Origin of the sequence: Salinicola peritrichatus (genome assembly GCF_003206715.1) — a bacterium.
GTDB classification, from domain to species: domain Bacteria; phylum Pseudomonadota; class Gammaproteobacteria; order Pseudomonadales; family Halomonadaceae; genus Salinicola; species Salinicola peritrichatus.
Genome location: NZ_PZJU01000010.1, coordinates 55699 through 171041, shown reverse-complemented (window position 1 = coordinate 171041; position 115343 = coordinate 55699). Strand labels below are relative to the sequence as shown.

Here is a 115343-nt window from a genome sequence, read left to right as displayed (position 1 = left end):
GACGCGCGTCGTGCCCAACCGCGGCCGCAACTTCGGTCCCATGCTGGTGGAGTACGGTCAGGCGCTTTGCGAGTACGACCTGCTGTGCCACCTGCACTCGAAGAAATCGCTCTACTCGGGCAAGGAACAGACCCAGTGGGCGGAATATCTCATCGAGTATCTGCTGCGTGACGTCTCCGTCATCACACGGCTGCTCAATGCGTTCGCCGACGACGACACGCTGGGCATGTACTATCCCACCACGTTCTGGATGATGCCCAGTTGGGTCAATCATCTGACCATGAACAAGGGCGCGGTACGGGAGTGGCAGCGCAAACTCGGGCTGGGGCGAATCCCCGATTTTCTCAGCTATCCCGCGGGCGGCATGTTCTGGTCGCGTCCGCAGGCGTTGAAAGGGGTTCTCGATCAGCCCTGGCAATACGAGGACTTTCCCCAGGAACCGCTGCCCAATGACGACTCGATGCTGCATGCGCTCGAACGTGTGATTGGGCCGCTGGCCGAAAACCTGGGCTTTCGGCAGCTCTTCTTCTATCCGCCGACCGGTCAGTTCACCACCGACAACGGTTACATCACGTCCAGCTATCACGGCAGTCTGGAGCATCATCTCCCCAGTATTCAGGCGCACTCGTGCATCAGCTTCGATGTCTTCGACACGCTGGTCCGCCGCCGTTACACGGTACCCGACTACGCCAAGTTGAAACTGGGCAAACAGCTGGCCGAACAGGGTGTGGTCGAGTCGGCGCAGGCCTTCGTGACGCTGAGAAACGCCGCCGAATCCGAGCTGCGTCGACGCGCGAATTTCCAGGGAGACGTACGCATCGGCGACATCTACGTCGAGTTGGCCGACCGCCTCGGCGTGAGCCGGGAGCAGGCCGCGCGGTGGATGGCGCTGGAGTTCGAGCTCGACCTGGAAATGATCTTGCCGAAGGACGAGATGGTCGAGCTGTGCAATCACCTGGCGGCACAGGGCCACATTCTGTGGATCATTTCCGATAGCTACTACACCCGCGATCAGGTCGGCTTGATGCTTCGCAAGGCCGGCGTCTCTGCCGCCTACCGTCTGATGGTGTCGAGTGAGGAGCAGGCCCGCAAGGACAACGGTTCGATGTGGGTGAAGGTCAAGCGGGATCTGGCCAACGAAGGCATCACTCGTCACCTGCATATCGGCGACAACGTGGTTGCCGACGCTCAGCGGCCGGGCGACATGGGGATAACGACGTTCCATATTCTCCACCCGGTGGACAAGTGGCGCGCCCTGGGTTTTCCGGACGTGCTGGAAGGGGGGGATTCTCTGAATGAGATGGAGATTCTCAAGTGGGGGCGGTTAATCAGCGAGGTTGGACGTAACCCGTTCATCGGCCAATAATGAAAAAAGATACGCTCTATCTTCACGTTGGGTGGTCCAAGACCGGCACCTCGGCGATCCAGGCCCAGATTCAGGCACAGCGTGAATCCTTCCTGGCCCAGGGGATTCTCTATCCGCAATCGCTGCAGTGGCCGGACCACTCGCACCATCCGTTCGCGCTCGCGTTTCGTAACGCCGGCGTCTATGCCAGCGATATGGCGCCAGCGCAGGCGATCGAAAAACTCCAGCAGGAAATCGACGCCAGTTCGGCGGAGAGCGTGTTGATCTCCTCCGAGTTGTCGCCGTTTTATTTCGACAATCCGCGTTTCCGGCAACTGGCCGCCGAATACTTCCAGCGGGTGAAGGTGATTTTCACTCTGCGCTGCCAGTCGGAGCTGCTGCTTTCGTTGTTCAATCAGTTGGTGAAGGACCCCAATGTTCGTTATCCATCGTCGCTGTTCGCGTTGGCGATGAATAACATCAACTGGCTGAATTATAACCAGAACGTGAAACGCTGGACGGACGTGGTGGGGCAGGAAAACATCGTCATCGTTCCTTATGGGCGCGATGTGGTCGATCGCTTCCTGATGCTGTTCGGCGTCGTCTATAAACAGGCGGAAGCGGGGCAGTCGACGATCGTCAACCCCTCAGTACCCACACGGTGCCTGTCGATGATCCAGGAGCAAGGACGCCACGCTGGAGACAACGATAGCTTCCTGGCGATCCGCGACCGAATCATCACGGCTTCGAAGTACGTCGCCAACGATAACGACAAGTACGAGCTGTTTTCGGTGCCCGAGCAGCAGTCCTTCGATCAGTACTTCAAACGTTCCAACCAGTCGTTGGCGACCCAGTTCGAATTCGATGTCTCGTTATTGGAGAAATCGAATTACAAGCCGGTGCTGGTGCTGCCGCCCAACTTCAATCTCGAAGCTTGTCAGGTGGCCTAAGTGTATGAACGAGTCTACCGGCGAGCGCCCACGCTACGGTTTTGCAATTGCCGCCATCGTCAAGAACGAAGGGCCCTATCTCGCGGAGTGGATCGCCTATCATCGCCTGATCGGTTTCGAGCACTTCTACATTGCTGATAACGGTAGCCAGGATGACAGCGATCGATTGCTGGCACACTGGCAGCGACTGGGCCTGGTTACCACGCAGGTCTGGACGCCGGCGGAGAAGGCCCAAACGAGCTGGTACCAGCATGTGCTGGAGCAGTTTGGCGGAGATGCCGCGTATCTTGCCTTCCTGGATGCCGACGAGTTCCTGGTGCATCCGGACAGCGATCGCCCGCTGGAATGGCTGGCGCCGCTCCTCGAAAAGCCCGACGTGGGCGCCGTGGCCGTCAACTGGCGGATATTCGGTTCGTCCGGCATGCGCCACCGCCAGCCCGGCGGCGTCCTGGAGCGTTTCCGGCGGGCGAGCGTCGCTACCCGCAACGTCAATTGTCACGTCAAGTCGATCGTCAAGCCGCGTCATGTGAAGTCGATGACGGCGCACACGGCCTATCTCGAACCCGGCTATCGTTACGTCACCGCCGACGGAAGGCCGGCCGAGTTCGTCGACGGCAAGCCGGACACCGGGCGCACGCAGGCCGTTGTTCCCACACCGCTGAAGGTCTACCACTTCAACGTCAAGTCTCGCGAGGAGTTCATCGACACCAAGATGACCCGCGGCCGCGCCAACATGGGGCCCAACCACTCCCGCGACATGAACTATTTTCGCCACCACGACCTGAACGAGGAAGCGACGACACTCCCCGCCGGGTTACTGATGCAGCTGCGTGAGGCCATCGAGAGGCTGACACCGCAGGAGCCCGTTCAACCGCCGCCGAGATTCTTCGTCCATATTCCCAAGACGGCGGGAACCAGCTTTCGTCTTGGCGCCAAGCGCTACCTGGGCCCACCCCACGTGTGGCACGACTATGGCGAGAACCAACGCGAGACCGCACCGGCGGTGGTGCGCTGGGCCTACGAACGGCGCGACTACTGGAGGCTCTGGCAACAACTCCAGCAACAGCGGGTGCAACTGCTGGCCGGACACGTGCCGCTGGCCAAATACGTTCATCTGGCGGGACTGCGCAACTGTTTCACCTTCGTTCGGGAACCGCTGCAGCGGATCGCCTCGGATTACCACCACTTCGTACGGCATCACGGTTACGAGGGGAGTTTCCGCGACTTCTACCGTCGATCGGACATGGTCAACCGGCAGAGCCGTTTTCTGGAATCGACGCGCCTGGAGGCGTTGGGATTCGTCGGTGTCACCGAGCGCTATGCCGACTCCCTGGCACTGATCAACGATCTCTACGCTTGGGAAGTGCCCGGGTTGCAGGAAAATCTGGGGCATGCCTCGGCCGAGTACGTCTATGACATCTCCGTCGATGACGGGGAGGCGCTGCGTGCGCTGAACCTGGAGGATCTGCGTCTCTACGAGGAGAGCCAGCGCCTGTTCGAGACGCGCCTGGCGCTATGGCGAGCCGGGCATCCCTTCGCTCACGGGGCGATTCAGCAGTGCCTGTCCGATCGCGTCGTCGGCTGGTCCTGGTGGGCGAATGACGACGCTCCGGTCGAGATCGACGTGTGGGTGAACGACATTCACGTCGGTGGCTGCCTCGCCAACGGGTTGCGTCCGGGGTTCCTGCGCTGGGGGGCGCCGCGGGGCGCCTACATCGGTTTCCATCTGCCGCTTGACGCCGAACCCGGGGACAAGGTCACGTGCCGTGTCACGCTGACCGGACAGACGATCGGCGAACAACGCATCCGGGCGGCCGAACGCATGGACCCATTGGTGGAAACCTGAGGTTATCGACATGCGATCGTCCCTGTTTCCGTCATCCTCGCTGGCCTTGGTCAATCTTCGCAGCCGGCTGCAGCTTGCCACGCGCCTGGTCTGCGCGCCTCGACTACGCCCACTGCATCAGCTCGAACCGCTCGCGTTCGATCCAGGCGGAACCCAGAACGGCTTCGAGTGGCGGGCAACCGGTGATGATCCGCAGTTTCTGTGGAAGCGTTCGCTACCTCTACCGGGCTGGAACATGCTGGAAGTGCTGCTGATGCACGACCAGCCGAGCGCGGCGGTCCGGCTTTACTTCGATACCGGCCACGGTTTTCGGGAGACGGAGAGCATCTACCTGGCCCTGCGACCGGGGCGGGTGACCAAGCGCCTCTGCCATGTCGCGGCGAAGGTGCGGGCGATCCGTTTCGATCCCATGGAAACGCCGGGCTGCCTGAAGGTATGCCACCTGCGGTTGATCTGGCTGTTGCCGGGCTTTGCCCACGACCGTCTGGCGCAGCGTCTCTGTAACCTGCATGTCCAATGGCTCGAGACGCCGAAGAGCGAGGTTTTGCCCACGCTGAAGCGGATCGCCAGGGAGACCGGCGAGCCCTGGCTGCCGATGGCGCTACGGCATTACGAGGAAACGTTCGTACGCCGCTGCGCGGGGCGAAGTTACGGCGAGTGGCTACGGGACCAGGTGACATTGTCGGCGGCGTCGATAGCGGCGCGCATCGAGAGCTTCGCTTTGCGTCCTTTGATCTCGATCGTGTTGCCGGTTCACGACCCGTTGCCCGACTATCTGGCGCAATGCCTGCACTCGGTACTGGAGCAACATTACGGCCATTGGCAGCTGTGCATCGCCGACGACGCTTCCCGTGATCCTCGGGTATGGGAGGTGTTGTCACGCTTCGCGGCTGGCGATACGCGGATCGAGCTCACCCGGCGCGAAGCCAACGGCCACGTCTGCGCGGCCAGCAACACTGCCTTGTTGATGGCGCGTGGCGAGTTCGTCGCGCTTCTGGATCACGACGACTGCCTCCATCCCGAAGCGCTGTTCCGTATCGTCGAGGCCCTGCAACAGCACCCCGAGGCGCAAGTGCTGTACAGCGACGAGGACAAGATCGACGAGCGCGGCGAACGCTTCGATCCGCATTTCAAGCCGGCCTGGAACCCGGATCTGCTGCTGAGCCAGAACTATCTCTCGCATCTTGGCGTCTATCGCCGCTCGCGACTGCTGGCGGTGGGAGGCTTCCGCGAGGGCTTCGAGGGCAGCCAGGACCATGATCTGGCGCTGCGCTGCGTTACCGGACTTTCACCCGCCGATATCGTTCGCGTGCCCCATGTGCTGTACCACTGGCGGGCCGCCGACGGTTCGACCGCGTCCACGGCGGCGGCCAAGACCTACACGCGGCACGCGGGCCTGCGGGCGGTGCAAGCGCATCTCGAACGCCTGGCGGTGCCGGCAACGGTCGAGGAAGGACGCTTCCCGAATACGTATCGGGTGCGCTGGCCACTGCCGGATCCCGCGCCACTGGTCAGTCTACTGGTGCCGACCCGCGATCGTCTCGAGATATTGAAGCCCTGCGTCGAGGCGCTGCTAGGAAAAACCGACTATCCCGAGTTCGAGCTGCTGATACTCGACAACGGTTCGACCTGCGAGCAGACCCTGGCTTTCCTGGATGCCGTGTCCCGCGATTCCAGGGTCCGCGTCCTGCGTTGGCCAGAGCCGTTCAATTTTTCCGCGATCAACAACTTCGGCGCCAGGGAAGCGCGCGGTGACCTGCTGGCGCTGGTGAACAACGACATCGAACCACTCAATCCGGATTGGCTGACCGAGATGGCGAGCCAGGCCTGTCGCCCGGAGATCGGTTGCGTCGGCGCCAAGCTCTATTACCCCAATGGAACGGTTCAACATGCCGGCGTGATTCTGGGCGTTGGCGGGGTGGCAGGGCACGCGCACAAATACCTATCCCGACACGAACCCGGTTATTTCTCACGGCTGCACCTGGTACAGAACTTCTCCGCGGTGACCGCCGCCTGCCTGGTGGTTCGCCGCGAACTCTTCGAGGCGGTCGGCGGGCTCGACGAGGTCAACCTGGCGGTCGCGTTCAACGATGTCGACCTGTGCCTGAAGATCGACGAGGCCGGTTACCGCAATCTCTGGACGCCTTATGCCGAACTCTGGCACCACGAATCGCTCTCGCGAGGTGCAGACGATACGCCCGAGAAGCGGGCGCGGGCGGCAAAGGAAGCGCAATACATGCGTCGACGCTGGCGTCACCGATTGCACGATGATCCGGCGTATCACCCCAACCTGACATTGACCTACGAGGACTTTTCGCTGCGTTGAGCTGATCCGCCATGGATGGCGGAACGGCCACGAACATCTGGCCGCGAATGGCGTCGGAGATATCGACCAGGCCTGGGCCCAAGCCCATTTCGATAACCTGAATTGGTCATCAACAACGAGGATGGGAACCCGATTATGAACGTTGAGTTTACCGCTATCACGATGGTTAGAGGGGAAGAGGATATCGTCTATGCCTCATTGCTTCACCACCTGCGCCTGGGATTCGATCGCCTGGTCGTCATCAGCCATATCGAGCATGATTTTTTGAGCCAATGCGTTGCGCGATTGCGCCATAATTTTCCCGACAAGGAGATCGGTTTCATCGAAATCGAGGACGAGCAGGGATTCTCCAAGCGCAAGGCGAATTACATCCAGGGAGCGCTCGATATCTATCTCAAAAAGGATTGCTACAACGTCGTGTATGGTTTCGATGCCGACGAATTTCTGACTTTCAATCATGGCCAGGGCGTCAAGGAATTTTACGACGATTATGCCAAGCGCTTCCCGGGTGAAGAGAATATCAAGCGCTTTTATTTCCGCCTGCCATGGATCAACTTGATCTGCAAGGAGCGCATCCCATATCAGCCGGATTTCGATGGCAAACTGCTCGGGGCGGAATACTGGTCGCTGGGGGAGCAGGCATCCGATACCAAGGCACTATTCGTCAATCGGCACTCGCATCGGCTGCACATGGGTTATCACTGGTTGGTGGCGAAGCGCGATCAGAGCGTACTCGAGCCGGAGCCGGAAGTCATGGCTTTCGCGCGTGAATGGGAAGCTTGCGTCTACCATCTGCCGTTACGCAGTGCGGAGCAGTTTTTCGCCAGAGTCGATAACTACGTCGCAAGTGCAGACAAACAGGAAAAATACAATCGTCTGAGCCAGTTGTTTCTCGATAATCGTCACGTCAATCGTCAACGTTTCTTCGAAATGTGTATTGCACCCGAGCCTAGCTTCGGGGATTACGACGAACTCAAACGTCATATGGGCCCAGACGTCGACGAAATGGTGCTGGGGGCATTCACCAAGCTGATGCTCAAACCACGAATGGACATTGGCCGGGCGCTGACGCAGTCATCGACCTGAGGTCCTGGTGCGTCATCGTTCGGCAGGAGACGCGGTTTGTTTGCGAGCACGGGCTCGAGCGCTCATCGGCACGCGACATGCCGAAATCCGGACTGACGACCCATTAGCGCCGATAAAAAAGGGGATTGGACCATGACCTATCCACGCTGGGTGGTATTGAGTGATGGCTGTTGTCCGACGGAAGACATCTATTTCCTGAGTTCGGTCGCTCCCTGGCTGCAATCGAGAGGCATCGAGGTCAAGCGGATCGATACCAGCTACTGGCGCCTGCCGATCATGTGCATGCCATGGTTGGTGGGCGAGCTTCGCAATGCGCATATCCTGATCTGTCGTTCGCTCAATGGCTATTGGCTCTCCTGGCTGGAGTCCAACCGCCGGCAGATGGCATCGATCCGCTATCTGATCGACGACGACATCCCGGCCGCGGCCCTGGATCCGCGCTTGCCCGAGAGCTACCGTCGTCGCATGCGGCACATTGCCGTGAATCTACAGCCGCGTCTGCTGTCGCTGGCGGATGAGGTGATCGCCTGCAGCGATGGACTGGCCAAGCAATACAGCCGTCTGCACGAATCGGTTTCCGTATTGACCCCTTCGTTGATCGTTACGCCCACGGCGCCAAGCTTGGATGCCTGTCCGTCGAAGATCGGGTTCTATGGTTCCCGGGCCCATCTGGCCGACCTGGAGGTGATCACGCCGGCGCTGGTCGACCTTCACGGCAGCCATGACGCGTTGACGTTCGAGATCATGCTGGGGGATTACTCGCCACGCCAACTCCAGTCGCTCAATCGCGTCAACACGCCGAAGCCACTCAGCTGGAGGGCCTTCCAGCGTTATCGCAGCCGGCAGAACGTGCACATCGGACTGACGCCGATGATCGATACGCCATTCAATGCGGGCAAATCGCACATCAAGTTCCTCGACAACGCGATCATGGGCAGTGTCGGCATCTATAGCCTCTGCTCGCCTTATCGCCATATCATCGAGGACGGCGTGGACGGGCTATTGGTGGATAATCAGCCCGGGGCATGGAAAACCGCCATTCAACGCTTGCTGGAGCAGCCGGAGGAAGCGCGCATGATGGCTCGCAACGCAGCGCGCAAAGCGCTGGAACTCGGGAATCCCGAGCGCGCCCGCGCTTTCTGGTGGGTTCGCCGCTGAGCGAACTGTCTCTCCGTCGCTATCGATACCGGCCTGGTGTGTTCATGGCGGGTGCCGGCGTTTCTAGGAAACCTCTGATTAACTATTCCGCTGGACAATACGGCGTTAAAAATCAACTCAACATGCTCATTTATACCCCCGTAAACTCCGCTGTTTGACTCGCGACATCCCTGTCGCTCGCTCTTCGAGCAGCAGAGCTGCCCAAATCGTCAATCCTGACGATTGTCGTTGATTTTGGCCTTGTCTTGCCTGCGCTCATGACGTTAATCAGCGGCTCCCTGGGGCTAAAAGATCGCTCTACATGGGGCGGTCAGGATGCGACAGGGGCGCGCGACTCGCGCAGCAGGCGCTCGATGGGCGAGTCGTCGCCCGTCAGCCTTTCCACGGCATTGATGACGGCGAGGTCGCGTCCGCCGCGGAGATAGAAGTCGCCATTGATCTGCGTGGTGTAAATCAGCACCCGACGATAGTCATGATAGAGACGTATGTCGGGCAGGGCGGGATAGCGCCAGAACTCGTCCATTCCCTTGCTCGAGGCGAGCCCCGGCAGGCAATAGGTCGCCTGCCCCAAGGCAAAGGTCGGGCACTCCTGCTCCAGCGACCAATGGGCGTCGTTGCCGTCGATGGTCACCCAGCCACTGGCGTGGGAAACCCATGGCTCCGGCGTCGTGGCGGAGCGATAACCCAAGCGGCCCTCCAGATCGAACAGTCGCGATAGTCGGCGCTGCCAGCGCCGGCCCCCCCGGTTGCCTTGACGGGAGGTGGTGTCGAGAATCAGCAGTCGGCAATGCGGGGCGGCAAAGCGGCTGAACGAGGCGACCACGCTTTCCAGCAGGCGGTGCGTCTCGGCCGTTGCATCCGGTTTGTCGAGGTCTTGGCGAAGATGGTTGCCGGGCGACAGCACGAAAAAGGGGCGGCCGTCCTGTAGCCAGACGGTGTCCTTGTGTGCGAGGTGCCGTTCGACATCCTTGTGCGGGCGTGGCGTGTCCGAAGAAGGAATCGGGCCGATGCTGGGGGACGTCCGGCTGCGGCGGGCCGACATCATGGGCGCGGTCAGCGATACCAAACGGTCGAGAGTGGCGAAGGTCCGGCGGCCGACACCCCGGCCGGGGAACGGGCGCGGAGGCAGCATGTGGGGGATACGCGGCGACATTTCCCGGAACCAGTCGGGATCTCGGGGAAGCAACGAGCGCTGGTGGGCGCCCTCGCGCTCGAGGGTAATCCAGAACGGGGCCAGATAGCCGTCTTCGAAGACATGGTTGCGAATCCCGTAACGGCGGGCGAGCAGTACGGCTTCCCGATGCCAGGGGCGAGAATCCTGGAACAGCACCTGGTCGGTAATACCGTGCTGTCGCCACAGCGACATCAGGACATGAGGCAGCAACGCCAGGGGATGTCGGAAAACCCCCTCGGAACCGAGGTGCCAGAAGAGACGTTCGCCGGGATGCAGATGCAGTTTGACCACCCGATGGCCGTCATCGACGAGGCGTTGTCCCAACTGCTGGAAGAAGGGCGACGGTGGCCCTTGAAGGAAAAGATAGGTTCTCTGTCGAGGACACATCATGACATCCCGGCGCAGGCAGCGAAGAGAAGCCGGATCGGAGCTGGAGGCGTGCCCGCCGATATCCGCGGGTCTTCAACCGCCTCACTGCCGGCATTCGTGATGACACTGTATCGCTACGTAACGGCGATGCCATGAACCGTTTTTGTGAATCTACAGCTGGCTTATTTCATCGTTTTCGGGCCCTGGGACATGAGTCGTCTCAAACTGGGGCAGCGAGACCAGCAGCGCGTGTATCTCGGGCGCCGCGAAGAATGCCTGGAGTTGGCTGGCCCCGGTCTCTCCGATGCCGGCATAGCGCTCCCAGTCGGCCCGGGAGCGTTGTTCCAGCCGGTGCAGGGGCGCGTTCAGTGCCCGCTGACGAACCGCCTCGGGTATCGGCGGCAGCCCCAGCGCGGTCAGCCAACGGATTGGTGGCTCGGATTCGGCCTGCCGGAAGGCTTCGATCCACTGCCGGGCCCGTGCCGGGCCGACGCCCGGAAGGCGTTCCAGACGCTCGCTGTCCAGTTGCCGCCAGTCAAGCAGGCCGCGTACCAGGCCGGCATCGACCAGCCGTGCCCAGCTCGCCGCGCCGATGCCGCGAATATCGAGCCCATCGGGGCCGCCGAGCCAGGTCAGGCGCGCCAGGAACTGCTCCCGGCAACCCGCCGTCAGCGTCAGGCAAGAGAGGATGCCGTAGCGGTCGGGCGACGGGAACGTCACCCGTGGGCGTGGCTCGCTGCGAATGACGACGCTCTCGATCTGCGGGATCGTGGCGCCGGCGAGGCTCAGCAGGATTTGATCGCCGGGGCGAACGTCGAGCGTTCGCCAGCGATCGATCGAGCCCAGGCTGACCGAGTCGACCTGGCGATCGTCGAGCTGGACCGGCTGCAGCCTGGCCACGGGGGTGAGCCGGCCGGTGCGTCCGACGGAGACATCGATCGCCTCGACCACGGCCAATGTCTGGGCCGCCGGGTATTTCCATGCCACCGTCCAGTCGGGAGGCTCCGCCCGCCAGTGCTTGCCGTCGGGGCGATCGACGCGCTTGATCACCACGCCGTCGGAAGCGAACGGCAGGGACGCGTGATACCAGTGGTCGCGCCACTGCGCCACGTCCTCGGTCGTCTCGACACGTCGGGTGTAGCGGGTGGTATCGGGAAAACCAAGTGCTTCGAGCCCGGCCAGGCGTGGCGAGCCGGCATCGGGGCCATCCGGCCAACCCCAGGCGAAGAAGCCGACGGCACCACGTTCGCTCTCTGAGAGCCGATGCTTCGACATGAGCCCGGCCACGGTAGCGCGTGCGCCGGCGCCGCCATCCCGCGCCTGGACATGATCTTCCAGGCGTAGATAGAGCTCGCCTTGCAGCGTGACCGGCGCTTCGCTCGGTAGGCGCTGGGGCACCTGCGTCAGCTGCCCGACCTTCGCGGTCCAGTCCTGGCCGTACTCGCCGTCGCCGCGGCTGATCGCGGCGGCCAGCGCACCGTCGCGATAGACCAGCGTCACGGCGACACCGTCGACTTTTGGCTGTATCCATAGCGGGTGGGCGCCTTGCCGATGCATCCAGGCATCGATCGCGGCACGGTCGGGAAGTTTATCCAGCCCCGTCTGTGCGAATGGATGGGCGAGGGTGCCGGCATCCAGGGCCGTCGATGTGGGCGGCGTGGGCGATGCGGGCTGGGCGGCGAGCGGTTCGAGATCGAGGGGCTTGAGACAGTCTTGCCAGCGTAACCAGCGTCGCTTGGCTTCGTCGTAGACGCCGTCCGGGACCAGGCGCTGGCCGCGCTGATAGTAGGCGCCGTCCCAGGCCTCGATGCGCTGGGTCAGTGCCTCGTAGGCATCATGCCGGGCATCGAGAGAGCCCGGCGGGCAGGTGGCGTCGGCGAATGCGGCAAAGGGTACGCCAACGCCAACCAGGAAGCCGAACGGAATCAGGTATCGTCGCATGGTCGTTCTCTTGGCTGCTGCTAAGCATTACAACGACCGAGGCGGGGATTTCTGGAGGGAAGAGAGCTTTTAACCGTTTGCCAAGGCGACGAATTCTAGCAAAATCAGCTTACTACTGACCGAGTCCTTGCCACCCTTTCGCTCGTGAATGCGAGGGGCAAGCCCCTCGCGCTCCCCTTTTTTGACGCCACAGACGGCGAAACCCTGAACGCCAATCGCCCGTGCTCGGGTCGGCGCGAAAGGGCATCCCTGCCCAACGCGCCTCTGGCGTCCTGCTGCGCTAAAACATCCTGTCCCGCTTGCAGGGCCGGGGTTGGCCATCCATGGCCAACCCGTTCGGCGATTCGGGCATCACTCAGATGCCCGAATCGCCTCACCCATGACGCCAGACCCGGCACGGGCGATCGCCATTCAGCGCCGTCTGAAAGGCGTCATTGGGGTGTAATTCGAACGTGCTGATTGAGTCAACAAACCTCGACCCTATGCGCCAGGCATGGGGCCGAGGTTTTCAGGGAAGGTTAGTGCGCCTGCTTCAACTGTACGTAGTCGAGCAGTATCTGCGCCGTTTCCTGCAGCTCGGCACGATCGATGGGTTCGGCATCGTCCGAATCGGCGGCCTGTTCGCTCTCGCCGTTGGCGGCATCATCGCTTTCCTGTCCGCGCGCGTCGACCCAGTTATCCAGCGGTTCCAGGCCGAGAGAGCGGCGACGTTGATTCTCGAGCGCGAGTTGCTCGGACTCCTGAGCATCCATTTCACGCTGACGCTGCTCCTTGTTGAGGCTGATGCTGGTCTGCTGTTCGCGTAGACGTTTGCTCAGTTGCGCCTGCTTCTCCAGATAGACGAAGTCGGGGTCGTTGGCGATACGCTGCTCGTGACGATCCTGGAGCGCTTCGAGATAGCGCCAGGGTTCGCCGTAGAGGCGGTACTGCACCGGCCGTACCCGGTCCCAGGGCAGCGCGTTGTCCAGCGCGCTCTCCCCGATCTGATCCGGGTCGATCAGGCTGGGGTAGAGAATATCCGGCTCGACGCCCCGATGCTGCGTGCTTTCGCCGGAGATACGGTAGAACTTGGCGCGGGTCAGCTTGATCTGACCATGGCTGAGGTCGCTCAATGTCTGTACCGTGCCCTTGCCGAAGGTGCGACTGCCGAGCACCAGGCCGCGACCGTAATCCTGGATCGCGCCGGCGAAGATCTCGGAGGCCGAGGCCGACAAGCGGTTGACCAGCACGGCGAGCGGCCCGTCATAGGCGACGCCGGCATCGGTATCGCCGTAAAGATTGATGCGGCCACGGGCGTCACGGACCTGGACCGTGGGGCCGCGGTCGATGAACAGCCCGATCATCGAATTGGCTTCCTGCAATGCGCCGCCGCCGTTGTTGCGCAGGTCGAGCACGATGCCCTCGACGTTCTGCGCCTTTAGCTTCTCGATCTCCTTGGCAACATCGCGAGTCGTGCTGCGATAATCGGATTCGCCGGCCTGCCAGGCATCGAAATCGACGTAGAACGCCGGCACCGTGATGATCCCGATCTTGTGGGGCTGGCCGTCGCGCTGGACCTCTTCCACTTGGCTATGCGCGGCCTGATCCTCGAGCTTGACGGTATCCCGGGTGATTCGGATTTCCTGGGTCCGGGTGACGTCGACGGCCTTGGCCGGAATGATTTCGAGCCGCACCGTGGAACCCTTGGGGCCGCGAATCAGATCGACCACTTCGTCGAGGCGCATGCCGACCACGTTGACCATTTCGCCATCTTTGTCCTGGCCGACGGCCACGATGCGATCCGCCGGCTGCAATACGCCACTCTTGTCGGCGGGGCCACCGGGAACGAGGCTGGAGACCTTGACGTATTCGCCATCGTTCTGCAGCAGCGCACCGATCCCTTCCAACGACAACCGCATCTGGATATCGAAGGATTCCCCCTGTTGCGGAGAGAGATATTCGGTGTGCGGATCGACGGTGCCCGTCACCGCCGCCATGAACAGCACCAGTACGTCCTCGGCGTTGGTCTGGCGGACGCGGTTGAGCTGGTTGGCGTAGCGGTCGTGGAGCGTCTTCTGAATCTCTTCGGCAGACTGATCGCTGAGCGACAGCGTCAGCGCGGCATTTTTCAACCGCTTGTTCCACAGATCGTCAAGCGCTTCCTCGCTGCCCGCCCACGGAGAGTCCTTCCGATCCAATGCCAACCGTTCATTGGTGGTGTAGTCGTAATCCAGTCCCTGGTCGACTTTGTCCACCAACCACTGCAAACGCGCTTCGACGCGATCCTGATAGTGTGAATAGAATGCATAGACACGATCCAGGTCGCCGTTTTTGACAGCGTCGTCGAGAGACGTTTCCAGATCGCTGAAGTTGTCGATATCGCGTCGCAGAAGATAGGCGCGTTGTTCGTCGAGAACATCCAGCAGCCGCTTGAATGCACGCTGCGACCATTCGTCGTTGATTTCGACGTCGGCGTAGTGACCGTATTGCAGCGATTCGGCGACTTCGATCGCCGCCTGGCGCTGATCGTCCGTAGGTGTGGGACCGGCCAGCGCCACGACGCTCCATGCCAGCAATAGCAAACACATGGCCGCGTGCCGAGCGGCGACAGTCAGGGTCATCAATGAAGCACTCCCGGTTTCCTGTACACTCTATTCCCTTAGGGGCTGCCATTTGCCGCGCAACCCGGCGCGGCCGAGCATGAAACGACAACAGACCCTGTAGACCACCGGATCCATGAATCTTTTTCAGGTCCGAAACCAATTGTAGCAGTCAGTCCGTCTGACTACAGACCGACATCTGAGGTAAACCATGTCCGACCTTGCAGCCGACACGGCCATCATCGATCGGTTGATCGATTTTCTCCAGTGCTCGCCTTCTCCCTGGCATGCCACGGCCAACCTCGCCGCTCGCCTGGAAGCGGCCGGGTATCGGTCGCTCAAGGAGACGGACGGCTGGCAACTGGCACCGGGCGATAAATGCTACGTCACGCGCAACGACAGCTCGCTGATCGCGCTGCAGCTGCCCGAGTCGCCACTCGATGCGCTGCGCATGGTCGGCGCGCATACCGATAGCCCGGCGCTGCGGCTGAAACCGCAGCCGGCGATCGTCAACAAGGGTTGGTTGCAACTCGGCGTCCAGGTCTATGGCGGTGCCTTGCTGGCACCCTGGTTCGATCGCGATCTCGGTCTGGCCGGCCGGGTGCATGTTCGTCGAGCCGACGGGCGACTGCAAGGGTTATTGCTGAATGTCGCCGAGCCCATCGCGATCATTCCCAGTCTCGCCATTCATCTCGACCGCGAAGCCAACAGCGGACGCGCGCTCAATCCCCAGACCCAGATGGCGCCGCTGTGCCTGCAGGGTGGCGAGGCTCCTGATTTCGATCACCTCCTAAAGCAGTGGATCGAGCGCGAGCACGCCATCGAAGTAGCGGACATCGTCGACTTCGAGCTCGGCTTCTACGACGTCCAGCCGCCGTCCCGCGTCGGCGTGAACGGTGAAATGCTCGCCAGCGCGCGACTCGACAACCTGCTCTCCTGTTTCATTGGTGTCGAGGCCCTGCTCGCCTCCGACGGGAGCCGGGGCGCGGTGTTCGTCGCCAACGACCACGAAGAGGTCGGCAGCGCCAGCGCCTGTGGCGCCCAGGGGCCGTTCCTGGCCGACGTACTCAAGCGGGTCAATGCGGCCCTAAGCGCGAATCGTGACGAGGGCGGCGACGAGGGCTTCGTACGGCTGATCCAGCGCTCGATGATGATCTCCTGCGACAATGCCCATGCCGTCCACCCCAACTTCGCCGACAAGCACGACCCGCACCACGGGCCCGCGCTCAACGCCGGCCCGGTGATCAAGGTCAACGCCAGCCAGCGTTACGCCACCAACAGCGCCACGGCGGCACTGTTCCACGATCTCTGCCGTGAAGCCGACGTGCCGGTGCAGCAGTTCGTCACCCGTGCCGACATGGGTTGCGGCAGCACCATCGGGCCGATCACGGCGACCGAGCTGGGCGTGCCGACCATCGATGTCGGCGTGCCGCAATGGGGCATGCACTCGATCCGCGAAACCGCCGGTACCCGCGATCCCGAATACCTGATTCGGGCGCTCAAGGCGTTCTTCGATCGGGCATCGCTCGAAATTGCCTGAGCCTGTTGTGGCCCAAGGGGAGGGACGTTGTCGAAATGAGCCTCGATGAAATTGATGTTATTGCTATCGCTTATAGAGAATTTTTCTGAAGCTTGGTTCTGTTTTGGCGTTAAATCCTGAATTTCTTCTTTGTGATGGCCGGGTTTAATGACCTGCTTGGCAAGCTCCGCAATTTGTTTCAACATGCCTCGAAACGGTGGCCCCCGCTTCAATACCGATCCAGAGAAACGACAAGATGCTCAAGACTCCCTATTTACTCTTTCTTGGCGACGTGCCCGATCCGTTGTCCGCCAAGGTTGCTCAAGGCATTCGTGACTGGCGTCCGGAGTATGCCCTCGGTCAGTTGCGCTTACCGGGCTGTCAGGCCGATATGAAGCTGCCCGACCTGAGCATCGAGGAAGCCGTGGCACAAGGTGCCAGGACGCTGGTGATCGGCGCGGCCAACCGCGGGGGCGTGATCTCGCGTAGCTGGATCGCGGTGCTCAAGCAGGCGTTGGCGGCTGGCATGGATATCGCTTCGGGCCTGCACAACCTGCTACGTGACGAGCCCGAACTGGTCGAGGCGGCAAAACAACATGGCGGCAGTCTGTTCGATGTGCGCGTGCCGCAGGTGCAGTATCCCATCGGCGATGGCAAGCCGCGTCGCGGCAAGCGCTGTCTGGCGGTCGGTACCGACTGCTCGATCGGCAAGATGTATACCGCGCTGGCGCTGGACGTGGCGATGCGTGAAAGCGGCGCCAAGTCGACCTTTCGCGCCACCGGCCAGACCGGCATCCTGATCACCGGCGAAGGGGTGCCGCTCGATGCCGTCGTTGCCGATTTCATGGCGGGAGCGGTCGAGTGGCTGACGCCGGACAACGATGACGATCACTGGGACATCATCGAAGGGCAGGGCAGCCTGTTCCACCCTTCCTATTCCGGCGTCACCATGGCGTTGATTCATGGCGGTCAGCCCGATGCGCTGATTCTGTGCCATGAGCCGACGCGAACCCATATGCGCGGCCTGCCGCACTATCAGTTGCCGACGCTCGAGCAACTGCGCGATATCGCTTTACCGCTGGCGCGCGTGGTCAATCCCGCCTGCCAGGTCGTTGGCGTGTCGGTCAATACCTCCGGCATGCCCGCCGAGGAGGCCGAGCGCTATCTCGAGCAGCTCGAAGCGCGACTGGCGTTGCCTTGTGTCGATCCCTATCGCCAAGGGGCGCAGCGTCTCGCGGAGGCGGTACTGGCATGCTGAAGTTGACGGTCGAGGAGCAGATTTTTCCGCTCGCCGAGGTTTTCACCATTTCCCGTGGCTCGCGCAGTGATGCACGGGTCGTGGTCGTTATGCTGAGCGACGGGCTGCATACCGGGCGTGGCGAATGCGTGCCCTATGCTCACTACGGGGAATCGATCTCCAGCGTGATGGCCCAGGTTCGTTCACTGGAAGACGAACTGGCTCGCGGGCTCGACCGGATCGAGCTGCAGAACCGCTTGCCGGCCGGCGCGGCACGCAATGCCGTCGATTGCGCCTTCTGGGACCTGGAAGCCAAGCGCGCCCGCAAGCCAGTGTGGGCGCTGGCGGGGCTGGACGAACCGCGCGCGATGGTGACGGCGTTCACGCTGTCGCTGGACAAGCCTGAAGTGATGCGCGAGAAAGCGCGCCGCCATGCCGACAAGCCGCTGCTCAAGCTCAAGCTGGGTGGCGAGGGCGACATCGAGCGGCTGCGCGCGGTTCGCGAAGGCGCGCCCGATGCCAGGATCATCGTCGATGCCAACGAGGGCTGGAACCTGGCGGCCTATCAGCAGTTGGCGCCGGTGCTGGTGGAGTTGGGCATTGCCATGGTCGAGCAGCCGTTGCCGGCCGGTGCCGACGCCGATCTCGCCGGCATCGAACGTCCGCTGCCGGTGTGTGCCGACGAAGCGTGCCACGACCGCAGCTCCTTGCCGGGGCTGGCGGGGCGCTACGACATGATCAATATCAAGCTCGACAAGAGCGGCGGCTTGACCGAGGCTCTGGCGCTCAAGCGCGAGGCCCAGGCCCGGGGATTCGGGATCATGGTCGGCTGCATGGTCGGTTCGTCGTTGTCGATGGCGCCGGCGCTGCTGGTGGCGCAGGATGCGGCAATCGTCGATCTCGACGGGCCACTGCTGCTGGCACGAGATCGCGAACATGGCATGCGCTTCGATAGCGATGGGATTCATCCGGCAGAACCGGCATTGTGGGGCTAATGATGACGACGCAACGTACGGTATACGTGAATGGCGATTATGTCGCGGAAGGGGAAGCCAGGGTCTCGGTCTTCGACCGCGGGTTCCTGTTCGCCGACGGTGTCTACGAGGTTTGTTCGGTACTCGACGGCAAGCTGGTCGACTTCGCCGGCCACATGCGTCGTCTGGCACGCTCGGCGGGAGAGCTGGAACTGCCGCTGCCATGGAACGACGACGAACTGTTGGCGATCCATCGCGAATTGATACGCCGCAACGCGCTCGAAGAGGGAATGGTCTACCTCCAGTTGACCCGAGGCAGCGCCGGCGACCGCGATTTCGCCTATCCCGATGCCTCGACGCCGCCCACGCTGGTGCTGTTCACCCAGGCGAAGTCGCTGGTCGACAACCTCGGCGGCAAGCAAGGCATTCGAATCGCCACCCAGCCGGATCTGCGCTGGGCGCGGCGCGACATCAAGACGGTGCAACTGCTCTATCCGGCGATGGCCAAGATGGCCGCCAAGGCCGCCGGCGCCGACGATGCCTGGATGGTCGAAGCGGGCCGGATCACCGAAGGCGCTTCCAACAACGCCTGGATGCTGACGCATGAAGGCACCCTGGTGACGCGGGAGCTCTCCCACGCGATTCTGCCAGGAATCACCCGGTCGGTCGTGATGGAAGTCGCCGAGGCGCTATCGCTCGAGGTCGAGGAGCGGGGATTCAGCGTCGAGGAAGCCCAGGCGGCCAAGGAGTGCTTCGTCACCTCGGCGTCGTCTTTCGTCACGCCGGTGATTGCCGTCGACGACGTGGCGATCGGCGATGGCCGTCCGGGCGAAGTCGCCCTCAAGCTGCGCGAGGCCTACATCGAGGAGAGCCGACGCCGGGCGATCTAAGGAAACACTGCCTAAATGGCTGCGCAGGCGAATCNNCGCGGTGCTGGAGCGCCAGCCCGGTCGAATCCTCACCTATACCCTATAGGCTCCGGGTCCTGCGCTCCGTGCGCCTTACGCTTCATCCTGCTCGCCGATTTATTCAGCGTTTCTTAACGTCACTGAAACAGCGGTAATAAACGAAGACGCCCACCGATCGGTGGGCTTCTTCGTAATATCTGGTGGCTACGCCCTGATTCGAACAGGGGACCCCATCATTATGAGTGATGTGCTCTAACCAGCTGAGCTACGTAGCCGTCTAGCCAAATGGCTCGTCCATGACGACGGGGGCGAATACTAGCATAACTCGATGAAAGGTCAATGCTTTTTTATCGGCAAGAGCTTCCGAAGCATTACACATTGAACCGGAAGTGCATCACGTCGCCGTCCTGCACCACGTAGCTCTTGCCTTCGAGACGCCACTTGCCGGCTTCCTTGGCGCCGTTCTCGCCGCCAAGGGTGACGAAATCGTCGTAGCTGACCACTTCGGCACGGATGAAGCCTTTCTCGAAGTCGGTGTGGATCACGCCGGCGGCTTCCGGCGCGGTGGCGCCGATCTTGACCGTCCAGGCGCGAACTTCCTTCACCCCGGCGGTGAAGTAGGTCTGCAGGCCCAGCAGGCCGTAACCGGCGCGGATGACGCGATCGAGCCCCGGCTCTTCCATGCCCATCTCCTCGAGGAACATGGCGCGCTCGTCGTCCTCGAGCTCGGCGATTTCGGCCTCCAGCTTGTTGCATACCGGCACCACGACCGCATTCTCGCTGGCGGCGATCTCGCGCACGATGTCGAGATGCGGATTGTTCTCGAAGCCGTCTTCGTTGACGTTGGCGATGTACATGGTCGGCTTCAGCGTCAGGAAGCCGTAGCTGCGAAGCTGGCGCTGCTCCTCGGCGTCGAGACCGAAACTGCGCAGCGGCTGCCCTTCGGCCAGGTGGGGCTGGATGCGATCGAGGATCGCCTTGGTGGCGATGGCGTCCTTGTCACCGCCCTTGACCACGCGAGTCAGGCGCTGGATGCCGCGTTCGACGGCGTCGAGATCGGCCAGCGCCAGTTCGAGATTGATGGTTTCGATGTCGCCGCGGGGATCGACCCGGTTGGCGACGTGAATCACGTTGTCGTCGTCGAAGCAGCGCACGACATGGGCGATGGCATCGGTTTCGCGGATATTGGCCAGGAACTGGTTGCCGAGACCTTCGCCCTTGGAGGCGCCCTCGACCAGGCCGGCGATATCGACGAACTCCATGGTGGTCGGTACCACTTTCTCGGGCTTGACGATCTCGGCCAGCTTGTCGAGCCGTGGATCGGGCATCGGCACGATACCGGTATTCGGCTCGATGGTGCAGAACGGGAAGTTTTCGGCGTCGATGCCGGAGCGAGTCAAGGCGTTGAAAAGCGTCGATTTACCGACGTTGGGCAGGCCGACGATGCCGCAGTTGAAACCCATGGAAGCGTCCTAAAAACGTGTTCGGAGAGTTGTCTGGTCGCTATTCTACTCGACCTGAAGGTGAGGGATTAAGAGGGAAGTACGGCGCTACGCGCCCTGAAGAAGGAAGGCATAAGAAAACTTCCTCTTCTCTCTTCTTCATTTCTCACCTCTTCTTTCTTGTCTCTTACTTCTTGAAACGGTGAAGCCGATTCATCGCCTTGGCCCAATCGCCGGCAAGGGCGTCGGGGAGGGTGGCGATGGCTTCGGTGATGGCCTCGTCGATGGCCTGGCGTTCCGCCTTGCCGGGGCGTCCGAGGACGTAGTTGGTTACCAGCTTGGCGCTGCCGGGGTGGCCGATGCCGACGCGTAGCCGATGAAAACCATTGACGTTGCCAAGTGCGCTGACGATGTCACGCAGCCCGTTGTGACCGCCATGACCGCCACCCGTCTTGTAGCGGGCGCAGCCCGGGGCAATGTCGAGCTCGTCATGGGCGACGAGAAGCTCGTCCGGCGCAATCTTGAAGAACTGGCACAGCGCGGCCACGGAGGCACCGCTGCGATTCATGTAGGTGGTGGGATTGAGCAGGTGCAGATCGTGTCCGCCGAGGCGGATCCTGGCGTAAAGGCCGAGAAACTTGCGCTCGGGACGCAGTGTCGCCACTGCGTCCCTCGCGAGATGTTCGACCAGCCAGGCGCCGGCGTTGTGACGGGTGTCTTCGTATTCCGATCCCGGATTGCCGAGACCGATGATCGCTTTCACTGCGCCCATGCCGGTTGCCTGTGCTGGTCTGGCGAAAGATTACTCTTCGCCTTTATCTTCGCTGCTTTCGTCGCTGCCTTCGTCGGCGGCTTCGTCATCGCGGGAGACGGTCGGGTGCGAGACACTGACGACACCGGCGTCGTGCTCTTCGCCGTGGCTCAGTTCGACCAGGGTCACGCCTTCCGGCAGCTTGATGTCGGACAGGTGAATGGTCTCGCCAAGGGCCAGATTGGCCACGTCGACTTCGATGTATTCCGGCAGCTTGGACGGCAGGCAGCTGACCTGGACGTCGTTGCTCAGCACGTGCAGCACGCCACCTTCGTCCTTGACGCCCTTGCACGACTCTTCGTTGAGGAAGTGCAGCGGTACGTTCAGGGTCAGCTCGTGAGTCGCATCGACGCGCATGAAGTCGGCATGGGTGATCAGCGCCTTGTACGGGTGACGCTGCAGATCACGGATGACGACCTGCTCGACCTTGCCGTCGACATTGATGTCGATGATGGAAGAGAAGAAAGCTTCGTCCTCGATCGCCTTGTAGAAGGCCGGCTTGTCGATGGTGACCGGCTGCGGAGCGGCTTCGCCGCCGTAGATGATGGCAGCGACCTGTTCGTTCTTGCGGCGCAGGCGGCGGCTCGCACCTTTCCCCAGCTCCGTGCGAACGTTGGCGGTCAGGGTGTATTGGGACATGAAGTGTCACCTCTATTGGCAGATAAAGGAAAGCGGCACGGCCCGCGACCAGGCTGTGCCGTTTCCATCGGTGCGACTGCCGTACTATCGTCGCATTTTGCCACGAGCGTTACGGCAGTCGCCTGAGTGTCGGCGCGGTGTCTTTCAAGAAACCTTTTCTCAATGGAACATCGCGCTGACGGATTCCTCGTTGCTGACGCGGCGAATGGCTTCGGCGATCAGGCCGGCGACCGTCAACTGACGAATCTTGCCACTGCGGCGCGCAGGTTCGGAGAGCGGTATGGTATCGGCAACGACGAGTTCGTCAAGCACCGAGCCGGTAATATTGTCCACCGCGGGGCCGGAAAGTATCGGATGGGTGGCGTAGGCGACCACACGACGCGCCCCATGGGCCTTGAGTGCCTCGGCCGCCTTGCACAGCGTGCCGGCGGTATCGACCATGTCGTCCACCACCACGCAGGTGCGATCCTGGATATCGCCGATGATGTGCATCACCTGGGCCTGGTTGGCCTGCGGGCGGCGCTTGTCGATGATCGCCAGATCGACGTTGAGCTGCTTGGCGATGGCCCGAGCGCGTACCACGCCGCCGACATCCGGGGAGACCACGACCAGGTCGTCGTAGTTCTGACGCTCGATGTCGTCGAGCAGGATCGGCGAGCCATAGACGTTGTCCACCGGCACGTCGAAGAAGCCCTGAATCTGATCGGCGTGCAGATCCATGGTCATTACCCGGTCGACGCCGGCCTTGACCATCATGTCGGCCACCACCTTGGCCGAGATCGGCACGCGGGCGGAGCGCACGCGCCGGTCCTGGCGGGCATAGCCGAAATAGGGCACCACGGCGGTGATGCGCGTGGCGGATGCCCGACGCAGCGCATCGACCATCAGGATCAGTTCCATCAGGTTGTCGTTGGTCGGCGCGCAGGTGGACTGCAGAATGAACACATCCTTGCCGCGCACGTTCTCGTTGATCTCAACGGCAATCTCGCCGTCGCTGAACTGGCCGACCGTGGCGTGGCCGAGTCGGTTGTCGAGGCATTCGGCTACTTTCGCAGCGAGCCCGGCGTTGGCGTTACCGGTGAAAACCATCAATTTAGACACGCGCGGCCACCTTTGAGAGCTGTTGAAGGTCAGTAGAGGACATTCGTTTCAAGCTGGGACGGGCAAGGCGGCAGGCGGAATGCGGGAGAGCGGGCGAGGCTTCGTGGGCACGACGACGGTACGACGCACGCGATATCGGCGAACGATGTGAAAGCGGTCGGACGTCGAAACGGCAGGAGGAGCAACAGCAACGCCGGTAGGGAAGTCGTGTGGGCTGAATGGCCATCGCGTCCCGGTTTCCGTATGCAGGCTTGCAGAAAGTCAAGGAAGTGGCTGGGGTACCAGGATTCGAACCTGGGAATGCCGGTACCAGAAACCGGTGCCTTACCACTTGGCGATACCCCAGCAATCATCGGTAGCACTCATTATGCGCAAAAGCGCTGACCGTTGGCTAGGTTGGAACCGGCTCATGCCTGGGCACGAGTGGATTCAGTCCCATCCCTAGACGATTCCCAAGGCGCGATGCAGCGGTGATCGATTGCTGCCGCGAGCCTTGAAAACTCGCCATCCGTCCGGAACGTCGCCCAGCACGCGCTCGGCCAGGGCTTCGTCGTCAAACGGACAGAAGACGCAGGCGCCGGTTCCCGTGAGCATCGCCGGACCGTAACGAGAAAGCCAGGTCAGGGCGTGATCGACCTCGGGATAGAGCGCTCGAACGATGCTTTCGCAATCGTTGCGCCACACCGCGTCGGGGGTGGCCCCGTCGAGTGCGCGACGCATACTAATGGCCGTGCTATCGCGTGTCAAACCGGGGTGGCCGAAAACGGCGGCGGTGGAGATTTCGACGCCGGGATGCACCACCACGAACCAGTCCGGCGCCAGCTCGACCGGGACCAGTCGCTCGCCCACGCCTTCGGCCCAGGCGGTAGCGCCACGCACGAACACGGGCACGTCCGCACCCAGTTCGAGGCCCAGCGCGGCCAGGCGGTCGAGGCCAAGATCGAGCCGCCATAGCCGATCGAGGGCCAGCAACGTCGTCGCGGCATTGGAGCTGCCGCCGCCCAAGCCGCCGCCCATCGGCAGGCGCTTGTCGACGGCGATATGGGCGCCGTCGCGGCAACCGGTTTCGCGTTGCAGCAGGCGCGCGGCGCGCACGATCAGATTGTCTTCCTCGGCGACTCCGGCCAGCCCCGGGGTGAGTCGTATACCCGCATCACCCGCCCTGGCGGTGACGTGCAGCGTGTCCCCGTATTCCAGCAATTGAAACAGGGTCTGCAACTCGTGATAGCCGTCCGGGCGGCGTCCGGTGATCCGCAGCAGCCGGTTGAGCTTCGCCGGTGCTGGCAGCGACAGTGTCGTCATGGAGACTCGTCCGACGCCGCTGCGGGCTCCCATTGGTTGACCACCAGAATGGCGCGAATGTCGTCATAGGTCATGACCAAACGGCTGGGCAGCCACAGCGAGCCGGCATAGGTCCAGTCGCGATAGTCGATGACCCAGCCTGCCTGACGCAGCTCCTTGGGGAAGCCGAGTTCGTCCGCCGTCTCGTCGTGGGGGGCTCCGGGCGCGGGAAGGCCGCGAACCCAGTAGTCGAGCGCCGAGATCGGCAGCGACCAGCCCAACTGCTGCTGCATCAGCGCTTCGGGCGAGGCGGCTTCGAAGCGACCGTCGCCGGTGGTCAGGGTGACCGCGCCTTCGCGGCCTTCCAGCACGCTGCGCCCGGTGCCGAAGGGGCCGCTGATCAGCATGCGGTAGTGGTTGGGTGATTGGGTCCAGTCGAGATTGGCGCTGGTGTTGTCGTCTGGCGTGCGCAGGCCGACCTTGCCGGCCAGGGTCCAGGTGTCGAGCGCGGCCAGCTCTTGCTGCTGGCGCTGCCAGTCATCGGGCTGACGCGGCACGCTGGGCGCAGGCGTCTGTCCGGCGCAGCCAGCCAGCCAGGCGACGAGTAGCAGGGCGGCGAGTGGTTGCCACCAGCAGTGACGATGCAAAGAGATACGCAGAGAGCGACGATGTGGCCGATCACTGGCCGGAAGCGGGTATGGCATCGGGACGTCCTGTCGAATCCGAAGAGGGTTGTGGTGACGCAGATCGCGGCGCGAGTTGCGGATAGCGGGTCAGCAGATCGTCGATGTCGGGGTGGATGTCGCTGCCCGCGAGTGCAGCGGTGACCACCGAGCGGGCCTCCTCCTCCTGTCCCAGCACCGCCAGCGCTTCGGCGAGGTGGGCAGCGACCTCCTGGTCCGGCTGGCCCGCGTAGGCGCGACGAAGATAGCCGACCGCGGTCTCGGCGTCACCGCGTTTGAAATGTACCCAGCCCAGGCTGTCGAGAATCGCCGGACTCTGCGGTTCGAGGGCGTAAGCCCGTTCGATGAGATCGAATGCCTCGTCGTAGCGATCGGTGGTCGTCGCCAGGGTGTAGCCCAGGGCATTCAAGGCATCGGCGTTGTCGGGATCCTTGGCGATGATCTCGCGCATCTGCGCCATCATGGCGTCGACATCACCGCGTTGAAAGTCGCGCATCGCCTTGGTGTAGAGCAGGTCGGTGTCGTCCGGCGCCTGTTTGAGACTGTCGGCCAGCAGGGCGTCGGCGGCAGCGCTCCGATCGGCCTTGTCGAGTGCGTCGATGCCGATCCGGGTCAGCGTGACGCGTTGCGACGGGTGGCGCAGGCTTTCGATATGCAGAAACGTCCGCGCATCCTGAACCCGGCCGGCCTCGACCAGCATCTGTGTCGCCAGTGCCCGGGACTCGACGAACCCCGGGCCGGTGGGAACCTGGCGGTAATAGAGCAGGGCGTTGTCGATCTCCTCCTGCGTCTCGGCAATGCTGCCCAACAGCAGATAAGCGGCGGGTGGGGTGTTGTCGCGGTCGAGCAGGGGCAGCAACAGGCGGCGAGCCGGTTCCAGGGCATTGGCATCGAGATAGAGCTGCGCCAGCGCGATCCTTAAGGCGGGCGTCTCGTCATGACGCGCCAGCAGTTCGTCGACCTGTCGTTGTGCGGCGGCGAGATTGCCGCCGGCGATCTGGGCCTGGGCCAGCGCCAGCAGGAAACGGCTATCGTCCGGTGCCAGTGTCTGTCCGCGCTGCGCGGCCGATTCCGCAAGATCGTAATCGCCGGCCTCGAGTGCGATCTGCGAGCGTGTCAGCCATAGTGCTGGCAGGTCGGGATGCAACGCGGCCAGTCGGGAAAGTCGCTGCTGGGCGCCCTCAGGATCTCCGGCAGCGGCTTCGAGACGCGCGGTCGCCATCTGCGCATCGGCATGTTCGGGGTGCGCTGCGACAAAATCCCGCAGTTGCGCGAGCAGCGGCTCGAGTTGCGCCTGGGATTCGATGGCCAAATCCGCCAGTTCGAGCAACTGCGCGTCCTGTCCTCGTTCGTCCAGTCTCAGGCGCTGGCGCAGTGCGTCGGGCCAGTCGCCACGCTCGACGGCGATGCTCGAGAGCAGCTCCCCGGGGGCGCTGTCAGCGGGCGCCAACTGTTGCCAGCGTGTCGCGGTGGCTTGCAGCAGCTCGGTGTCGTTGGTGTAGCGCGCGGCGAGCGTCGCACGTTCGGCCAGATCGGCCGAACGGTAGCGTTCCGCCGCGGCCAGATAACCGCTGGCGGCCCGCCGGAAGTCGCCTCGTTGACCGGCGATTTCGGACAGTAGCACCTGGGAGAGACCTTGGGCATCGAACCCTTGCGTGATCGGCGGTGCCGATGCCATGGGGTCATCGAGGGAATTGACCGGGGTGTCGGCCGACATGCTTTGACAGCCGGCAAGCAGGGCCGCGCAGCCGGCGGCGTAGAACAGACGTTTGGGCATGCCGTCCTCGGGATCAGTCGTTGGCATCAGCATAACGACTGGCGGGCTAGGGTCAATGTCGAAGCGGCGACGACGGGTTTTCGTCCGCATCGCCTTCGTATCGATAGCTGCTCGCTATGAGACGCATCGCCTGCTAAGCGTCTCGGGGCTGTGCTAAAATGGCGCCGCTGCGCCGAACGGGGCCACACTGGGGTCATTCGCCATTATTGGCACTGATGCCAAAGCGACCGACGGCGATAGCGATGAAGTGCTGGTGGCCTGACATCGTCAGCACACATCTACGGTGTGTCGGACCGTGCACGACGTGACCGGAAGACACCGGCGGCCTGGCCCATGCAAGAATACTGACCGTGATTTCATGACGCTGCTAGCTCTGGGTATCAATCACAAGACCGCCGCGGTCGACATGCGCGAGCGTGTCGCCTTCTCGCCGGCGCAACTCGAGTCCGCGCTGACACAGCTGCGGGCACTGCCCGACGTGCGCGAAGCTGCGGTGTTGTCGACCTGCAACCGCACCGAGCTCTACTGCATAACGGTGGCCGATGGCGAGCGCCAACTGCTCGAGTGGCTGAGCGCCTTCCATGGCATGCCGACGCAAGAGCTGCTCGGTTGCGCCTATCACTATCACGAGGGTGAAGCGGCCCGCCATCTGATGCGTGTCGCCGCGGGCCTCGATTCCATGGTGCTGGGCGAGCCGCAGATTCTCGGTCAGCTCAAGGATGCCTATCAGATTGCGCGCCGGCACGTGGGGCTGGGCAGCGAGCTGGAGCGGCTCTTCCAGCATACGTTCTCGGTCGCCAAGCAGGTGCGCACCGAAACCTCGATCGGCGAGAACCCGGTTTCCGTGGCCTATGCCGCGGTCAGCCTGGCGAGCCGTATCTTCGATGACTTCAGCCGGGCCCGCGCGCTGCTGATCGGTGCCGGCGAGACCATCGATCTGGTCGCCCGCCATCTGCGCGAAGCCGGCATCATGGGCCTGACCGTCGCCAACCGTACGCTGAGCCGGGCCCAGGCCCTGGCCGAAACCTGCGGTGCCAGGGCGATCGAGCTCAGCGCCATTCCCCAGGCACTGGAGCAGGCCGATATCGTCATCGCCTCCACCGCCAGTGAGTTGCCGATCCTCGGCAAGGGCATGGTCGAACGGGCGCTCAAGGTGCGCCGCCATCGACCGATGTTCATGGTCGACATCGCCGTGCCGCGGGATATCGAGCCCGAAGTGGGCGATCTCGACGACGTCTTCCTCTATAGCGTCGACGACCTGCAGCAGGTGATCGCCGAGAATCGTCGCCATCGCGAGGTCGCCGCCCGCCAGGCGGAGGCGATGATCGAGGCTGGCGTCGAGCACTGGCTTCACGAGCGTCGCGTGCGCGGCGCGGGGGATCTGATCCGCCGTTATCGCCAGCATGGCGAGGCGCTCAGACGCGAATCCGAGGCCGAGGCGCTGGCCCAATTGGCCCGCGGCGAGGACCCGGAAGCGGTGATCAAGCGTCTATCGCACCAACTGGCCAACAAGCTGATGCACGTTCCGACCCTGCGCCTGCGCGAGGCGTCGGGGCAGTCACGTCACGATATCATCCAGGCGGCCGACAGCTTGCTGATCGAAGCGCCCGCAACGACACAGGACTCGGTATGAAAACACAGGACTGGGCATGAAAGCGTCCTTGCGCGAACGACTCGACGCCTTCCAGGATCGCTTCGAGGAACTGTCGGCACTGCTTTCCGAGCCCGAAGTGATCGCCGATCAACCCCGTTTCCGCGACTATTCCCGCGAATACGCCGAACTCGAACCGCTGGTCGAGGCCTGGCTCGCCTACCGGCGTACCGAAAGCGACATCGAGGCGGCGGAGCAGATGCGCCAGGACAGCGATCCCGAGATGCGCGAGCTGGCCGAGGAGGAGTGGCGAGCCGCTCGCGCCCATCTCGAAGAGCTCGACGAGACGGTCAAGCGCCTGCTGGTGCCCAAGGACCCGGACGACGACAGCAATGTCTTCCTCGAAATACGCGCCGGTACCGGCGGCGACGAAGCCGCGCTGTTCGCCGGCGACCTGTTCCGCATGTATTCGCGTTATGCCGAGAAGCGTGGCTGGGGCGTCGAGGTGGTCAGCGCCAGTCACGGCGAGCAGGGCGGCTACAAGGAGATCATTGCGCGGGTCAAGGGCGACAACGTCTATGCCGCGCTCAAGTTCGAATCCGGCGCTCACCGCGTGCAGCGGGTGCCGGCGACCGAATCCCAGGGCCGTATCCATACCTCCGCCTGCACCGTGGCGGTGATGCCCGAAGCCGACGCGGTCGGTGACGTCGACATCAACCCCAACGACCTGCGCGTGGATACCTTCCGTTCCAGCGGCGCCGGCGGTCAACACGTCAACACCACCGACTCGGCGATCCGCATCACCCACCTGCCGAGCGGGTTGGTGGTGGAGTGCCAGGAAGAGCGCAGCCAGCACAAGAACCGCGCCAAGGCGATGTCACTGCTGGCGGCACGGCTCAAGCAGGCGGCGGTGGATTCCCAACGGCAGCAACAGGCCGATACCCGCCGTTCGCTGGTCGGCTCCGGCGATCGCAGCGAGCGCATTCGGACCTACAATTTCCCCCAGGGCCGGCTGACCGATCACCGCATCAACCTGACGCTGTATAAGCTCGGCGAGGTGATCGCCGGCGATCTCGACGAAGTGATCGGGCCGCTGATCAACGAGTATCAGGCCGACCAGTTGGCGGCGTTGCAGGGCGAAGAATGAGCCGGATGAATGGCGAGCGGGGCGAAGCGTGAAGGGCGGGGAATGACCATCGACGATGCCCTGCGCGAGGCAGCCGCACGACTGGCGTCGTCGTCGACGCCGCGCCTCGATGCCGAAGTCCTGCTGGCGCATGTGTGTCGGGTGGATCGCACCTGGTTGTATACCTGGGGGGATCGTGAGCTGGCGGCCGAGCAGGCCGAGCGCTTCATGGCGCTGGTTGCCCGTCGCGTCGAAGGCGAACCCGTCGCCTATCTCACCGGGCGCCGAGAATTCTGGGGGCTCGAGCTGGAGACTTCGCCGGCTACGCTGATCCCGCGACCGGACACCGAGCGGCTGGTCGAAGCCGCGCTCGGTGTCGCGACGGCCGAAAAGGGCAGGCTGCTCGATCTCGGCACCGGTACCGGCGCCGTGGCCCTGGCCTTCGCCAGCGAGCGCCCCGATTGGCAGGTCGTCGGAACCGATCTCGCGGCATCGGCGGTCCGCCTGGCGACTGGCAATGCCGAGCGACTCGCCATCGCCAACGCCACCTTCATCGAGAGCGACTGGTTCGCGGCGCTGACCGGCCGGCGCTTCGACATCATCGTTTCCAACCCGCCCTATATCGCCGAGGATGATCCTCATCTGGCTCGGGACGATGTGCGTTTCGAGCCGAGAAGCGCGCTGGTGGCTGCGGACGCCGGGATGGCCGCGTTGAACTGGTTGATTCGAATGGCGCCGCATCACCTGACGCGGGACGGTTGGCTGTGGCTGGAGCACGGTTTCGAACAGGGCCCGGCGGTGCGTCAACGCCTGGCGCGCACCGGCTATCGGCAAGTCATTTCTCATCGCGATCTGGCGGGGCTCGAGCGAGTCAGCGGCGGTGCCTGGGAGGACGGCGACGGATCGGCAGGGTGAGTTTCGTTGCCTGAGCGTTGAAGTTGGGACTTCCGCTCGGCTAGTGATAGGTCATGCCTCTGTGATAGTAATGATCCCCCGCCGCGGCGGGTCGAGTGACCGGCGTCGGAGCGTATCATCGTCTATCGTAGCCCCGTATCGCCGGTCGTCATCCATGGGAACTTTTCACGGCTTGGAATAACTACAGCAATGAAAGCCAAATCGCGATCACTCGATCGAATCGACCTCAACATTCTGCGCTGCCTGCAGGACAACGCGCGCATCTCCTACGTCGATCTCGCGGCCCAGGTCGGGCTCTCCACCACGCCGTGCCTGGAGCGTGTCAAGCGCCTTGAGCGCTCCGGTATCATCCGAGGTTACAAGGCGGTTCTCGATCCCCGGGCGGTGCGCGCCAACTTGCTGGTGTTCGTCGAAATCAGCCTCAATACCCAGTCGCCGGCGGTGTTCGACGAATTTCGCAAGGCGGTGGCCAAGCTGCCGCAGATCCAGGAGTGCCATCTGGTCTCCGGGCAGTTCGATTACATTCTCAAATGCCGCATTCCGGAGATGTCCGCCTATCGCCAGCTGCTCGGCGACGTGGTGCTGACCCTGCCGGGAGTGAAGGAATCGAAGAGCTACGTGGTCATGGAAGAGGTCAAGGAGGAACTCGCGTTGCCGATTCCCGACCTCGACCGATTGGAGGACGGATAATCCGTCCGGCGGTATCGCCATCATTCGAGAAGCTGCATGAACGACGAAGCGCTACTGCGGTATAGCCGCCATATCATGCTTGAGGAGATCGACATCGACGGCCAGCAGCGGCTGCTTGCGTCGCATGTGCTGATCATCGGTGCCGGCGGGCTCGGTTCGCCGGCGGCGCTCTACCTGGCCGGTGCCGGCGTGGGGCGGTTGAGCATTGCCGACGACGATATCGTCGAACTCTCCAATCTGCAGCGCCAGATCGCCCATTGCGAAGCCTCCCTGGGCCAGTCCAAGGCACGCTCGGCCGCCGAGGCGGCACGGCGCATGAATGCGACCTGCGACGCTTGGCCGATCGATTCACGCCTGGAAGGCGCGGCGTTGACGGCGGCGGTCGAGGCCGCCGATGTGGTGCTCGACTGCACCGACCGCTTCACCAGCCGCTTTGCCATCAATCGGGCCTGTGTCGAAACCCGGACGCCGCTGGTCAGCGGCGCGGCGATCCGCTTTTCCGGACAATTGGCGGTGTTCGATCGCCGTCGGGCGGAGGCCCCGTGTTATGCCTGCCTCTATGGTGAGCAGGGCGACGACGAGGCGTTGAGCTGCGCCGAGAGTGGAGTGGTATCGCCGCTGGTTGGCATCATCGGCAGCTTTCAGGCGCTGGAGGCGTTGAAGCTGATCAGCGGCGCCGGGCGAGTGCACCGGGGGCTGTCGACCTTCGATGCCCTTGCCGGCGAGTGGCGTCGGTTCGACCTGTCGCGTGATCCCGAGTGCCCCGTCTGCCGCGGACGGTGATCGGAGAAGACGATGGCTGACAAGGCGCTGGGCCGCATCGGCGATTTCGACATCCGTCTGATCCGGGTGTTCAAGGCGGTGGTCGAGTGCGGCGGCTTCACCGCGGCGGAACCGGAGCTGGGCATCAGCCGCTCGGCCATCAGCCTGCACATGAACGATCTCGAGACCCGCCTCGGGCTGTGCCTGTGCCAGCGCGGTCGAGGCGGTTTCGCGCTGACCGAGGAAGGACGCCAGGTCTACCACGCCGCGCAAACGTTGCTGGCCTCGCTGGAGACGTTTCGCAACGACGTCACCACGCTGCATAGAACGCTGCGCGGCGAACTCAACATCGGCATCACCGACAACCTGGTCACCTTCCCCGAGATGCGCATCACCCATGCCCTCGCCGCACTCAAGGATCGGGGCGACGAGGTGCGAATCCATATCCACATGGACCCGCCGGACGTCATCGCTCAGGGCGTGCTCGATGGACGGCTGCACGTCGGTGTGGTGCCCCGCGTTCACCGCCTCGCCAATCTGGATACCCGCCCGCTGTACGACGAACGCTCTCGACTTTACTGTGCCGATACGCATCCCCTGTTCGATGCCGGGAGCGGGATCGACTGGCGTCAGGTCGACGCGGTGGTTCCCGGTTACCCGATCGGGGAGGCCGCGCGGGCGTGCCACGACCGATTGATTCCGGCGGCGACCGCCTCCGATCGCGAAGGCGCGGCGTTTCTGGTGTTGACGGGACGCTATATCGGTTATCTGCCCGAGCATCTGGCGGCGCCCTGGGTGGCTGGCGGCCGGCTACGGGCGATCGGCGACGAACACTGTCAGTTCGACACGCCTTTCGTGATCATCGTCCGGCGTGAACGCCGCCCCGATCGGGTCCTGGATACGTTCCTGGATGTGCTGGCGACCGCCGAGGCGCCTAGTCGATAGCGTCGAGTGCCGTGCCCACGGCATCGAACAGGCGCTCGAGCTCGTCCTCGGTGGTGGCGAATGGCGGACCGAACTGCAGCGTATCGCCGCCGTAGCGCACATAGAAACCCGCTTCCCACAGTGCCAGAGCCGCATCGCGGGGGCGGATCGTCGGATCCTGGGCTCGTGGAGCCAACTGGATCGCGCCGGCAAGGCCGTAATTGCGGATATCCAGAATATGCGCGTGTCCGCGCAGCCCATGCAGCTTGTCCTCGAACACCGGTGCGATATCACGGACCTGGGCGGGAAAATCCTCGCGCTCCAACAGATCGAGCGCCGCCACGCCGGCGGCGCAGGCTACGGGATGTGCGCTGTAGGTATAGCCGTGGGCAAATTCGATCGCATGCTCGGCGCCGGCGGCGTGCATGAAGGTATCGTAGATTTCCCGCGAGGCGATTACCGCGCCCATCGGTACCGCGCCATTGGTCAATTGCTTGGCCACGTTGAGGATGTCCGGCGTTACGCCGAAAGCCTCGGCTGCCGTATTGGCGCCGCTGCGGCCGAAGGCGGTGATCACCTCGTCGAAGATCAGCAGGATGTCGTGGGCGTCGCAGATTTCCCGCAGGCGCTGCAGATAGCCTTGCGGCGGTACGACGACGCCGGCCGATCCCGACATCGGCTCGACGATCACGGCGGCGATGGTGGAAGCGTCGTGCAGTGCGATCTGGTCGAGCAGCGCATCGGCCAGTTCCTGGCCTTGAGCCGCCTGGCCACGGGTGAAGGCAAGTTGAGGCTGGAGCGTGTGCGGCAGGTGCGACGCCTCGAGCAACTGGCCGTAGTGCTTGCGGTTACCGCCGATGCCGCCGAGGCTGGTGCCACCGACGTTGACACCGTGATAGCCCTTGGCACGGCCGATCAGGCGCGTCTTTTCCGGGTGCCCCTTGAGACGCCAGTAGGCCTTGGCCATCTTCAGCGAAGTGTCGGCCGCTTCTGAGCCGGAGTTGGTAAAAAAGACGTGATCGAGGCCCGACGGCATCAACGCGGCAACCTTTTCGGCCAGGCGGAAGGCCAGTGGATGGCCGACCTGGAAGCCCGGCGCGTAGTCCAGCGTACCCAGTTGCCGCGATACCGCTTTTTGAATCTCGGCACGGTTGTGACCGGCACCGCAGGTCCACAGTCCCGAGAGCGAGTCGAACAGCCGACGGCCGCCTGGCGTCACCAAGTAGCGCCCCTCGGCACCGGCGACCAGGCGGGGATGGGCATGGAAATCGCGATTCGCGGTGAACGGCATCCAATAGTGTGTCGATGGATGTAGCGCGCTTGTCGCTTCGGCGGCGGTTGAGTGGGATGGGTGAACGTTGGTGTCGGACATATCTGGCCTCGCGAAGTGATGTCTCGCCTATTTCGTAAACATCCTCTAAACGATTCAGCATGCGACGGACATCGCGTCACACAAATCTTGCTCTACTGACGTTCACGTTTGGTGTTCGATACGTAAGCGCGTATCAATCACCGGCAAGATGTAAAGCCTGTTGAAGATTTCGAACGGTTAGGCTGTGAGCCGGCCGGTTCAGATAGTGGCTCAGGAAGCGTTGCCATTCGTCGGGCCGCCAGGCCGTCAGGCGGCGGGCGAAGATCGCCAGGTCACGGCGCTTTTCACGGCGGGCGTTGATCAGCGGACGCGACTTCTCGAGATCGATGAATCTGGCGTCGAATCCGCCAGGCGCGGTATCGTCGGAGCGCAGGAAGACATGCTTCGCATACAAGCTGCCGTGGCGCCAGCGCCGTTCATGCAATTGGCGCAGCAAGCCGGCGCAGGCTTCGACGGTGGCTTTTCGGGTGGCTTCGTCAGTCGCGTGCCACTGGGCATGGCGTTCGACCATGTCGGTGTAACCCTCCAGAGCCGGCGTGACCAGGATCGCTTGCCACTGGCCGGAGCGCTTGCGTTCTTCGTAATAGGCACTCTCCAGAGCGGGAATGCCCAGGCGCTGAAAGGTCTCTATGTTGCGTGCCTCGCGGGCGAAGGTCGGTTCGCCGAAAGGGCGTTGCAGGCTGCGCCCGATATGGTTGGTCTGGCGCTTGACGAAGAAGGTGCGGGGCGTTCTTCCTGTGGCTTCGAGGGTGATCCTGGCGACCTCGGAATGGCCGCCTCGCTCCAGGTTTGGAACATCGACGGGCGTCAAGGATAATGACCAGAATGCATCGAAATCGGTCAGGTCGTGGTGTTCGAAGAAGGCCTGGTAGCGGTGAGACATGAAGCGTTGCACGACGAAAGTCCTGGTAGATCGTTGAAGCGGTCCACGATTTGCCGTGGAAAAACATCCGATATTCATCCTCCTGAGTAAGCCGTCAGCAGGATGATGGTAGTAACAATGTTACCAACGTTTTAAGCAGACCTTAGGTTTTCCATGTCACCACAGGTTCCCAACTCCTACTATCTCGCCAGTCGTCTCGTCGATTTCGAACCGTCACCGCCCCTGGCGGGTGACCACGTGGCGGATGTCTGTGTCATCGGCGGCGGCGTGACCGGCTGCTCCACGGCACTTCATCTGGCCGAGCATGGCTACCGCGTCGTGTTGCTCGAAGCCCTTGATCTCGCCCATGGCGCGTCGGGCCGCAGCGGAGGGCAGATACTGCCGGGCTTCGGCACCGAGATGGAGGTGATCGAGAAGGCGGTGGGGCGCCAGGATGCCAAGCGGTTATGGGAGATGAGTCGTGAGTCGGTCCGACTCACGGAGCAGTTGATCCAGCGCCACGCCATCCCCTGCGATCTGCGTTGGGGCTACGTGCACACTGCGGTCAAGCCGCGCCACGTCAAGGCCATGCGGGCACACGCCGACTACATGGCGGAAACCTTCGGTTATCACGGCGAGCAGTGGCTGGATCGCGAGGAGCTACAGGCCCATGTCCGCACCGAGCAGTATCTGGGGGGCCTTTACGATGCCGAGGGCGGCCATCTGCACCCACTCAATTACACCTTGGGACTGGCGCGTGCCGCGCAAATGGCGGGGGCCTTCATTCACACGCAGACGCCGGCACTGCGGGTCGAGCAGGGCGACAAGGCTCGCGTGATCACGCCCAACGGCTCGGTGCGCTGCGACTTCGTGGTGGTGGCATGCAATGCCTATCTCGACAACCTGATTCCGGCATTGAACGGTCGCGTCATGAAAGCCGCCAATTACATCGTCGCGACCGAGCCCCTGGACGAAGAGGTGGCGAACGCCATTCTGCCCAGCAATCCAGCGGTCTCCGACGCCAATTTCGTGCTCGACTACTACCGGCTCTCCGCCGACCGTCGTCTGCTCTACGGCGGGGAAGTGAGCTACACCGGTCGCGAGCCGCGCGGCCTGGATCGCCGCATGCGGCAGAAGATGCAGACACTGTTCCCGCTCTTGCGTGGCGTAAGGATCGACTATCGCTGGGGCGGTGACGTCGGTATCACGCTCAACCGTGCACCGGATTTTGGCCGGCTCGGCGGCAATCTCTATTATGCCCAGGGCTACTCCGGACACGGCATGTCGCTGGCCGGCCTGGCCGGGCGGATTCTCGCCGAAGCGATCGGCGGCCAGGCCGAGCGTTTCGATTGCTTCGCGGCGATCGATCACCGGCGCTTTCCGGGAGGCGAGCGCTGGCGGGTGCCGCTGCTGGCGCTGGCGACAACCTTCTATCGGCTTCGGGATAGGCTGTAAAAGCCGGCTTCGGGATAGGTTGTAAAAGCCGGCTAACGCGACAAGCGCTAGCCCCGGCCATGCGGTATTTGCACGATACAACGTCGCTTGGGGCTGCCGTTAACCATCGCCGCTCTTCGACAGGTCGGCATGCATGCGTCGTTCACGAATCATCTGATGCAAGGTGGTCATCACTTTCGCTGCGCCCGGGGACATGCGCCGTTCGCGCAGGCTGATCAGGCCGAACGGCTGCACGCTCAAGGTCTCCGGCGATGGCAGGATCGCGAAGCGCGACGGGGAGCAGAGCAGTTCGGCGACTTCGCGGGAGGTGACGGTGATGGCGTCGGACTTGCCGACCATGGCCAGGGTCATATAGATGTCGGCGGTGTTGATGATTCGCTGCGGCGGCGCGAGCCCGTAATGCAGAAACAGATGCTCGACCCGCTGGCGCATCAGCGACCCGGTCGGCTGCAGCACCCATGGATAATCCTGCAACGCCTCCAGCGGGGCGGCGGGCGAGTTCGACAGCGGGTGGTCGGCGCGACAGACGAAGCACAGTGCTTCTTCGCTGATCTCCTCGAATACGAAATCGCCGGCCGGCATGTCGCCGGGGATGCGCGCGATGGCGAAATCGAATTCACCGTCGCGTAGCCGTGGCACCAGATTGCGGCTGACGTCGACATCGATGTTCACCTTCAGGTGCGGGGCGTCCCGATGTACCCGCTCGACCGCCGTGGCCAACAGGGTCACGGCGGGTGCCAGTACCGTGCCGATCGAAGCCATGCCGGCGTTGCCCTCGTTCAGAGCATTGATCTCCTCGCTGACCTGATGCAACGACGTCAGCATGCCGCGCGCGTGACGGATCAGGCTTTCCCCGTACCAGTTGGGCGTCACCCCGCGCGAATGGCGCTCGAACAGCGAAACCCCCAGCAGCGTTTCGAGATCGCCAAGCAACTTGGAGGCGGCCGGTTGGCTCATACCGAGGCGTTCGGCAGCGCGATGCAGATTGCGGCACTCGTCCAGCGCGACGAACAACTGCAGATGGCGGAATTTCAACCGGACTTTCAAAAACCAGTCCGCTGGCAAGAGCACGGAGGAGCGAGATTTCATGACGTGACACGTTCGCCTATTCGACGTTTGTTGAGAGGAAACCACAGGGGATTCGCGTAGCCAACCGCGGATGCACGGACTAGGGTGTAAAGGCACATAAAAGCACAACGTGGAGCCTTCTCCGCGATCAGAAAAAGCCATTGCGCTCGACAGGGAGTCATCCATGAACCGTCCTGCTTTTTCCGCCCCCATGAGCGTCGGGGCCTATCTTTTCACGCTGTTCGTCAGTCAGGCTTCGGCAGCCACGATGCCGCCGGACGGTGCAACGCCGATGACCTTGCCGCCGGGGATCGAGCGTTCCAGGTTCGGCACGCTGCCGGATGGCCGCGAGGTCGATTGCTACCGGATAACCAATGGCAACGGCATCGAAATGCGCGTGATCAACTACGGTGGCATCATCGTCTCGCTGAAGACCCCGGATCGCGACGGGCACCTGGAAGACATCGTGCTGGGGTTCGATTCGCTCGACGATTATCTCTCACCGGCCTATCAGCAGGCCAATCCTTACTTTGGCGCCCTGATCGGCCGCTACGCCAACCGTATCGCCAATGGCCGCTTCACACTGAATGGCAAGACCTACCGACTCCCCACCAACGACGGCCCCAACTCGCTGCATGGTGGCAACCGCGGCTTCAACCAGCGGTTATGGCGTGCCGAGCCTTTTTCGTCCGCGAACGGCAAGGGGCTGGTGTTGACCTACACCAGCGCCGACGGCGAGGAGGGCTATCCCGGCGAGCTGGCGACGCGGGTCAGCTACACGTTGACCGACGATGACGCACTGGTCATCGATTACCGCGCTCGAACCACCCAGGCCACGCCGGTCAATTTGACCCAGCACAGCTATTTCAATCTCCAGGGCGAGGGCAGCGGCAGCATTCTCGATCACGTGCTGTCGATCAATGCCAGCGCCTATACGCCGGTCGACGAGACGTTGATTCCCACCGGCGAGATCGCCGACGTCACTGCAACCCCGTTCGATTTCAGAGAGCCCACTGCCATTGGCGCGCGCCTGGGACAGACCGACACGCAATTGGCTTATGCCAAGGGCTACGATCACAACTTCGTGCTGGCGCATAACCCTGGAGAGCCGACGGGGCTGATGCCGGCCGCGCGGGTCGTTGAACCACACAGTGGCAGGGTCCTGGAGGTCGCGACCACGGAACCGGGCATGCAGTTCTATTCCGGCAATTCCCTGAATGGCGATCTTCGGGGCAAGAGCGGGCGCTTCTACACGCGGCGCTCCGGTTTCGCGCTGGAGACGCAGCACTTTCCCGACTCCCCGAATCAACCGAACTTCCCTTCGACGATCCTTAAGCCCGGCGACAGCTATCAAAGCCAGACCGTCTATCGCTTCTCGACGCAGGCGGACTGATCGCCGATGGCGGACAGGGCGGAAAATGACGGTCGAGGAACGGTCGGCAATGAGGTTGCGAACCTCCGCGTCCGAATAAAGGTCTGCGACTTTTGTCGCGGCGTTATGAGGCATTTCCTTCGGCGAAGGCATGACATCATGCGCCTGATCGAGTATCGATAACCTAATGCATATCAATAGAGATGATATTTGGCATTACAAGGTTATCGGCTGGTGACGCTACCGTCTGGCGTTTCCACGGCCCATCGATCGATAGAAAGGGTCACGGCCGTGGCACCGTTAGGAGGACGTCATGCAGGAAACCACACAAGCGGCGGCGGGTTTTTCCACGCTGGGTCTGATGGGTATCGCCGCTCTCGCCATCGCCATTCTATTGCTGTTGATCATCCGGGTGCGTCTGCATCCTTTCTTCGCGCTGGTCATCGTCAGTATCGGCACCGCGCTGGCGACCGGTATTTCGGTGGCCGACCTGTTGCCGACGTTGCTCGCGGGCTTCGGCAAGACGCTGGGCAACGTCGCACTGCTGATCGGCTTCGGTGCCGTGCTTGGGCGTCTGGTCGCGGTTTCCGGCGGTGCCCGGGTGCTCGCGGATACGCTGATCCGCCTGTTCGGGCGGGACAAGGCGCCGCTGGGGCTATCGATCGCCTGTCTGCTGTTCGGCTTCCCGATCTTTCTCGACGCGGCCTTCGTGGTCATGCTGCCGGTGATCTACTCGGTGGCGCGGGAACTCAAGGCCTCGTTGCTGCTCTACGGTCTGCCGGCGGCCGGTGCCTTCCTGGTCATGCATGCGCTGATGCCGCCGCATCCCGGGCCGGTGGCCGCCGCGGTGTTCCTGCAGGCCGACATTGGCAAGGTGCTGTTCATCGCGCTGCTGGTCGGGCTGCCGACCTGGTACCTGATGGGCTATCGCCTGTCGCTGATGCTGGCCAACCGCACGCCTTTTCAGCCGGTGCCCGACCTGATGGGCGGCGAAGAGGAGGAGATCCCCACCGAGCAGCGCCCGGCCTTCGGCACCGTATTGCTGGTGCTGTTGTTGCCGCTGGTGTTGATCTTCCTCAATACCGGCCTGTCGACCCTGGCCCAAGGCGGTGCGATCGACGCTGACAATCCTCTCGTTCAGGGGCTCATGGTGATCGGCGAGACGCCCATTGCGATGCTGATCAGCACCTGCGTGGCGATGTGGCTGCTGGTGATCCGTTCCCAGCAGCGCGGCGCGATGGATTCGATCAACGAGATCGTCGAACAGGCGCTGGCGCCGGTCTGCAGCATCATCCTGATCACCGGCGCCGGGGGCATGTTCGGTGGGGTGCTCACCGCCAGCGGGATCGGCGATGCCCTGGCCGACAGTCTCCAGGCCTTCGGCCTGCCGGTGATCGTCGCCGGCTACGTAATCGCTTCGGTGATCCGTGTCGCCCAGGGTTCGGCCACCGTGGCAGGGACCACGGCGGCGGGGATCATGGCACCGGTGGTGCTGGGAGATCCGACGCTTGCCGGGCTGCCGGCGGCCTGTATCACGGTGGCGATCGTTGCCGGCGCCATCGGCTACTCCCACGTCAACGACTCGGGCTTCTGGCTGGTCGGACGTTTCCTGGGAGTCGATACCAAGACCATGCTCAAGACCTGGACGGTGATCTCCACGGCGATCTCGCTGATGGCGTTCGGCCTGGCCTGGGTGGTGTTCGCGCTGCTGTAGCCAGCGAATCGGCGCGAATCGGCGTGACTTTACGTCGCCTGCGAGCCTGGGCCGGGGAGTTCGGGCGGGGCGACGACTCGAGGAGAGACAACCATGAGCAATTCATCACAATCGGAAAAGAAACCAGCTGCAAAACCCAAGCTGCGCTCTGCCCAGTGGTTCGGTAGCGCCGACAAGAACGGCTTCATGTACCGCAGCTGGATGAAGAACCAGGGCATTCCGGATCATGAATTCCAGGGCAAGCCGATCATCGGCATCTGCAACACCTGGTCCGAGTTGACGCCTTGCAACGCGCACTTTCGCAAGCTGGCGGAACACGTCAAGAAGGGCGTGCTGGAAGCGGGCGGCTACCCGGTGGAGTTCCCTGTGTTCTCCAACGGCGAGTCCAACCTGCGGCCGACGGCGATGTTCACCCGCAACCTTGCCAGCATGGATGTCGAGGAGGCGATCCGCGGCAATCCCATCGATGGCGTGGTGCTGCTGGTCGGCTGCGACAAGACCACTCCGGCGCTGCTGATGGGCGCGGCGAGCTGCGATATTCCGGCGATCGCGGTCACCGGCGGGCCGATGCTCAACGGCAAGCACAAGGGACAGGACATCGGTTCGGGCACGGTCGTCTGGCGGCTGTCGGAGGAAGTGAAGGCGGGCAAGATCTCGTTGCACGACTTCATGGCCGCCGAGGCCGGCATGTCGCGCTCCGCCGGCACCTGCAACACCATGGGCACCGCCTCGACCATGGCCTGCATGGCGGAATCCCTGGGCGTGTCGTTGCCGCACAACGCGGCGATTCCGGCGGTCGATTCGCGCCGCTACGTGCTGGCGCACCTCTCCGGCAATCGCATTGTCGAGATGGTGAACGAGGACCTGAAGCTTTCGAGGATCCTCACCAAGGAGGCGTTCGAGAACGCCATTCGCACCAATGCCGCCATCGGCGGTTCGACCAATGCGGTCATCCACTTGAAGGCGATCGCCGGGCGTATCGGCGTGGATCTCGATCTCGACGACTGGACCCGCATCGGCCGCGGCACGCCGACAATCGTCGATCTGCAGCCCTCCGGGCGCTATCTGATGGAGGAGTTCTACTACGCGGGCGGTTTGCCGGCGGTGCTCCGGCGTCTCGGCGAGGCCGACCGCTTGCCGCACAAGGAGGCGCTCACCGTCAACGGCAAGACACTGTGGGAGAACGTCGCCGACGCGCCGCTCTACAACGACGACGTCATCCGTCCGCTGGATAACCCGCTGCGCGAAGATGGCGGCATATGTATCCTGCGCGGCAATCTGGCGCCCAACGGGGCGGTACTCAAGCCTTCGGCGGCGAGCCCCGAGCTGATGAAACATCGTGGTCGCGCGGTGGTGTTCGAGAACTTCGACGACTACAAGGCGCGCATCAACGACCCGGATCTCGATGTCGAGGCCAACGACATTCTGGTGATGAAGCACTGTGGCCCGCGCGGCTATCACGGCATGGCCGAAGTCGGCAACATGGGGTTGCCGCCGAAGATCCTCGAACAGGGCATCACCGACATGGTGCGCATCTCGGACGCCCGCATGAGCGGTACCGCCTACGGTACGGTGGTGCTGCACGTGGCGCCGGAAGCGGCCGCCGGCGGGCCGCTGGCGGCGGTCAGAAACGGCGACTGGATCTCGCTCGACTGCGACAGCGGTTCGCTCGAACTGGAGGTGGATGCCGACGAGATCGCCCGGCGGCTGATGGAAGCCGATCCGATGGCGGCGTCGAACCAGATCGCCACGGCCGGTGGTTATCGCCAGCTCTATATCGAGCGGGTGCTGCAGGCCGACGAAGGCTGTGATTTCGACTTCCTGCGCGGCTGTCGCGGCGCGGAGGTGCCGCGACATTCCCATTGAGCTGGCAGAGAGTCGAGTTCAGTCAGAAAAGGACGAAAGTATTCGAGCGATATTCAGACAAGGCAAAAATTGGTGACCAGACGGAGTTTACGAAGGTGTAAATGAGTATTGGGAACCAATTTTTAACGCAGTATGAATGAGCGCAGAACCTTTCGTTACCCCATCAGCGTGGCGGTGACCTTCCGGGCACCGCCACGCTCGCGATGCTCACCGAGCCAGATGCCCTGCCAGGTACCGGTGAGCAGGCGACCCCTTTCCACCGCCAGCGTCAGTTCGGTGCCGAACAGGCTGGCCAGCACATGAGCGGGCATGTCGTCCGCGCCTTCCAGCGTATGGCGCATACCCGAGAGATTTTCCGGCGCCAGCTTGCTGGCGAACAGCGCCATGTCATGGCGCACGTCGGGATCGGCGTTCTCGTTGAGGGTCAGCGAGGCGGAGGTATGCATCAGCTGTAGATGCAAAAGCCCCGTCCGGATCTCGCCGAGATCGGGCAGGGCGCCAAGGATCTCGTCGGTCACCAGGTGAAAGCCCCGCGGGCGCGGTTCGAGCGAAAGTCGATGGCGTTGCCACATGGTGTCTCTCCGATGGATCAATGGTTTGTCGGCGGGCAAAACTGCTAGCAGATTATGACTATGCGCCGGAGGTGACCACATTGCCAGCGACGAAGTGGGATGCCTCGGCCTGTGAATCACGGTCGGCACGCCATTCTCGTTCAGGTTCGGCGAGCAGATAGTCGAGTTTGTCCAGCAATGTCGATGACTGCTCTTTATCGATGAATACGTCGATCACCTGACGTTGGAGACAGCGCCATAGCGCCAGGATAGCGAAGAGATATTGACGATTGCGATGCGCAATCGGCAGCAGATCGTCGTCATCGACCGCCAATGCATATTCCTGCTCGAAAAGCTTGCGCAACGCATGGAAGCTTTCGAGGTCGGTATGGATGAAAAGTTTGCTGAGATAGTCGCCTCCATCGAACCCTATGCGCCCGATCTTGACTTCACTCCAGTCGATCAAATAAAGACCGTTTTTCGCCATCAGCATGTTCTTCGCGGCATAATCGAGATGACAGATACAGCGAACGCTGTTACGCGCCTCGGCCGCTCGTGTCTTGAGCCACGACTTGAACTTTCCAAGACGCTGTCGATAGTGACGTACTTGCTCGGATGGCAACGGTAGGCGATCGAGATTGCCGAGGAAGCATTGATAGTTCATGCGGGTATGACGCATGTAGGGCCAGCGGAAAAAATCCATGATCCAGAAGTCCAGCGCCGATGTGGCCGATGCGTGTTCGATATAGCGGGAAGAGACCGCTTCCAGTTCGGCGATTCCCGCCGCGGCGACGTTCACCATTTTGGCTCTGACGGGTTTGGACCCCTCGATGTACTGCGAATAGATGTGGGACGTGAACGGCGTTTCGACGATGCCAAGGAGTGATGGATAGAAAATTTTCCGGCATGACCGAAGCATAGGGTAATGCCGATAGAATCTCGCTTCCCGACTACGGTAAAAAGGAAGTTTGCGGATGGATTTTTCCACCACATCCCAGCTTTTTCCGATGTCATCCAGCTTCCACTGATGGTGTCGAACGTAATTGACCCCCGCGCCATTGGAGGGGAGATCTCGCTGGAAGATTCCCTGGTGACGCGCCGGCGGCGTGGCGATGCGCTTCAATCGATCGAGAGTTCGCGCGGAGCCCGAACCCGAAGACAGTGTAGAAATCTTGCTCACGCGTCTATCCATGAAGTCCCTTTGTGGAAACACCGGTTGGATGCCCGCGCGAACGACGGTCACCAAATGATCATGATTCGTTCATAGTTTGGTCATGGATAGTTTAGCCATGGATAGGGGCGAGACCAAGCGCACGCTGTACTGTTCGAGACAGGGTCTTCATCACTCGACGAGGATGGCCCGATGTACGGGGGGGAGACCATGGTCGTAGCCCGACGGCGTCGATTTCGGCATAGGCTGGAGCCATTCGATCGGTTCTGACCATTGTTCTTCCCGCAAGGAGATACCCATGAAGATTCGTGCCGCCGTGATCCGCGAAATGGAAAAGTCGCGTCCCTATCGTGAGTCGGTGCCGTTGGCGATCGAGGAGGTCGAGCTCGACGGGCCGGGGCCGGGGGAGGTGCTGGTGAAGATGCGCGCTGCCGGCCTGTGTCACTCGGATCTGTCGACGATCAATGGCGACCGCCCGCGTCCGCTGCCGATGGTGTTGGGTCACGAGGCCGCCGGCGAGGTGGTGGAGGTCGGCGAGGGCGTCGTCGATCTGGTGCCGGGCGATCATGTGGTGTTCTCCTTCGCGCCCAGCTGCGGTACCTGCCCGTCGTGTCTTTCCGGGCGTGCGGCGTTATGCAGCCCGGGTGCGGCGGCCAATACCGCCGGCCATCTGCTCGGCGGGGGCATGCGGCTGCATCGTGGCGACGAGAAGATCTATCACCATATCGGTGTCTCCGGGTTCGCCGAATATAGCGTCGCTTCCAGACGTTCGTTGACCAAGATCGATCCTGAACTGCCGTTCCACATCGCGGCGCTGTTCGGCTGCGCGGTGCTGACCGGTGTCGGGGCCGTGGTGCACACGGCCGGATTGCGCCTGGGGCAGTCGGTACTGGTGGTCGGGCTCGGTGGTGTCGGCCTGGCGGCGGTGATGGGCGCGGTCGGTGGTGGCGCGCGTCAGGTGATCGCCGCCGATATCGCCCCCGACAAGCTGGAAACCGCCAAGGCGATGGGTGCCACTCATGTAATCAACAGTGCCGACGCGGACGCCATCGAGCAGGTACGCGAGATCAGCGGCGGGGGAGTCGATATCGCGGCCGAATTCGCCGGCGTAGCCAAGGCGCTGGAGTTCGCCTACGAGTCCACCGCTCGCGGCGGTGTCACGGTCACCTCGGGCCTGCCTCATCCCGACGTTCGCTTTGCCATCAGCCCAACGCGCATGGTGGCCGAGGAGCGCACGCTCAAGGGTTCCTATCTGGGCGGCCATGTGCCGTCGCTCGACGTTCCCGAGTACATTGCCCTCTATCAGTCCGGCCGGTTACCGGTGGACCGTCTGCTGACCCATCGCCTGCGGCTCGACGAGATCAATCTCGGTTTCGATCGCCTGGCCAGCGGCGAGGCGATTCGCCAGGTGATCGAGTTCGACTGAGCGCTTCGCCAGTACCGGGACTTGAAACCGGCCGGGAAAAGCGGCAAATAGACAGACGCGTATTGCCTGCCTTTCGGCCGGGCGTATGCGCAGCGGCGATGCCGGCGATAGAATCGGCACGCCGCCGACCGGCTGCTGAGCGAGAGTCTTACGGCATTTTATTCGCCATTCATAGGAGAAGGTCATGACTCAGACACGCGTCGAGCGCGATAGCATGGGCGAGCTGGAAGTTCCCGAGAGTGCGCTCTACGGGGCCCAGACGCAGCGCGCCGTCAATAATTTCCCGGTCAGCGGCCAGCCGCTGCCGGCCGAATTCATCGCGGCGGTGGCTCACATCAAGCGCGCAGCGGCGGAGGTCAATCAGGAGCTTGGCCTGCTCGACGAGGCACGCGCCAAGGCGATCGTCGCCGCGGCCGACGAGATCATCGCAGGCAAGCATGCCGACCAGTTCCCCATCGACGTGTTTCAGACCGGCTCCGGTACCTCGACCAACATGAACGTCAATGAGGTGATCTCGCACCTGGCGAGCCGCGATGGCCTGGACGTCGGTCCCAATGATCACGTCAACATGGGCCAGTCGAGCAACGACGTGATCCCGACCGCCATCCATCTGGCGGCGGCGGTGCAGGTCCGCGAGCGCCTGTTGCCGGCGCTCCATTATCTGCGCTCGACCATCGACGACAAGGCGAACGCCGTCGACGACGTGGTCAAGACCGGGCGAACCCACCTGATGGATGCCATGCCGGTACGCCTTGGCCAGGAACTCGGCGGCTGGTCCAGTCAGGTGGGCCAGGCCATCGAGCGGCTGGAAGATGGCCTGAAGCGGATCACCCGCCTGGCCCTGGGGGGGACCGCCGTCGGCACTGGCGTCAACGCCCATCCGGAATTCGCCGCCAAGGTGGCGGAGAAACTGGCGAGCGCCACCCATCTTGAATTCCGCCCCAACGACAGCTTCTTCGCCAGCCTGGCATCGCAGGATGCGGCGGTGGAACTCTCCGGGCATCTGCGCACTTATGCCTGCGCGGTGATGAAAATCGCCAACGACCTGCGCTGGATGAACTCCGGTCCGCTGGCAGGATTGGGCGAGATCGAGCTGGAGGCGTTGCAGCCGGGCAGTTCGATCATGCCCGGCAAGGTCAATCCGGTGATTCCGGAATCCGCGGCCCAGGTCGCGGCCCAGGTCATCGGCAACGACACCGCGATCACCGTGGGCGGCCAGAGCGGCAACTTCCAGCTCAATGTGATGCTGCCACTGATTGCTCACAATCTGCTGGGTTCGATCAAGCTGCTGACCAACGTCAGCCGCCTGCTGGCCGACCGCGCCATCGCCACCTTCAATGTGCGCCGCGACAACATCGAGACGCCACTCTCCAAGAACCCGATCCTGGTTACCGCGCTCAACTCGGTGATCGGCTACAACGCCGCCGCCGCCGTGGCCAAGAAGGCCTACCAGGCCGGGCGCCCGATCATCGACGTGGCCGAGGAAGAGACCGATCTCTCTCGCCAGGAGCTCGAGCGCCTGCTCGATCCGGCCAAGTTGACTGAGGGCGGTATTCCCGAATAAGCCTGAATAGGGAGAAACACAGAATCGACGCCACCGTCCGGGTGGCGTCAAATACGCCCAGGCTTCGTTGCGCGACTGGATAAGGAAACCGCCCTTATCGGCGTCCGGCGCCTTGCCTGAACGCATTGACGCAGCAACGCGGCTCGCGGCGCTAGTGTGAACAGGCCCTTAGACTGGCTCCTCTCCGTGGCGCTCCTGCGCTTCTTCGACCGTCTCCTCGGCGTCCCGACGCTCCTCGGCATCGGCTTGTTCGGGCTCGTTCTCGTCGGCCCGCGACGGATTGTGGCAAAGCGAGATCAGAATCGGGAAGTGGTCGGAGCCGACCTCCGGCAAGCGTTGCATGGCCACCAGAGTGAAGTGCTCGGTGACGAAAACGTGATCCAATGGCCAGCGCAACAATGGATAGCGGGCGTGGAAGGTGCTGTACAGACCTCGCCCGCGGCGTGGATCGAGCATGCCGCTGATCTTGCAGAAGAGCTTGGTGGTGCGCGACCAGGCGACATCGTTCAGATCTCCGGCGACCACGGTGGGGTGAGCGCTTTTGGCGATCTCCTTGCCGACCAGCAGGAGTTCGGCGTCCCGCCACAGCGATTCGTCACTTTCCGATGGAGCCGGAGGGCGTGGATGCAGCGCATGCAGCCGGATCCTGCCACCGCTTTTCAGCCGAACCCATGCATGTATCGAGGGGATGTCGTCCTGGATCAGCCATTTGACCTGGACGTCTTCCAGCGGCAGGCGCGAGTAAAGATGCATGCCATAGAGATTGTCGAGGGGGACGCGCACCGCGTCCGGCATCTCTGCGCCGATAGCGGCGTCCAATTGTTCGCCCCACCACTGGTCGGATTCCAGGGTCAGCAGCAGGTCGGGTTGGTGAGAACGAACGAGGGCAATCAGTTTCTCGGCCTGCCGGTTGGGCATCAGCACGTTCGATATCAGCAGCTTGAGTTCACGGTCCGGTGCGTGGGGGCCGCTCCTGACCACGATGCGTCTGGCCAGCACCGTCCACGGATAGATGCGCGACCATTGGATAACGGCGGCCAGCAGGCTCGCGACAATGCCACCCCAATGCCACCAATGGCTTGGTCCGGCGGCGAGTTGAACCAAGGCCAGGGCGGTGGCCATGCTGGCGATCTGCAGCAGCGGGAAATCGAAACCGCGAACGCTCCAGTGGCGGATGCGCAGATAGGGAACCAGCGTGATCAGCAGGACGAGGCAGCCGAGCAGGGTCAGCAGAATCTGGAGCAACGGGTTACTCCTCGTGGCGAAACGTACAGCGTGCCATTCCGGCGCGGCGGAGAAAAGCCGGTCGTGGGCTGCTTTCGGCTACCTTCAGGCGAGCACGATATTAGGCGAGCGCGGTATGCCCGTGGACGGTCGCCAGCAACGGGTGGGATTCGAGATGGCGCTGCAGCGCCTCGCGCTGTTCGGGTGAGAACGCCAGCCCCAGCTTGCTGCGTCGCCAGAGGATGTCGTCGGTCGAGCGCGCCCATTCGTTTTCGATCAGGTAATCGACCTCCGCGCGGGTGAGTCCGGCGCCGAAATGCTGGCCCATCGACTCCTGGTTCTGCTTGCCTTCCAGGAACCGAAGGCACAGCGTGCCGTAGCTGGCGGCGAAGCGATCCGCGCGTTGCTGGCCGAGGAAAGGATATTCGCGCATCAGGCGCTCGGAGAAGTCGCTGCGGCTGCCGATATCGCCTCCGGGCAGGGGGGCGTCGGCCGTCCAGGCCCGGCCCATGTGCGGCAATACCGATCCGAGCTTATGTAGTGCCGCTTCGGCGAGCTTGCGATAGGTGGTGATCTTGCCGCCGAAGATGGAGAGCATTGGCGCGCCGTGGCGATCGAGATCGAGCGTATAGTCGCGGGTCATCGCCGAAGGGTTTTCCGACTCGTCATCGCACAGGGGGCGTACCCCGGAGTACGTGGCGACGATGTCGTCGCGGCCGAGCTGCCTGACGAAGTGCGAGTTGATCACGTCGATCAGATAGTCGATCTCCTCGTCGGTGATGCTGACGGCGGAAGGATCGCCCCGGTAGCGCCGGTCGGTAGTGCCGATCAGGCTGTAGTGCTGCTGATAGGGCAGTACGAAGACGATGCGGCCATCCCGGTTCTGCAGGATGTAGGCGCGCTCGTCCTGGTTGAGCCGTGGCACGATCAGGTGGCTGCCCTGGATCATGCGGATGCCATAACGGGATTCGCGCTTGGCGTTGCCCTTGACGAAGGATTCCACCCAAGGTCCGCTGGCATTCACCAGGACCCTGGCGCGATGTTCGCTGCGTTCCCCGGTAAGCTGATTTTCCAGCGTGATGACCCATTGTCCGTTCTCTTCACGCGCTTGCGTGCAACGCGTACGCACTTGCACATCGGCGCCTTTCTCTTGTGCCTGCAGCGCATTGAGCACGACCAGGCGGGCATCGTCGACCCAGCAGTCGGAATATTCGTAACCGCGCTTGATCGTGGGTACCAAGGGACTGTCGCTGCCGAAGGCCAGGCGTTTGGCATGCGGCAGGCTGTCGCGATGGCTCAGGTGATCGTAGAGAAACAGTCCCGCCCGAATCATCCAGCCGGGGCGGAGATGCGGCTGATGCGGGAGAATGAAGCGCAATGGCCAGACGATATGGGGCGCCTTGCGCAGCATGACCTCGCGCTCGCGCAATGCCTCCCGGACCAGACGAAATTCCCGATGCTCGAGATAGCGCAGCCCACCATGAATCAACTTGCTGCTGGCCGATGAAGTGGCGCTGGCCAGGTCCGCCTGCTCGCAAAGTAATACCGACAGGCCGCGACCCGCGGCGTCATTGGCGATGCCGGTGCCGTTGATACCGCCGCCGACGACGACGAGATCGTAAACGTTATGCTGCAATGTTGAGCTCATGTCGTCCTCCGCGCGTCACTCGAACCTATCGTTGCCGATCCGGTTTTCGAAAACGAAAATAATGCAATCGATTTCGAACATCAAGGACGAAATGCCTCGCCCGTAGACAAGAACCGTATTTGGCAGGCGTTGATGAACCCTTGACTAAAGGAGAGCGCACGTCGCGGAGCCGCGGTCGCGCCGAAACACCGACCGGGATGAACCAATCACGAGGGGGGCAGCCACAAGGGGAAGGGAAGTCAGGAGTCGGCGAGTGCCAGTCGGTCGTTGTCGACCTCTTCGCCGGTTTCCTGCGGGCTGGCGACATGCAGGGCCACCCCGTGCTCGCGCATGAGTCGCAGCAGGGCATCGGGTGGCTGGCGATCGGTGAAGAAAGCGTCGATCTGTGCCAGATTGCCTTGGCGCACGACCGCATTGCGATGGAATTTGGAGTGGTCGGCGGCCAGAAACACCTGGCGGGAATTGCGAATGATTGCCTGAGCCACCCGGACTTCCTGGTAATCGAATTCCAGCAACGAGCCGTCTCGGTCGATGCTGCTGATACCGATGATGCCGTAGTCGACCTTGAACTGGTTGATGAAATCGATGGTGGCTTCGCCAATGATGCCGCCGTCGCGGGATCGCACCTGGCCGCCAGCCACGATAACGTTGAAATCGGTCTTGTGCTGCAGGATGGCAGCGACGTTGAGGTTGTTGGTAATCACCTCCAGCCCGCTATGCTGACACAGCGCTTCGGCAATGAACTCATTGCTGGTGCCGATGTTGATGAACAGCGATGACGAGTCGGGAATCTGTGCGGCAAGCAGTTCGGCGATGCGTCGCTTGGCATCCAGATTCAGGGTCTTGCGCGTGTGGTAGGCGGTATTGACGGTGCTGGATTCGAGACCGGCGCCACCATGGACGCGTCTGATCGCGCCATCGTTGGCCAGCTGGTTGAGATCGCGGCGCACGGTCTGTGGAGTGACATCGAAGGTTTTCGCCAGCTGTTCGATCGAGGCATAGCCCTGGCGTCTGACCAAGTCGAGAATGGCTTCGTGGCGTTCCTGTTGTGTCATGTTCGATCCGCACTTGGGCGATGGTTGGCGATAGCTTGCTGACCCGGCGAGCCGAGATGTCGCGTGACCCGAGTTTACCAGACCAGGGCAGAAATGCGGGATGCCGCCGTGACCTTCGACGCTCCCGATGGCGATCAAGGGTATAGACGATGGTCTAAGTGTTGAAAAGCGAATTTATATTGTTGTCAAACGAAAATAAAAATAGGGTTTATGGTACTGAAACGAACCTTGACGGTCGCTGTTTCGAGCCTGAATTAACCGTCAAGGCAGGCTTGTCTGACATGGAGTGGAACGATGGCCTCATATATTCTGTCGATCGATCAGGGCACGACCAGCTCGCGGGCCATACTGTTCGATCGCCAAGGGCAGATCGCCGGCGTCGCCCAGGAGGAATTCGCCCAGCATTTCCCGCATGACGGTTGGGTCGAACATCACAGCGAAGACATTTGGCAGTCCGTTTTGCGGACTTGTCGTCAGGTGATGCGGAACCTGGGAGTGTCTTCCGACGAGATCGCCGGGATCGGCATCACCAATCAACGCGAAACGACGGTGCTCTGGGATCGCAAGACCGGGGAAACCTTGTACAACGCCATTGTCTGGCAGGACCGCCGCACCAGCGATTACTGCCGACGGTTGATCCGACAGGGGCATGAAAATTTCATTCAGGAACGTACCGGCCTGCTGATCGATCCCTACTTTTCGGCGACCAAGCTGCGCTGGTTGCTCGAGAACGTCGAGGGCGCTCGGGAGCGGGCCGAGCGCGGCGAGCTGGCGTTCGGTACCATCGACAGCTTTCTGCTGTGGCGACTGACGGGCGGCAAGGTCCATGTCACCGATGCCACCAATGCCTGTCGTACCTGCCTTTTCAACATTCATACCCAGCAGTGGGATGACGAATTGCTCGAGCTGTTCGAAATTCCACGTGCGCTGATGCCGGAGGTGCTCGATTCGAGTACCGAATTCGGTATCACCGATCCGCAGTTGCTGGGTGGCCCGATCCCGATTGCCGGTATTGCCGGCGATCAACAGGCGGCGCTGATCGGGCAGACCTGTTTTTCGCCGGGAATGTGCAAGAGTACCTACGGCACCGGCTGCTTCATGATCATGAACACCGGCGATACGCCCGAGGTATCGCACAACCGTCTGTTGACGACGGTGGCCTATCGGCTCGACGGCAAGCCGACCTATGCCATGGAGGGCAGTATCTTCGTCGCCGGGGCCACGGTGCAGTGGATGCGTGACGGGCTCAAGCTGTTCGGTACGGCATCCGAGACCGAGGCGCTCGCGCGCACCACGAAAATGGGGCATGGCGTCTATCTGGTGCCGGCCTTCACCGGTCTCGGCGCGCCGCATTGGGATCCGCAGGCTCGCGGGGCGATTTTCGGGCTGACCCGCGATACGGGCATTGCCGAGATCGTGGCTGCGGGGCTGCAGGCTGTCTGTTATCAGACACGCGATCTCCAGGGATGCATGGATGCCGATATCGAAGCCAGTATCGACCGCCTGCGGGTCGATGGCGGCATGGTGAGCAACAATTGGGTGATGCAATTCCTCGCCGACATGCTGGGCGTGCCGGTCGACCGCCCGACGATTCTCGAGACCACGGCGCTTGGCGCGGCTTATCTGGCCGGATTGCACATCGGCTGGTATGCCGATCTCGACGAAATCAGCGGCTTATGGAATTGCGAGCGCACCTTCGAGCCGCGCATGCCGGAGGAGGAGCGCAAACGCCTCTACGACGGCTGGCTGGATGCGATCGCACGCGTCATGCAGAGAGAGGATACGGAGGGCTGCGCATGATCTGGGAAATCGTGCGTGGTGAGTTCCTTGGCACGATGTTTCTGATCGTGTTCGGGGGCGGTGTGGTTGCCAACGTGCTGCTGACCGACACCAAAGGCAATGGCTCGGGGTGGATCGTGATCGCCACCGGCTGGGGGTTTGCGGTGATGATCGGTGTGTTCGTGGCCATGGCGACCGGTTCACCACAGGCCGACCTCAATCCGGCGGTGACGCTTTCCAAATGGATTCTGGGCATCCATGACAGCGCACGCATGGTTGCTTTCATGATCGCGGCGCAGATGGCCGGGGCGTTCACCGGTGCCATCGGGGTCTGGTTGGCTTACCTGCCGCATTGGCGTCGTACCGAGGACAGCGCCTTGAAGCGCGCCGTCTTCTGCACGGATCCGGCAGTGGCGCACCGCACCGGCAATCTGCTGTGCGAATTGATCGGCACGCTGGTGTTGATCTTCGGTATCGGGGCCATTGCCGGCTCCGGGCGTATCGGGGATGGCTTGCTGCCTTACCTCGTGGGTATGTTGGTGTGGGCGATCGGACTCTCGCTGGGCGGGCCCACCGGCTATGCGATCAATCCGGCACGCGACTTGGGTCCTCGGTTGGCGCACGCCGTCCTGCCCATTCACGGCAAGGGCGATTCCGGCTGGCAATACGCCTGGGTGCCCATCATCGGTCCGATTCTGGGCGCGGTAGCGGCCGCCTTGTTGTGGCAACGCCTGTTGCCGGTCTGAAGGCGCTGCGGGGTCGTACCGATGCCGCCATGCCATGGCGATGTCAAACTCGCCGGTAGCCGTCCAAGGGGTGGCGATAGAGGTGAATAGTCTTGGCATGACAACGAGTTGGCGGTGAATTTTTTGCCATCAGAGGGTTGCAATCCGCGCCGGCATGGGTAGAATTCGCATCCGTCGTCACGGCGAGCTTGCCGGTAAATAGAAGCGCTGGAACAAGCAGTAGGGAAGGGGCGTAGGTAAGAATAGGACCGTAGCTCAGTTGGTTAGAGCGCCACGTTGACATCGTGGAGGTCAGCGGTTCAAATCCGCTCGGTCCTACCATGTTGCCCAAGCCTGTGACACCCATCGATCATTCAGGACCGTAGCTCAGTTGGTTAGAGCGCCACGTTGACATCGTGGAGGTCAGCGGTTCAAATCCGCTCGGTCCTACCAGACCCCAAACCTCGAGCCAAGGCTTGAGGTTTTTTTATATCCGTTCGATGCCAAAATGAAAAAACTCAAGGGAGAACGGTCCCTTATGAAGAGCTAATGAAGTCGTGGCAGGAGAACTGAACTGCTGACTTCTGACTCATGGCATGTTTCGATGATCTTCCCGCCGCAACGTCGGCGGGATTTTCGTCTCTGGCACCGCGGCCATAGCGCGACTTTTATGTACTGGATCGCTACCATGACAGCATCGCAGGAGTGCCCGCCATGCCACTGGATTCCCTCTTCGAGAAGATTCATCTGTTGCCTAGCGTTCCCGCTGTGGTAACTGAACTGATCGCCAGTCTGGATAACGAAAAAATCAGCACGCATCGGGTTTCGGCGAGCATCCGCAAGGACCCGAGCCTGAGCTTGAAGTTGCTGCGCTCGGCCAACTCGGTGCGTTACGGTGTCGGTCGCAATGTGGCCACGATCGACGATGCCTTGCTGCTGTTGGGATTCGATCGCGTGCGTACCCTGGTCATCGCCTCGGGCATGGTCGGCATGCTCAAGGATGTGCCGGGGCTGGACCGCAAGGCCTTCTGGCGGGAGTCCTTCATGGTCGCCAGCATCAGTCGAACCATCGTCCGTCACAGTCGCCTGGAGGGCCTGGCGCCGGAAACCGCGTTCACCTGCGGCATCCTGCATCATGTCGGCTCGGCGTTGATGCATATCGGCCATCCGGATGTGATGCCGCGAATCGACGCGCTGGTCGAGCAGGGGGCTCCGCGCGGCGAGTTGGAAGCCAACCAGTTCGGCTACACCTTCAGTGACGTCGGGGCTGAACTGGGTCGCCGCTGGCGCTTCCCCGACACCATCTGCACCGCATTGACCTACCAGGACAAGCCGCTGGAGGCGGTGCCGTTCTCGCCCTATGCGGCGGCGGTCAATCTGGCCATCGGGCTCTACCACGGCATTGCCAGCGGCCACCGCGAGGAACACGCGCTGGGGGAAATGCCGCGGGACGTTCGGCGTCCCCTGGCGCTCGATCTGTTGGCGCTTTACGAAGAGATTCTGCAGGTCATCCGAGCGGACGACGAATTGCATATTTTTCTGGAGTGATGTTGGCGCTCAGCCCAGATCGCTGGCGGCAATGAAAACGCGACACAGGCGTTCGATACCAACCTGGTCCTCGGCGCTGAAGCGCGAAGGAACGGGGCTGTCGATATCGAGCACACCCCATACGTTATCATCGACGACGATCGGAACCACCAGTTCGGAACGTGAAGCGGCATCGCAGGCGATATGATCCGGCACGGCGTGAACATCGTCGATGCGCTGGGTCTGGCGCGAGCGCGCGGCCGCGCCGCAGACGCCGCGCGAGAACGGAATCGGATTGCATGCCGGCTGGCCTTGAAACGGCCCCAGAATCAGCGTTTCGGGTTGGCGCTGCAGGTAGAACCCGACCCAGTTGAGATCCGCCAGCTGCTGCATCAGAAAGGCGCTGGTCTGAGCCGCATTGGTCAGCCAGTCGCGAGTGTCCAGCAGCGCGGTCAGCTGGCGTTCCAGAGAATCGTAGTCGGTCATTGTCGATATCCAAGGCGGAAACGAAAAAACCAGCGCTAGAGCGCTGGTTTTCGAGTGCGTGACGTTACTTCCAGCCGGGCACCGCGCCCGCGCCGAACAGCTCATGGGCTTTGTCGACGACGGCCTGGGAATGGTAAGCCTTGACCAGTTTCTGGATGTCCTCCCGGTCCTCGTCGCCGCTGCGGGTGACGATCAGGTTGACGTAGGGTGATTCGGGGCCCTCGGCAATGATCGCGTCGTCCACCGACAGGCCGGCTCCCTCCAGGAAGGTATTGTTGATGAAAGCCATGTCGACATCCGGCAGCACGCGCGGAAGCTGAGCGGCCTCGATCTCCTTGAACTGGAAATCATGCGGATTTTCGGCGATGTCGATCGGAGTCGCTTCCAGGTTTTCCGGATCGTTGAGCTTGATCAGCCCGTGGTTGTGCAGAAGAATCAGCGCGCGTCCTTCATTGGACGGATCGTTGGGAATGGCAATGGTCGCGCCATCGGGAAGCTCGTCGATACTGTCGTGCTTCTGGGAATAGGCGCCGATCGGGTAGACGAAGGTGGTGCCGGCGACCGCGAAGTCATAGCCCCGGTTTTGCACCATGCCCTCGAGATAGGGGCGATGCTGATAGGCGTTGGCGTCCAGGCTGCCGTCGGCCAGCGCGGCGTTGGGTGTGACGTAATCGGTGAACTCGACGATCTCGACGTCGAGACCGTACTCATCCTTGGCCACCTGCTTGGCCACCTGCATGACGTCGGTCTCGGGACCGGCCATGGTGCCGACCTTGATGGTGTCGTCGGCGGCCTGGGCGTAACCGGCGACCAATCCGAGGCTGAGTGCGGCGGCGCCCAAGGCGCGCGTCAGTGAATTCATTGGCGATAGTCTCCCTGATCGACATTCTCTGCGATTGATGCGCTTTGCATGGTGCGCTACTGGCGAGGCACCTCGTGACCGCCGTAATATAACGGAATAACGACGCTCTCGGTAATTCATTCTGGTTATTAATCTATGGGGCTAGGTGTATTACTTATGGTCGCTTTTGCGTACCAGATAATCACCGAGACTCTGGAACACCTGGACCATCACCACCAGCACCACGACGGTGATCAGCATCACGGTGGGATTGAAGCGATTGTAGCCGTAGCGAATCCCCAGATCGCCCAGCCCGCCGCCACCGACGGCCCCGGCCATGGCGGAGTAGCTGATCAGCGCCACCAGCGTGATGGTCAAGCCGTTGATGATGCCGCCGCGGGCCTCCGGCAGTAGCACCTTGGTGATGATCTGCATCGGCGTGGCGCCCATCGATTGCGCCGCCTCGACCAGGCCCGGCGAAACTTCGTTGAGCGCACCTTCCACCAGGCGGGCGACGAACGGAATCGCGGCGATGGTCAGCGGAACCGCGGCGGCGTTGGTGCCGATGGAGGTTCCCACGATCATGCGGGTGAAGGGGATGATCGCCACCAGCAGAATGATGAACGGCACCGAACGGCCGACGTTGGTGATCACGCCCAGAATGCCGTTGATCACCGGTTGGGCCAGAATCTGGCGCGGGCGGGTCACATACAACAGCACGCCCAGCGGAACGCCGAGCAACGCGGAAATGAGGCCGGAAACCGCGACCATGTAGAGTGTCTCTAGCGTCGACTGCCAGACGAGGTCAATCAGTGCGCTGGACATGGCCGAGTACCTCCACGTGTAGATCAAAGGATTCGAGCGTTGCCAGCGCTTGCTGCGTCTGCGTGGCGCTGCCCATCAGTTCGGCGATCATCAGGCCCAGGGTGCGGCCCTGGATCGATTCCACCTTGGCCTGCAGGATACTGACGTCGATGCCGTGCTCCCGCGCCAGTCGCGAGATCAGCGGAGTCGAGACGCTGTCGCCGGAGAAGGTCAGGCGCACCACCGGATGAGTGCGCTCGCCGGCCGCTGGCTCCAGCCGTTCCACCAGCGCCTGCGGCGGTTCGAGCTCGAGAAAGGCGTTGAGGAATTCACGGCCGAGCTGGGTCCGGGGCGCGGTGAAGAAGTCGCCGACGTCGGCTTCCTCCACCAAACGGCCGTCCGAAATCAGGCCGACCCGATGGCAGATGCTCTTGACCACTTCCATTTCGTGAGTGATCAACAGAATGGTCAGGCCCAGCCGCTGGTTGATCTCCTGCAGTAGCGCCAGGATCGAAGTCGTCGTCTGAGGGTCGAGCGCCGAAGTCGCCTCGTCGCACAGCAGCACCTTGGGCTGACTGGCCAGCGCCCGGGCGATCGCCACGCGCTGCTTCTGCCCGCCGGAGAGCTGGGACGGATACTGCCTGGCCTTGCCCGCCAGCCCGGTCAGTTCCAGCAGCGGCATCACCCGCTCGCGGATGGTCTGGCGCGACTCGCGCATCAGCTCCAGCGGCAGCGCGACGTTGTCGTAGACGGTACGGTTGGTCAGCAGATTGAAATGCTGGAAGATCATGCCGCATTGGTGGCGTGCCTGGCGCAACTGCACGGCATCCATCGCGGTCAGTTCCTGGCCGTCGATGAAGACTCGGCCCTGGGTGGGACGTTCGAGCAGGTTGATGCAGCGGATCAGGGTCGACTTGCCGGCGCCGGAGAGACCGATCACGCCGTGAATGGTGCCCTTGGGCACGTTCAGGTCGACGTCGACCAGCGCCTGCACGGTGCGTGCACCGCTGCCGTAGGTTTTGGAGACATTGTCCAGTTGGATCATGGGGCCGTTGAGATCATGGAATGCATTCGGAATCGTGAGGGCATCAAAGAGGGCGCTAGTATACGGATCTCGCCGGACCAGAGCGACCGTCGCGGCGGTGTGGACCAGGCGGTCCAATCTGGTGCGCTGCGCTGCCGCCGGGGCGTTCCGGGAATTGACCGACGAGGCGTAATGGCTTGTCGAGCCGGTGGGATCACGATTGCGGCCCTGGAATTGCTTGGTCGGTAACGCTAACGTCGTCAAGCCGGCCTTGGGCCGTTGATTCCGGAAACCTCACCAGGAGATAGCGTATGCTGCCTTCACTCGACGATCACGCGCTCGATCAATTGTTTCGCGAAGCGCGCACCCACAATGCCTGGGATTCGCGGGAGATCAGCGAAGAGACGCTGCGTCGGCTCTACGATCTGGTCAAGATGGGGCCGACCTCGGCCAACTGCTGTCCCGCCCGCTTCGTGTTCGTGCGCACCACGGCGGGCAAGGACAAATTGCTGCCCTGCGTTTCCGCCGGCAATGCCGACAAGACCGCCAATGCACCGTGTACGGTGATCGTTGCCTACGACAAGCGCTTCTACGACCAACTGCCGACGCTGTTTCCCCACACCGATGCCCGTAGCTGGTTCACCGGCAGCGAGACCTTCGCCCAGGAAACGGCGCTGCGCAACAGCTCGCTGCAGGCCGGCTACCTGATCCTGGCGGCACGCGCGATGGGGCTGGATACCGGACCGATGTCGGGATTCGATGCCAAGGCTGTCGACGACGCCTTCTTCGCCGGCACGAACTGGACGGTCAATCTGCTGATAAACCTGGGATACGGCGACCCTTCCGGGGTCAAGCCTCGCCTGCCGCGGCTCGATTTCGAGGACGCCTGCCGGCTCGCCTGAGGAGAGCCGAGCGTCGGGGCGGTCGGGCGCTCATGTCCCGGCCGTTGGCGGCAACAGGCCGCCGAGTACGATGCGCTGGATGTTTTCCACCGTTTCTGCGAAGAACGTCGGGTCTGCGAGGGTCTTGCCCGAGATCGCCTCGATCTGGACCGCGAAATCGGCGTAGTGCTGGGTCGTGCCCCACAGCAGATAGATCAGGTGATGCGGATCCACTGGCTTGAGCTGGCCGCGTGCGATCCAGTCCTCGATGACCCGTGACTTTTCCTCGACCAGACCGCGCAGATCCTCTTGCAACACCGCTTTCAGCAGCGGTGCCCCCTGAATCATCTCGAGACAGAACAGGCGCGATGCCTGGACGCAATCGCGGGACAGCTCGACCTTGATGCGAATGTAGTGACGGATAGCCTCTTCGGGCGACTGCTCCGCGCTGATCGCGCGCATCGGTTCCAGCCAGCTGTCCAGGATCTGCTGCAGCACCGCGACGTAGAGCCTCTCCTTGGAAGGAAAATAATAGAGCAGGTTGGTCTTGGAGACGCCGGCACGCTCGGCGATGGCGTCCAGGCTGGCGCCACGCAGCCCGAACTGGGAGAACAGCGACAAGGCGGCGTCGCGTATGCGTTGCTTGCGGGCCTCGCTGGCGGCGGCGCGGTTGCCGACCGGCGGTGCCGAGGAAATTTGCGTCATCGTGTCGTAGCCATCCCCTTCCTGATCGAGCATCGGGCCGCCGCGAACGTGACGGCTCCCGATGCGAGGAACTCTAGCACGATGCGAGCCGGGTGATCTCGTTCGCTCACCTTACGTCTATCCGAGGTCATTGGCGGATGCCTGCACTCTATGGAGGCAGCCAGCAGGGATATTGCGTCATTTTTGCGCATCCATGAACGATGATCGGACCATTTGGTCTGGCGCTGTTCGTCGATCCTCGTTCAAGCCCTTGAAAAGGATTGGAGAACCCTCGGTTGGCATGTGGGTTGTTAGAGTTTCCAGGCAACCCGGCGAGAAAGAGGTCGAGCCCGCCGACGATTCGGCAGGCTCTTCATCGCATATCGATCAGGAGGTAAGTCATGCAACTGGGCGTCTTCATTCCCATCGGCAACAACGGTTGGTTGATCTCCGAAAACGCGCCGCAGTATCTGCCGACCTTCGAACTCAACAAGGCGGTGACCCAGAAGGCCGAGTGCTACGGCTTCGAATTCGTGCTGTCGATGATCAAGCTGCGCGGCTTCGGCGGCAAGACCGAGTTCTGGGAGCACGCGCTGGAATCCTTCACGCTGATGGCGGGGCTGGCCGCGGTCACCTCGAAGATCAATCTCTACGCCACCGCCGCGACCCTGGTGATGCCACCGGCGATCGTGGCGCGCATGGCCTCGACCATCGACTCGATCGCTCCCGGCCGCTTCGGCATCAATCTGGTGACCGGCTGGCAGAAGCCGGAGTACAGCCAGATGGGAATGTGGCCGGGGGACGAATACTTCGGCAAGCGCTACGCCTACCTCGACGAGTACACCACGGTGATGCGCGAGCTGCTGGAGAGCGGTCACAGCGACTTCCGGGGCGAGTTCTTCCAGATGGACGACTGCCGCCTCAGCCCGCGACCGCAGCAGGGGGTCAAGATCGTCTGTGCGGGGCAGTCGAATGCCGGCATGGCCTTCACCGCCAAGCATGCCGACTACAGCTTCTGCTTCGGCAAGGGACTCAATACGCCGACTGCCTTCGCCGATACTGCCGCCCGGCTCAATGCCGCGAGCCAGGGAACGGGGCGCGAAATCGCCTGCTACGTGCTGTTCATGGTGATCGCCGACGCAACCGACGAAGCCGCCATGGCGCGCTGGGAGCATTACAAGGCGGGAGCGGATCAGGAGGCGCTGGACTGGATGGCCGATCAGGGCAGCCAGGACAAGAGCTCCGGCAAGGACACCAACGTGCGCCAGATGACCGACCCGACCTCCGCAGTCAACTTCAATATGGGCACCCTGGTCGGTTCCTACGAGAACGTCGCTCGCATGCTCGACGAGATCGACACCGTGGAAGGCGTCGGCGGGGTGATGCTGACCTTCGATGACTTCCTGGCGGGACTCGATACTTTCGGCGAGAAAGTCCAGCCGCTGATGAAAACGCGCCTCGACGTGGTCGGCAGTCGGGCTTCCGCAACGGAGGTCGTGTGATGCGCGAGCTCAAACGAACCCCGGTGGTACGTCGCGGTGCCGTCGAGAGCGCCGACGAGATCGTGCTGGCCGGGCGGCCGGAAGCGATCGCCATGCCGCGTTCCGAGACCGCGTTGATCGTGGTCGACATGCAGAACGCCTATGCCTCCAAGGGCGGTTATCTTGACCTGGCCGGCTTCGACGTGTCCGCCACCGGGCCGGTGATCGAACGCATCGCCCAGGCGATACGCATCGCCCATGCCGCCGGCATCACGGTGGTCTTCTTTCAGAATGGCTGGGATGCGGACTACGTCGAGGCTGGCGGGCCGGGTTCGCCCAACTGGCACAAGTCGAATGCACTCAAGACCATGCGGCAGCAACCCGAGCTGCACGGCCAACTGCTGGCCAAGGGCAGCTGGGACTATGCGCTGGTCGACGAGTTGAAGCCCCAGGACGGCGACATCGTGCTGCCGAAACCGCGCTACAGCGGCTTCTTCAACACGCCGCTGGACAGCATTCTGCGTGCTCGCGGCATCCGCCATCTGCTGTTCACCGGCATCGCCACCAACGTCTGCGTGGAGTCGACGCTGCGTGACGGCTTCTTCCTCGAATACTTCGGCTGCGTGCTCGAGGACGCGACCTATCAGGCCGGGCCGCGTTCGGCGCACGACGCCGCGATCTTCAATATCGAGACCTTCTTCGGTTGGGGCTCGAGCGTGGCGGCATTCGAAGCGGCCTGTGCCGGTGTCTCCCCGGCCCTGAACGAATTGGCCTGAGCGGGCGAGTGCCCGGCCATTTGAGAATCTTGCAAGGAGAGTGATCCCATGCCCAAGCAGAGTGTGATTCCCGCCGGTTCCGGCGTCCCGTTGGCGCCGTTCGTGCCCGGCACCCAGGCCGACAACGTGCTCTATGTCTCCGGCACGCTGCCGTTCGACAACGACAACAACGTGGTTCACGTCGGCGATGCCGCGGCGCAGACGCGCCACGTGCTGGAGCTGATCAAGAGCGTGGTCGAGACCGCCGGCGGCACGATGGACGACATCACCTTCAACTCGATCTTCCTGCGCAACTGGGAGGATTACGCGGCGATCAACGCCGTTTACGCCGAGTTCTTTCCCGGCGACAAGCCGGCGCGCTACTGCATTCAGTGCGGGCTGGTGAAACCGGACGCCCTGATCGAGATCGCTTCGATCGCCCATCTGCCTCGCTGAGGGCGCACCGATGCATTACGAAATTCTCGGGCGCGAGGAGGCCGATGCGCCGACGATCCTGCTGTCGGCCGGGCTGGGTGGGGCGGGCCGCTTCTGGGAGCCGCAGCTGGCAACGCTTGCCGAAACGCACCGGGTGGTGATCTACGACCATCTAGGTACCGGCAAGAGCCCGGCGCAACTGCCATCGAGCTATTCGATCGACGACATGGCCCGGGAGGCATTGGTGCTGCTCGACCGGTTGGATATCGCCCGCGTCGATTTCATGGGCCATGCGCTGGGTGGGCTCGTCGGCCTGCAGATGGCGCTGCTGGAGCCGGCCCGGCTCGGTCGGCTGATCGTGATCAACGCCTGGAGCCGGGTCGACGTGCAGAGCGAACGCTGCTTCCGGGTGCGCATCGCGCTGCTCGAGGACAGCGGTGTGCAACCCTATCTCCACGCCCAGCCGTTGTTCCTCTATCCCGCCGACTGGTTGTCGGCCAACAACGATCGGCTGCTGGCGGAAGAAGCGCATGCGCTCGAGCACTTTCCGGGCAAGCAGAACGTGCTGGCGCGAATCGCTGCGCTGTCCGGCTTCGATATCGACGCGCGACTGAGCGAGATCGAGGCGCCAACACTGCTGATCGCCTCCCGCGACGACCTGCTGGTGCCGTACACCCGTTCCGAGCGCCTGGCGGCAGGGCTGCCGAATGCTCGACTGGAGATGTTCGATTACGGCGGGCATGGTCTGACGGTGACCGTGCCGGAGGCTTTCAATGCCGTGGTGGAGCGCTTTCTGACCCCATGACCGAAGGGCTGGCGCCAGGGCAGGCGTCGGCAACGGATACACAGGAGCCAAGCATGACGATGACACTGCGAAAATCCGAACCCGAATATCCGGATATCGATCCCGCGTCGCTGCCGCCGGTCTCCTCCGCGGCCTTCCGCGAGGCGATGTCGCGGCTGGCGGCCGCCGTCAACGTGGTCACCACCGACGGTTCCGGCGGACGTGCCGGTTTTACCGCTTCGGCGGTCTGCAGCGTGACCGACGAGCCGCCGACGCTGCTGGTCTGCATCAACCGCCAGTCGTCGGCCTATCCGGCGTTCGCTGCCAATTCGGCGCTCTGCGTCAACGTGTTGAGCGCCGATCACGAAGAGATTTCCAACACTTTCGGCGGCAAGACCGCGATGCACGAGCGTTTTGCCACGGCCGAGTGGTCGGTGCGCGAAACGGGGGCGCCGGTATTGAAGAATGCCCTGGCGCACTTCGAGTGCCGCATCAGTCAGCGAGTCGCCGTGGGGACGCACGACGTGCTGTTCTGCGAGATCGTCGGCCTGTTCACGCACCGCGACCGCTGTGACGACAGCCGCTGCTTGCTCTATTTCGATCGCCGCTACCACCAACTACCACGCATTGCCTCCTACGGCTAAGCGCGGCGCTCGACGGTATTTCCTGCAGCATTTTCCACAACAACCGGGACCGGGAGACACACAATGACAACATCGGTTTCTCGCATGGTCGAACGCGACGGCAAGATCGAACTCTCGATCGGCGATGACGTCCGCGACAGTGCCTGCTTCAACCAGGATATCGCACCGACCGAGGCGCGCGAGCGAACCTGGACGAAGTGGAACATCGCCGCGCTGTGGGTCGGGCTCTCCATCTGCGTGCCGACCTATACCCTGGGCGGCGTGCTGACCGCCTATTTCGGTCTCAGTGTCGGCGAGGCGCTGCTAGCGATCCTGCTGGCCAACGTGATTCTGCTGATTCCGCTGACGCTGAACGCCTTTCCCGGCACCCGCTACGGCATTCCGTTTCCGGTGGTGCTGCGCTCGTCGTTCGGCATTCGCGGTTCCAACGTGCCGTGCCTGATCCGCGCCCTGGTCGGTTGCGGCTGGTTCGGCATCCAGACCCTGTTCGGCGGGCTGGCGATCCATCTGCTGCTGTCGGCACTGATACCGCCGTGGCAGTCGCTGGGCGGCATCGGCCAGGTGATCGGATTCTTCATCTTCGCGGCGATGAATCTCTATGTGGTGATTCGTGGCGCGGAATCGATCAAGTGGCTGGAGACACTGTCGGCGCCGCTGTTGCTGATCGTCGCCATCGGCCTGATGGTCTGGGCGCTGCCGCACGTCTCGCTGGGGGAGTTGATGGCGCAGCCGCCGTCGCGGCCGGAAGGGGCGTCGGTCACCACCTATTTTCTTTCCGGCCTGACCGCCATGGTCGGATTCTGGGCCACGCTATCGCTCAACATTCCCGATTTCAGCCGTTTCGCACGCAGCCAGAAGGACCAGATCGTAGGCCAGATCATCGGCCTGCCGCTGACGATGTTCTTCTTCGCCGCCCTGGGGGTGGTGATGACCGCCGCCTCGGCATCGCTGGTGGGGGAGACCGTTTCCGATCCGGTCACGCTGATCGGTCATATCGACAGCCCGGCGTGGGTCGCGATCGCCATGGTGCTGATCGTCATCGCCACGATCTCGACCAATACCGCCGGCAACATCGTCTCGCCGACCAACGATTTCCAGAACATCGCGCCGAAGCTGATCAACCGTACCGGCGGGGTATTGCTGACCGGCTTGGTGGGCACGCTGCTGATGGGCTACGACCTGCTCCAGAAAGCCGGAGTGATCGTCTCCGACGTGACCCTGGAAAGCCTCTACTCCAACTGGCTGCTGGGCTACTCCAGCCTGCTCGGGCCGATCGCCGGGATCATGGCGGTGGACTATTTCCTGATCAAGCGACAGAAGCTGGACGTGGTCAGCCTGTATCGCGACGGCGGACGCTATCCGGCGATCAACGCCGCCGGATTCATCGCCTTCGGTGTGCCGGTGGTGCTGACGTTGATCTCGTTGACCACCGGCATTGGGCAGTGGTTCTACGACTACGGCTGGTTCACCGGCTCGCTGCTGGGAGCGGTGGTCTACTACGTGGCGGGCAAGGCGCTGGATGGCACGAAAGACGTGCCGTGGGAAGTGCATATGGCAGATCGGACGGCGCCCAGCTGAGCTGTGGCAACCGAGGATATCGCTGTCGGCAGGCGAAAAAAGGCCACCCGTGCGGGTGGCCATCAACGCTGGACACACCCTTTTAGCAATATTGCCCGGCAAAAAACGCTACCTAAATGCCTGCGCGGGCAAATCGCTGCGTTGCACGCTGCTCGAAGTCCTCACCTATACCTCATAGGCTCCGGCTTCTGTGCGGCGTGCGCCTTGCGCTTTATCCCGCTCAGCGATTTATTCAGCATTTCCGTACACCGGCGCGCCTGCAATCCGGGAACAAATCGGCGCGATCCATTGCGCTGCAATCTTAGGGTCGGCTCGCAGGGGCGTCAATTTCGCTGGCTCCGTCACGCACGTGCTAGAATTCGCGGCTCGACAAAAGGCGAATTCAGCTTCACCAACCATGGCGAAGCGTCGGCAGGGGAGGCGAGTCATGTTCACCGGGATCGTGCAGGACATCGGCACGGTGGTTGCCATCGAAGAACGCGAACAGCTGCGCACGCATGTTCTCGCCATGTCGCCGGCGATGCGGGAAGGGCTGACCCTGGGCGCTTCGGTCGCTCACAACGGATGCTGCCTCACGGTGACGGCCATCGAGGGCGAGCACGTCAGCTTCGATCTGATGCGGGAGACGTTGCGCCTGACCAATCTCGGCCAGTTGGTCGCCGGCGACCGGGTCAATCTCGAGCGGGCCGCCCGCTTCGGCGACGAGATCGGCGGCCATTCCATGTCCGGCCATATCATGGGCATGGTTACCGTGGCGGAGATCGATGAGGCGCCCAACAATCGGCGGTTGTGGTTCGAACTGCCGGATGCGCTTGCGCGCTTCGTGTTCGACAAGGGCTACATCGGTATCGACGGCATCAGCCTGACCGTCGGCAGCGTGGAAGGGGGGCGTTTCTGCGTCAACCTGATTCCCGAGACCCTGGCGCGCACCACCATCGGCGAACGCGTGCCGGGGGACCGGGTCAATATCGAAGTCGATCCCCAGACCCAGGCGATCGTGGAAACCGTCGAACGGGTACTGGCATCGCGCGGATGAGTTGACCGTGCTGTCCGGATGGGTCGCGTCGACGCTGCGGCTTGGGTAACATAAGCGCCTTTGCGCGGCCGATTTGTTCCAGGTCGATTGTTTCAGATTCCGGAGTTTCCTTCGATGAGCAGTATCTACGGTGACTACATCAAGTCGGTCATTCGCACCGTGCCCGATTGGCCGCAGCCCGGCGTCAATTTTCGCGACATTACGCCGCTGCTGCAGAATAGCGCCGCCTTTCGCAAGCTGATCGACAGCTTCGTGCACCGCTATCAGGAGCTCGAGGTCGACGCCGTGGCCGCGATCGATGCCCGCGGCTTCATCGTCGGCGCGCCGCTCGCCTACGAACTGGGTTGCAGCTTCGTGCCGGTGCGCAAGAAGGGCAAGTTGCCGTTCCAGACCATCAGCGAGACCTACAAGCTGGAGTACGGCGAGTCGACCGTCGAACTGCATGCCGACGCCTTCCGCGAGAACGACCGCATCGTGCTGATCGACGACATCATCGCCACCGGCGGCACCATGCTGGCGGCGGCCTCGCTGATCCAGCGCAGCGGCGGCCACGTGGTCGAAACCGCCACTATTCTCGATTTGCCCGAGTTGGGCGGTTCCACCAAGATTCGCGAAGCCGGTTACAGTGTCTTCGCCGTCTGCAGTTTCACCGAAGACGAGTGACTTCGCCATGAGCGCCGATCGTTATCACCATCATTTCACGGTTTCCTGGGATCAACTGCACCGCGACGTGCGCACGCTCTGTCATCACCTCGTCGAGCGCGACTTCAAGGGGATCGTGGCGATCACGCGCGGCGGTCTGATTCCGGCGGCGCTGATCGCGCGCGAGCTCAACGTACGCCTGATCGATACCGTCTGCATCAAGAGTTACGACGATCAGACACAGGGGCAGTTGGATGTCATGAAGGGCGTGGATCATGACGGCGACGGCTGGCTGTTGGTGGACGATCTGGTGGATACCGGCAAGACCGCGCGGGTGGTTCGCGACATGCTGCCCAAGGCGCATTTCGTGACTGTCTACGCCAAGCCGGAAGGGCGGCCGCTGGTCGATCAATACCTCACCGAAGTGGCGCAGGACTGCTGGATCCAGTTTCCCTGGGATCTCGGCCACGCCTATGTCGAGCCATTGGTGGACCAGGTGCGTCCGCCGAAGTCCTGAGCCATCCATTCATCTTCGCTGACGACGGAGCGAGCCGGCATGTCCAAGTCGCCGTTGCCCGAGAGCTGGAATCGTCATTTGGGAGCGGAATTCGACGCTGCCTACATGCAGCGGCTGCGTGCGTTCCTGGCCGCCGAGAAGGCGGCGCACAAGGTCATCTATCCGCATTCATCGAACTGGTTTCGCGCCTTCGAACTGACCCCGCTGGATCAGGTCCGTGTGGTGATTCTGGGACAGGATCCTTATCATGGACCCAATCAGGCGCACGGGCTGTGCTTTTCCGTCCGCCCCGGGGTGCCGACGCCGCCGTCATTGCAGAACATCTATCGCGAGCTGGCCGCGGATGTCGGCACCACGCCGGTGAATCACGGCTTTCTCGAAAGCTGGGCCCGCCAGGGTGTCATGCTGCTCAACAGCGTGTTGACGGTGGAGCAGGGCAACGCCGGTTCTCACCGCAATCAGGGCTGGGAAACCTTCACCGACCGTGCCATTCAGGTGATCAACGAGCAGTGTGACGGGGTCGTCTTCCTGCTGTGGGGCAGCTATGCCCAGAAAAAGGCGGACTTCGTCGATCGCCGCAAGCACTTGGTGCTGCACTCGCCGCATCCCTCGCCGTTGTCCGCCCATCGTGGCTTCTTCGGCAAGCGCCATTTCTCCCAGGCCAACGATTTTCTCAAGGTCAGGGGCCGCGGCGCCATCGACTGGCAGTTGCCTGCTCACGTCATGTGAGGCTTGCATGTCGCGTCGCTTGAGACGGGGCTTCTCGCGTACAATGTCGGTGTTTTCCATTTTCGACGAAGGCGCCGACCATGAGTGTTCACCACATCGCCCATCCCCTGGTCAAACACAAGCTCGGACTGATGCGCGCTGCCGACATCAGCACCAAGAGTTTCCGTGAGTTGGCCTGCGAAGTGGCCAAGCTGTTGACCTATGAGGCGACCCAGAATATGGAGCTGGAGTCGGCAACGATCGAAGGGTGGAATGGCTCACCGATCGAAATCGAGCAGATCAAGGGCAAGAAGGTCACCATCGTGCCGATCCTGCGCGCCGGTCTGGGCATGCTCGATGGCGTCACCGACCTGATTCCCAGTGCCCGTATCAGCGTCGTCGGCCTTTACCGCAACGAGGAGACGCTGGAGCCGGTACCGTACTTCGAGAAGTTCGTCAGTGCGCTGGACGAGCGCCTGGCGATCGTCATCGACCCGATGCTGGCGACCGGCGGCTCGATGGTGGCGACACTGGATATGCTCAAGCAGCGTGGCTGCCAGCAGATCAAGGTCATCGTGCTGGTGGCGGCCCCCGAAGGCATCGAACGCGTCAGGCAGGCGTATCCCGAGGTCGATATCTATACTGCCGCCGTCGATGAGAAACTCGATGAAAACGGCTACATCGTGCCGGGGCTCGGCGATGCCGGCGACAAGATCTTCGGTACCCGGTGATTTCGCCTACCGATGTCACCGGCGTGATCCTCGCCGGCGGTCGTGGGCGGCGCATGGGAGGCCAGGACAAGGGGTGGCTGATGCTCGACGGCCGCCCGCTGGTCGAACATGCTCTGTTGCGGTTGGCGCCCCAGGTGGGCGGGCTCGTCGTCAGTGCCAATCGTCACCTCGAGCGCTACCGCGGCCTGGGCGTGCCGATCGTCACCGACCCGCTGCCGGATTACCCCGGCCCCCTGGCCGGAGCGCTGGGTGCCATGCGGCTGGTCGCTACGCCATGGATGCTGCTGGCACCGGTGGACATGCCGTGGTTGCCGCTGGAAACCTGCGAGCGTCTCGCGCGCGCCCGCGACGAGGCCGACATCGCCGTGGCCCATGATGGCGAGCGACTGCAACCCCTGGTGGCGTTGATTCGTACCTCGCTGCGCGACGATCTTGCCGCATGGCTCGCTGATGGCGGCGGCAAGGTCGTGCATTGGTATGCGCGCCATCGCTGGTGCGAAATCGACTTCTCCGATCTCGGCCCACGATTCGCCAATCTCAACACGCCGCAGGACCACGTCCGAGCAGAAAGCGGTGCGCGGGGAGGAAAGGGCGATGAATCATGAGCATGAGCGGCTGGCCTGCGATATTCCCGTTCTCGGCATCGCGGCCTGGAGCGGGACCGGCAAGACCACGTTGCTGGAGGCGCTGTTGCCCCGCCTGCGTGAGCGGGGCTGGCCGACGGCGGTCATCAAGCACGCGCATCACCAGTTCGACGTCGATAAACCGGGCAAGGACAGTCATCGCCTGCGTCAGGCGGGAGCCGCGCCGATGGTCGTGGCCTCAAACCGTCGATTCGCACTGATGATGGAGACGCCAGGGCAGGACGAGCCGGATCTGCCCGCGCTGGTCGCGCAGGTTGCCGCGCTCGAGCCGGCGCTGATTCTGGTCGAAGGGTTCAAGGCATGGCCATTGCCCAAGCTGGAGTTGCATCGGGGCGAACGCATGACGCCTCTGGCCGCGAGCGATCCCTGGGTAAAGGCCATTGCACTGAAGTTTAATGAATCGAAGCCTGACGAGTTTGGCAGCGCCATCGATACGTTGCCGCAGGACGTGGAGCGGCTGGATCTGGACGATATCGACGCCATTCTCGAATGGATCATCGCCTGGGCTAGCCGACAGGCATCCCCTTCGCGCTGATGGCGTTGCGACAGCGGCTTTTCGGACCCGCGCGATAGGAATGACAGGTATTGTCCCGACATTCACACTATGCTTGATGTTTAGGCTTGATGTCTGACGTAAAGTTTTGAAGCGAGGCGAATTCAGCATGACGCTCACGCACCTCAACGCGCGCGGTGAAGCCCACATGGTCGATGTCGCCGACAAGCGGGAAAGTCGTCGGGAAGCACGCGCGCGCGGCTGTATTCACATGCAGCCCGCCACGCTGGCGTTGCTGTTGGAGGGCGGCCTGCCGAAAGGCGACGTGCTGGCCACGGCCCGTATCGCTGGTATCCTGGCCGCCAAGCGCACGCATGAGTTGATTCCCCTGTGTCACGCTCTGCCGTTGTCCAAGGTCAGCGTGGATTTCGAAATGGACGAAGCGCAAAGCTGCGTACATGTCGAGGCCATGTGTCGCCTAAACGGACGCACCGGGGTCGAGATGGAAGCGCTGACCGCCGTCTCGGTGGCATGTCTCACGCTTTACGACATGTGCAAGGCCGTCGACAAGGGCATGACGATCGACGCCATCCGTCTGGAAGAGAAAAGCGGCGGGCGATCCGGCGATTGGTCGCGTTCGACAAGCCTGGAAGAGACCGATGCCAAGCGCCATGACGGCTTCGATGTCGCCATTGAAGATGGGGAAGATGGGGAAAAGGTGGCGCGAGACAACGGCACTTTGACGATTCGTTTTCTCGCCGAGCTGCGTGAGCGTCTCGGGCAATCGGAAATGTCGCTGGCATGCGATCGATTGACTTCCCGTGACGTGGCCGGGGTCAAACGCGCATTGATCGCGCTCGACTCACGCTTTTCGGTTCTCGAAGAACGGCGCGTATTGGCGGCACGCAATCAGGTAATGGTCAACGATACGACGGCCGTGGACGAGCGCGACGAGATCGCCTTCTTTCCGCCGGTTACCGGCGGCTGAAAGCAGGAGCCGATGATGACGGTCGACATTCGGGTTCAGGAAGCCGCATTCGACATCGGTGCCGAGCAGCAGTGGCTGACGCGACGGCGCAGCGATATCGGGGCAATAGTCAGCTTCACCGGCCTGGTCAGAGACTTCAATGAACGGCCCGATGTGCAGTCCCTGACCCTGGAGCACTTTCCCGGCATGACCGAGCGTGCTCTCGAAGCGATCGCTCGGGAAGCCTTGTCTCGGTGGGACCTGCAAGCGGTTAGCGTGACCCATCGTGTCGGCCGGCTCCGGCCCGGTGATCCCATTGTCCTGGTCTTGGTTGCCAGCGCCCATCGCCGAGCCGCCTTCGAGGCTTGCGACTTCGTCATGGATTATTTGAAAACCCGAGCGCCTTTCTGGAAGAAAGAACACACCGCTAGCGGTGACTATTGGGTCTCGGAACGACAAAGCGACCGGGACGATGCCGGTCGTTGGGAGCAATGATGACAGCCTTGGTCGATAAGTTTTCGCGCCAGGTTCGCTACGTGCGGATCTCGGTGACCGATCGTTGCGATTTTCGCTGCGTCTACTGCATGAGCGAGGAAATGACCTTTCTCCCGCGGGCTCAGGTGTTGTCGCTGGAGGAGCTGCATCAGGTCGCGCGTGCTTTCACCGAGTTGGGGGTCGAGAAGATCCGCCTGACCGGCGGCGAGCCGCTGGTGCGTCAGGGCATCGGAGAGCTGGTAGGCAATATCGGTCGTTTACCGGGGCTCAAGGATTTCGCCATGACCACGAACGGGGCCGGTTTGCGCAAGCACGCCGCCACGCTGAGGCACGGCGGATTGTCGCGGCTCAATATCAGCCTGGACTCTCTGGATCCCGAGCGTTTTCGTCGTCTGACCCGGACCGGCGATCTCGCTCGTGTCATCGACGGCATTCACGCCGCCCAGGACGCAGGTTTCGAACGTATCAAACTCAATGCCGTCATCCTCAAGGGGCGCAACGACGACGAAATTCTCGACCTGGTCGATTTTGCCCGTCGAGAAGGCGTCGACATCAGCTTCATCGAAGAGATGCCGCTGGGCGATGTATCGGATCACTCGCGCGGAGAAACCTTCTACTCCAGCGATGACGTACAAGCGCACATCGAAACCCGTTATCCGCTGATTCCCTCCCCCGAATCCACGCTGGGACCGTCGCGCTATTTCCGTATGGCGGATAGCGGCAGCCGGATCGGATTCATCTCTCCGCACAGTCACAACTTCTGCAGTACCTGCAATCGCGTGCGTGTCACTGTAGAAGGGCGCTTGTTGCTGTGTCTCGGAAACGAACACTCGGTCGATCTGCGCCAGACGTTACGCCGCTATCCGGGCGAACTGGAACCACTGAAAGCGCAGATTATCGAGGCGATGGATCTGAAGCCGGAGCGTCATCACTTCACTACCGATGGCGATGTGCAGGTCGTGCGATTCATGAATATGACGGGTGGCTGAACGACTTTCTCCACGCCAGCGACGCTGTACTTTGGTTAAAAAGACACGCGATTAACGCGTGTCTTTTTGATTTAATTTCTTGCCAAAAGATGTCGCAAGCATATACTTTCAGAAAATCATCCGGCGCAATGCCGTTATCGGGACCCAGCAAGGAGAGGACGATGTCCACCGAATCATTGGAACGCATCGCTCGTAACAAGAATGTCGCGCGTGCGGCCGCGCGACAGTTGAGCATGGAACAGCTTCATAAATTGTCCGAAGTCATCGGTGAAGTGATCGAGCAGAAGCAGCAGGAAGATCATCAGCGCCAGAAAGAAGAAGCGGACAAGCAAAAGAAACTCGCCGAAATCCGCGAGGCGATGAACAATGCTGGGTTGTCGATGGACGATCTGGTAGGCGAGCAGCCGCGTAAGCGTCGCGGTCGTCCACCGAAAAATGCCAACAAGGCATAAGATAAGGTTTTCGAAGCTCCGGTATTCGCCATTTAACAGAGCCGGTGAGCTAGCTTGCCGAACGGCAGAATAGTGAGTGGCATGAACCCAAAAGCGCGTTGGCCGAAAGGTCGCCGCGCTTTTCATCATATCGAGTCGTTCAGATGCGACCGGGCAGGATCGACGCGATCCTGCTTCCGATGCTTGTCATGAATTCGAATTCGGACACTAACGCGAAGAAGCGGAACGAACTTCATACTCCGGTTGTGGGTCGGCTGGCATCAATTGCAAATGCAGTTCGGGCAGCAGCGGCAGCCGGTCCTGAAGCCACTCGCGCAGCGGCGTGAACAACTGTTGGCGAAGTTGCAATAACGTTTCGGCGGGAATGGCATCGATCCGCTGATCCAGCCAGTCCGCGAGCGCATCCTCGTCCAGTGGCAGGGTCGTGTCGCTGTCCCATAGGAGCCGGCCGACTCGCGTCCAACCCGTCTGCGTCGGCAACACCGTCAAGGCGATCGACAATGATCGCGGCTGATGGCGAGGAGAAATCGGCACCTGACGTTCTCCGGGCCGCACTCTCGCGGCAATCAATCGGGGCCGAAGATGGTATTGCGAGCGCATGACCAAGGTGTCGTTTTCCAACGCCAACAAGGCCCCATTTTGCGCCAATAGGGGGACCTGAATGCCAAGCGAGGTTGCCAGCGCTTGGTGCGCCTCCTGATGTGGTGCTTCACCGTGAACCGGCAGCAGCAGCTTGGGTTTCAGCCAGGCGTAGAGCTGACGCAGTTCTTCACGGGCGGGGTGGCCGGAAGCGTGCAGCGCCGGATTGGAATTCTCGTCGTGAATTTGAATGTCGAGACGTTTGAAGCCATTTTTCAGACGTTCGATCAAACGTTCATTGCCAGGAATGGCGCGCGCCGAGAAGATCACTGCGTCGCCGGGTTCCAGATCAATGGCGGGATGGCGTCCCTGGGCCAGTCGCGACAGCGCCGAGCGAGGCTCGCCCTGGCTTCCGGTGGCGATGATCAGGACTTCTCCCGCTGGCAGATAACCGAGATCGTGGGTTGGAACCCGGGGCGGAAAGTCATCGAGGTAGCCGAGTCGCAGCGCGATCGACACCATGCGTTCCATCGAGCGTCCCAGCAGAGCGACCCGACGGTTGCAACGTTCGGCTATACGTCCCAGCGCCTTGATACGCGCGATATTGCTGGCGAAACAGCTGACCACGACACGACCGGTACAGGCACCGATCACCGCTTCCAGCGCATCGGCGGCTTCGGTCTCGCTACGCGAGTGTCCCTCGACGTCGGCATTGGTCGAATCCGCCACCACGAGATCGACCGGCGCGAGCGCCTGGAACTGCGAGGCAGAGATCGCCGGCCCGATGACCGGACGATCGTCGAGTTTCCAGTCGCCCGTATGCAGCACCCGGCAGTTCGGGGCCACGATCGAAAGCGCACAGCTTTCCGGGATGGAGTGCGTTACCGGCAGGAAGGTGACCTCGAACGGTGCGCTGAAAACCCGGCTGCCCGGCGAGATCGGCTTGAGCGCATCGGTCTTCAGACCCTGTTCGAGAAACTTGATGCGAAGCATCTCGACGGCCAGCGGGGTGGCATAGATCGGGCAGCCCCAGTGCGGCCAGATCCAGGCCAGGGCGCCGAGGTGATCCTCGTGGCCATGGGTGATGAAAATCGCTTCCGGCACCATGGCGTTGGCCGCCAAATGCTCGATATCGGGAATCTGCAGGGGAAGGTCGGGCAGGTCCTGACGGATCATCATGCCGCAGTCGACGGCGATCCAGTGACCATCGTAGCCATACAGGGATAGGTTCATGCCGATTTCACCGCAGCCGCCCAGAGGGTGAAACAGCAACGGTGGATAAGTGCGGGGGCGGATCTGCACGCGCGGACGGAACATCAGCATCCTTAAAGGGAAAGTCTGGTTTCACTATAAGTCATGCCTCTCGACGCGCTCAAACGCCGATGCACGGCGTGGGCCGGATCGTTCGTCCCGTTCGCCCCCCATGCACTCCCTTGGGCGGAATCGGGTACAATGCCCGCCGCCCGAGTGGATCGGCGCCTTCGTCCGTCGTCGTTTGCCTTGGCGTCGCCGATCCTCGACCCCGTTTGGGGACCATTTCCCTGAGTCGTTTTGATGAGCCATGCCGCATAACTATCGCCTGATCGTCTCTTGCCCTGACCGTGTGGGTATCGTTTCCCGTGTCTCGGGATTCATTGCCAGTCAGGGAGGCTCCATTGTCGAGGCCAACCAGCATTCCGATTTGAACGCAGGGCGGTTCTTCATGCGTTACGACATTCAGTCCGACGACATGAGTGCCGACGCCTTTCGTGAGGCCTTCGGCAGCATTGCCGAGGAATTCACCATGAGCTGGCGGCTAAGCGAATCGAGCCGGCGCCAGCGCGTGGTGCTGATGGTTTCACGAGAATCCCATTGCCTGGTGGACCTGCTTTACCGCTGGTCGGCTGGCGAGCTCGATTGCGAGATCGCGTGCGTCATCTCCAACCACGACGATCTACGCGCGCTGGTGGATTGGCATGGCATCCCGTTCCATCACGTTCCCGTCGACCCTGCCGACAAGGCGCCGGCATTCGCCGAAGTCGAACGCCTGATCGAGGAGGCCGAAGCCGACAGCGTGGTGTTGGCGCGCTACATGCAGATCTTGCCGTCGGACCTGTGCCGACGCTACGCCGGCCGCGTGATCAACATCCACCACAGCTTTCTGCCGTCCTTCGCCGGCGCCAAGCCGTATCACCAGGCGTTCGAGCGTGGGGTCAAGCTGATCGGGGCGACCTGCCATTATGTGACCGAGGAGCTCGATGCGGGGCCGATCATCGAGCAGGACATCCAGCGCGTGTCGCACTGCCACACGCCGCAGGATCTGGTGCGTCTGGGGCGTGACGTGGAGAAAGCGGTCTTGGCGCGGGGATTGCGCTGGCATTTGCAGGATCGGGTGTTGATACACGGCAACAAGACCGTTGTCTTTTCTTGATACGCGCCCGAAACCGCACGGAAAGCGTTTAATCAATCAGCAATGGGTCTAAGGAAACAGTTCCAACTGGCGCCGATCGAGCGGCAGCAGGCGTACGCCGACGCCGAGCAGTCTGACCGGACGGCCTCCGCGCTGCCAGGCGCTCTCCAGCAGTTCATGGAAGCGCGCGTGAACGACGCCGCAGGCTCCCGTCTCCTGGGTGGTACTGGTGAAGTCGTCGAAGCGCACCTTGACGAACTGCTTGGCGATCGCGGGATCGCCGTGCCTCGTCAAGCGCTCGCCCAGCTTCGCGATCAGCACTTCCAGCGCTTGATGACAGCGGGCGAGATCGGGTAGGTCGCGATCATAGGTGGTTTCGACACTGACCGATTTCCGCTCGCGAGTGACATTGACCGGGCGCTCATCGATACCTTGGGCCAGTTCGTGCAGACGCTGGCCGAACTTGCCGAACTGATCGAAGAGCCTCTCCAGCGGCTGGTCGCGCAGATCCGCGCAGGTGGCGATTCCCTGCTGCTCTAGCTTTCTGGCGGTCGCCGGCCCCACGCCGTGAAGCTTCTTGACCGGCAGGTCGGTGATGAAACGCTCCATCTCGCCGGGCGGAATCACGAACAGGCCGTCAGGTTTGTCCCAGTCGCTGGCGATCTTGGCCAGAAACTTGTTGGGGGCCACGCCGACCGAAACGACGATCCCGGTTCGCGCGAGCACTTCCTGCTTGAGCCAACGGGCCATCCAGGTCGCGCTGCCACGAAAACGGGCCACGTCGGTGACGTCGAGATAGGCTTCGTCCAGCGACAGCGGTTCGACCAAGGGCGTCAGTTCATGGAAGATCTCCTGAATCTGTCGCGAGACGTCGCGGTATTTGTTGAAGTCCGGAGGGAGGAGTTTGAGCTGCGGACAGAGGCGCATCGCGCGTGCCGTCGGCATTGCCGAGTGCACCCCGAACTTTCGCGCCGGGTAGTTGCAGGTGGCGATGACGCCACGACGATCGGCGCTGCCGCCGATCGCCAGTGGAATATCCTTGAGCGCAGGATCGTCGCGCATTTCCACCGCTGCGTAGAAGCAGTCGCAGTCGGCGTGAAGGATCTTGCGCATGGATGGAGATGGGAGCGCGCTTACTGCAGGCCCAGGCCGTTGCCACCGCGAATCACGCCGACGCCCAGGCCTTCGATTTCCAGATGCTGATGCTCCAGATCGACCTCGATCGGCGGGAAATCGGGATTTTCGGCCAGCAGCGTGACGTGACGGCCCTGACGTGTGAAACGCTTGACGGTGACATCGTCTTCGAGCCGGGCAACCACGATCTGGCCATCGCGCACTTCCTGCGTGCGGTGCACCGCCAGCAGATCGCCGTCGAGAATGCCGATGTCCTTCATCGACAGGCCGCGCACGCGCAGCAGGTAATCGGCCTTGGGTGAAAAGTAATCGGCCGACAGGGGGCAGTAACGATCGATATGCTCCGTTGCCAGCACCGGGCTGCCGGCTGCGACGTAACCGATGATCGGCAGACCCTGGTCCGCACTCTCCGCGGTTTCCTGTTCGTTGACGCCCGCCGGCAGGCGAATGCCGCGAGACGTGCCGGGGATCATGCGGATGACACCCTTGCGATCCAGTGCGCGGAGGTGTTCCTCGGCGGCATTGGGGGAGCGGAAGCCCAGCGCGCGGGCGATTTCGGCGCGGGTAGGGGGGTAGCCGAACTCGTTCATCGTCTTGACGATGAAGTCGAATACGTTCTGCTGCCGGGCGGTGAGCGGTCGCGACATGGGCATCTCCCAGAGCCTGATCCAATCAGGCTTGTGCATGTATACAGCCTGGGATTGTATCCAGTCATCGCCGCTGAGGAAAGCCCGACCACCACGCTGTCGAGCCATAGGAACCGTGGTTCGACGTTGGCCTCGATTGTGCGCTGCGCCAAAGGGTGCTTAGATCGAAAGTGTTTTAAACGGATGTTTTCAGGCGAGAGGTGGCGCATGGCCCAATCCAATACCGTGACCCGGATACTCGATACCGCCGAGGTGCTGTTCGCCGAGAAAGGCTTTGCCGAAACGTCGCTGCGTAACATCACCACACGTGCCAAGGTCAATCTGGCGGCGGTCAACTACCATTTCGGCTCCAAGAAGGCACTGATTCAAGCGGTTTTCGCACGCTACCTCGATCCCTTCGCCGAACGCCTCAATATCGCTCTCGATGCGCTGGAAGCACGCTACGCCGGACAGCCCATTCCGCTCGAAGTGCTGCTCGAACAGCTCGCCACCAGCGTCCTGGAAGTGCCCGCCGAACGCAACAGCCTCAAGATCTTCATGAAGCTGCTGGGGCTGGCCTATACCCAGGCGCAGGGACATTTGCGCCGTTATATCCAGGAACACTACGGCGAGACGTTCAATCGTTTCGTGGCTTGCCTGCGCCTGGCGACGCCGGACCTGCCGGACGTCGAGCGCTTCTGGCGGTTGCACTTCATGCTGGGGACGGTGGTATTCACGCTTTCCGGGCTCGATGCCCTGCGCGACATCGCCGACAACGAATATCACCAGCATATGTCGGTGCGCGATCTGATTCGGCGCTTGCGACCGGTGGTGGTCGCCGGCATGCAGGCGCCGTTGCCCGCGCCAGTCGAAGACGAGAGCGCCATCGCGGCTCACTAATCGCGCAGTCCGCGCGACGACGCCCTCTGTCATGACGCTCCCGCGTCGTCTAGAATCGGGCGCTTCACGGTTTCAGGTGACTGCTATGACTCAACCTCTCGGTCCGGTGATGCTGGATGTCGAAGGCACCCAGCTGCGAGAAGAGGAGCGACAGCTGATCGCGCGTCCAGAAGTCGGCGGCGTGATTCTCTTCGCCAGGAACACGCCGGACGCCGCCACGACGCAGGCGCTGATCCAGCAGATTCGTGCATGTCGACCCGACGTGCTGGTGGCGATCGACCAGGAGGGTGGCCGTGTCCAGCGGCTCAAGGAAGGCGTCACGCAGATCCCGCCCATGGCGGCGTTCGGTCGCCAGTTCGCCGAATCTCCCGAGGCAGCGTTGGCGCTGACGCAGGATACCGGCTGGCTGTTGGGGATGGAGATGGCGGCTTGTGGCTTCGACCTGAGTTTCGCCCCGGTGCTCGATCTCGACGACGATCAATCGCCGGCCATCGGTTCGCGCAGTTTTTCGCCCGATCCGGAGGTCGTCGCGGCGCTGGCGGGCGCCTTTATCGAAGGCCTTCACGAATCCGGCATGGTTGCGGTGGGCAAGCATTTCCCCGGTCACGGCGGGGCGCGGCAGGATTCCCACCACAGCGTCGCCGAGGACCCCCGTCCGCTGGATGCCCTGCGCGAGCGCGATCTGGTGCCGTTCGCCCGGCTAGCCGGCAAGCTCGATGCCGTGATGCCGGCTCACGTCGTCTATTCGGCGTTCGACGATCGCCCGGCCGGATTCTCGCCCAGTTGGCTGGGACTGCTGCGCGAGGAGTTGGGGTTCAAGGGGGCGATATTCTCCGACGACCTGACCATGGCGGCGGCGCATGCCGCGGGAACGCCCGCCGAGCGCGCTCAGGCGGCTTGGAGCGCGGGTTGCGACATGGCGGTCATCTGCAACGCCCCGGCCGACGCGCGCGAGGTGGTGGCTTGCTGCGAGGGGCGGCAAGCTCAGCGTGTCGCCAAGCTGCGTTACGCCCGAGCCCGGCCCAGCCTGGAGTCGTTGGCGGCGATCTCGCGCTGGCGACGCACCCATGCCAGGTTGGAAGCGCTCAACGAGGCCTACTGAACCGGCCAATCTATCGCGGCGCTGCGAGGATTACCGCGGTGCCGCCCGCTCTTACCGGATTATTGGAAGACGATGACTCAAACTTTGCCGACCGATGCGTTGAGCTCGATGCAGGACGTCATGGACAACGCCGACTGTCTGATCGACCAGGCGCAGGTGGAACGCGCGCTCGACCGCATGGCGGAAGAGATCACGCGGGATCTGGGGGACAAGTTGCCGGTGTTCTACTGCGTCATGAATGGCGGCCTGATCACCACCGGGCATCTATTGACCCGGCTAGGTTTTCCGTTGGAAGTCGACTATCTGCATGCCACGCGTTATCGCGGCGGTGTTCGCGGTGGAGAGCTGTTCTGGCGGGTATCGCCGGAAATTCCCATGGCCGGGCGCCATGTCGTCATCGTCGACGACATTCTCGACGAAGGGGCGACCCTGGCGGCGATCCTGGAATATTGTCGTCAGGCCGGCGCCGAGAGCATCGCCACGGCGGTGCTGGTCGACAAGCGCCACGAGCGCAAGGCGGTACCCGATCTGAAGGCGGACTATTGCAGCCTGGAAGTGGTCGATCGCTACGTGTTCGGCTTCGGCATGGACTACAAAGGCTACTGGCGCAACGCGCCGGGCATCTTCGCGCCCAAGGATCTATGACGGACTGCCCAGTCGGTTCGGATTTCAGCCTGCTCAGCGCGGGCTGAAACGTCTCTGCAGGCCGGTTTCGTTCATCATGCGAGTGGAAATCTCCTCGATCGAGAAGCGCGTGGTATCGATGAAGGGAATGTTGTGTCGCCGATAGAGCGCTTCGGCCTGGCCAATTTCCTGCATGCACTGGTCCATCGAACAGTAGCGGCTGTTGGGGCGGCGCTCGGTACGAATGGCCGACAAGCGCCGGGCATCGATGGTCAGACCGAATAGCTTGTGCCGATGCCTGGCCAACGAGGCGGGCAGCGTGAGAGTGCCGTTTTCGTCGAGATCGTCCTCGGTCAACGGATAGTTGGCGGCGCGGATGCCGAACTGCAGTGCCAGATAGAGCGACGTCGGCGTCTTGCCGCAGCGGGAAACGCCGATCAGAATGATATCCGCCTCTTCATATTGATACGTTCTGGCGCCATCATCGTTGTCGAGGGCGAAGTTGACCGCCTCGATCCGGTGCATGTAGACATCGTCGCGGCCGATCGCGTGGGTACGACCGACGGTGTAGGTCGAGTGAGTCTCGAGTTCCTCTTCCAGCGGCGCGAGGAAAGTCGAAAAGATATCGACCATGAACGCCGGCGCCTGGGCCACGATATCGCGCACTGCCTGGTCGACGATGGTGTCGATGACGATGGGCCGAACGCCATCGCGTTCGGCAGTCGCCTCGATGATACCGACCAGCGAGCGGGCCTTGTCGAGGGTGTCGATATAGGGCTTGGTGATCTGCGTGAAGTCGGTGTTCTCGAACTGCGAGAGCAGGCTGCGGCCGAGGGTTTCGGCGGTGATGCCGGTGCCGTCGGAGATGAAGAAAGCGGTGCGGGTCATGGCGTCCATCCGTGATCGTCGGTCAAGGGAAATGCTGAATAAGTGCGAGCAGGATGAAGCGCAAGGCGCACAGAGCGCAGGACCCGGAGCCTATGGGGTATAGGTGAGGAGTCCGAGCACCGCGCAACGCAGTGATTCGCCTGCGCAGACATTTATGCAGCGTTACCCATGCATTGTCGACCGAAATTCCGAGCCTGGGCAACTCATTGCGTCAACCGCTTGCCGACTACAAAAATCTCGTGAAAGCCGGGATTCTTGTAAAAATACTCCAAACTCTACGCCTTTAAACTTCTGGCTAAGCCCAAAGTCGCCTGTTAGCTTCTGGCTCCATCGAGGTGCAGCGGAACGCACCCCTTTCCGTTGAAAACGGCCATTGCGAATGGCCAGTCGAAACGACCAGGAGATGGCTTTGGAACCGTTCATCATCACATTCGAACAACTGGGCATGACCGATGTCGAGCGCGTCGGCGGCAAGAACGCTTCGCTCGGCGAGATGATCTCCAACCTGTCGGGAGCCGGCGTTACCGTGCCGGGCGGCTTTGCCACTACGGCTTATGCCTATCGGGAATTTCTGGCGCACGAGGGGTTGAACGAGCGCATCAACGCCGAGCTGGCCAAGCTCGATGTCGACGACACCGAGATGCTGGCCAAGGTCGGCGAAAAGATCCGCCGGTGGGTGATCGAGACGCCGCTGCCGCCGTCGTTCGAGAATGCCTTGGCCGACGCTTACCAGACGCTGCAGGCCAAGCATCCCAATCTCAAGGTGGCGGTGCGTTCCTCGGCGACGGCGGAAGATCTGCCCGATGCCTCGTTCGCCGGCCAGCAGGAAACCTTCCTCAACATCGACGGTTTCGACAATGTCAAGCGCGCCGTTCACGAGGTGTTCGCCTCGCTGTTCAACGACCGCGCGATCTCCTATCGCGTCCATCGCGGTTACCCGCACGAAAACGTCGCGCTCTCCGCCGGCGTGCAGAAGATGGTGCGCTCCGAAACCGCGGCCAGTGGCGTGATGTTCACCCTGGATACCGAGTCCGGCTACCGTGACGCGGTGTTCGTCACCGGTGCCTGGGGACTGGGGGAAACCGTGGTCCAGGGCGCGGTCAATCCCGATGAATTCTACGTTCACAAGCCGACGCTGGCCGCCGGCAAGCCGGCCGTGCTGCGGCGTACGCTAGGCTCCAAGCGGATCAAGATGGTCTACACCGAGGACGCGGCCGCCGGACGCTCGGTCAAGACCGTCGACGTACCGCTGGCCGATCGCCAGCGCTTTTGCCTGAGCGACGACGATGTCATGGCGCTGGCGCGTCAGGCGGTGATCATCGAGCAGCACTATGGTCGCCCGATGGACATCGAATGGGCCCGGGACGGCGACGACGGCAAGCTCTACATCGTCCAGGCGCGCCCCGAGACGGTGGTGTCGAACCAGGAGGTGGGCTCGCTGGAGCGCTTCACGCTGAAGGAAAAGGGGCGTGTGCTGGTCAGTGGCCGGGCCATCGGCCAGCGTATCGGCCAGGGCAAGGTCAAGCTGGTCGAGTCGCCGGAGGAGATGCACAAGGTACAATCCGGCGATGTGCTGGTCACCGACATGACCGACCCCGACTGGGAGCCGATCATGAAGCGGGCCTCGGCGATCGTCACCAACCGCGGCGGACGCACCTGCCACGCTGCGATCATTGCCCGCGAACTGGGCATTCCGGCGGTGGTCGGTTGCGGCGATGCCACCGAACTGCTGGAAGACGATATCGAGGTCACGGTCTCCTGCGCCGAGGGCGACACCGGCCACGTCTACAAGGGCAAGCTCGAATTCGACCGCCAGGCCACCAGCGTCGACAGCATGCCGGAGATCCCGTTCAAGATCATGATGAACGTGGGCAACCCGGACCGCGCTTTCGCCTTCGCGGGGCTGCCCAACGAGGGTGTCGGTCTGGCGCGTCTGGAGTTCATCATCAACCGCATGATCGGCGTGCATCCGCGGGCGCTGATGGATTACGACAAGCTCTCCACCGATCTCAAGCAGACCATCGATCTGCGCACCGCCGGCTATGCCGATCCGGTCAGTTTCTATGTCGACCGGCTGGTCGAGGGCATTTCCACGCTGGCGGCGGCGTTCTATCCCAAGCGCGTGATCGTGCGGTTATCCGACTTCAAGTCCAACGAATACGAGAACCTGATCGGCGGCAAGCTCTACGAACCCGGCGAAGAAAACCCGATGCTCGGTTTCCGCGGTGCTTCGCGCTACATCTCCGATGATTTCCGTGCCTGTTTCGAGCTCGAATGCCGGGCGCTGAAGCGCGTGCGCGACGAGATGGGCCTCGACAACGTCGAGATCATGGTGCCGTTCGTGCGCACGCCGGGCGAAGCCAAGGCGGTAGTCGAGCTGCTCGAGGCCAATGGCCTCAAGCGGGGGGCGAATGGCCTCAAGATCATCATGATGTGCGAATTGCCGGCGAATGCGCTGTTGGCCGACGAATTCCTCGTATACTTCGACGGCTTCTCGATCGGTTCCAACGACCTGACGCAGCTGACACTGGGCCTGGACCGCGATTCCGGCATCATCGCGCACCTGTTCGACGAGCGCGACCCGGCGGTCAAGAAACTGCTGTCGATGGCGATCCAGGCGTGCAAGGCGCAGGGCAAGTACGTGGGCATCTGCGGCCAAGGGCCGTCGGATCACCCCGAACTGGCCAAGTGGCTGATGGAGCAGGGCATCGATTCCGTCTCCCTCAACCCGGACGCGGTGCTCGAAACCTGGTTCATGCTGGCGGGTGAAACCCTCGGCTGACCGATTCGCTCGATACCGCCATAATCGGCGTCACAACGAAAAAACCGGTGCGATTAACCTCGCACCGTTTTTTTACTTGAGCGCCGATCAATGCACGGATTGGAGGCTTCGTTCGGAAAGCCGGCGAGCGTCGCCGGTTATTGAGCGCAGCCTCATGAGCGCAGCCAGTTGCGCAGCTTCACCAGCAGCAGCTCACCGTCGGACATCTGCCGGCGCTCCTCCAGGATCGCTGTCAGCGCATCGGGGCGGTCGGTGATGATGTTGTCGACCCCCATGTCGATGTAGCGGGACATGTCCCCGGGATCGTTGACGGTCCACACCGCCACGCCACGCCCGGTGCCGTGAATGGTGCGTAGCAGGCTCGGATTGGCCTGGGTGTGGCGCAGGCCGATGATATCGGCATCGGTGGTGTTGAGTGCGCCGGGCAGGATGAACTGTAGAAACAACGTGGTGCGCATCTTGCTGTCGATATCCTTGACCACGCCGATCACGCCGGGGGAGAGCGAGGCAATGACGGCGTGATCCAGCATGTCGCTCGCCTTCAGTTGATCGATGACCTTGGCGGCGAGTCGCTCGGTGTCGCCCGGCTCCGGTTTCAGCTCGACGTAGAGTCCGATGCGGCCCTTGGCATTGTCGATGATCTGCTGGAAGGTGGGAATCCGCTCGCCGACGAAGGCATCGCCGAAATAGGCGCCGACATCCACCTGTTCGATCTCGTCGAGCGTCATCTGATTGATATTGCGATCGACGCCGGTCAGCCGCCGCAGGTTGTTGTCGTGCGAGACCACGACCTGGCCGTCGCCGCTCAGGCGCACGTCCAACTCGAGATAGTCGGCGCCGTCGGCGATCGCCTGATTCATCGATGCCAGGGTATTCTCCGGAGCCTTGAGCGAACTGCCGCGATGTGCGGTGATCTCGACCTGGTCGTTGATCTCGAAGCCGTGGAGTACCCAGCCGGCCTGGCCGAGGGCAAAGACGAGGACCAGGATCTCGGCGCTCCAGGCAATGATGCCGGAGTGATGCGGCGATGGCCGTGGACGAAAGACGGGGGCCCGATCGGTGGCGCGGTGGTAGAGCGTGATCACCAGCATGCTGTTGGCGGCGATACCCAGAAAGGTCAGGGCGATGGTGGCGAGAATGTAGAGCGCCAGATAGAGCAGCATGGCCGGGATCAGCACGCTGGAGCGCTCCGGCAGGTGACCCAACAGCGGCCCGCCGAGAGAATTGAAGATGAGCGTGAAGCCGATCGGAATCGCCGCCACCGCGATGGCCGTGCCGACCGCCAGCAGTGCCATGCGCAAACGCCTTCCCTGGGTCAATTCGTGGCTGCGCTTCAGGGCGGCGATCGGACGCAGCCCGTCGAGCATCATCGCCGGCAGGGCCAGGAACCAGCGAAAGTAGAGTCCGGCACTGAGCCAGACCAGCACGGCCAGGATCGGCACGGCGATGGCCACGAATTCCCACAATTCGGGCGGTTTGACGCGTAGCAGCACGTATGGCTCGATGCCGCCGACCAGGAAGTCGTAGAGGTGCGCCAGACCGATGGCGAAAGGCGCGGCCAGCAACAGGTGCGTGCCGACCTGCAGGAAGGTCAGCATCGCCAGTGCCGGAAAGCGGCGGACCAAGTGCCACAGAGCGCTCATGGCAACGCGGTAGCGACTGCCGGCCTGGCTGGAAACGACCAGCATCATGCCGGCTTGCTGCAGGAAGATCACCAGGAAACTCAGGCCGATGGCGGCCAGTAACCAGACCAGCCCCCAGAACGAGAGCGCGACGTCCAGAATCTGGCCGTTGCTGAGCACCGGCTTGCCGATGCGGCGCAGCAGGCCGGACAGCGTGCCCGCCGACAACGGCACCCAGACGGCGGTGGCGAGCAGGGTGAAAAACAGATGAAAAGCGATCAGCGAACGAAAGTGGGCGCGAATCTGGCGGGTGATGTCCTGAATCAGCGATCTGGGAGCAAGCATGAGCCTGTGTGGAAATCCTTCCTGGATCGAGAGTACAACCGGCACTCATGACCGGTCCGATGACTCTTCAGTGTCGTCGTCGAACTGTCATTCATGCAAGTCGACCCACGTGCTCGGGCATCGAATTTGTCCGATATCGGAGACTTGCAGCAAAGAGAAGGGCCGCCCCGATGGGGCGACCCGACGGGGTCGTGTTCGAGCACTCGAACCGATGATCGGCTTCAGAATTGCCAACCTACCGAGGCGGTGTAGGCATCGATCTTGTAGTCGCTATCGAAATCGTAACGTTCGTATTCGGTGCGAACCAGGAAATGTTGGTAGTGGAACTGAACGCCGGCGCCGTAGATCGGATCGATGCCGTCGTTGTCGTCGAGATCGTTGCCGTCACCAAGATCGCCCCTGGCATCCACGTCCCATCTGGCCAAGCCGGCCTTGGCGAAAAGTTCGAAACCGGCGGCGATCGGCAGTTTGCCGACCAGACTCAGGCCGTAGGCCTTGCTCTTGAGGTCGACGACGTTGCCACCGCGGATGATATTGGGCTTGCCCAGGTCGGCGTAAAACGCCTCGGTGGCGAAGTAGCGGTTATATTCGTAGCCGACGAACGCCTTGTAGACGCTATCGTCGTCATCGATGTGATAGTTTCCGCCGCTGGCGTCGGCGAATTTTCCGACCTCGCTGTCGCTACTCTGAACCTTGCCGTAGCCACCACCAATCCCGACGTAAAGTCCGTCGGCATTGGCGGCCTGGGCGGCGGGAGTGACGAACAACAGTGGCGATAGAACGGCCGACAGTGCCAGCCAGGGGTGAATTTTCATGCGGAATCTCCTTAAATGTGCCCCGAAAAGAGCGTTCCTCGTCGGCCTCCATGGCATGGAGCCGCGCTTCGGCGACATCTCGAACAGCGTTCGATACTTGCTGAGACTGTAAATTCCGCCTGCGATGGACGCAAGCCTCGCCGTCGTGCTTGGCGAGCATGCCCATGATGCGGACAATAGTGTTGTGTTTTCTTTGACTTCACGATCTGCGAGGTGACGTGGTCGGCACGATCAAGAGGCATTTCGGGTGCTGGTGGCGGGGGCGACGACAGCGGGCTTCGGTGCCGGCGGTCATTCTATGCGGCTGCGATACCGACTATTACGCTTGGTTGAACCGACTGCAGGGGCGCTACGAGGTCGTGGCGATGGTGACCGAGGAGCCTTGGCAGCATGGTACCCATGTCGGTGGCGTGAGGCTGGTCTATCCAGGAGAGGTCCGGGCGCTGTGCCGGCGCCATGAAGTGTCTTATCTGCTTTACGCCCACGGCGCGGATCGTGAGGCGATCGAGGTGGCATGCAAGGAGGGCGGCTGGCATCCGTTCTGGTGTCACGGGATCGAGGCGTTGCCGACGGTTGGCTGAAGCGTAGGGGGCGCCAACAATAGTAGGGAGTGCCAAAAAAACGCCCCGCGCTGGCGGGGCGTTTCGGTGACCTCTTCGTGAAGCTGCGAGCATCGGAAGAGTGATTCAGGCTTCCTGCGCGACCGGAATGACGGTAGCGGCCGCTTTCTGGAAGTCCTCGATCTCATGGAAGTTCATGTAGCGGTAGATCTCTCCCGCCATGGCATTGAACTCGCCCATGGTCGCTTTGTACTCCTCGACCGTCGGCAGGCGGCCCTCGACGGCAGCGATCGCCGCGAGCTCTGCCGATGCCAGATAGACATTGGCGCCGTCGCCCAGACGGTTGGGGAAGTTACGCGTTGACGTGGATACCACGGTCGATTTCGGCGCCACGCGTGCCTGGTTACCCATGCACAGCGAGCAGCCGGGCATTTCCATGCGCGCGCCGGCCTTGCCGTAAATTCCGTAGTAACCTTCCTCGGTCAACTGATGTTGGTCCATCTTGGTCGGCGGCGCAAGCCACAGGCGTGTCTTCAGGCTGCCGGCGGGCTGTTTCTCGAGCAGCTTGCCGGCGGCGCGGAAGTGGCCGATGTTGGTCATGCACGAGCCGATGAAGACCTCGTCGATCTTCTCGCCGGCGACTTCGGAGAGCAGGCGCGCGTCGTCCGGGTCGTTGGGCGCGCAGAGCACCGGCTGGTCGATCTCGGACATGTCGATCTCGATCACCGCGGCGTATTCGGCGTCGGCGTCGGCACGCATCAGGCTCGGGTTGGCCAGCCACTCTTCCATGCCCTGGATGCGGCGCTCGAGGGTGCGGCGGTCGCCGTAGCCTTGCTCGATCATCCACTTCAGCAGGGTGACGTTGGAGTTCAGGTACTCGGTCACGCTCTCCTCGGACAGCGTGATGGTACAGCCGGCGGCGCTGCGCTCGGCGGAGGCATCGGAAAGCTCGAACGCCTGCTCGGCGGTGAGATCCTCAAGGCCCTCGATCTCCAGAATGCGGCCGGAGAAGATGTTCTTCTTGCCGGATTTGGCGACGGTCAGGTGGCCCTGCTGAATGGCATAGTAGGGGATCGCATGAACCAGGTCGCGCAGAGTGATACCCGGCTGACGCTCGCCCTTGAAGCGCACCAGCACCGATTCCGGCATATCCAGCGGCATCACACCGGTGGCGGCGGCGAAGGCGACCAGACCGGAGCCCGCCGGGAAGGAGATGCCCATCGGAAAGCGCGTGTGCGAGTCACCGCCGGTGCCCACGGTGTCCGGCAGCAGCATGCGGTTGAGCCACGAGTGGATGATGCCGTCACCCGGGCGCAGCGAGACGCCGCCACGGTTCATGATGAAGTCGGGCAGGGTGTGATGGGTTTCGACGTCCACCGGCTTGGGATAGGCGGCGGTGTGGCAGAACGACTGCATCACCAGGTCGGCCTGGAAGCCGAGACAGGCCAGATCCTTCAGCTCGTCGCGGGTCATCGGGCCGGTGGTGTCCTGGGAACCGACCGTGGTCATCTTCGGTTCGCAGTACATGCCGGGGCGGACGCCGTCCATGCCGCAGGCCTTGCCGACCATCTTCTGCGCCAGGCTGAAGCCCTTGCCCGTATCGATCGGCTGCTCCGGCTTGCGGAAGACCTCGGAGCCCGGCAGGCCGAGTTCGTTGCGTGCCTTCTCGGTCAGGCCGCGGCCGATGATCAGCGGAATGCGGCCGCCGGCGCGAACTTCGTCGAGAATGACCTGGGTCTTGAGTTCGAAGGTCGAGATCACTTCGTCGCTGTCGTGACGGGTGACCTTGCCTTCATAGGGATAGACGTCGATCACGTCGCCCATCTCGAGCTTTTCGACATCCATCTCGATCGGCAGCGCGCCGGCGTCTTCCATGGTGTTGAAGAAGATCGGGGCGATCTTGCCGCCGAAGCAGAAACCGCCGGCGCGCTTGTTGGGCACGTGGGGAATGTCGTCGCCGAAGAACCACAGCACCGAGTTGGTGGCGGACTTGCGCGAGGAGCCGGTACCGACCACGTCACCGACGTAGGCGACCGGGAAGCCCTTGGCCTTGACCGCTTCGATCTGGGCCAGCGGACCCTTGGTGCCGGGCACCTCCGGTTCGATGCCGTCGCGCGGGTTCTTGAGCATGGCATTGGCATGCAGCGGGATGTCGGGACGCGACCAGGCGTCCGGCGCGGGCGAGAGGTCGTCGGTATTGGTTTCGCCCGGCACCTTGAACACGGCGATGCTGATCTTTCCGGGCAGCGCCGGCTTGGCCAGGAACCATTCGGCCTCGGCCCAGGACTCGAGCACGCCCTGGGCGACGGCATTGCCGTTCTTGGCGCGTTCGGCGACGTCGTGGAAAGCGTCGAACATCAGCAGGGTGTGCTTGAGTTGCTCGCCGGCTTCCCGGGCCAGCGATTCGTCGTCGAGCAGTTCGACCAGCGTGGCGATGTTGTAGCCGCCCTGCATGGTCCCCAGCAGCTTGACCGCATGGATCTTGTCGATCAGCGGGGAAGCCGCCTCGCCCTTGGCGATGGCGGTCAGGAAACCGGCCTTGACGTAGGCGGCTTCGTCGACGCCCGGCGGCACACGATCGGTGATCAGTTCGAGGAGAAACGCCTCTTCGCCGGCCGGGGGCTGCTTCAGCAACTCGACCAGTTGTGCGGTCATTTCGGCATTCAACGGTTTCGGCGGCACGCCATCGGCGGCGCGCTCCTCGACATGTTGGCGGTAAGCTTCAAGCACGGTGGAGACCCTCATCTAGTGTCAGAGCCGCATGAGCGACGCGACCGGCGTCGGCGGCCAAAAACCGCGATTCGGTCGGCTGCGGTGGGCGCTGCGAAGTCTACGTGAAACTGTCGACAATGTTAAGAAGCGGCATCGCGCCGCCTGTCGGCGGGGCATGCGCGACCAAAGGGTATCGAAGTCTGGCGGGGCAGGCGCTACCATGAAGCCGGGCTGCCGAAGGTTCACCATGATTCAACGCATCGAGTCACCTTGCCGTGTTGCTCCTTGCTGCATACTCCATATTCATCGCCGTGCGCCGACAAATGACTGCTTATACCGATACCTCGACCGATGACACGCTGCCGCGCGAACTGCTCGAATTTCTACCGTGTCCCACCCCTGATCGATGGGTGCGGGCAGCGCTGGACAACCCGGCGTTGCTGTTGATCGATCACGCGCAATGCGAAAAGAAGGCGGCATCGACGGCCATGAGCCTGATGTTCCGCTACGTCGACCGCCCCGAGCTGTTGACCAAGATGTCGCAATTGGCGCGCGAGGAGCTGCTGCACTTCGAGCAGGTCGTCGGGTTGATGCAGGAGCGCGGTGTCGACTATTCGCACCTTCAGGCCTCGCGCTATGCCGAGGGGCTGCGCCAGCACGTGGCGCGGGAGGAACCGCAGCGGCTGATCGACATTCTGATCGTCGGCGCGTTCATCGAGGCGCGCTCGTGTGAACGCTTCGCGCGCTTGATCCCCCACCTCGACGAGACGCTGGCCAGGTTCTACCGCTCGCTGGTGCGCTCGGAGGGGCGTCACTTCGAGGACTATATCGGTCTCGCCGAGCGTTACGCGGACAAGGCCAGCGTCGCCGAACGCGTTGCGGTTTTCGCCGGGCACGAGCGTGAACTCATCGAAAGCGACGACGTCCTGTTTCGCTTCCACAGCGGTGTGCCGGCGGAGACGGCATGACGTGAAACTACGAGGCGCTGTCGGGCCGCGGCGCTGAATTCTGATTGACTGAATGGTCGTGACGACGACCAAGTAATGGTGACGATGAACCAGGAACGAGCTACAACAACAATCTCGCTCTTCGGCCATTTCAGCTATCAGCAGGGCCACTCGACGCTGACCCAGTTCAGCTACGACAAGGTCAAGGCGCTACTGGTCTATCTGCTGATGCAAGAGCAACCGGTCAGTCGCGCCTTCCTGGCGGAAATGCTGTGGCCGGATCAGGGCATGAAATCGGGGCGGACGAATCTTCGTCATGCCTTGCACTGCCTGCGCCAGGGGTTGGGCGATCTGGCCGAGGCATCGCTGTCGGTAACCCGGCAGACCATCGCTTTCGAACTGCCCGTGACCGTCGAATGGGACGTGCGGGAGACCGAGCGCCTGCTGCTGTTGCCGCCCAGCGTCGAGACGCTGGAGCGTTTGCTCGACCACTATCGCGGCGATCTGGCTGGAGAATTGCACCTCGGGCAGTGTGTCGGTTACCAGCAGTGGCTGGTGCGCTCGCGTGGCGAGTGGCGCCAGCGTCTGATCGATTATGCCGAGCGTGTGCTCGAAGCGCCGACGCCACTGCCCGAGTCGCTGTTGCGCACGCTGCTCCAGCGCTTCGCCGGCTATGGACCGTTTCACGAGCGTCTGGTCAAGCAACTGGCGGAGCAGGGGCAGTTCGCGGCTGCCCGCGAGCAATTCAATACCTTTCTGCAGCAGTTGGCGTTGTCCGGCCAGCAGCCGGAACCCGGCTTTTTGCAGCTGGCGCGTCACTGGTCGGACATGCCCAGCACCAGTCTGCGTATCGGCGATTGGCGCGATCGTGGCGGAAAACCGGGCGCTCCGGTGCCTGGAGAGTGCGTTGACGACTATTCCGCCGAGGATATCGACTACCGCCAGATCACGGTGATGGCGATCGCGCTCAGACCGGAGGACACCGGCAACGATCTCGGCCAGGCATTGGCCTCGCTGAAAGCGCAGGATCAGCTGTTTCAGTGGCTGGAAACGCAATGTCATCATCTCGGCGGTTTTTGGCAGGCGAGCGTGGGCAGCGGTATCGGGCTCGCCTGTTTCGGGACCCATGGGCCGACGCACCAGTTGGCCGAACTGGTGGCGCTGTTCGACCACTGTCGGCAAGGATTGCCGCGGGAACTCGAAGCGGTGTGGAGCGGCAGCGAATCGCCGCCGCGCTTCGCCTTGACGGCAGGCCTGGACAGTGGTCGCGTGATCTGGTTGCCGGAACGCCAAGCGATCGATCCGTTCGGTGACGTGACCCAGGTCGCGTTGGCGATGATGGCCGCCGCTGAGAATAGCGAACTGGTCATCTCGCTCAACGCGAGTCAACACCTGCCGCCGGCCTTCGATCTGCAGTCGCGGTTGACCACGCGACTGATCAGCAGCGATGGTCGCGTGCAACGCCGTGCGCTGGTACTCGGTGTGGGCTCCGCCGGGCGGGAGGCACTGCCGCCAAATCTCATGGGGCGAGAGGCGGAGCTGCGCCAGCTGCGCGACGGTCTGGCGCGCGTCGCGCTGGGGTTGCGGCAGAGTATCCTGGTGCTCGGTGATACCGGCATCGGTAAATCGGCGCTGATGATCCATTTTCGCGAGCGCCTGCAGCATGAAGACGTTGCGCTGTTCTGGCGGCCGACGACACGGCTGTCGAGCCAGGCCTCCTACGGCCTGGTGCAATCGTTGCTGCGCTGGTATTTCGATGGCGAACCGGCGGCAGAGGCGTTGGAAGCGCTGATCGATCGCACCGTCTCGCTGGAGAAGATCGGTGCGGAGCGCCGCCGGTTGTTGATCGACGTGCTCGGCCGGGAGCCGCTGGCACGGGAGGATGCCGACGAGGCGGTCGAACTGGTGACGCGGCTGATTCAGTCGCTGATTCTGGAGGTGACCGCCGCGCGTCGACCGCTGGTGGTGATCGTCGATGACCTGCAGTGGCTCGACGAGCCGTCGCTTACTCATAAGTCAGAAATATAGGCGACACTTGGATGCTTGAAGAAGGATCGCACCAAGTCGGGCCGGGCGGCGATATCGGCCAGCTGAGAATGCACGCGGTCAGCCAGCTTTTCGCCCTTGCGCAACGGATTGCGGGCAACACCCGTGCGTTTGGTATAACTCCACACCAGCTCGTCGGGATTCAGGTCAGGGGCGTAACCCGGTAGGAAATGCAGCGTCAGCTGTCCCTCGAGTTCCTCGACGTAGCGCCGGACAACGCGACTCTTGTGCGCGGGCAGCCCGTCGAGCACGAGATGCAGCGGCCGATCCCGGTCTTTCATCATCGCGCGGAGCAGTTCGACGAAACGTTCGCCGGTCAGACCCCCGCTATAGGTGGCAAACCAGAAGCCCCCTTTGCTGTTGACCGCGGACGCCGCACTGATGCCCTGGCGCTGGCCGGGCACGTGGACTACCGGGGTCTGGCCTTTGACGCCCCAGGTCCGGCCCTGGACTGCATCCGCCCGGAAGCCGGACTCGTCCCAGAAGTAGATCTCGGCCTTTTCGCGTTTGGCCTGGCGCACAATCGCCGGGTAGGTCTCACGCTGCCAGCGCGCGATCGCTTCGGGATCGCGTTGATAGGCCCGCTGCAACGGCTTCTGGGCCGTCAGGCCCAGGCGCGCGAGCAGTGCCCCGATCGAGGCCAGGCTCAGCGCCACATCGAATGTGTCCGCCACCAACTCGCGTACGATCTGGCGCGTCCACAGGCCGAAGTCGAACCCGTACTGCCGGGGGTTGTGGCCATTGACCCAGCGGAACACTTGGCGTTCCTGGGCCGCGGTCAGTTTGCGCGGCCGGCCCGTGCCCGAGCGCGAACGCAATGCCCGCTGACCACGCCCGCGGCCGCGCGCCCTGGCGCGCACCTTGTACGCCCAGCTGCGATGGAAGCCAAACGAAGCCGATACATCCGCCGGATGCTCGCCTTCAGCCATGCGCTCGTAAGCCATCAGACGCATCTCTTCCAGCGCCTTGCGCGATATCTTGCGGCCATCTCTTTTCATAAACGCTTCGACCACAAGCATGATCGCTTGTTCCCTTATTTTCTGACTTATGAGTAAAGTGCTGCACAACTTGCAGGCACGATTACCGATCCATACCGCGCTGCTGCTGGTTGCGTCGCACCAGAACCGCGAAGTGCCGCCGGTCAGGCTCAACTGGGATCAGCAGATCCTGCTGGGGCGGCTGGACGATCGCCAGGCCGCGGACATGCTCGAATACCTGGCACGCCGTCATCGCCTTTCCCTGAGTGCCCGGCTGCGCGAGCAGTTGATCGAGCGCTGCGAGGGAGTGCCGCTCTATCTCCAGGAGATCTGCCGGCGTCTGGAGATCGACCGCCGCGAGGGGCGCCGTCTCGACGTGGATGCCTTGCCGCGAGGCTTGCTCGGCTTGTTGGCAAGCCGTATCGACCAACTGCACGACGACCGCCTGGTAGCTCATGTGGCGGCGGTGTTCGGTCGCCAGTTCGAGATCGGCATGCTGAGAGACTGCCTGGAGTTCCCGGAAGCGACGCTGAGGATGGCACTGGAGCAGATGCAACGACTCGAGATCATCGAGCCGTGTGAAACCCACCCCTACGATTTCCAGTTTACCCATCCCTTGCTGCAGGAGGCGGCCTATCTTTCCTGCCCGCAGGACGTTCGAGCCGCCCTGCATCGGCGCGTGGTGAATCTGATCGAGTCGCGGCATCCCGCCTGGATCAGCCGCCACCCGGGCGATTTCGCCGAGCACCTGCGGCGCAGCGGCGATCCGGCGAGAGGGGCACGCTACTTCGAGATGGCGGCCCGGGGTGCGCTCAGGGTCAGCGCCAATCGCACCGCGCTGAAGATGGCGGAAGCCGGCCTGGCCTGCCTCGCGCTGCTGGAGGGCGGTGTCGCCGAGCGTGAGATCAGTCTGCTGACGGTGAAAGGGCAGGCCTGTTATGCCCTCGAAGGGCACGGCTCGAGCTCTGCGCACGAGAGTTTCCTCAAGGCGCAGGCGCTATGGAAGGAGGCGATCGTCGATGAAGACGATGTCGACGATCAGGCTTTCCTGGTGACCTGGGGATTGTGGGTCGGCGCCAGTCAGCGCCATGCCGATCGCGATGCGGGACAGTTGGCGGAGCAACTGCGCGAGCTGGCGCAGCGCATCGACGACGCGCGCTACCAGCGTTTGGCGTTATATGCCCGCGCGCACGGCGAATACTGGAGTGGCCACGTCGCCCTGGCCTACGAGCATCTGGATCAGCTCGATCCATTGCGTCAGCCGATGGTGCTGGAGTGGTTGCCATTCTCGGACCATCCGCAGGTGGCGGCGGCCTGCTATCAGAGCTGGGCGCTCTGTCTGCGGGGCGATTACCGGCGCGCGGAACAGCAGATGGAGGCAGCCGTTCGCTTGGCCGAGAGCATCCGTCATCCCGGGTCGCTGGCGATGGCGTTGATCTTCGCGGCTTCGCTCTACCGCCAGTTGGGTCACGTTCATCTGGCGACCGAACGCGGGCGGCGCGCCTTCGAGATGACGCAGTCCGCCGATCTCAGGCGCTGGCATCTGGAAGCCATGTGCGTATTGGGATGGAGCCAGTCGCTGGCGGGTGAGCCGGTCGGGCTCGAGCGTATCGAAAGCGGCGTGACGCAGCTGATCGAACTCACCGGTCGTGAGCGCCATCAGCGGCCTTTCCTGTGGTACGGCGACGCCTGCCTGGCGCTGGATGACATCGAGCGTGCCGAACGCTATCTCGAGCCCTGCCTGGAGCAGGCGCGAACACGGCGTTCGCTGATGATGCCGCAGCTGTCGCTGCAGATGGCGCGGGTCAAGCATCGCCTGGGCCAGCCGCTGGAGGTCGTGGCGAGCCTGGTCGACGAGGCGCGCCAATGGGCGGTGGAGGTCGGCAGCCCGCACATGGAACTCAACAGCCTTGCGCTTTGGCTGTCGCTGATCGATCCGAGCGACGGCGACAAGCAGCGGGCACTGCGCTATCGGCTGGGCGAAGTGGCGCTGTCCGACGCGCCGGTACTGACGCGTTGGCGCACGTTGCTGGACAACGTCAGCGCATCGGCGCGCACACCCGATTACCAGCTGTAGCCGCGGGTCGCCGCGGATGCCGGCCCGGCCGGGTACGCCGGCCCGGACCGGGAAGATGAGTGTCAGCGCAGCGCGAACGATTCCAACGTCAAGCGGTCGTCCTCGACGCGTAGTTGCCAGCCCCGCTCGGGTCGCCAGTCGCCGATCACGTAGCGCTTGGCGGGCTCTCCCGCGACCTCGATATCATGCACATCGGGACGGTGGGTGTGGCCGTGGATCAGAATCCGGGCGTCGTGCGTTTCCAGGGTTTCGATCACCGCCGACGGCGTGACATCCATGATGTCTTCGGCCTTGTTGGAGTTGGCCTCGCCCGACTGCGCTCGCAGTTGCTTGGCCAGCGCCAACCGCTCCGCCACCGGCATCGCCAGAATCCGTGCCTGCCACGCCGGATCGCGTGCCTGCTGGCGGAAAGCCATGTACGCCTCGTCGCGGGTACACAGGCTGTCGCCGTGCATCAGCAGGACACGCTGTCCGGCCAGTTCCACCACCGTGGGATCCTCCAGCAGCGCGCAACCGCTGTCCGCCGCGAACGATTCGCCGATCAGAAAATCACGGTTGCCGTGCATGAAGGCCAGGCGCGTGCCGGCATCGCTGCAGGCGCGCAGTTCGGCAACGATCCGTTGCTCGAAATCGCCACGATAATCGTCGCCGATCCAGGCCTCGAACAGATCGCCGAGAATGGTCAACGACGACGCCTCCCGGGCGGGGCCACGCAGGTAATCGACGAAGCCCTGGGCGATCTCGGGCTGGCTGGGCTGCAGGTGAAGATCGGCAATCAGCAATTGCATGGGCGGGCTCTATTCCTCTCCGTTCCCTGGGTGGGCGCTCAGGCCTCGACTTCGGCGCGTTCGATGATGACGTCCTCGACCGGCACGTCGCTATGCATGCCGCGCCGACCGGTGGCGACCTGGCGTATTTCGTCGACGACCTCCATGCCTTCGACGACCCGTCCGAACACGCAATAGCCCCAGCCCTGCAGGCTCTTGTCGCGGTGGTTGAGGAAGTCGTTGTCGGCAACGTTGATGAAGAACTGGGCGCTGGCGGAGTGCGGGTCCTGGGTCCGCGCCATGGCGACGCTGCCCTTTTGGTTGGTCAGGCCGTTGTCGGCTTCGTTCTCGATCGGAGCTCGCGTGGTCTTTTGCTCGAAGTCGGTATCGAAACCACCGCCCTGAACCATGAAGCCATCGATGACACGGTGAAAGAGGGTGCCGTTGTAGTGGCCGTCGCGCACGTACTGCTCGAAATTGGCGGCGGTCTTCGGCGCCTTCTCGAAGTCCAGTTCGAGCTTGATGGTGCCGTAGTTGGTCTGCAAAGCGATCATGGAGAATCCTGAAAAAGTGAGGCCATATCCAGGCGCTTGCCGGCTTGGCGCCGGCAGCACGCGTCGCGCTATAATAGCGGTTTTGCGCGGGCGGGAGAAACCGCCGTCGGCGCGTGTTAACCTGCCGTCGAGGCGTCGTTCATCGCGCATCGCCATCCGTCAGTTCATCCGCGCCCATCACCCATTCGAACCATAGAGGTTGCCTGCATTCCATGAGCGTCGAAAGCCGCGTCGGCAATGTCGAAACGCAAACCGGGGTCGAGGCTCAAAACGGAGCCCCGAACTTCTTGCGTAATCAAATCCGTGACGAGATCGAGTCGGGACAGGCCACGACGATCGTGACCCGCTTTCCGCCTGAGCCGAACGGGTTTCTGCATATCGGCCATGCCAAGTCGATCTGGGTCAACTTCGGCCTGGCGGAGCAGTTCGGTGGCCGCTGCCATCTGCGCTTCGACGATACCAATCCGGCCAAGGAAGAGCAGGCCTATATCGATGCCATTCAGGAAGACATTCGTTGGCTGGGCTATCAGTGGAGCGGCGAGGTTCGCTACGCTTCCGATTACTTCGATCAGCTCTACGCCTGGGCCCAGCACCTGATCCGCGAAGGGCTAGCCTATGTCGACGATCTTTCCGCCGAGGAGATCCGGGAGTATCGCGGCACCCTGACCGAGCCGGGCCGACCGAGTCCGTATCGCGAGCGTGGCGTCGACGAAAACCTCGATCTGCTCGAACGCATGCGTCGCGGTGAGTTCGCCGAGGGTGCCAAGGTGCTGCGGGCCAGGATCGACATGGCCTCGCCCAACATCAACCTGCGCGATCCGATTCTCTACCGCATTCGCCATGCGCATCATCATCAGACCGGCGACACGTGGAAGATCTATCCGTCGTATGACTTCGCTCACGGCCAGTCGGACGCGATCGAGGGCATCACCCATTCGCTGTGCACCCTGGAGTTCGAGGATCACCGGCCACTCTACGAGTGGTTCCTGGCCCATTTGCCGGTACCGTCGCAGCCGCGTCAGACCGAATTCGCGCGCATGAACGTCAACTACACGGTGACGTCCAAGCGCAAGCTCAAGCTATTGGTCGACCAGGGCATCGTCGATGGCTGGGACGATCCGCGCATGCCGACCATCTCCGGCCTGCGCCGGCGCGGCTATACGCCGGCTTCGCTGCGCAAGTTCTGTGACATGACCGGGGTCAGCCGCGCGGCCAACGTGGTCGACATCGCGATGCTGCACTACGCCATCCGTTCGGATCTCGAGGACAACGCGCCGCGCGCCATGTGCGTGCTCAATCCGCTCAAGGTGGTGCTGACCAACGTGCTTGCCGATCACGCCGAGGTGTTCGAGGTGCCGGGGCACCCGGCGCGGGACGACATGGGCACGCGTCGCCTGCCGTTGACCCGCGAGATCTGGATCGACCGCGACGATTTCATGGAAGCGCCGCCGAAGAAATTCTTCCGCCTGGCGCCGGGCAAGGAGGTGCGCCTGCGCAATGCCTACGTGATCCGTTGCGACGACGTGATCAAGGGCGCCGATGGCGAGATCGAGGCGCTGCACTGTAGCGTCGATTTCGACACCCTGGGCAAGAATCCGGAAGGCCGCAAGGTCAAGGGCGTCATCCACTGGGTCAGCGCCGAGCACGGCGTGCCGGTCGAGGTGCGGCTTTACGACAACCTGTTCCTGGAGGAGGCGCCGGACCGCGACAAGGACGCCGATTTCCTCGATCACCTCAATCCCGAATCGCTGGTCACCGTGCAGGGCATCGGCGAGCCTGCGCTGGCCGACGCCGAGCCCGAGGCGCGTTTCCAGTTCGAGCGGGTCGGCTACTTCTGCGCCGATCGTCACGCCTGTCGAGACGGCAAGCTGGTGTTCAATCGTACGGTGGGGCTCAAGGATTCCTGGGCCAAGATCCAGCAGAAGCAGCAGGGCCAAGGGTGAGGGGTCGAGAATGAGCGCGGTGCAGGTCTACAATACGCTGACGCGACGCAAGGAAGAACTGAAACCGATCGAGCCCGGCAAGCTACGCATGTATGTGTGCGGTATGACGGTCTACGACTACTGTCATCTCGGTCACGCCCGCGTCATGGTGGCGTTCGACGTGATCACTCGCTGGCTGCGCCAGACCGGGCTCGATGTCACCTACGTGCGCAATATCACCGACATCGACGACAAGATCCTCAAGCGAGCCGAGGAGAACGGCGAGTCGATCGCCTCGCTCACCGAGCGCATGATCGCGGCCATGCATGAGGATGAAGCGCGGCTCGGCGTGCTGCGCCCCGACGCCGAGCCGCGGGCGACGGCACATATCGCCGATATCCTGGCAATGATCGAGCGGCTGATCGACAACGGCTACGCCTATGCCGCCGACAACGGCGACGTCTACTACCGGGTGCGCCGCTTCGCCGACTACGGCAAGCTCAACAACCGCAATCTGGACGACATGCGCGCCGGCGCCCGGGTCGAGGTCGATGAGTACAAGGAGGACCCGCTCGACTTCGTGTTGTGGAAGGCGGCCAAGCCGGGCGAAGCCAGTTGGCCGTCGCCCTGGGGCGAAGGGCGTCCCGGGTGGCATATCGAGTGCTCGGCGATGTCGACCTGCTGCCTGGGCGAGACCTTCGATATCCACGGCGGCGGCCCGGACCTGACCTTTCCGCACCACGAGAACGAGATCGCCCAGAGCGAGGCGGCCACCGGCAAGCCCTACGTCAATGTGTGGATGCATGCCGGCGCGGTACGGGTCAATCACGAGAAGATGTCGAAGTCGCTGGGCAATTTCTTCACCATTCGCGAAGTGCTGGAAAAGCACGATCCCGAGGTGGTGCGCTATTTATTGGTGGCGAGTCATTACCGCAGCCCGATCAACTATGCGCCGGAGTCGCTCGTCGAGGCGCGCAAGTCGCTGGAGCGTTTCTATCATGCGCTCGATAGCGTCGAGTTGGCGGAGGGGGACGTCGAGGGTGTCTACGCCGAACGTTTCTCCGCGGCGATGAACGACGATTTCAATACACCGGAAGCGCTATCGGTACTGTTCGATCTGGCGCGCGACATCAACCGTTTGCGCGACAGCGATCCCACGCACGCCGGGGCGTTGGGGCAGGAGCTCAAGCGCCTTGCGAGCGTATTGGGGCTGCTGGAGCGGGAGCCGGCTGAATTTCTGAAAGCCGGTGCCGGTGACTTGCCGATGGAAGCGGCGGAAATCGAAGCGCGAATCGCGGCGCGAGCCGAGGCCAAGCGCAATCGCGATTTCGCCGAGGCCGATCGAATTCGTGACGAGTTGGCTGCGCTGGGCATCGTGCTCAAGGATGCCCGCGAGGGGACGCGCTGGAGCTTCGAATCGCAGCAGTGATGCATGTTGATTGCGGCCCCTGAAGCGAAGAAGCCCGCCGGTTTTGGCGGGCTTCTTCGTTGCTGGCTCGCTGAGCGGCGGCGTTCAGCGCTTGGCGAGACGTTCCACGATGGTGTCGACCATCTCGGCCGAATGCGTGGCGGCGCGCTCGAGGAAGGCCTCGAACGATAGGCTGGAGTGCTTGCCGGCGATGTCCGAAAGGGCGCGAATGACCACGAATGGGCAGTCGAACAGGTGGCAGGTCTGCGCAATCGCCGCGGCTTCCATCTCCACGGCCAGCATCTGCGGGAACTGCTGGCGCGTGAGTTCGACGCGGGCCGGATCGGCCATGAAGCTGTCGCCGGTGCAGATCAGGCCTTCGAACACCCGCAGTTCTCCGAGGTCCTCGATGCAGGCGCGGGCGGTTTCGATCAGCGCGGGATCGGCGGCGAAGGCGGCCGGCATGCCGGGAACCTGGCCCATCTCGTAGCCGAAGGCGGTGACGTCGACGTCATGATGGCGAACCTCGCTGGAAACGACGACATCGCCAACTTCCAGATCGCTGCCGAAGCCGCCGGCAGAGCCGGTGTTGATCACGGCATCCGGCCGATAGTGGGTCATCAGTTGCGTCGTGCCGACGGTGGCGTTGACCTTGCCGATTCCCGATTGCAGCAGTACCACATTGATGCCGTGGCGTTCGCCGCAGTGAAAGGTGCCACCTGGGTGGCGCTCGACGCGCGCGTTCTCGAGCCGGGAGGCCAGCAGGGCGACTTCCTGCTCCATGGCGCCGATGATACCGATGGTCTGCATGTCGATCCGTGTTCCTGGTTGCTTGTTCCTGGGGCGAATGTGTCAGGCTGACGCGTCGTGAAGTTCAGCGGCCTGCAGGGTGTTCTGCAGCAGCGTGGCCACGGTCATCGGTCCGACGCCGCCAGGCACCGGAGTGATCCAGCCGGCGCGTTCGGCGGCGGTGTCGAAATCGACATCGCCGACCAGCGTGCCGTCGTCGCGGCGGTTCATGCCGACATCGATGACGACCGCCCCCGGTTTGACCCAGTTGCCATCGATCAGCCCCGGCTTGCCGGCGGCGACCACCAGCAGGTCGGCCTGGCGCACCTTGTCCTCGAGATTGCGGGTGAAGCGGTGGCAGATGGTGGTGGTGCAGCCGGCCAGCAGCAACTCCAGCGCCATCGGGCGGCCGACGATGTTGGAGGCGCCGACGATGGTGGCTTCCAGGCCGCGCAGGGCGATGCCGCTCTGCTCGAGCAGGGTCATCACGCCCTTCGGCGTGCATGGGCGCAGCAGCGGCAAGCGCTGGGCCAGCCGTCCCAGGTTGTAGGGGTGGAAACCGTCGACGTCCTTGTCGGGGCGAATGCGTTCGAGCAGCGGATTGGCATCGAGATGCCTGGGAAGCGGCAGCTGCAACAGAATGCCGTCGACGGCTTCATCGGCATTGAGCCGGTCGATGACGCTTTCCAGCTCCTGCTGCGAGATGTCGGCGTCGAGATGATGCCTGAAGGAGAGGACGCCGGCGCTTTCACAAGCGCGATGCTTGTGGCTGACATAGATTTCGGAAGCCGGATCATGGCCTACGAGTATGACGGCGAGTCCGGGCCGACGCAGCCCCTGGTGAATACGCTGATCCACCGCGTTCTTGACCTGTTGGCGGATGGCGCCGGCAATGCGCTTGCCGTCGATCAACTGAGCGGTCATCGACTTTCCTTTCTGAGTCACGAGGATGTCGGTGGGAGCCGACGAAGGTGGCAATTTTCGCATGCCTGAGAACGCAGTCAACGCGCGTTGTCGATGGGGGCAATAGGGCGGCCCTGAAGGAGCGCTTTCCGGGTATTCATCCGGGCTCATGAATTCACGTAAAGGCTTGACCCGACAGAAAGGATCCGTAGAATACGCAGCGCATCGAGGGGCTCGTGGAGTCATCGGGCACGAATCGCGTCGCGACGGGGTATAGCGCAGTCTGGTAGCGCGCCTGCTTTGGGAGCAGGATGTCGGGGGTTCAAATCCCTCTACCCCGACCAGATCGGCCGCGATGTTCGGTGAGGATGCAGCCGGTATTGGAATGCGCCTATAGCTCAACCGGATAGAGCAACGGCCTTCTAAGCCGTAGGTTGCAGGTTCGAGTCCTGCTGGGCGCGCCACTCTTGGCTTTGTCAGGCGTGTGTGGCGATCCGGGTCGATGTCAGTCGGAGTGGTGGATGTAGCTCAGTGGTAGAGCCCCGGATTGTGGCTCCGGTGGTCGTGGGTTCGATCCCCATCATCCACCCCAAACCGACGCGATACAGAAATGGTGGATGTAGCTCAGTGGTAGAGCCCCGGATTGTGGCTCCGGTGGTCGTGGGTTCGATCCCCATCATCCACCCCATTTCTTCCCCGTATTTTTCCCGACTTATCTTCCGTTGCCGAATGCCCGAATTCCGGTCGATCCGAGGCAATGGGCATCCTTGAGATGCGCGGCTTGGCGTGCGTCGCCCGATTTTTCCCGCGCTAGCCTTGTATTTCGCCCCGTTTAGCACCATTTACCCCGCAAGTCTGCTTGCCAGTAGACATGGGGATTCATAAAATCGCCCCCTTGTTTTCGAGTTGCAATCACAGAACGCCCCCGTCGGTAGAGGATCATCTATGCAAGTTTCCGTTGAGACGACATCCCAGATCGAACGTCGCATTACCGTTCAGGTGCCGGCAGCCGAGGTCGATCAGGCCGTTGCCGCTCGCCTGCAAGACACCGCCAAGCGCGTTCGTCTGAATGGCTTTCGTCAAGGCAAGATCCCGATGGCCGTCGTGCGTCAGCGGTTTGGCAAGGACGTTCGCAACGAAGTCGTGGGCGAGCTGATGCGTCAGCACTACGTGCGCGCGATCACCGAGCAGAGCCTGAATCCGGCCGGCTACCCCTCCATCGAGCCGACGGTCAACAAGGACGGCCAGGATCTGGAATTCGTCGCCACGCTCGAGGTCTATCCGGAGATCGAGCTCAAGAGCATCGACGGTGCCGAGATCGAGCGCCCGCAGACGGAAATTTCCGAAGCCGATATCGATTCCATGATCGAGACGCTACGCACGCAGCGCGCCGAGTTTCAGCCCGTCGAGCGGGCGGCGGAGACTGGCGATCAGGTCAAGATCGATTTCCAGGGCTTCCTTGGCGACGAGCCGTTCGAAGGCGGTGCCGCCGAAGGGCACGAGCTGGAACTGGGCTCCAACCGTTTCATCCCGGGCTTCGAAGAGCAACTGGTCGGTGCCAAGGCGGGTGACGAGAAGACCATCAGCGTGACCTTCCCGGAAGACTACCAGGCCGAGCATCTCGCTGGCCAGGAGGCGACTTTCAAGGTCAAGGTGCATGCCGTCTCTGCCAAAACGCTGCCGGAACTCGATGCGGAATTCATCAAGGAGTTCGGCGTCGAGGATGGCGATGCCGACAAGTTCCGCGCCGAAGTGAAGAGCAACATGGAGCGCGAGGTCAAGCAGGCCGCCCAGAACCGTGTGAAGCAGCAGGCGCTGGACGCATTGCAGAAGGCCAACGATATCACCGTGCCCCAGGCGCTGATCGATCAGGAGACCGAAGGTCTCAAGCGCCAGGCCGCCCAGCAGTTCGGCCTCGGTGAAGACTTCGACGTCAGCCAGCTGCCCAACGAGCTGTTCGCCGAGCAGGCGCGTACACGGGTCAAGGTCGGATTGCTGCTGGCCGAGGTGATCAAGCACAACGAGCTCGAAGCGAGCGACGACGAGATCAGGGCCCGCGCCGAGGAATTGGCAAGCCAGTATCAACAGCCGGAGCAGGTCGTCGAGCAGTACCTGAAGAACGATGAGCTCAAGAATCAGATCAAGTCTGCGGTGCTCGAAGACAAGGCCGTTGACAAGCTGCTTGAGCAGGCTCAGGTTAAGGACGTCAGCATGAGCTACGAGCAAGTGCTGCAGGCCGCTCAGCAGTCTCAAGAAGCGGGCGAAGAAGCCGAAGAAGAGAGTGATGAGAGCGATTCCAGAGCATGATAGGTGCTTGGTAAGCGAAGCGACCCGGCCAAGGCCGGGTTGCTGGTCGATGGGCCCGACAATCACCCGATGTAAGGAAATCGCGATGCGTAACGAGTTTGACATCAGCAATGCCGGCGGCCTGGTCCCGATGGTGGTGGAACAGAGCTCCCGGGGCGAGCGGGCTTACGATATCTATTCCCGTCTGCTCAAAGAGCGTGTCATCTTCCTGGTCGGCCCGGTCGAAGACTACATGGCCAACCTGGTCGTGGCACAGCTTCTGTTCCTTGAATCGGAGAACCCGGACAAGGACATCCACCTTTATATCAATTCTCCGGGTGGGTCGGTCACCGCCGGTATGTCCATCTACGATACGATGCAGTTCATCAAGCCGGATGTTTCGACGGTATGCATCGGTCAGGCCGCCAGCATGGGCGCGCTGCTGTTGGCCGGTGGCGCCGCGGGCAAGCGCTTCTGTCTGCCGCATTCGCGGATGATGATCCACCAGCCGCTCGGGGGCTATCAGGGCCAGGCGGCGGATATCGAGATCCACACCCGGGAGATCCTGACGATCCGGCATAAGCTGAATCGCATCCTGGCGCATCACACCGGGCAGGATATCGACAAGATCGCCCAGGATACCGACCGCGATAACTTCATGGATGGCGAACAGGCCGTGGAGTACGGGCTGATCGATGCCACGCTGGATAAGCGCCCGGTATCCTGATAGCGTTTGAGGCAAGGTTTCACACGGCGGCGCCTTGCGCCGTCGTTCTGACGAGGTACACGAATGGCCGACGGTAAAGGCAAAGACGACAACGGCAAGCTGCTGTACTGCTCGTTCTGCGGCAAGAACCAGAATGAGGTTCGCAAGCTGATTGCGGGTCCGTCCGTCTACATCTGTGACGAGTGTGTCGACCTCTGCAACGACATCATCCGCGAAGAGGTGCTGGAAGCCGATGCCGAGAGCGACGAAGATCGACTTCCGGTACCCCGTGAGATCCGCAATACCCTGGACGACTACGTCATCGGTCAGGATCGCGCCAAGATGGTGTTGTCGGTAGCGGTTTACAACCACTACAAGCGTCTGCGCAGCGGTGGCAAGAACGAAGACATCGAGCTGGGTAAATCCAACATCCTGCTGATCGGTCCGACCGGTAGCGGCAAGACCCTGCTGGCGGAGACGCTGGCGCGTCTGCTCAACGTACCGTTCACCATCGCCGATGCGACGACGCTGACCGAAGCCGGCTATGTCGGCGAGGACGTCGAGAACATCATCCAGAAGCTGTTGCAGAAATGCGACTACGATGTCGAGAAGGCGCAGCGCGGTATTGTCTATATCGATGAGATCGACAAGATCTCGCGCAAATCGGACAACCCCTCCATCACCCGTGACGTGTCGGGCGAAGGCGTTCAGCAGGCACTGCTGAAGCTGATCGAAGGGACCACTGCATCGGTGCCGCCACAGGGTGGCCGCAAGCATCCGCAACAGGAATTCCTGCAGGTCGATACCGGCAACATTCTCTTCATCGTCGGTGGTGCCTTTGCCGGCCTGGACAAGGTGATTCGTGATCGTGCCGAGAAGGGTGGCATCGGTTTCAATGCCACCGTCAAGAGCAAGGAGAGCGACAAGGGTGTCGGTGACATGCTGGCCAACGTCGAGCCGGAAGATCTGGTCAAGTTCGGTCTGATCCCGGAGTTCGTCGGTCGTCTGCCGGTCATCGCGACGCTGACTGAGTTGACCGAAGAAGCGCTGGTCCAGATTCTGGTGGAGCCGAAGAACTCGCTGGTCAAGCAGTACGCCCGTCTGTTCGAGATGGAAGGGGTCGAGCTGGACTTCCGCGAGGATGCCCTGCGTGCCGTGGCGCACAAGGCGATGGAGCGCAAGACCGGCGCGCGCGGGCTGCGTTCGATTCTGGAGTCGGTGCTGCTCGAGACCATGTATGACGTCCCGTCGCTCGATGGCGTGACCAAGGTGGTCATCGACGGCTCGGTGATCTCGGGTGACAGCGAACCGCTGCTGATCTACTCCAAGCAGGAAGAGAGCCGCGTGGCCAACAAGGACGGATGAGCGTCGTAGCGCGCTCGAACGTGCCTAGCGAGGGGGCCTGAGGGCCCCTTTCGTTTTATGGGGCAACCGCGCGCCGGGCGGGCACACTTGTATCCCTTCGGTTGAGCCCCCACGTACCTTCCAATTGCCGCTCTGGTGGCTCACCCATCCGAATGTTTGCCGAGGAAATGCTGTAATGGCACAGAGCTCTGACCAGACACTCAAGCTTCCGCTTCTGCCGCTACGTGACGTAGTGGTCTATCCGCAGATGGTCATTCCGCTTTTCGTCGGGCGCGAGAAGTCGATTCGTGCCCTCGAAACGGCGATGGAAAATGACAAACGCGTACTGCTGGTCGCCCAGCGCGAGGCCGCGCATGACGACCCGGGCGTGGAAGATCTTTTCGGCGTCGGCACCGTGGCCGACATCATGCAACTGCTCAAGCTCCCGGACGGTACGGTCAAGGTGCTGATCGAAGGCAGCTTTCGGGCCGACATCCAGGAAGTGCTTCAGGATGACGAGGGCTTTATTGCCGCCAATGCTTTGCCCCGTGACAGCGAGCCGCTGAGCGAGCGCGAGCAGGAATCGCTGGTGCGCGTGTTGCTCAACCAGTTCGAACAGTACGTCAAGTTGTCCAAGAAGGTGCCCAGCGAGGTGCTTTCGTCTCTTCAGGAGATCGAGGACCCCAGCCGTCTCGTCGATACCATCTGCGCCCACCTGTCGCTGAAGATCGACGACAAGCAAGAGTTGCTGGAAATGGATCGCGTCCGCGACCGGATCGAGCATCTGATGGCATTGATCGAATCCGAGATCGACCTGCTGCAGGTCGAGAAGCGGATCCGCTCACGGGTCAAGGATCAGATGGAGAAGTCCCAGCGCGAGTACTATCTCAATGAGCAGATGAAGGCCATCCAGAAAGAGATGGGCGAGCTCGAGAACGTGCCCAACGAGGCCGAGAAGTACGAGCAGCGCATCAAGGAAGCCGGAATGCCCCAGGAGGCCGTCGACAAGGCCAACCAGGAGCTCGGAAAGCTCAAGATGATGTCGCCGACCTCTGCCGAGGCGACCGTGGTTCGCTCCTATCTGGATTGGGTACTTTCGGTGCCGTGGAAAAAGCGCACCCGGGTCAAGCATGATCTGCCCCACGCCGCCAAGGTGCTCGACGAGGACCACTACGGTCTCGAAGAGGTAAAGGAGCGCATCCTCGAATATCTCGCGGTGCAGAAGCGTGTCAAAAAGCTCAAGGGGCCGGTGCTGTGCCTGGTCGGGCCACCGGGGGTTGGCAAAACGTCCCTGGGGCAGTCCATTGCTCGCGCTACCAATCGCCGTTACGTGCGTCTGGCGCTGGGCGGTGTGCGTGACGAGTCCGAGATTCGCGGTCACCGGCGCACCTATATCGGCTCGTTGCCGGGTAAGCTGATTCAACGCATGAGCAAGGCCGGTGTCCGCAACCCTCTGTTTCTGCTCGATGAGGTCGACAAGATCGGTATGGACCACCGTGGAGATCCGGCATCCGCATTGTTGGAAGTGCTAGACCCCGAGCAGAACGACAAGTTCAACGATCACTATCTCGAACTCGATTACGATCTGTCGGACGTGATGTTCATCTGTACTGCCAACTCGATGAACATCCCTGGCCCGCTGCTCGATCGTATGGAAGTCATTCGTCTGCCGGGGTACACCGAAGACGAGAAGCTGGCGATCGCCAAGCGCTATCTGATCCCCAAGCAGCTCAAGGCCAACGGCCTCAAGGAAGGCGAACTCTCCTTCAGCGACGAATCCGTGCTGGAGCTGATCCGTTACTACACCCGGGAAGCCGGCGTACGTGAGCTGGAGCGTCAGATCGCCAAGGTCTGCCGCAAGATTTTGCGTGAGCGCCTGGAAGCGGAAAAGGGGCAGGGTGCCCAGGCTGGCCAGACGCTGGCTGCCGATCAAGTCGACGACTATGCCGGCGTGCGCCGCTACAGCTATGGTCTGGCCGATCAGGAACACCAGGTTGGACGCGTGACGGGATTGGCCTGGACTTCGGTCGGCGGCGAATTGCTCTACATCGAATCCGTGGTGACACCGGGCAAGGGGCGTCTCAACAAGACCGGCTCGCTCGGTGACGTCATGAAAGAGTCGATCGGAGCGGCACATACGGTCGTGCGTGCCCGAGCGCCACAGTTCGGTATCGACCCCGAACGCTTCGAGAAAGAGGATCTGCACATCCACGTGCCGGAGGGCGCGACGCCGAAGGATGGGCCGAGCGCCGGTATCGGTATGGTGACGGCCATGGTCTCGGCTTATAGTGGGCGTCCGGTACGCTGTGACGTCGCCATGACCGGTGAAGTCAATCTACGTGGCGAAGTCATGGCGATCGGTGGCCTAAAGGAGAAATTGCTGGCTGCTCGGCGCGGTGGTATAAAGATCGTACTTATACCTGAAGATAACCGTCGGGACCTTAAAGAAGTGCCCGACAATATCAAGAATGCATTGGATATTCGTCCAGTGAAATGGATTGATGACGTGCTGTCGATGGCGTTGACGAATCGTGTCGAAGGAGACGATAAGCGCGCCGATGATGTTGCATCTTCGCAAAGCAATGTCAGCACTCATTAAGCTTATCGACGCCTTAATCTCATGCGTAAAGCCCGATATGACGCGGTTTTTCTCATGTTCTCGATTGACAGCAGAATCGTAGCATTGCTATAAAATGCCCACTTGTTGTGATCGTGACCGCGCTTAGAGATTGCGTGTCGATTTCCTTCAATTTTGTACACAGTCAAGGGGTGAAGTGTGAATAAATCCGAGCTGATCGACGCCATTGCCACGTCTGCCGATATTCCCAAGGCAGCTGCAACGCGTGCACTCGACGCCATGATCGAGTCCGTGTCAGACAGCCTCAAAAAGGGCGATTCCGTGGCACTGGTTGGGTTCGGGACTTTCTCGGTCAAGGAGCGCGCGGCGCGCACTGGCCGCAACCCGCAGACTGGCAAGCCGATCAACATCAGCGCTGCCAAGGTGCCGAGCTTCAAAGCGGGTAAGGCGCTCAAAGACGCCGTGAATTAAGTTTCACGCGTCGTGCGGGCCGACACCCCGGCGATGTGAAAGACAATGGTTGGCATCGTCAGGAAGTCCGTAAAACGTAAGCGCATCGCCAGAGCGATGCGCTTTTTTATTGTCGTGCCAATTGTCGTGCCGAAAACAGGGCTCCAGGCCGATTCCCCGTGAACGAATGCGCCGTCAGGCCCGGACGGTGTACCATGCGCACGCAACAATGGGTAACCGACATGCGAGGACAGCATGCTGCAGAGAATTCGTGAAGGCTCCCAGGGGTGGGTGGCGAAAGTCATCGTGGGGGCTATCATCGTGACTTTCGCACTTTTCGGCGCGGAGTCTCTGGTGAGTTATTTCAACTCCGGAAGTAACGATGCGGCGACCGTCAATGGCGAGCCGATCAGCCGGCAGGCCGTCGAGACGCAGGTCCAGCGAGGCATTCGCTCCGGCCAGGTGCCGCCGGAACAGGAGCGCCAGTTCCGTGGTCAGGTGCTCGACCAATTGATTCGCCAACGTACGCTCGATCAATACGCCAACGATGGCGGTCTCTATCTTTCCGATAGCCAGCTTGATCAACTGATCGTCTCGTTGCCGGAATTCCAGGATCAGGACGGACGCTTTTCCAACGAACTCTTTACCAATCGCCTGGCTCAGGCGGGGTATACGCCAGCGTCTTTTCGTCGCGAGCTCCGGGCCGATACGCTGCGGCGCCAGGTTCAGCAAGGTCTGGCAGTTTCTGCGTTCGTGCTGCCGTCCGAAAAGCAGCGCCTGGCCGCCTTGCAGCAACAGCAACGCTCATTTCGCTATGCGCAGTTGACGCCGGCGGATCTGTCGCAGCCGGTGGAGCCGGATCAGGCGGATCTCCAGCAATACTATGAGGCCCACCAGGACGATTTTCGTCGCCCCGAGCAGGTCAAGGTGAACTACCTGGTGCTCAATCAGGAAGACGTTGCCAAGGATGTGGAGGTTACCGAGGACGAACTGCGCCAAGCCTACGCGCAGGCTCGTCAGGAGGCGCCACGCCAGGTATCGCATATCCTGGTGACCTTCGGTGACGAGCGTACCGAGCAGCAGGCGCGTGACCGGCTTGCCGAAGTCCAGGCCAAGCTGCAACAGGGCGAAGATTTTGCCAAGCTGGCCAGCGAGTACTCCGATGACGATTCGTCGGCCGACAAGGGGGGCGATCTGGGTGTGATCCAGAAAGGCTTCTTTGGCGATGCCTTCGACAACGCGGCTTTCTCGCTCGATCCAGGACAGGTCTCGCAGATCGTTCAGACCGAATACGGTCTGCACTTGATCAAAGTGACCCACATCGATATTCCCTCGTTCGAGGATGATCGTGACGCGCTCACGCAGCAGGTCAAGCTGGCGCGGTCCCAGTCGGCATTCGACGACAAAGTTCAGCAGCTCACCAACGACGCCTATGAAGCCGATGACTTGGCGAGTGTCGCCAAGGATATGGGGCTCACGCTGCAGAGCAGCGACTGGTTCGCGCAGGAAGCCGGTGGCGAAGGCGTGCTGTCCAGCCCGGACGTGGTCGCCGCCGCGTTCTCTCCCGAGGTGCTCGAGGATGGCTACAACAGCGACGTGATCGAAACCGACGACCAGCAACGCGTCGTTCTCCGTGTGGTCGATCATCGAGATGCCAGCACGCTGCCGCTAGAGGAAGTGCGCGACCGCGTCATCACGGCAGTCAAGGCGCAGATGACTCAGCAGCGGCTCGCGGAGCGCGCGGATCAGCTGTTGGACCAATTGCGTCAAGGGGAAACCGTCGATGGGCTTGACTGGCAACAGGCGAACGCCGTATCCCGCGATGGCGGCGATGACCTGCCGCAACCCATCGTTCAGGAGGCCTTTCGGCTACCGCACCCGGACGACGGTGAGGTCTCCTGGGGGCGGGCCGAGCTGACGAATGGCATTGCCCTCATCGGGCTGGAATCCGTCGAGGCCGGTAGCGCCGATGAAGAGAACGCCGACTTCGTGACCCGCCTGGCGCAGCGGCTAAGGGCGCAAAACGCCATTCAAGGGCTCGTCAACACGTTGCAGGACGAGGCCGATATCGAGCGCCATTGAGGCCACCGGCGAGCGGTTTCGCCACTCGCCTTGCTCCAACCTCTCAAACCCTCCTAGGCTGAACGTCAGATTGAACGTAAAGCCAGGAGGGTTTTGTCATGCATGCCACCCGTTATTTCGTCTTGACCGAGATCCCGCACGGGGTACCGCGTGCCGAACATTTCTCGCTCGAACAGGCCGAACTTCCCGACCTCCAGCCCAACGAAGTGCGGGTCCGCAATCGCTGGCTGTCCGTCGATCCCTATATGCGCGGGCGGATGAGTGGCGTGACGACTTATGTCGAACCGTATGCCTTGAACCAGCCGATGGCCGGCGGTGCGGTCGGCGAGATCATCGCCTCGCGCCACCCGCATTTCCAGCAAGGCGATCGTGTCAGGCACATGGCCGGTTGGCGGGACGTCGCGCAATTGTCCGGCAACGAGGTAGAGCCGTTACCGGTCTACGACGTGCCCGAGCAGGCCTACCTGGGCGTGTTGGGCATGCCAGGGATGACGGCCTGGACCGGACTGAACCGCATCGCGGCCATGCAGCGCGGGGACCGGGTTCTGGTGAGTGCCGCTTCCGGTGCCGTCGGCTCGCTCGCGGTGCAGCTCGCCAAGGCCGCCGACTGCCACGTGGTCGGGGTCGCCGGCAGCGATGCCAAATGCGAATGGCTGGAGTCGTTGGGCGTACGTGCCGTGAACTACCGCGGCAAGGATGTCGATGCACTCTCGCAGGCACTGGCCGAGGCCTCGCCGGAGGGCTTCGATGTCTACTACGAAAATGTCGGCGGGCCGTTGCTGGAGGCGGCACTGGCCAATCTTCGTGACCACGCGCGGATAGCCATCTGCGGCCTGATCGACCGTTATAACGCCACCGAGGCCGGCGACGGGCCGCGCAATCTCAATCAGTTGCTGTTCCGCAAGGCGCGGATGGAAGGGTTTATCGTCAACGAACACTGGGACCACTATCTCGAATTCCTGAACCAGGTTGCGCCGCTGGTCGAACAGAAATCCATCGTCTATCAGGAAACCGTGGCGGAAGGGCTGGAGCGGACACCGGAGGCGTTCCTGAAGCTGTTCACCGGCGAAAACCAGGGCAAGATGCTCGTGCGACTCGACGATTGACTGGTTATACCGTTATCTCGATTCGTTTGGGTCAGCATGTTGCTTGTTCCCAATGGCTGAGGATCGCGATGGCTTGTTCACGATTCTCGCCACAGAGGTCGGCATCGTAGTCAAAGCGATGACAGACCGCGGGGCGCCGGGGGTCGCCAAAAAGACGGCAGAGGTGGTCGTCATCCAGTTGAACGCAGCGTACCCCGGCCGGCTTGCCATCTGGCATGCCGGGGATGGGAGAGCTAATGGAAGGGGCGATGCAGCACGCCCCGCATCCCGCGCGACAGTTCATATCGACTTCTTCCTTTGTCCGCCGGTCTCGCAGACGCTCACTCAGAGAGTAACGGTGTTGCCGTTGCTTTCGGCGATGGCGCCTTTATCGATGCCCTCGAAGGCCTGAACCCGAACGGGGTCGCCGCTGGATTGGGCAATCTGCCGCGCCAGCCAGGCGGCGATATGCTCCACGGTCGTCGGTGAATTCAAGGTATGACAGCGCTCTCTTGGTAGACGCAGCTGAAACTGTCCTTGCGCAGCGCGATAGCGAACCTTCATGAGTTCGTCCGTGTCACGTGCATTGACGATATCGGCTTGGTCGACGAGGTATGAGTTATCCAGCTGTTGCGCCCAATGCGACTCGAGATCCGTATCCCGTTGACCGGCTCGCCAGATGCGCAGATGCGAGCGATGCCCGTGAGCGATACGTTGGCAGTTGCCACTGTGATGCTTGAGCCCATGGCTATAGGTGTAGATGGCGCCGTCGGGAAGTTCCTCGCGCAGGCGTAACCGGATCGCCTCGACCCGGGCGGGTGGACGCTTGCTCAGTTCATGGCTCAACTGGGTGCCCAGGCGTTCGGCCGTGATCTCGCCCCAAGGCAGTAGCGTGAAGCCCTGGCGGGGTGCGCGGACCTCGAATGGATAGGGGAATTCGGCGCTGACATGCAATCCCTCCGCGCACTCCTCGACCTTGACGCCGGCAGCCTGGGTCGGCACCAGCAGCGTATGGTCCAGCCCGGCATCGAGGCGCGATTTGATCCACGGTTTGACTTCGCCGAAGTCGAACAGCATGCCGTCCTCTCCCAGCTCGCCGTCGAGTTCCACGTCGACATGCCAGCTGGCGCCCATCAGGCCGTGCCGTGGTGACCAGATCGAGGCATCGATATTGGTCAGGTTGTTCACGAACAGCGTCATCAGTCGATTCCTGCGATCTTGTGGGTTTGCAGCGACAGGCGCCAACGCGGATGCGCGAGGCAGTAGTCCACGGTCGCGGCCATGGGGTCGCGATCGGAAGCGATGGCGCCAGGAGAGAGATCCATCGGCTGCAAGAAAAAATGGGTGAAGGCGAGATCGGTGAGGCTCGCGGGGTCGAGATCGGCCTGCGGATAGACCAGTTTCAACTCGTCGCCATGGGTCTGCGCCAGGGTATTGCCGCCCTTGGGGCTGACACAGATCCAGTCGATCCCCTCGGGCGCCGGCAATGTACCGTTGGTTTCGACCGCGATTTCGAACTCTAGCGCATGCATCGCCGCGATCAAAGGCGCGTCCAGCTGCAGCAAGGGTTCGCCGCCGGTGAAAACGACATAACGCCGGCTGCCCTGGGCCGGCGCTATATCGGCGGGCCAGAGCGAATTCAAATGGCCTGCCAGTGCCTCGGCATCGGTGAATTTGCCGCCGTTCTGGCCATCGGTACCGATGAAATCGGTATCGCAGAACGTGCAGCGGCTCCTGGCG

100 protein-coding genes and 8 tRNA genes (2 of these 108 only partly in view) are annotated in these 115343 nt (G+C 62.4%); 67 read left to right on the top strand and 41 right to left on the bottom strand.

Annotation, left to right across the window (positions count from 1 at the left end; translation table 11 throughout):
• The 6 genes from DOM57_RS06315 to DOM57_RS06290 form a co-directional block, all read left to right on the top strand.
• Positions 1 to 1366, top strand: the 3' portion of a protein-coding gene (locus DOM57_RS06315) for a rhamnan synthesis F family protein (protein ID WP_204352883.1). The gene continues 1058 nt to the left of window position 1, outside the view; 1366 of the gene's 2424 nt are visible here — the last part of the coding sequence; its start codon lies beyond the left edge, outside the window; the stop codon is at positions 1364 to 1366.
• Positions 1366 to 2295, top strand: coding sequence for a hypothetical protein (locus tag DOM57_RS06310; protein WP_110648371.1), 930 nt, complete (start codon positions 1366 to 1368; stop codon positions 2293 to 2295). Before DOM57_RS06315 ends, DOM57_RS06310 begins: the two co-directional genes overlap by 1 nt.
• Before the next feature lie 4 nt (positions 2296 to 2299).
• On the top strand, positions 2300 to 4141 hold the full coding sequence (locus DOM57_RS06305) for a glycosyltransferase family 2 protein (RefSeq protein ID WP_162619463.1): 1842 nt from the start codon (positions 2300 to 2302) through the stop codon (positions 4139 to 4141).
• 10 nt (positions 4142 to 4151) lie between these two features.
• Positions 4152 to 6467, top strand: a complete 2316-nt coding sequence (locus tag DOM57_RS06300; protein WP_110648369.1) for a glycosyltransferase family 2 protein — start codon at positions 4152 to 4154, stop codon at positions 6465 to 6467.
• Between the two features lie 102 nt (positions 6468 to 6569).
• Positions 6570 to 7553, top strand: coding sequence for a glycosyltransferase family 2 protein (locus tag DOM57_RS06295; RefSeq protein ID WP_162619462.1), 984 nt, complete (start codon positions 6570 to 6572; stop codon positions 7551 to 7553).
• A gap of 132 nt (positions 7554 to 7685) precedes the next feature.
• The gene (locus tag DOM57_RS06290; RefSeq protein ID WP_110648367.1) at positions 7686 to 8711 is read left to right on the top strand and encodes a glycosyltransferase family protein; all 1026 of its coding nucleotides are present in this window, start codon (positions 7686 to 7688) and stop codon (positions 8709 to 8711) included.
• A 310-nt stretch (positions 8712 to 9021) separates the two neighbouring features.
• On the opposite strand, the gene DOM57_RS06285 is transcribed toward DOM57_RS06290, so the two are convergent.
• The 3 genes from DOM57_RS06285 to DOM57_RS06275 form a co-directional block, all read right to left on the bottom strand.
• Positions 9022 to 10275, bottom strand: coding sequence for a capsular polysaccharide export protein, LipB/KpsS family (locus DOM57_RS06285; RefSeq protein ID WP_110648366.1), 1254 nt, complete (start codon positions 10273 to 10275; stop codon positions 9022 to 9024).
• A gap of 150 nt (positions 10276 to 10425) precedes the next feature.
• The gene (gene ligB / locus DOM57_RS06280) at positions 10426 to 12195 is read right to left on the bottom strand and encodes an NAD-dependent DNA ligase LigB (protein WP_110648365.1); all 1770 of its coding nucleotides are present in this window, start codon (positions 12193 to 12195) and stop codon (positions 10426 to 10428) included.
• A gap of 518 nt (positions 12196 to 12713) precedes the next feature.
• The gene (locus DOM57_RS06275; protein ID WP_110648364.1) at positions 12714 to 14795 is read right to left on the bottom strand and encodes a carboxy terminal-processing peptidase; all 2082 of its coding nucleotides are present in this window, start codon (positions 14793 to 14795) and stop codon (positions 12714 to 12716) included.
• A gap of 190 nt (positions 14796 to 14985) precedes the next feature.
• Between DOM57_RS06275 and DOM57_RS06270 the strand changes: the two genes are divergently transcribed.
• The 4 genes from DOM57_RS06270 (at position 14986) to DOM57_RS06255 (ending at position 19394) form a co-directional block, all read left to right on the top strand.
• Positions 14986 to 16314 carry a M18 family aminopeptidase gene (locus DOM57_RS06270; protein WP_110648363.1) on the top strand — a complete coding sequence of 443 codons (1329 nt, stop codon included), beginning with the start codon at positions 14986 to 14988 and terminating at the stop codon, positions 16312 to 16314.
• 235 nt (positions 16315 to 16549) lie between these two features.
• The gene (gene dgcN, locus DOM57_RS06265; protein WP_110648362.1) at positions 16550 to 17551 is read left to right on the top strand and encodes an N-acetyltransferase DgcN; all 1002 of its coding nucleotides are present in this window, start codon (positions 16550 to 16552) and stop codon (positions 17549 to 17551) included.
• A complete protein-coding gene (gene dgcA, locus DOM57_RS06260) occupies positions 17545 to 18525 on the top strand; it encodes an N-acetyl-D-Glu racemase DgcA (protein WP_204352882.1) in 981 nt (326 codons plus the stop codon). The genes dgcN and dgcA overlap by 7 nt, the downstream gene beginning before the upstream one ends.
• Before the next feature lie 2 nt (positions 18526 to 18527).
• A complete protein-coding gene (locus DOM57_RS06255; protein ID WP_110648398.1) occupies positions 18528 to 19394 on the top strand; it encodes a D-amino-acid transaminase in 867 nt (288 codons plus the stop codon).
• Between the two features lie 216 nt (positions 19395 to 19610).
• Here the strand turns inward: DOM57_RS06255 and DOM57_RS06250 are convergent.
• From DOM57_RS06250 to DOM57_RS06210, 9 genes are all read right to left on the bottom strand, one after another.
• Positions 19611 to 19687: transfer RNA gene (locus DOM57_RS06250), tRNA-Met, on the bottom strand.
• A gap of 96 nt (positions 19688 to 19783) precedes the next feature.
• Complete coding sequence (ychF, locus tag DOM57_RS06245) at positions 19784 to 20875, bottom strand: redox-regulated ATPase YchF (RefSeq protein WP_110648361.1); 1092 nt, start codon at positions 20873 to 20875, stop codon at positions 19784 to 19786.
• 166 nt (positions 20876 to 21041) lie between these two features.
• Positions 21042 to 21626, bottom strand: a complete 585-nt coding sequence (gene pth / locus DOM57_RS06240) for an aminoacyl-tRNA hydrolase (protein WP_110648360.1) — start codon at positions 21624 to 21626, stop codon at positions 21042 to 21044.
• A 30-nt stretch (positions 21627 to 21656) separates the two neighbouring features.
• Positions 21657 to 22304: a 50S ribosomal protein L25/general stress protein Ctc gene (locus DOM57_RS06235; RefSeq protein ID WP_110648359.1), complete on the bottom strand. Its 648-nt coding sequence runs from the start codon at positions 22302 to 22304 to the stop codon at positions 21657 to 21659.
• 159 nt (positions 22305 to 22463) lie between these two features.
• A complete protein-coding gene (locus DOM57_RS06230) occupies positions 22464 to 23405 on the bottom strand; it encodes a ribose-phosphate pyrophosphokinase (protein ID WP_204352881.1) in 942 nt (313 codons plus the stop codon).
• Positions 23406 to 23675: 270 nt separating this feature from the next.
• Positions 23676 to 23750: transfer RNA gene (locus DOM57_RS06225), tRNA-Gln, on the bottom strand.
• A 96-nt stretch (positions 23751 to 23846) separates the two neighbouring features.
• Positions 23847 to 24707 carry a 4-(cytidine 5'-diphospho)-2-C-methyl-D-erythritol kinase gene (gene ispE, locus DOM57_RS06220; RefSeq protein ID WP_110648357.1) on the bottom strand — a complete coding sequence of 287 codons (861 nt, stop codon included), beginning with the start codon at positions 24705 to 24707 and terminating at the stop codon, positions 23847 to 23849.
• Complete coding sequence (gene lolB / locus DOM57_RS06215; protein ID WP_110648356.1) at positions 24704 to 25390, bottom strand: lipoprotein insertase outer membrane protein LolB; 687 nt, start codon at positions 25388 to 25390, stop codon at positions 24704 to 24706. Before lolB ends, ispE begins: the two co-directional genes overlap by 4 nt.
• Positions 25365 to 27146, bottom strand: coding sequence for a tetratricopeptide repeat protein (locus DOM57_RS06210; protein WP_110648355.1), 1782 nt, complete (start codon positions 27144 to 27146; stop codon positions 25365 to 25367). The genes lolB and DOM57_RS06210 overlap by 26 nt, the downstream gene beginning before the upstream one ends.
• Before the next feature lie 358 nt (positions 27147 to 27504).
• Here DOM57_RS06210 and hemA point away from each other — a divergent pair, with 358 nt between their 5' ends.
• The 6 genes from hemA to DOM57_RS06180 all read left to right on the top strand — a co-directional run bounded on the left by hemA (position 27505) and on the right by DOM57_RS06180 (position 33175).
• Entirely contained in the window at positions 27505 to 28779 is a 1275-nt protein-coding gene (hemA, locus tag DOM57_RS06205; protein WP_110648354.1) for a glutamyl-tRNA reductase, read from the top strand.
• A 16-nt stretch (positions 28780 to 28795) separates the two neighbouring features.
• The gene (prfA, locus tag DOM57_RS06200) at positions 28796 to 29884 is read left to right on the top strand and encodes a peptide chain release factor 1 (RefSeq protein ID WP_110648353.1); all 1089 of its coding nucleotides are present in this window, start codon (positions 28796 to 28798) and stop codon (positions 29882 to 29884) included.
• Positions 29885 to 29926: 42 nt separating this feature from the next.
• Positions 29927 to 30778: a peptide chain release factor N(5)-glutamine methyltransferase gene (prmC, locus tag DOM57_RS06195; protein WP_110648397.1), complete on the top strand. Its 852-nt coding sequence runs from the start codon at positions 29927 to 29929 to the stop codon at positions 30776 to 30778.
• A gap of 189 nt (positions 30779 to 30967) precedes the next feature.
• Positions 30968 to 31468, top strand: a complete 501-nt coding sequence (locus DOM57_RS06190) for an Lrp/AsnC ligand binding domain-containing protein (RefSeq protein ID WP_110648352.1) — start codon at positions 30968 to 30970, stop codon at positions 31466 to 31468.
• A gap of 36 nt (positions 31469 to 31504) precedes the next feature.
• Positions 31505 to 32251, top strand: a complete 747-nt coding sequence (locus tag DOM57_RS06185; RefSeq protein WP_110648351.1) for a HesA/MoeB/ThiF family protein — start codon at positions 31505 to 31507, stop codon at positions 32249 to 32251.
• Between the two features lie 12 nt (positions 32252 to 32263).
• A complete protein-coding gene (locus DOM57_RS06180; RefSeq protein WP_110648350.1) occupies positions 32264 to 33175 on the top strand; it encodes a LysR family transcriptional regulator in 912 nt (303 codons plus the stop codon).
• On the opposite strand, the gene aptA is transcribed toward DOM57_RS06180, so the two are convergent.
• Both aptA and DOM57_RS06170 read right to left on the bottom strand, forming a co-directional pair.
• Positions 33165 to 34526 (bottom strand): omega-aminotransferase AptA, encoded by a 1362-nt coding sequence (gene aptA, locus DOM57_RS06175; RefSeq protein WP_110648349.1) that lies wholly within the window; start codon positions 34524 to 34526, stop codon positions 33165 to 33167. The genes DOM57_RS06180 and aptA overlap by 11 nt on opposite strands.
• 133 nt (positions 34527 to 34659) lie before the next feature.
• Positions 34660 to 35421, bottom strand: coding sequence for a lipopolysaccharide kinase InaA family protein (locus DOM57_RS06170; protein ID WP_162619460.1), 762 nt, complete (start codon positions 35419 to 35421; stop codon positions 34660 to 34662).
• A 141-nt stretch (positions 35422 to 35562) separates the two neighbouring features.
• Between DOM57_RS06170 and DOM57_RS06165 the strand changes: the two genes are divergently transcribed.
• Entirely contained in the window at positions 35563 to 36843 is a 1281-nt protein-coding gene (locus DOM57_RS06165; protein WP_110648347.1) for an NAD(P)/FAD-dependent oxidoreductase, read from the top strand.
• 99 nt (positions 36844 to 36942) lie between these two features.
• Here the strand turns inward: DOM57_RS06165 and DOM57_RS06160 are convergent, their stop codons facing one another.
• Positions 36943 to 37932 (bottom strand): LysR substrate-binding domain-containing protein, encoded by a 990-nt coding sequence (locus DOM57_RS06160; RefSeq protein ID WP_110648346.1) that lies wholly within the window; start codon positions 37930 to 37932, stop codon positions 36943 to 36945.
• Between the two features lie 163 nt (positions 37933 to 38095).
• Between DOM57_RS06160 and DOM57_RS06155 the strand changes: the two genes are divergently transcribed.
• From DOM57_RS06155 to DOM57_RS06145, 3 genes are all read left to right on the top strand, one after another.
• Entirely contained in the window at positions 38096 to 39304 is a 1209-nt protein-coding gene (locus DOM57_RS06155; RefSeq protein ID WP_110648345.1) for an aldose epimerase family protein, read from the top strand.
• Positions 39305 to 39596: 292 nt separating this feature from the next.
• Positions 39597 to 40997 carry a GntP family permease gene (locus tag DOM57_RS06150; RefSeq protein ID WP_110648344.1) on the top strand — a complete coding sequence of 467 codons (1401 nt, stop codon included), beginning with the start codon at positions 39597 to 39599 and terminating at the stop codon, positions 40995 to 40997.
• Between the two features lie 93 nt (positions 40998 to 41090).
• Positions 41091 to 42863: an IlvD/Edd family dehydratase gene (locus DOM57_RS06145; RefSeq protein WP_110648343.1), complete on the top strand. Its 1773-nt coding sequence runs from the start codon at positions 41091 to 41093 to the stop codon at positions 42861 to 42863.
• 155 nt (positions 42864 to 43018) lie between these two features.
• Here the strand turns inward: DOM57_RS06145 and DOM57_RS06140 are convergent, their stop codons facing one another.
• Together DOM57_RS06140 and DOM57_RS06135 are read right to left on the bottom strand one after the other, a co-directional pair.
• Entirely contained in the window at positions 43019 to 43435 is a 417-nt protein-coding gene (locus tag DOM57_RS06140) for a secondary thiamine-phosphate synthase enzyme YjbQ (RefSeq protein ID WP_110648342.1), read from the bottom strand.
• A 58-nt stretch (positions 43436 to 43493) separates the two neighbouring features.
• Positions 43494 to 44594, bottom strand: coding sequence for a phosphotransferase family protein (locus tag DOM57_RS06135; protein ID WP_162619459.1), 1101 nt, complete (start codon positions 44592 to 44594; stop codon positions 43494 to 43496).
• Between the two features lie 289 nt (positions 44595 to 44883).
• On the opposite strand from DOM57_RS06135, the gene DOM57_RS06130 reads away from it, so the two are divergent.
• Positions 44884 to 46011, top strand: a complete 1128-nt coding sequence (locus tag DOM57_RS06130; RefSeq protein ID WP_110648340.1) for a zinc-dependent alcohol dehydrogenase family protein — start codon at positions 44884 to 44886, stop codon at positions 46009 to 46011.
• A 184-nt stretch (positions 46012 to 46195) separates the two neighbouring features.
• Complete coding sequence (locus DOM57_RS06125; RefSeq protein WP_110648339.1) at positions 46196 to 47575, top strand: class II fumarate hydratase; 1380 nt, start codon at positions 46196 to 46198, stop codon at positions 47573 to 47575.
• 168 nt (positions 47576 to 47743) lie between these two features.
• Here DOM57_RS06125 and DOM57_RS06120 read toward each other — a convergent pair whose 3' ends face one another.
• From DOM57_RS06120 to DOM57_RS06110, 3 genes are all read right to left on the bottom strand, one after another.
• Positions 47744 to 48820, bottom strand: a complete 1077-nt coding sequence (locus DOM57_RS06120) for an endonuclease/exonuclease/phosphatase family protein (protein ID WP_110648338.1) — start codon at positions 48818 to 48820, stop codon at positions 47744 to 47746.
• Positions 48821 to 48920: 100 nt separating this feature from the next.
• Positions 48921 to 50447 carry a glycerol-3-phosphate dehydrogenase gene (gene glpD, locus DOM57_RS06115; protein WP_110648337.1) on the bottom strand — a complete coding sequence of 509 codons (1527 nt, stop codon included), beginning with the start codon at positions 50445 to 50447 and terminating at the stop codon, positions 48921 to 48923.
• Between the two features lie 239 nt (positions 50448 to 50686).
• Entirely contained in the window at positions 50687 to 51502 is an 816-nt protein-coding gene (locus DOM57_RS06110; protein WP_110648336.1) for a DeoR/GlpR family transcriptional regulator, read from the bottom strand.
• A gap of 294 nt (positions 51503 to 51796) precedes the next feature.
• On the opposite strand from DOM57_RS06110, the gene glpK reads away from it, so the two are divergent.
• From glpK to DOM57_RS06085, 5 genes are all read left to right on the top strand, one after another.
• Positions 51797 to 53302, top strand: coding sequence for a glycerol kinase GlpK (gene glpK / locus DOM57_RS06105; RefSeq protein WP_110648335.1), 1506 nt, complete (start codon positions 51797 to 51799; stop codon positions 53300 to 53302).
• Positions 53299 to 54027 carry an MIP/aquaporin family protein gene (locus DOM57_RS06100; protein WP_110648334.1) on the top strand — a complete coding sequence of 243 codons (729 nt, stop codon included), beginning with the start codon at positions 53299 to 53301 and terminating at the stop codon, positions 54025 to 54027. The genes glpK and DOM57_RS06100 overlap by 4 nt, the downstream gene beginning before the upstream one ends.
• 244 nt (positions 54028 to 54271) lie before the next feature.
• A tRNA-Val gene (locus tag DOM57_RS06095) sits at positions 54272 to 54348 on the top strand.
• 34 nt (positions 54349 to 54382) lie between these two features.
• Positions 54383 to 54459: transfer RNA gene (locus DOM57_RS06090), tRNA-Val, on the top strand.
• A gap of 261 nt (positions 54460 to 54720) precedes the next feature.
• Positions 54721 to 55554: an HDOD domain-containing protein gene (locus tag DOM57_RS06085; protein ID WP_110648333.1), complete on the top strand. Its 834-nt coding sequence runs from the start codon at positions 54721 to 54723 to the stop codon at positions 55552 to 55554.
• Positions 55555 to 55563: 9 nt separating this feature from the next.
• On the opposite strand, the gene DOM57_RS06080 is transcribed toward DOM57_RS06085, so the two are convergent.
• The 4 genes from DOM57_RS06080 to DOM57_RS06065 all read right to left on the bottom strand — a co-directional run bounded on the left by DOM57_RS06080 (position 55564) and on the right by DOM57_RS06065 (position 58709).
• The gene (locus tag DOM57_RS06080) at positions 55564 to 56019 is read right to left on the bottom strand and encodes a GAF domain-containing protein (protein ID WP_110648332.1); all 456 of its coding nucleotides are present in this window, start codon (positions 56017 to 56019) and stop codon (positions 55564 to 55566) included.
• A gap of 64 nt (positions 56020 to 56083) precedes the next feature.
• Positions 56084 to 56881: a MetQ/NlpA family ABC transporter substrate-binding protein gene (locus tag DOM57_RS06075; protein WP_110648331.1), complete on the bottom strand. Its 798-nt coding sequence runs from the start codon at positions 56879 to 56881 to the stop codon at positions 56084 to 56086.
• A gap of 150 nt (positions 56882 to 57031) precedes the next feature.
• Positions 57032 to 57685 (bottom strand): methionine ABC transporter permease, encoded by a 654-nt coding sequence (locus DOM57_RS06070; RefSeq protein ID WP_110648330.1) that lies wholly within the window; start codon positions 57683 to 57685, stop codon positions 57032 to 57034.
• Positions 57666 to 58709 (bottom strand): methionine ABC transporter ATP-binding protein, encoded by a 1044-nt coding sequence (locus DOM57_RS06065; protein ID WP_110648396.1) that lies wholly within the window; start codon positions 58707 to 58709, stop codon positions 57666 to 57668. Before DOM57_RS06065 ends, DOM57_RS06070 begins: the two co-directional genes overlap by 20 nt.
• Before the next feature lie 290 nt (positions 58710 to 58999).
• On the opposite strand from DOM57_RS06065, the gene DOM57_RS06060 reads away from it, so the two are divergent.
• Positions 59000 to 59590: a malonic semialdehyde reductase gene (locus DOM57_RS06060; RefSeq protein ID WP_110648329.1), complete on the top strand. Its 591-nt coding sequence runs from the start codon at positions 59000 to 59002 to the stop codon at positions 59588 to 59590.
• Positions 59591 to 59620: 30 nt separating this feature from the next.
• Here the strand turns inward: DOM57_RS06060 and rutR are convergent, their stop codons facing one another.
• Positions 59621 to 60307, bottom strand: a complete 687-nt coding sequence (rutR, locus tag DOM57_RS06055) for an HTH-type transcriptional regulator RutR (protein ID WP_239496132.1) — start codon at positions 60305 to 60307, stop codon at positions 59621 to 59623.
• A gap of 347 nt (positions 60308 to 60654) precedes the next feature.
• Here rutR and rutA point away from each other — a divergent pair, with 347 nt between their 5' ends.
• From rutA to DOM57_RS05970, 17 genes are all read left to right on the top strand, one after another.
• Positions 60655 to 61755 carry a pyrimidine utilization protein A gene (gene rutA / locus DOM57_RS06050; RefSeq protein WP_110648328.1) on the top strand — a complete coding sequence of 367 codons (1101 nt, stop codon included), beginning with the start codon at positions 60655 to 60657 and terminating at the stop codon, positions 61753 to 61755.
• Complete coding sequence (gene rutB / locus DOM57_RS06045; RefSeq protein WP_110648327.1) at positions 61755 to 62510, top strand: pyrimidine utilization protein B; 756 nt, start codon at positions 61755 to 61757, stop codon at positions 62508 to 62510. The genes rutA and rutB overlap by 1 nt, the downstream gene beginning before the upstream one ends.
• A gap of 48 nt (positions 62511 to 62558) precedes the next feature.
• Positions 62559 to 62945 carry a pyrimidine utilization protein C gene (gene rutC / locus DOM57_RS06040; RefSeq protein ID WP_110648326.1) on the top strand — a complete coding sequence of 129 codons (387 nt, stop codon included), beginning with the start codon at positions 62559 to 62561 and terminating at the stop codon, positions 62943 to 62945.
• A gap of 10 nt (positions 62946 to 62955) precedes the next feature.
• A complete protein-coding gene (rutD, locus tag DOM57_RS06035) occupies positions 62956 to 63729 on the top strand; it encodes a pyrimidine utilization protein D (protein ID WP_110648325.1) in 774 nt (257 codons plus the stop codon).
• 53 nt (positions 63730 to 63782) lie between these two features.
• The gene (locus DOM57_RS06030; protein WP_239496131.1) at positions 63783 to 64352 is read left to right on the top strand and encodes a flavin reductase; all 570 of its coding nucleotides are present in this window, start codon (positions 63783 to 63785) and stop codon (positions 64350 to 64352) included.
• Between the two features lie 63 nt (positions 64353 to 64415).
• The gene (locus DOM57_RS06025; protein ID WP_110648324.1) at positions 64416 to 65930 is read left to right on the top strand and encodes an NCS1 family nucleobase:cation symporter-1; all 1515 of its coding nucleotides are present in this window, start codon (positions 64416 to 64418) and stop codon (positions 65928 to 65930) included.
• A 427-nt stretch (positions 65931 to 66357) separates the two neighbouring features.
• Positions 66358 to 66966 (top strand): riboflavin synthase subunit alpha, encoded by a 609-nt coding sequence (locus DOM57_RS06020; protein WP_110648323.1) that lies wholly within the window; start codon positions 66358 to 66360, stop codon positions 66964 to 66966.
• A gap of 114 nt (positions 66967 to 67080) precedes the next feature.
• Positions 67081 to 67629, top strand: coding sequence for an adenine phosphoribosyltransferase (locus tag DOM57_RS06015; protein WP_110648322.1), 549 nt, complete (start codon positions 67081 to 67083; stop codon positions 67627 to 67629).
• Between the two features lie 7 nt (positions 67630 to 67636).
• Complete coding sequence (gpt, locus tag DOM57_RS06010) at positions 67637 to 68125, top strand: xanthine phosphoribosyltransferase (protein WP_110648321.1); 489 nt, start codon at positions 67637 to 67639, stop codon at positions 68123 to 68125.
• A gap of 39 nt (positions 68126 to 68164) precedes the next feature.
• Complete coding sequence (gene ung / locus DOM57_RS06005; protein WP_110648320.1) at positions 68165 to 68854, top strand: uracil-DNA glycosylase; 690 nt, start codon at positions 68165 to 68167, stop codon at positions 68852 to 68854.
• A gap of 80 nt (positions 68855 to 68934) precedes the next feature.
• Positions 68935 to 69564, top strand: a complete 630-nt coding sequence (gene upp / locus DOM57_RS06000; RefSeq protein ID WP_110648319.1) for a uracil phosphoribosyltransferase — start codon at positions 68935 to 68937, stop codon at positions 69562 to 69564.
• Entirely contained in the window at positions 69561 to 70169 is a 609-nt protein-coding gene (gene mobA, locus DOM57_RS05995) for a molybdenum cofactor guanylyltransferase MobA (RefSeq protein WP_110648318.1), read from the top strand. The genes upp and mobA overlap by 4 nt, the downstream gene beginning before the upstream one ends.
• Positions 70159 to 70743 carry a molybdopterin-guanine dinucleotide biosynthesis protein B gene (mobB, locus tag DOM57_RS05990; RefSeq protein WP_110648317.1) on the top strand — a complete coding sequence of 195 codons (585 nt, stop codon included), beginning with the start codon at positions 70159 to 70161 and terminating at the stop codon, positions 70741 to 70743. Before mobA ends, mobB begins: the two co-directional genes overlap by 11 nt.
• 127 nt (positions 70744 to 70870) lie before the next feature.
• Positions 70871 to 71689: a cyclic pyranopterin monophosphate synthase MoaC gene (gene moaC / locus DOM57_RS05985; RefSeq protein ID WP_110648316.1), complete on the top strand. Its 819-nt coding sequence runs from the start codon at positions 70871 to 70873 to the stop codon at positions 71687 to 71689.
• Positions 71690 to 71704: 15 nt separating this feature from the next.
• Positions 71705 to 72163 (top strand): molybdopterin synthase catalytic subunit MoaE, encoded by a 459-nt coding sequence (moaE, locus tag DOM57_RS05980; protein WP_110648315.1) that lies wholly within the window; start codon positions 71705 to 71707, stop codon positions 72161 to 72163.
• Positions 72163 to 73152, top strand: coding sequence for a GTP 3',8-cyclase MoaA (moaA, locus tag DOM57_RS05975; protein ID WP_420820216.1), 990 nt, complete (start codon positions 72163 to 72165; stop codon positions 73150 to 73152). Before moaE ends, moaA begins: the two co-directional genes overlap by 1 nt.
• Positions 73153 to 73313: 161 nt before the next feature.
• Positions 73314 to 73604 carry an H-NS family histone-like protein gene (locus tag DOM57_RS05970; RefSeq protein ID WP_110648313.1) on the top strand — a complete coding sequence of 97 codons (291 nt, stop codon included), beginning with the start codon at positions 73314 to 73316 and terminating at the stop codon, positions 73602 to 73604.
• 207 nt (positions 73605 to 73811) lie between these two features.
• Here the strand turns inward: DOM57_RS05970 and DOM57_RS05965 are convergent, their stop codons facing one another.
• Complete coding sequence (locus DOM57_RS05965; RefSeq protein ID WP_110648393.1) at positions 73812 to 75416, bottom strand: ribonuclease J; 1605 nt, start codon at positions 75414 to 75416, stop codon at positions 73812 to 73814.
• Positions 75417 to 75744: 328 nt separating this feature from the next.
• Here DOM57_RS05965 and purU point away from each other — a divergent pair, with 328 nt between their 5' ends.
• The gene (purU, locus tag DOM57_RS05960) at positions 75745 to 76593 is read left to right on the top strand and encodes a formyltetrahydrofolate deformylase (protein WP_110648312.1); all 849 of its coding nucleotides are present in this window, start codon (positions 75745 to 75747) and stop codon (positions 76591 to 76593) included.
• A gap of 48 nt (positions 76594 to 76641) precedes the next feature.
• On the opposite strand, the gene dinB is transcribed toward purU, so the two are convergent.
• Both dinB and lexA read right to left on the bottom strand, forming a co-directional pair.
• Positions 76642 to 77685 carry a DNA polymerase IV gene (gene dinB / locus DOM57_RS05955; protein ID WP_110648311.1) on the bottom strand — a complete coding sequence of 348 codons (1044 nt, stop codon included), beginning with the start codon at positions 77683 to 77685 and terminating at the stop codon, positions 76642 to 76644.
• 20 nt (positions 77686 to 77705) lie between these two features.
• On the bottom strand, positions 77706 to 78353 hold the full coding sequence (gene lexA / locus DOM57_RS05950; RefSeq protein ID WP_110648310.1) for a transcriptional repressor LexA: 648 nt from the start codon (positions 78351 to 78353) through the stop codon (positions 77706 to 77708).
• Between the two features lie 207 nt (positions 78354 to 78560).
• Here lexA and DOM57_RS05945 point away from each other — a divergent pair, with 207 nt between their 5' ends.
• The 3 genes from DOM57_RS05945 to DOM57_RS05935 all read left to right on the top strand — a co-directional run bounded on the left by DOM57_RS05945 (position 78561) and on the right by DOM57_RS05935 (position 80979).
• Positions 78561 to 79232, top strand: a complete 672-nt coding sequence (locus tag DOM57_RS05945) for a TetR/AcrR family transcriptional regulator (RefSeq protein WP_110648309.1) — start codon at positions 78561 to 78563, stop codon at positions 79230 to 79232.
• Between the two features lie 85 nt (positions 79233 to 79317).
• Positions 79318 to 80334: a beta-N-acetylhexosaminidase gene (gene nagZ / locus DOM57_RS05940; protein WP_110648308.1), complete on the top strand. Its 1017-nt coding sequence runs from the start codon at positions 79318 to 79320 to the stop codon at positions 80332 to 80334.
• A gap of 72 nt (positions 80335 to 80406) precedes the next feature.
• Positions 80407 to 80979, top strand: coding sequence for a hypoxanthine-guanine phosphoribosyltransferase (locus DOM57_RS05935; RefSeq protein ID WP_110648307.1), 573 nt, complete (start codon positions 80407 to 80409; stop codon positions 80977 to 80979).
• Positions 80980 to 81012: 33 nt separating this feature from the next.
• On the opposite strand, the gene ppsR is transcribed toward DOM57_RS05935, so the two are convergent.
• Positions 81013 to 81846, bottom strand: coding sequence for a posphoenolpyruvate synthetase regulatory kinase/phosphorylase PpsR (gene ppsR, locus DOM57_RS05930; RefSeq protein ID WP_110648392.1), 834 nt, complete (start codon positions 81844 to 81846; stop codon positions 81013 to 81015).
• Between the two features lie 409 nt (positions 81847 to 82255).
• On the opposite strand from ppsR, the gene ppsA reads away from it, so the two are divergent.
• On the top strand, positions 82256 to 84628 hold the full coding sequence (gene ppsA / locus DOM57_RS05925; protein ID WP_110648306.1) for a phosphoenolpyruvate synthase: 2373 nt from the start codon (positions 82256 to 82258) through the stop codon (positions 84626 to 84628).
• A gap of 152 nt (positions 84629 to 84780) precedes the next feature.
• Here the strand turns inward: ppsA and DOM57_RS05920 are convergent, their stop codons facing one another.
• Both DOM57_RS05920 and DOM57_RS05915 read right to left on the bottom strand, forming a co-directional pair.
• Positions 84781 to 86595 carry a glycerophosphodiester phosphodiesterase gene (locus tag DOM57_RS05920; RefSeq protein ID WP_110648305.1) on the bottom strand — a complete coding sequence of 605 codons (1815 nt, stop codon included), beginning with the start codon at positions 86593 to 86595 and terminating at the stop codon, positions 84781 to 84783.
• Between the two features lie 221 nt (positions 86596 to 86816).
• Entirely contained in the window at positions 86817 to 87410 is a 594-nt protein-coding gene (locus DOM57_RS05915) for an outer membrane beta-barrel protein (RefSeq protein ID WP_110648304.1), read from the bottom strand.
• Positions 87411 to 87691: 281 nt separating this feature from the next.
• On the opposite strand from DOM57_RS05915, the gene DOM57_RS05910 reads away from it, so the two are divergent.
• Positions 87692 to 87991, top strand: a complete 300-nt coding sequence (locus DOM57_RS05910; RefSeq protein WP_110648303.1) for a hypothetical protein — start codon at positions 87692 to 87694, stop codon at positions 87989 to 87991.
• A 105-nt stretch (positions 87992 to 88096) separates the two neighbouring features.
• On the opposite strand, the gene acnB is transcribed toward DOM57_RS05910, so the two are convergent.
• Positions 88097 to 90700, bottom strand: coding sequence for a bifunctional aconitate hydratase 2/2-methylisocitrate dehydratase (gene acnB / locus DOM57_RS05905; RefSeq protein WP_110648302.1), 2604 nt, complete (start codon positions 90698 to 90700; stop codon positions 88097 to 88099).
• Between the two features lie 305 nt (positions 90701 to 91005).
• On the opposite strand from acnB, the gene DOM57_RS05900 reads away from it, so the two are divergent.
• Entirely contained in the window at positions 91006 to 91650 is a 645-nt protein-coding gene (locus DOM57_RS05900) for a MiaE family protein (RefSeq protein WP_110648301.1), read from the top strand.
• Positions 91651 to 91734: 84 nt separating this feature from the next.
• Positions 91735 to 93657: an ATP-binding protein gene (locus tag DOM57_RS05895; RefSeq protein WP_162619458.1), complete on the top strand. Its 1923-nt coding sequence runs from the start codon at positions 91735 to 91737 to the stop codon at positions 93655 to 93657.
• Here DOM57_RS05895 and DOM57_RS05890 read toward each other — a convergent pair.
• Positions 93639 to 94694, bottom strand: a complete 1056-nt coding sequence (locus DOM57_RS05890) for an IS630 family transposase (protein ID WP_110648299.1) — start codon at positions 94692 to 94694, stop codon at positions 93639 to 93641. The genes DOM57_RS05895 and DOM57_RS05890 overlap by 19 nt on opposite strands.
• A gap of 37 nt (positions 94695 to 94731) precedes the next feature.
• Here DOM57_RS05890 and DOM57_RS05885 point away from each other — a divergent pair, with 37 nt between their 5' ends.
• Positions 94732 to 96729 carry an ATP-binding protein gene (locus DOM57_RS05885; RefSeq protein ID WP_162619457.1) on the top strand — a complete coding sequence of 666 codons (1998 nt, stop codon included), beginning with the start codon at positions 94732 to 94734 and terminating at the stop codon, positions 96727 to 96729.
• A 62-nt stretch (positions 96730 to 96791) separates the two neighbouring features.
• On the opposite strand, the gene DOM57_RS05880 is transcribed toward DOM57_RS05885, so the two are convergent.
• Positions 96792 to 97517 (bottom strand): UDP-2,3-diacylglucosamine diphosphatase, encoded by a 726-nt coding sequence (locus DOM57_RS05880; RefSeq protein WP_110648297.1) that lies wholly within the window; start codon positions 97515 to 97517, stop codon positions 96792 to 96794.
• Positions 97518 to 97555: 38 nt separating this feature from the next.
• Complete coding sequence (locus tag DOM57_RS05875) at positions 97556 to 98050, bottom strand: peptidylprolyl isomerase (protein ID WP_110648296.1); 495 nt, start codon at positions 98048 to 98050, stop codon at positions 97556 to 97558.
• A 212-nt stretch (positions 98051 to 98262) separates the two neighbouring features.
• On the opposite strand from DOM57_RS05875, the gene DOM57_RS05870 reads away from it, so the two are divergent.
• Together DOM57_RS05870 and cysS are read left to right on the top strand one after the other, a co-directional pair.
• Positions 98263 to 99993 (top strand): glutamine--tRNA ligase/YqeY domain fusion protein, encoded by a 1731-nt coding sequence (locus DOM57_RS05870; protein WP_110648295.1) that lies wholly within the window; start codon positions 98263 to 98265, stop codon positions 99991 to 99993.
• A 19-nt stretch (positions 99994 to 100012) separates the two neighbouring features.
• Positions 100013 to 101401, top strand: coding sequence for a cysteine--tRNA ligase (cysS, locus tag DOM57_RS05865; protein WP_110648391.1), 1389 nt, complete (start codon positions 100013 to 100015; stop codon positions 101399 to 101401).
• An 84-nt stretch (positions 101402 to 101485) separates the two neighbouring features.
• On the opposite strand, the gene mtnN is transcribed toward cysS, so the two are convergent.
• Together mtnN and folD are read right to left on the bottom strand one after the other, a co-directional pair.
• Positions 101486 to 102190, bottom strand: a complete 705-nt coding sequence (gene mtnN / locus DOM57_RS05860) for a 5'-methylthioadenosine/S-adenosylhomocysteine nucleosidase (protein ID WP_110648294.1) — start codon at positions 102188 to 102190, stop codon at positions 101486 to 101488.
• Positions 102191 to 102232: 42 nt separating this feature from the next.
• Positions 102233 to 103093 (bottom strand): bifunctional methylenetetrahydrofolate dehydrogenase/methenyltetrahydrofolate cyclohydrolase FolD, encoded by an 861-nt coding sequence (folD, locus tag DOM57_RS05855; protein WP_162619456.1) that lies wholly within the window; start codon positions 103091 to 103093, stop codon positions 102233 to 102235.
• A 246-nt stretch (positions 103094 to 103339) separates the two neighbouring features.
• Between folD and DOM57_RS05850 the strand changes: the two genes are divergently transcribed.
• From DOM57_RS05850 to hupB, 9 genes are all read left to right on the top strand, one after another.
• Positions 103340 to 103416: transfer RNA gene (locus tag DOM57_RS05850), tRNA-Pro, on the top strand.
• A 43-nt stretch (positions 103417 to 103459) separates the two neighbouring features.
• Positions 103460 to 103536: transfer RNA gene (locus tag DOM57_RS05845), tRNA-Arg, on the top strand.
• A 53-nt stretch (positions 103537 to 103589) separates the two neighbouring features.
• Positions 103590 to 103664, top strand: a tRNA-His gene (locus DOM57_RS05840).
• A 21-nt stretch (positions 103665 to 103685) separates the two neighbouring features.
• Positions 103686 to 103760: transfer RNA gene (locus DOM57_RS05835), tRNA-His, on the top strand.
• A 257-nt stretch (positions 103761 to 104017) separates the two neighbouring features.
• Positions 104018 to 105379, top strand: coding sequence for a trigger factor (gene tig / locus DOM57_RS05830; RefSeq protein ID WP_110648292.1), 1362 nt, complete (start codon positions 104018 to 104020; stop codon positions 105377 to 105379).
• An 85-nt stretch (positions 105380 to 105464) separates the two neighbouring features.
• Positions 105465 to 106085, top strand: coding sequence for an ATP-dependent Clp endopeptidase proteolytic subunit ClpP (gene clpP, locus DOM57_RS05825; protein ID WP_110648291.1), 621 nt, complete (start codon positions 105465 to 105467; stop codon positions 106083 to 106085).
• Between the two features lie 63 nt (positions 106086 to 106148).
• The gene (gene clpX, locus DOM57_RS05820; protein WP_110648290.1) at positions 106149 to 107429 is read left to right on the top strand and encodes an ATP-dependent Clp protease ATP-binding subunit ClpX; all 1281 of its coding nucleotides are present in this window, start codon (positions 106149 to 106151) and stop codon (positions 107427 to 107429) included.
• Between the two features lie 175 nt (positions 107430 to 107604).
• Positions 107605 to 110007 (top strand): endopeptidase La, encoded by a 2403-nt coding sequence (gene lon, locus DOM57_RS05815; RefSeq protein ID WP_110648289.1) that lies wholly within the window; start codon positions 107605 to 107607, stop codon positions 110005 to 110007.
• A 177-nt stretch (positions 110008 to 110184) separates the two neighbouring features.
• Entirely contained in the window at positions 110185 to 110457 is a 273-nt protein-coding gene (gene hupB / locus DOM57_RS05810) for a nucleoid-associated protein HU-beta (protein ID WP_110648288.1), read from the top strand.
• Here the strand turns inward: hupB and DOM57_RS05805 are convergent.
• Positions 110454 to 110693, bottom strand: coding sequence for a hypothetical protein (locus tag DOM57_RS05805; RefSeq protein ID WP_110648287.1), 240 nt, complete (start codon positions 110691 to 110693; stop codon positions 110454 to 110456). The two genes, hupB and DOM57_RS05805, sit on opposite strands and share 4 nt — an antisense overlap.
• Between DOM57_RS05805 and DOM57_RS05800 the strand changes: the two genes are divergently transcribed.
• Both DOM57_RS05800 and DOM57_RS05795 read left to right on the top strand, forming a co-directional pair.
• On the top strand, positions 110692 to 112518 hold the full coding sequence (locus tag DOM57_RS05800; protein WP_110648286.1) for a SurA N-terminal domain-containing protein: 1827 nt from the start codon (positions 110692 to 110694) through the stop codon (positions 112516 to 112518). The genes DOM57_RS05805 and DOM57_RS05800 overlap by 2 nt on opposite strands.
• A gap of 98 nt (positions 112519 to 112616) precedes the next feature.
• Positions 112617 to 113624 (top strand): NADP-dependent oxidoreductase, encoded by a 1008-nt coding sequence (locus DOM57_RS05795; RefSeq protein WP_110648285.1) that lies wholly within the window; start codon positions 112617 to 112619, stop codon positions 113622 to 113624.
• Positions 113625 to 113655: 31 nt separating this feature from the next.
• Here the strand turns inward: DOM57_RS05795 and DOM57_RS05790 are convergent, their stop codons facing one another.
• The 3 genes in view from DOM57_RS05790 to queE are tightly spaced (at most 41 nt apart) and all read right to left on the bottom strand, a layout consistent with a single transcriptional unit that may run on beyond the window.
• Entirely contained in the window at positions 113656 to 113907 is a 252-nt protein-coding gene (locus DOM57_RS05790; RefSeq protein ID WP_110648284.1) for a YkgJ family cysteine cluster protein, read from the bottom strand.
• 41 nt (positions 113908 to 113948) lie between these two features.
• Complete coding sequence (locus tag DOM57_RS05785; RefSeq protein ID WP_110648283.1) at positions 113949 to 114803, bottom strand: 6-carboxytetrahydropterin synthase; 855 nt, start codon at positions 114801 to 114803, stop codon at positions 113949 to 113951.
• On the bottom strand, positions 114803 to 115343 hold the 3' portion of the coding sequence (gene queE, locus DOM57_RS05780; protein WP_110648282.1) for a 7-carboxy-7-deazaguanine synthase. 119 nt of this gene lie beyond the right edge of the window; 541 of the gene's 660 nt are visible here — the last part of the coding sequence; its start codon lies off the right edge, out of view; the stop codon is at positions 114803 to 114805. Before queE ends, DOM57_RS05785 begins: the two co-directional genes overlap by 1 nt.

Coding starts and splice junctions, on each gene's coding strand:
- DOM57_RS06015 (WP_110648322.1), top strand. CDS start 67,081: ATGAGCAGTATCTACGGTGACTACATCAAGTCGGTCATTCGCACCGTG.
- DOM57_RS06025 (WP_110648324.1), top strand. CDS start 64,416: ATGACAACATCGGTTTCTCGCATGGTCGAACGCGACGGCAAGATCGAA.
- prmC (WP_110648397.1), top strand. CDS start 29,927: ATGACCATCGACGATGCCCTGCGCGAGGCAGCCGCACGACTGGCGTCG.
- DOM57_RS06030 (WP_239496131.1), top strand. CDS start 63,783: ATGACGATGACACTGCGAAAATCCGAACCCGAATATCCGGATATCGAT.
- DOM57_RS05785 (WP_110648283.1), bottom strand. CDS start 114,803: ATGACGCTGTTCGTGAACAACCTGACCAATATCGATGCCTCGATCTGG.
- DOM57_RS06150 (WP_110648344.1), top strand. CDS start 39,597: ATGCAGGAAACCACACAAGCGGCGGCGGGTTTTTCCACGCTGGGTCTG.
- DOM57_RS06165 (WP_110648347.1), top strand. CDS start 35,563: ATGTCACCACAGGTTCCCAACTCCTACTATCTCGCCAGTCGTCTCGTC.
- DOM57_RS06185 (WP_110648351.1), top strand. CDS start 31,505: ATGAACGACGAAGCGCTACTGCGGTATAGCCGCCATATCATGCTTGAG.
- ligB (WP_110648365.1), bottom strand. CDS start 12,195: ATGCGACGATACCTGATTCCGTTCGGCTTCCTGGTTGGCGTTGGCGTA.
- nagZ (WP_110648308.1), top strand. CDS start 79,318: ATGACTCAACCTCTCGGTCCGGTGATGCTGGATGTCGAAGGCACCCAG.
- DOM57_RS06065 (WP_110648396.1), bottom strand. CDS start 58,709: ATGATCCAACTGGACAATGTCTCCAAAACCTACGGCAGCGGTGCACGC.
- DOM57_RS05970 (WP_110648313.1), top strand. CDS start 73,314: ATGTCCACCGAATCATTGGAACGCATCGCTCGTAACAAGAATGTCGCG.
- tig (WP_110648292.1), top strand. CDS start 104,018: ATGCAAGTTTCCGTTGAGACGACATCCCAGATCGAACGTCGCATTACC.
- DOM57_RS06285 (WP_110648366.1), bottom strand. CDS start 10,275: ATGATGTGTCCTCGACAGAGAACCTATCTTTTCCTTCAAGGGCCACCG.
- DOM57_RS06190 (WP_110648352.1), top strand. CDS start 30,968: ATGAAAGCCAAATCGCGATCACTCGATCGAATCGACCTCAACATTCTG.
- rutB (WP_110648327.1), top strand. CDS start 61,755: ATGCGCGAGCTCAAACGAACCCCGGTGGTACGTCGCGGTGCCGTCGAG.
- DOM57_RS06160 (WP_110648346.1), bottom strand. CDS start 37,932: ATGAAATCTCGCTCCTCCGTGCTCTTGCCAGCGGACTGGTTTTTGAAA.
- clpX (WP_110648290.1), top strand. CDS start 106,149: ATGGCCGACGGTAAAGGCAAAGACGACAACGGCAAGCTGCTGTACTGC.
- DOM57_RS06075 (WP_110648331.1), bottom strand. CDS start 56,881: ATGAATTCACTGACGCGCGCCTTGGGCGCCGCCGCACTCAGCCTCGGA.
- DOM57_RS06110 (WP_110648336.1), bottom strand. CDS start 51,502: ATGACACAACAGGAACGCCACGAAGCCATTCTCGACTTGGTCAGACGC.
- DOM57_RS05790 (WP_110648284.1), bottom strand. CDS start 113,907: ATGAACTGTCGCGCGGGATGCGGGGCGTGCTGCATCGCCCCTTCCATT.
- purU (WP_110648312.1), top strand. CDS start 75,745: ATGCCGCATAACTATCGCCTGATCGTCTCTTGCCCTGACCGTGTGGGT.
- glpK (WP_110648335.1), top strand. CDS start 51,797: ATGGCCTCATATATTCTGTCGATCGATCAGGGCACGACCAGCTCGCGG.
- DOM57_RS05805 (WP_110648287.1), bottom strand. CDS start 110,693: ATGCTGTCCTCGCATGTCGGTTACCCATTGTTGCGTGCGCATGGTACA.
- DOM57_RS06020 (WP_110648323.1), top strand. CDS start 66,358: ATGTTCACCGGGATCGTGCAGGACATCGGCACGGTGGTTGCCATCGAA.
- folD (WP_162619456.1), bottom strand. CDS start 103,093: ATGACCGCTCAGTTGATCGACGGCAAGCGCATTGCCGGCGCCATCCGC.
- rutA (WP_110648328.1), top strand. CDS start 60,655: ATGCAACTGGGCGTCTTCATTCCCATCGGCAACAACGGTTGGTTGATC.
- moaA (WP_420820216.1), top strand. CDS start 72,163: ATGACAGCCTTGGTCGATAAGTTTTCGCGCCAGGTTCGCTACGTGCGG.
- DOM57_RS06235 (WP_110648359.1), bottom strand. CDS start 22,304: ATGTCCCAATACACCCTGACCGCCAACGTTCGCACGGAGCTGGGGAAA.
- DOM57_RS05900 (WP_110648301.1), top strand. CDS start 91,006: ATGACTGCTTATACCGATACCTCGACCGATGACACGCTGCCGCGCGAA.
- rutD (WP_110648325.1), top strand. CDS start 62,956: ATGCATTACGAAATTCTCGGGCGCGAGGAGGCCGATGCGCCGACGATC.
- DOM57_RS05890 (WP_110648299.1), bottom strand. CDS start 94,694: ATGCTTGTGGTCGAAGCGTTTATGAAAAGAGATGGCCGCAAGATATCG.
- DOM57_RS05800 (WP_110648286.1), top strand. CDS start 110,692: ATGCTGCAGAGAATTCGTGAAGGCTCCCAGGGGTGGGTGGCGAAAGTC.
- ispE (WP_110648357.1), bottom strand. CDS start 24,707: ATGACGACACTGTCGCTGCCAGCACCGGCGAAGCTCAACCGGCTGCTG.
- rutC (WP_110648326.1), top strand. CDS start 62,559: ATGCCCAAGCAGAGTGTGATTCCCGCCGGTTCCGGCGTCCCGTTGGCG.
- DOM57_RS06080 (WP_110648332.1), bottom strand. CDS start 56,019: ATGACCGACTACGATTCTCTGGAACGCCAGCTGACCGCGCTGCTGGAC.
- DOM57_RS06070 (WP_110648330.1), bottom strand. CDS start 57,685: ATGTCCAGCGCACTGATTGACCTCGTCTGGCAGTCGACGCTAGAGACA.
- DOM57_RS05895 (WP_162619458.1), top strand. CDS start 91,735: ATGAACCAGGAACGAGCTACAACAACAATCTCGCTCTTCGGCCATTTC.
- dgcA (WP_204352882.1), top strand. CDS start 17,545: ATGCTGAAGTTGACGGTCGAGGAGCAGATTTTTCCGCTCGCCGAGGTT.
- DOM57_RS05875 (WP_110648296.1), bottom strand. CDS start 98,050: ATGATCGCTTTGCAGACCAACTACGGCACCATCAAGCTCGAACTGGAC.
- DOM57_RS06140 (WP_110648342.1), bottom strand. CDS start 43,435: ATGTGGCAACGCCATCGACTTTCGCTCGAACCGCGCCCGCGGGGCTTT.
- dgcN (WP_110648362.1), top strand. CDS start 16,550: ATGCTCAAGACTCCCTATTTACTCTTTCTTGGCGACGTGCCCGATCCG.
- prfA (WP_110648353.1), top strand. CDS start 28,796: ATGAAAGCGTCCTTGCGCGAACGACTCGACGCCTTCCAGGATCGCTTC.
- DOM57_RS06290 (WP_110648367.1), top strand. CDS start 7,686: ATGACCTATCCACGCTGGGTGGTATTGAGTGATGGCTGTTGTCCGACG.
- moaC (WP_110648316.1), top strand. CDS start 70,871: ATGACGCTCACGCACCTCAACGCGCGCGGTGAAGCCCACATGGTCGAT.
- lon (WP_110648289.1), top strand. CDS start 107,605: ATGGCACAGAGCTCTGACCAGACACTCAAGCTTCCGCTTCTGCCGCTA.
- DOM57_RS06145 (WP_110648343.1), top strand. CDS start 41,091: ATGAGCAATTCATCACAATCGGAAAAGAAACCAGCTGCAAAACCCAAG.
- glpD (WP_110648337.1), bottom strand. CDS start 50,447: ATGAGCTCAACATTGCAGCATAACGTTTACGATCTCGTCGTCGTCGGC.
- mtnN (WP_110648294.1), bottom strand. CDS start 102,190: ATGCAGACCATCGGTATCATCGGCGCCATGGAGCAGGAAGTCGCCCTG.
- DOM57_RS06130 (WP_110648340.1), top strand. CDS start 44,884: ATGAAGATTCGTGCCGCCGTGATCCGCGAAATGGAAAAGTCGCGTCCC.
- DOM57_RS05945 (WP_110648309.1), top strand. CDS start 78,561: ATGGCCCAATCCAATACCGTGACCCGGATACTCGATACCGCCGAGGTG.
- DOM57_RS05965 (WP_110648393.1), bottom strand. CDS start 75,416: ATGAACCTATCCCTGTATGGCTACGATGGTCACTGGATCGCCGTCGAC.
- aptA (WP_110648349.1), bottom strand. CDS start 34,526: ATGTCCGACACCAACGTTCACCCATCCCACTCAACCGCCGCCGAAGCG.
- DOM57_RS06060 (WP_110648329.1), top strand. CDS start 59,000: ATGCTGCCTTCACTCGACGATCACGCGCTCGATCAATTGTTTCGCGAA.
- mobB (WP_110648317.1), top strand. CDS start 70,159: ATGAATCATGAGCATGAGCGGCTGGCCTGCGATATTCCCGTTCTCGGC.
- DOM57_RS06100 (WP_110648334.1), top strand. CDS start 53,299: ATGATCTGGGAAATCGTGCGTGGTGAGTTCCTTGGCACGATGTTTCTG.
- lexA (WP_110648310.1), bottom strand. CDS start 78,353: ATGTCGCGACCGCTCACCGCCCGGCAGCAGAACGTATTCGACTTCATC.
- DOM57_RS06180 (WP_110648350.1), top strand. CDS start 32,264: ATGGCTGACAAGGCGCTGGGCCGCATCGGCGATTTCGACATCCGTCTG.
- DOM57_RS05915 (WP_110648304.1), bottom strand. CDS start 87,410: ATGAAAATTCACCCCTGGCTGGCACTGTCGGCCGTTCTATCGCCACTG.
- clpP (WP_110648291.1), top strand. CDS start 105,465: ATGCGTAACGAGTTTGACATCAGCAATGCCGGCGGCCTGGTCCCGATG.
- DOM57_RS05795 (WP_110648285.1), top strand. CDS start 112,617: ATGCATGCCACCCGTTATTTCGTCTTGACCGAGATCCCGCACGGGGTA.
- gpt (WP_110648321.1), top strand. CDS start 67,637: ATGAGCGCCGATCGTTATCACCATCATTTCACGGTTTCCTGGGATCAA.
- DOM57_RS06125 (WP_110648339.1), top strand. CDS start 46,196: ATGACTCAGACACGCGTCGAGCGCGATAGCATGGGCGAGCTGGAAGTT.
- DOM57_RS06305 (WP_162619463.1), top strand. CDS start 2,300: ATGAACGAGTCTACCGGCGAGCGCCCACGCTACGGTTTTGCAATTGCC.
- DOM57_RS06270 (WP_110648363.1), top strand. CDS start 14,986: ATGTCCGACCTTGCAGCCGACACGGCCATCATCGATCGGTTGATCGAT.
- DOM57_RS05935 (WP_110648307.1), top strand. CDS start 80,407: ATGACTCAAACTTTGCCGACCGATGCGTTGAGCTCGATGCAGGACGTC.
- DOM57_RS05920 (WP_110648305.1), bottom strand. CDS start 86,595: ATGCTTGCTCCCAGATCGCTGATTCAGGACATCACCCGCCAGATTCGC.
- pth (WP_110648360.1), bottom strand. CDS start 21,626: ATGGGCGCAGTGAAAGCGATCATCGGTCTCGGCAATCCGGGATCGGAA.
- DOM57_RS05870 (WP_110648295.1), top strand. CDS start 98,263: ATGAGCGTCGAAAGCCGCGTCGGCAATGTCGAAACGCAAACCGGGGTC.
- ppsR (WP_110648392.1), bottom strand. CDS start 81,846: ATGACCCGCACCGCTTTCTTCATCTCCGACGGCACCGGCATCACCGCC.
- ung (WP_110648320.1), top strand. CDS start 68,165: ATGTCCAAGTCGCCGTTGCCCGAGAGCTGGAATCGTCATTTGGGAGCG.
- dinB (WP_110648311.1), bottom strand. CDS start 77,685: ATGCGCAAGATCCTTCACGCCGACTGCGACTGCTTCTACGCAGCGGTG.
- DOM57_RS06155 (WP_110648345.1), top strand. CDS start 38,096: ATGAACCGTCCTGCTTTTTCCGCCCCCATGAGCGTCGGGGCCTATCTT.
- hemA (WP_110648354.1), top strand. CDS start 27,505: ATGACGCTGCTAGCTCTGGGTATCAATCACAAGACCGCCGCGGTCGAC.
- DOM57_RS06310 (WP_110648371.1), top strand. CDS start 1,366: ATGAAAAAAGATACGCTCTATCTTCACGTTGGGTGGTCCAAGACCGGC.
- DOM57_RS06085 (WP_110648333.1), top strand. CDS start 54,721: ATGCCACTGGATTCCCTCTTCGAGAAGATTCATCTGTTGCCTAGCGTT.
- rutR (WP_239496132.1), bottom strand. CDS start 60,307: ATGCTCGATCAGGAAGGGGATGGCTACGACACGATGACGCAAATTTCC.
- lolB (WP_110648356.1), bottom strand. CDS start 25,390: ATGCCATACCCGCTTCCGGCCAGTGATCGGCCACATCGTCGCTCTCTG.
- DOM57_RS06300 (WP_110648369.1), top strand. CDS start 4,152: ATGCGATCGTCCCTGTTTCCGTCATCCTCGCTGGCCTTGGTCAATCTT.
- upp (WP_110648319.1), top strand. CDS start 68,935: ATGAGTGTTCACCACATCGCCCATCCCCTGGTCAAACACAAGCTCGGA.
- DOM57_RS06255 (WP_110648398.1), top strand. CDS start 18,528: ATGACGACGCAACGTACGGTATACGTGAATGGCGATTATGTCGCGGAA.
- ychF (WP_110648361.1), bottom strand. CDS start 20,875: ATGGGTTTCAACTGCGGCATCGTCGGCCTGCCCAACGTCGGTAAATCG.
- DOM57_RS06210 (WP_110648355.1), bottom strand. CDS start 27,146: ATGCCCAAACGTCTGTTCTACGCCGCCGGCTGCGCGGCCCTGCTTGCC.
- DOM57_RS06275 (WP_110648364.1), bottom strand. CDS start 14,795: ATGACCCTGACTGTCGCCGCTCGGCACGCGGCCATGTGTTTGCTATTG.
- moaE (WP_110648315.1), top strand. CDS start 71,705: ATGACGGTCGACATTCGGGTTCAGGAAGCCGCATTCGACATCGGTGCC.
- DOM57_RS05880 (WP_110648297.1), bottom strand. CDS start 97,517: ATGCAATTGCTGATTGCCGATCTTCACCTGCAGCCCAGCCAGCCCGAG.